Source organism: Spongiibacter thalassae, from assembly GCF_012272835.1.
Taxonomy (GTDB): Bacteria; Pseudomonadota; Gammaproteobacteria; order Pseudomonadales; family Spongiibacteraceae; genus Spongiibacter; species Spongiibacter thalassae.
On the sequence record NZ_JAAWWK010000003.1, the window covers coordinates 345523 to 460865 of the forward strand.

The 115343-nt window shown below is 53.8% G+C and carries 103 protein-coding genes and 7 pseudogenes (2 of these 110 only partly in view); 74 read left to right on the plus strand and 36 right to left on the minus strand.

Going from position 1 to position 115343, the window contains the following annotated elements; translation table 11 throughout:
• From HCU74_RS10325 to HCU74_RS10340, 4 genes are all read right to left on the minus strand, one after another.
• Positions 1 to 514 carry the beginning of a valine--tRNA ligase gene (locus HCU74_RS10325; protein ID WP_168450356.1) on the minus strand. The gene continues 2351 nt to the left of window position 1, outside the view, so 514 of the gene's 2865 nt are visible here — the first part of the coding sequence; its start codon is at positions 512 to 514; the stop codon falls past the left edge of the window.
• Positions 515 to 640: 126 nt separating this feature from the next.
• Positions 641 to 1021, minus strand: a complete 381-nt coding sequence (locus HCU74_RS10330) for a hypothetical protein (protein WP_168450357.1) — start codon at positions 1019 to 1021, stop codon at positions 641 to 643.
• Between the two features lie 7 nt (positions 1022 to 1028).
• On the minus strand, positions 1029 to 1463 hold the full coding sequence (locus HCU74_RS10335; RefSeq protein ID WP_168450358.1) for a DNA polymerase III subunit chi: 435 nt from the start codon (positions 1461 to 1463) through the stop codon (positions 1029 to 1031).
• Positions 1464 to 1470: 7 nt separating this feature from the next.
• Positions 1471 to 2949: a leucyl aminopeptidase gene (locus HCU74_RS10340; RefSeq protein WP_168450359.1), complete on the minus strand. Its 1479-nt coding sequence runs from the start codon at positions 2947 to 2949 to the stop codon at positions 1471 to 1473.
• Positions 2950 to 3143: 194 nt separating this feature from the next.
• Here HCU74_RS10340 and lptF point away from each other — a divergent pair, with 194 nt between their 5' ends.
• Together lptF and lptG are read left to right on the plus strand one after the other, a co-directional pair.
• On the plus strand, positions 3144 to 4256 hold the full coding sequence (gene lptF, locus HCU74_RS10345; protein WP_168450360.1) for an LPS export ABC transporter permease LptF: 1113 nt from the start codon (positions 3144 to 3146) through the stop codon (positions 4254 to 4256).
• On the plus strand, positions 4249 to 5310 hold the full coding sequence (gene lptG / locus HCU74_RS10350) for an LPS export ABC transporter permease LptG (RefSeq protein ID WP_168450361.1): 1062 nt from the start codon (positions 4249 to 4251) through the stop codon (positions 5308 to 5310). The genes lptF and lptG overlap by 8 nt, the downstream gene beginning before the upstream one ends.
• On the opposite strand, the gene HCU74_RS10355 is transcribed toward lptG, so the two are convergent.
• Positions 5311 to 5793 carry an RDD family protein gene (locus tag HCU74_RS10355; protein ID WP_168450362.1) on the minus strand — a complete coding sequence of 161 codons (483 nt, stop codon included), beginning with the start codon at positions 5791 to 5793 and terminating at the stop codon, positions 5311 to 5313.
• A gap of 191 nt (positions 5794 to 5984) precedes the next feature.
• Between HCU74_RS10355 and HCU74_RS10360 the strand changes: the two genes are divergently transcribed.
• Both HCU74_RS10360 and HCU74_RS10365 read left to right on the plus strand, forming a co-directional pair.
• Positions 5985 to 6662, plus strand: coding sequence for a response regulator transcription factor (locus HCU74_RS10360; protein WP_168450363.1), 678 nt, complete (start codon positions 5985 to 5987; stop codon positions 6660 to 6662).
• Positions 6649 to 8055, plus strand: coding sequence for a sensor histidine kinase (locus tag HCU74_RS10365; RefSeq protein ID WP_168450364.1), 1407 nt, complete (start codon positions 6649 to 6651; stop codon positions 8053 to 8055). The genes HCU74_RS10360 and HCU74_RS10365 overlap by 14 nt, the downstream gene beginning before the upstream one ends.
• A gap of 3 nt (positions 8056 to 8058) precedes the next feature.
• Here the strand turns inward: HCU74_RS10365 and HCU74_RS10370 are convergent, their stop codons facing one another.
• Positions 8059 to 8688 (minus strand): hypothetical protein, encoded by a 630-nt coding sequence (locus HCU74_RS10370; protein WP_168450365.1) that lies wholly within the window; start codon positions 8686 to 8688, stop codon positions 8059 to 8061.
• Between the two features lie 139 nt (positions 8689 to 8827).
• On the opposite strand from HCU74_RS10370, the gene HCU74_RS10375 reads away from it, so the two are divergent.
• The 3 genes from HCU74_RS10375 (at position 8828) to HCU74_RS10385 (ending at position 13439) form a co-directional block, all read left to right on the plus strand.
• Positions 8828 to 9883 carry an AraC family transcriptional regulator gene (locus HCU74_RS10375; protein WP_168450366.1) on the plus strand — a complete coding sequence of 352 codons (1056 nt, stop codon included), beginning with the start codon at positions 8828 to 8830 and terminating at the stop codon, positions 9881 to 9883.
• A 139-nt stretch (positions 9884 to 10022) separates the two neighbouring features.
• Positions 10023 to 11222 (plus strand): acetyl-CoA C-acetyltransferase, encoded by a 1200-nt coding sequence (locus HCU74_RS10380; protein ID WP_168450367.1) that lies wholly within the window; start codon positions 10023 to 10025, stop codon positions 11220 to 11222.
• Positions 11223 to 11264: 42 nt separating this feature from the next.
• Entirely contained in the window at positions 11265 to 13439 is a 2175-nt protein-coding gene (locus tag HCU74_RS10385) for a 3-hydroxyacyl-CoA dehydrogenase NAD-binding domain-containing protein (protein WP_168450368.1), read from the plus strand.
• 53 nt (positions 13440 to 13492) lie between these two features.
• Here HCU74_RS10385 and HCU74_RS10390 read toward each other — a convergent pair whose 3' ends face one another.
• Complete coding sequence (locus HCU74_RS10390) at positions 13493 to 14428, minus strand: 2Fe-2S iron-sulfur cluster binding domain-containing protein (protein ID WP_168450369.1); 936 nt, start codon at positions 14426 to 14428, stop codon at positions 13493 to 13495.
• A gap of 94 nt (positions 14429 to 14522) precedes the next feature.
• Here HCU74_RS10390 and HCU74_RS10395 point away from each other — a divergent pair, with 94 nt between their 5' ends.
• Positions 14523 to 15224, plus strand: a complete 702-nt coding sequence (locus HCU74_RS10395; protein WP_168450370.1) for a class I SAM-dependent methyltransferase — start codon at positions 14523 to 14525, stop codon at positions 15222 to 15224.
• Positions 15225 to 15267: 43 nt separating this feature from the next.
• Positions 15268 to 15672 (plus strand): NINE protein, encoded by a 405-nt coding sequence (locus tag HCU74_RS10400; protein ID WP_168450371.1) that lies wholly within the window; start codon positions 15268 to 15270, stop codon positions 15670 to 15672.
• Positions 15673 to 15737: 65 nt separating this feature from the next.
• Here HCU74_RS10400 and bcsG read toward each other — a convergent pair whose 3' ends face one another.
• Genes bcsG through bcsE form a run of 3 tightly spaced genes read right to left on the minus strand, consistent with a single transcriptional unit; the run spans position 15738 to position 19177 of the window.
• The gene (gene bcsG / locus HCU74_RS10405) at positions 15738 to 17348 is read right to left on the minus strand and encodes a cellulose biosynthesis protein BcsG (protein WP_168450372.1); all 1611 of its coding nucleotides are present in this window, start codon (positions 17346 to 17348) and stop codon (positions 15738 to 15740) included.
• Between the two features lie 5 nt (positions 17349 to 17353).
• Positions 17354 to 17548 carry a hypothetical protein gene (locus HCU74_RS10410; RefSeq protein ID WP_168450373.1) on the minus strand — a complete coding sequence of 65 codons (195 nt, stop codon included), beginning with the start codon at positions 17546 to 17548 and terminating at the stop codon, positions 17354 to 17356.
• Between the two features lie 48 nt (positions 17549 to 17596).
• Positions 17597 to 19177 (minus strand): cellulose biosynthesis protein BcsE, encoded by a 1581-nt coding sequence (gene bcsE / locus HCU74_RS10415; RefSeq protein WP_168450374.1) that lies wholly within the window; start codon positions 19175 to 19177, stop codon positions 17597 to 17599.
• 195 nt (positions 19178 to 19372) lie between these two features.
• Here bcsE and HCU74_RS10420 point away from each other — a divergent pair, with 195 nt between their 5' ends.
• The 13 genes from HCU74_RS10420 (at position 19373) to HCU74_RS10480 (ending at position 37135) form a co-directional block, all read left to right on the plus strand.
• On the plus strand, positions 19373 to 19597 hold the full coding sequence (locus HCU74_RS10420) for a hypothetical protein (RefSeq protein WP_210425226.1): 225 nt from the start codon (positions 19373 to 19375) through the stop codon (positions 19595 to 19597).
• Between the two features lie 109 nt (positions 19598 to 19706).
• A complete protein-coding gene (bcsQ, locus tag HCU74_RS10425) occupies positions 19707 to 20450 on the plus strand; it encodes a cellulose biosynthesis protein BcsQ (protein ID WP_168450376.1) in 744 nt (247 codons plus the stop codon).
• Positions 20450 to 23044 (plus strand): UDP-forming cellulose synthase catalytic subunit, encoded by a 2595-nt coding sequence (gene bcsA / locus HCU74_RS10430; RefSeq protein ID WP_168450377.1) that lies wholly within the window; start codon positions 20450 to 20452, stop codon positions 23042 to 23044. The genes bcsQ and bcsA overlap by 1 nt, the downstream gene beginning before the upstream one ends.
• Before the next feature lie 47 nt (positions 23045 to 23091).
• Positions 23092 to 25344, plus strand: a complete 2253-nt coding sequence (bcsB, locus tag HCU74_RS10435) for a cellulose biosynthesis cyclic di-GMP-binding regulatory protein BcsB (protein WP_168450378.1) — start codon at positions 23092 to 23094, stop codon at positions 25342 to 25344.
• The gene (gene bcsZ / locus HCU74_RS10440) at positions 25345 to 26457 is read left to right on the plus strand and encodes a cellulose synthase complex periplasmic endoglucanase BcsZ (protein ID WP_168450379.1); all 1113 of its coding nucleotides are present in this window, start codon (positions 25345 to 25347) and stop codon (positions 26455 to 26457) included.
• Positions 26454 to 30203 carry a cellulose synthase subunit BcsC-related outer membrane protein gene (locus HCU74_RS10445; protein ID WP_168450380.1) on the plus strand — a complete coding sequence of 1250 codons (3750 nt, stop codon included), beginning with the start codon at positions 26454 to 26456 and terminating at the stop codon, positions 30201 to 30203. Before bcsZ ends, HCU74_RS10445 begins: the two co-directional genes overlap by 4 nt.
• A gap of 411 nt (positions 30204 to 30614) precedes the next feature.
• A complete protein-coding gene (locus tag HCU74_RS10450) occupies positions 30615 to 31397 on the plus strand; it encodes an amidohydrolase family protein (RefSeq protein WP_168450381.1) in 783 nt (260 codons plus the stop codon).
• A gap of 133 nt (positions 31398 to 31530) precedes the next feature.
• Positions 31531 to 32496: an adenosylcobinamide-phosphate synthase CbiB gene (gene cbiB / locus HCU74_RS10455; protein WP_168450382.1), complete on the plus strand. Its 966-nt coding sequence runs from the start codon at positions 31531 to 31533 to the stop codon at positions 32494 to 32496.
• The gene (locus HCU74_RS10460; RefSeq protein WP_168450383.1) at positions 32493 to 33509 is read left to right on the plus strand and encodes an aminotransferase class I/II-fold pyridoxal phosphate-dependent enzyme; all 1017 of its coding nucleotides are present in this window, start codon (positions 32493 to 32495) and stop codon (positions 33507 to 33509) included. Before cbiB ends, HCU74_RS10460 begins: the two co-directional genes overlap by 4 nt.
• A complete protein-coding gene (locus HCU74_RS10465; protein WP_210425227.1) occupies positions 33509 to 33844 on the plus strand; it encodes a TfoX/Sxy family protein in 336 nt (111 codons plus the stop codon). The genes HCU74_RS10460 and HCU74_RS10465 overlap by 1 nt, the downstream gene beginning before the upstream one ends.
• A gap of 79 nt (positions 33845 to 33923) precedes the next feature.
• On the plus strand, positions 33924 to 34250 hold the full coding sequence (locus tag HCU74_RS10470) for a BolA family protein (protein ID WP_168450384.1): 327 nt from the start codon (positions 33924 to 33926) through the stop codon (positions 34248 to 34250).
• Between the two features lies 1 nt (position 34251).
• Positions 34252 to 35205: an oxygen-dependent tRNA uridine(34) hydroxylase TrhO gene (trhO, locus tag HCU74_RS10475; protein ID WP_168450385.1), complete on the plus strand. Its 954-nt coding sequence runs from the start codon at positions 34252 to 34254 to the stop codon at positions 35203 to 35205.
• 235 nt (positions 35206 to 35440) lie between these two features.
• On the plus strand, positions 35441 to 37135 hold the full coding sequence (locus HCU74_RS10480) for a wax ester/triacylglycerol synthase family O-acyltransferase (RefSeq protein WP_168450386.1): 1695 nt from the start codon (positions 35441 to 35443) through the stop codon (positions 37133 to 37135).
• Between the two features lie 14 nt (positions 37136 to 37149).
• On the opposite strand, the gene HCU74_RS10485 is transcribed toward HCU74_RS10480, so the two are convergent.
• The 5 genes from HCU74_RS10485 to HCU74_RS10505 all read right to left on the minus strand — a co-directional run bounded on the left by HCU74_RS10485 (position 37150) and on the right by HCU74_RS10505 (position 43313).
• Positions 37150 to 38565: a multicopper oxidase family protein gene (locus tag HCU74_RS10485; protein WP_168450387.1), complete on the minus strand. Its 1416-nt coding sequence runs from the start codon at positions 38563 to 38565 to the stop codon at positions 37150 to 37152.
• Between the two features lie 27 nt (positions 38566 to 38592).
• Positions 38593 to 39684: a DUF1513 domain-containing protein gene (locus HCU74_RS10490; RefSeq protein ID WP_168450388.1), complete on the minus strand. Its 1092-nt coding sequence runs from the start codon at positions 39682 to 39684 to the stop codon at positions 38593 to 38595.
• Positions 39685 to 39704: 20 nt separating this feature from the next.
• Positions 39705 to 40826, minus strand: a complete 1122-nt coding sequence (locus HCU74_RS10495; protein WP_168450389.1) for an imelysin family protein — start codon at positions 40824 to 40826, stop codon at positions 39705 to 39707.
• A complete protein-coding gene (locus HCU74_RS10500) occupies positions 40826 to 41989 on the minus strand; it encodes a di-heme oxidoredictase family protein (protein ID WP_168450390.1) in 1164 nt (387 codons plus the stop codon). Before HCU74_RS10500 ends, HCU74_RS10495 begins: the two co-directional genes overlap by 1 nt.
• 97 nt (positions 41990 to 42086) lie before the next feature.
• A complete protein-coding gene (locus tag HCU74_RS10505; protein ID WP_168450391.1) occupies positions 42087 to 43313 on the minus strand; it encodes an imelysin family protein in 1227 nt (408 codons plus the stop codon).
• Between the two features lie 184 nt (positions 43314 to 43497).
• Between HCU74_RS10505 and HCU74_RS10510 the strand changes: the two genes are divergently transcribed.
• On the plus strand, positions 43498 to 44364 hold the full coding sequence (locus tag HCU74_RS10510) for an HpcH/HpaI aldolase/citrate lyase family protein (protein WP_168450392.1): 867 nt from the start codon (positions 43498 to 43500) through the stop codon (positions 44362 to 44364).
• Positions 44365 to 44425: 61 nt separating this feature from the next.
• Here the strand turns inward: HCU74_RS10510 and HCU74_RS10515 are convergent, their stop codons facing one another.
• Positions 44426 to 45445: a YheT family hydrolase gene (locus HCU74_RS10515; protein ID WP_168450393.1), complete on the minus strand. Its 1020-nt coding sequence runs from the start codon at positions 45443 to 45445 to the stop codon at positions 44426 to 44428.
• 125 nt (positions 45446 to 45570) lie between these two features.
• On the opposite strand from HCU74_RS10515, the gene HCU74_RS10520 reads away from it, so the two are divergent.
• Both HCU74_RS10520 and HCU74_RS10525 read left to right on the plus strand, forming a co-directional pair.
• On the plus strand, positions 45571 to 47751 hold the full coding sequence (locus HCU74_RS10520) for a TonB-dependent receptor (protein WP_168450394.1): 2181 nt from the start codon (positions 45571 to 45573) through the stop codon (positions 47749 to 47751).
• Positions 47752 to 47781: 30 nt separating this feature from the next.
• Positions 47782 to 48081, plus strand: a complete 300-nt coding sequence (locus HCU74_RS10525) for a nuclear transport factor 2 family protein (RefSeq protein WP_168450395.1) — start codon at positions 47782 to 47784, stop codon at positions 48079 to 48081.
• A gap of 72 nt (positions 48082 to 48153) precedes the next feature.
• Here the strand turns inward: HCU74_RS10525 and HCU74_RS10530 are convergent, their stop codons facing one another.
• The gene (locus tag HCU74_RS10530; RefSeq protein ID WP_168450396.1) at positions 48154 to 51168 is read right to left on the minus strand and encodes a Tn3 family transposase; all 3015 of its coding nucleotides are present in this window, start codon (positions 51166 to 51168) and stop codon (positions 48154 to 48156) included.
• Between the two features lie 145 nt (positions 51169 to 51313).
• Here HCU74_RS10530 and HCU74_RS10535 point away from each other — a divergent pair, with 145 nt between their 5' ends.
• The 8 genes and pseudogenes from HCU74_RS10535 to HCU74_RS10570 all read left to right on the plus strand — a co-directional run bounded on the left by HCU74_RS10535 (position 51314) and on the right by HCU74_RS10570 (position 58339).
• Positions 51314 to 51988 (plus strand): dienelactone hydrolase family protein, encoded by a 675-nt coding sequence (locus HCU74_RS10535; RefSeq protein ID WP_168450397.1) that lies wholly within the window; start codon positions 51314 to 51316, stop codon positions 51986 to 51988.
• Between the two features lie 84 nt (positions 51989 to 52072).
• Positions 52073 to 53164 (plus strand): aldo/keto reductase, encoded by a 1092-nt coding sequence (locus HCU74_RS10540; protein ID WP_168450398.1) that lies wholly within the window; start codon positions 52073 to 52075, stop codon positions 53162 to 53164.
• Between the two features lie 139 nt (positions 53165 to 53303).
• Positions 53304 to 53429: pseudogene (locus HCU74_RS20430) on the plus strand (hypothetical protein); the annotation flags it as partial.
• 74 nt (positions 53430 to 53503) lie between these two features.
• Positions 53504 to 53953, plus strand: coding sequence for a MipA/OmpV family protein (locus HCU74_RS20435; protein WP_374815936.1), 450 nt, complete (start codon positions 53504 to 53506; stop codon positions 53951 to 53953).
• A gap of 701 nt (positions 53954 to 54654) precedes the next feature.
• Entirely contained in the window at positions 54655 to 55041 is a 387-nt protein-coding gene (locus HCU74_RS10555; RefSeq protein ID WP_210425228.1) for a type II toxin-antitoxin system TacA family antitoxin, read from the plus strand.
• Positions 55042 to 55511: 470 nt separating this feature from the next.
• Positions 55512 to 55682 carry an antitoxin Xre/MbcA/ParS toxin-binding domain-containing protein gene (locus HCU74_RS10560; RefSeq protein ID WP_168450400.1) on the plus strand — a complete coding sequence of 57 codons (171 nt, stop codon included), beginning with the start codon at positions 55512 to 55514 and terminating at the stop codon, positions 55680 to 55682.
• Between the two features lie 855 nt (positions 55683 to 56537).
• A pseudogene (locus HCU74_RS10565) lies at positions 56538 to 57258 on the plus strand (transposase); the annotation flags it as partial.
• 115 nt (positions 57259 to 57373) lie between these two features.
• Entirely contained in the window at positions 57374 to 58339 is a 966-nt protein-coding gene (locus HCU74_RS10570) for an AraC family transcriptional regulator (RefSeq protein WP_168450517.1), read from the plus strand.
• A gap of 58 nt (positions 58340 to 58397) precedes the next feature.
• Here the strand turns inward: HCU74_RS10570 and HCU74_RS10575 are convergent, their stop codons facing one another.
• Complete coding sequence (locus tag HCU74_RS10575; RefSeq protein ID WP_168450401.1) at positions 58398 to 59219, minus strand: IclR family transcriptional regulator; 822 nt, start codon at positions 59217 to 59219, stop codon at positions 58398 to 58400.
• 665 nt (positions 59220 to 59884) lie between these two features.
• On the opposite strand from HCU74_RS10575, the gene HCU74_RS10580 reads away from it, so the two are divergent.
• From HCU74_RS10580 to HCU74_RS10615, 9 genes are all read left to right on the plus strand, one after another.
• Entirely contained in the window at positions 59885 to 61351 is a 1467-nt protein-coding gene (locus HCU74_RS10580) for a benzaldehyde dehydrogenase (RefSeq protein ID WP_168450402.1), read from the plus strand.
• A gap of 27 nt (positions 61352 to 61378) precedes the next feature.
• Positions 61379 to 62470 (plus strand): alkane 1-monooxygenase, encoded by a 1092-nt coding sequence (locus HCU74_RS10585; protein WP_168450403.1) that lies wholly within the window; start codon positions 61379 to 61381, stop codon positions 62468 to 62470.
• Between the two features lie 124 nt (positions 62471 to 62594).
• A complete protein-coding gene (locus HCU74_RS10590; RefSeq protein WP_168450404.1) occupies positions 62595 to 62753 on the plus strand; it encodes a hypothetical protein in 159 nt (52 codons plus the stop codon).
• A 16-nt stretch (positions 62754 to 62769) separates the two neighbouring features.
• The gene (locus HCU74_RS10595; RefSeq protein ID WP_168450405.1) at positions 62770 to 63822 is read left to right on the plus strand and encodes a 2Fe-2S iron-sulfur cluster-binding protein; all 1053 of its coding nucleotides are present in this window, start codon (positions 62770 to 62772) and stop codon (positions 63820 to 63822) included.
• Between the two features lie 123 nt (positions 63823 to 63945).
• Positions 63946 to 65046, plus strand: coding sequence for an NAD(P)-dependent alcohol dehydrogenase (locus HCU74_RS10600; protein WP_168450406.1), 1101 nt, complete (start codon positions 63946 to 63948; stop codon positions 65044 to 65046).
• A gap of 178 nt (positions 65047 to 65224) precedes the next feature.
• Positions 65225 to 66286 carry an OmpP1/FadL family transporter gene (locus HCU74_RS10605; RefSeq protein WP_210425230.1) on the plus strand — a complete coding sequence of 354 codons (1062 nt, stop codon included), beginning with the start codon at positions 65225 to 65227 and terminating at the stop codon, positions 66284 to 66286.
• Positions 66267 to 66620 carry an OmpP1/FadL family transporter gene (locus tag HCU74_RS19800; protein WP_210425231.1) on the plus strand — a complete coding sequence of 118 codons (354 nt, stop codon included), beginning with the start codon at positions 66267 to 66269 and terminating at the stop codon, positions 66618 to 66620. The genes HCU74_RS10605 and HCU74_RS19800 overlap by 20 nt, the downstream gene beginning before the upstream one ends.
• A 148-nt stretch (positions 66621 to 66768) precedes the next feature.
• Positions 66769 to 67218, plus strand: a complete 450-nt coding sequence (locus HCU74_RS10610; RefSeq protein WP_168450407.1) for a limonene-1,2-epoxide hydrolase family protein — start codon at positions 66769 to 66771, stop codon at positions 67216 to 67218.
• Between the two features lie 210 nt (positions 67219 to 67428).
• Positions 67429 to 67782, plus strand: coding sequence for a hypothetical protein (locus HCU74_RS10615; RefSeq protein ID WP_168450408.1), 354 nt, complete (start codon positions 67429 to 67431; stop codon positions 67780 to 67782).
• A 132-nt stretch (positions 67783 to 67914) separates the two neighbouring features.
• Here the strand turns inward: HCU74_RS10615 and HCU74_RS10620 are convergent.
• A pseudogene (locus tag HCU74_RS10620) lies at positions 67915 to 68136 on the minus strand (integrase core domain-containing protein); the annotation flags it as partial.
• A gap of 94 nt (positions 68137 to 68230) precedes the next feature.
• On the opposite strand from HCU74_RS10620, the gene HCU74_RS10625 reads away from it, so the two are divergent.
• The 4 genes from HCU74_RS10625 (at position 68231) to HCU74_RS10640 (ending at position 72702) form a co-directional block, all read left to right on the plus strand.
• Entirely contained in the window at positions 68231 to 69190 is a 960-nt protein-coding gene (locus tag HCU74_RS10625) for an IS1 family transposase (RefSeq protein ID WP_168450409.1), read from the plus strand.
• 185 nt (positions 69191 to 69375) lie between these two features.
• Complete coding sequence (gene istA, locus HCU74_RS10630) at positions 69376 to 70917, plus strand: IS21 family transposase (protein ID WP_168450410.1); 1542 nt, start codon at positions 69376 to 69378, stop codon at positions 70915 to 70917.
• A 42-nt stretch (positions 70918 to 70959) separates the two neighbouring features.
• Positions 70960 to 71715 (plus strand): IS21-like element helper ATPase IstB, encoded by a 756-nt coding sequence (istB, locus tag HCU74_RS10635; RefSeq protein WP_168450411.1) that lies wholly within the window; start codon positions 70960 to 70962, stop codon positions 71713 to 71715.
• Positions 71716 to 71856: 141 nt separating this feature from the next.
• Positions 71857 to 72702: a hypothetical protein gene (locus tag HCU74_RS10640; RefSeq protein ID WP_168450412.1), complete on the plus strand. Its 846-nt coding sequence runs from the start codon at positions 71857 to 71859 to the stop codon at positions 72700 to 72702.
• Positions 72703 to 72827: 125 nt separating this feature from the next.
• Here the strand turns inward: HCU74_RS10640 and HCU74_RS10645 are convergent.
• From HCU74_RS10645 to HCU74_RS10655, 3 genes and pseudogenes are all read right to left on the minus strand, one after another.
• Positions 72828 to 73166, minus strand: a pseudogene (locus HCU74_RS10645) (DDE-type integrase/transposase/recombinase); the annotation flags it as partial.
• 47 nt (positions 73167 to 73213) lie between these two features.
• Positions 73214 to 73459, minus strand: a complete 246-nt coding sequence (locus tag HCU74_RS10650) for a hypothetical protein (RefSeq protein ID WP_246864569.1) — start codon at positions 73457 to 73459, stop codon at positions 73214 to 73216.
• A pseudogene (locus HCU74_RS10655) lies at positions 73449 to 73703 on the minus strand (transposase domain-containing protein); the annotation flags it as partial. The pseudogene HCU74_RS10655 and the gene HCU74_RS10650, both read right to left, overlap by 11 nt.
• Between HCU74_RS10655 and HCU74_RS10660 the strand changes: the two are divergent.
• The 20 genes and pseudogenes from HCU74_RS10660 to HCU74_RS19815 form a co-directional block, all read left to right on the plus strand.
• A pseudogene (locus HCU74_RS10660) lies at positions 73697 to 73903 on the plus strand (transposase domain-containing protein); the annotation flags it as partial. The pseudogenes HCU74_RS10655 and HCU74_RS10660 overlap by 7 nt on opposite strands.
• 368 nt (positions 73904 to 74271) lie before the next feature.
• Positions 74272 to 75765, plus strand: coding sequence for a group II intron reverse transcriptase/maturase (gene ltrA, locus HCU74_RS10665; protein WP_345426432.1), 1494 nt, complete (start codon positions 74272 to 74274; stop codon positions 75763 to 75765).
• A gap of 27 nt (positions 75766 to 75792) precedes the next feature.
• The gene (tnpA, locus tag HCU74_RS19805) at positions 75793 to 75960 is read left to right on the plus strand and encodes an IS66 family insertion sequence element accessory protein TnpA (protein ID WP_210425232.1); all 168 of its coding nucleotides are present in this window, start codon (positions 75793 to 75795) and stop codon (positions 75958 to 75960) included.
• Positions 75961 to 76261: 301 nt separating this feature from the next.
• Positions 76262 to 76479: pseudogene (locus HCU74_RS20015) on the plus strand (IS630 family transposase); the annotation flags it as partial.
• Positions 76480 to 76653: 174 nt separating this feature from the next.
• Positions 76654 to 78000 carry a benzoate 1,2-dioxygenase large subunit gene (benA, locus tag HCU74_RS10675; RefSeq protein WP_168450413.1) on the plus strand — a complete coding sequence of 449 codons (1347 nt, stop codon included), beginning with the start codon at positions 76654 to 76656 and terminating at the stop codon, positions 77998 to 78000.
• Positions 77997 to 78491: an aromatic-ring-hydroxylating dioxygenase subunit beta gene (locus HCU74_RS10680; RefSeq protein ID WP_168450414.1), complete on the plus strand. Its 495-nt coding sequence runs from the start codon at positions 77997 to 77999 to the stop codon at positions 78489 to 78491. The genes benA and HCU74_RS10680 overlap by 4 nt, the downstream gene beginning before the upstream one ends.
• Positions 78492 to 78651: 160 nt before the next feature.
• Complete coding sequence (benC, locus tag HCU74_RS10685) at positions 78652 to 79665, plus strand: benzoate 1,2-dioxygenase electron transfer component BenC (RefSeq protein WP_345426429.1); 1014 nt, start codon at positions 78652 to 78654, stop codon at positions 79663 to 79665.
• Between the two features lie 10 nt (positions 79666 to 79675).
• Positions 79676 to 80461 (plus strand): 1,6-dihydroxycyclohexa-2,4-diene-1-carboxylate dehydrogenase, encoded by a 786-nt coding sequence (locus HCU74_RS10690; RefSeq protein WP_168450415.1) that lies wholly within the window; start codon positions 79676 to 79678, stop codon positions 80459 to 80461.
• A gap of 188 nt (positions 80462 to 80649) precedes the next feature.
• Positions 80650 to 80973, plus strand: a complete 324-nt coding sequence (locus tag HCU74_RS10695; RefSeq protein WP_168450416.1) for a 2Fe-2S iron-sulfur cluster binding domain-containing protein — start codon at positions 80650 to 80652, stop codon at positions 80971 to 80973.
• Between the two features lie 10 nt (positions 80974 to 80983).
• The gene (locus tag HCU74_RS10700) at positions 80984 to 81907 is read left to right on the plus strand and encodes a catechol 2,3-dioxygenase (protein ID WP_168450417.1); all 924 of its coding nucleotides are present in this window, start codon (positions 80984 to 80986) and stop codon (positions 81905 to 81907) included.
• 46 nt (positions 81908 to 81953) lie between these two features.
• A complete protein-coding gene (locus HCU74_RS10705; RefSeq protein ID WP_168450418.1) occupies positions 81954 to 83411 on the plus strand; it encodes a 2-hydroxymuconic semialdehyde dehydrogenase in 1458 nt (485 codons plus the stop codon).
• Positions 83412 to 83418: 7 nt separating this feature from the next.
• Positions 83419 to 84279 carry an alpha/beta fold hydrolase gene (locus HCU74_RS10710; RefSeq protein WP_168450419.1) on the plus strand — a complete coding sequence of 287 codons (861 nt, stop codon included), beginning with the start codon at positions 83419 to 83421 and terminating at the stop codon, positions 84277 to 84279.
• Entirely contained in the window at positions 84279 to 85064 is a 786-nt protein-coding gene (gene dmpE, locus HCU74_RS10715) for a 2-oxopent-4-enoate hydratase (protein WP_168450420.1), read from the plus strand. Before HCU74_RS10710 ends, dmpE begins: the two co-directional genes overlap by 1 nt.
• A gap of 24 nt (positions 85065 to 85088) precedes the next feature.
• The gene (locus HCU74_RS10720; RefSeq protein WP_168450421.1) at positions 85089 to 86024 is read left to right on the plus strand and encodes an acetaldehyde dehydrogenase (acetylating); all 936 of its coding nucleotides are present in this window, start codon (positions 85089 to 85091) and stop codon (positions 86022 to 86024) included.
• A 13-nt stretch (positions 86025 to 86037) separates the two neighbouring features.
• Positions 86038 to 87075: a 4-hydroxy-2-oxovalerate aldolase gene (gene dmpG / locus HCU74_RS10725; RefSeq protein ID WP_168450422.1), complete on the plus strand. Its 1038-nt coding sequence runs from the start codon at positions 86038 to 86040 to the stop codon at positions 87073 to 87075.
• The gene (gene dmpH / locus HCU74_RS10730; protein ID WP_168450423.1) at positions 87072 to 87866 is read left to right on the plus strand and encodes a 2-oxo-3-hexenedioate decarboxylase; all 795 of its coding nucleotides are present in this window, start codon (positions 87072 to 87074) and stop codon (positions 87864 to 87866) included. The genes dmpG and dmpH overlap by 4 nt, the downstream gene beginning before the upstream one ends.
• Positions 87867 to 87884: 18 nt before the next feature.
• On the plus strand, positions 87885 to 88076 hold the full coding sequence (locus HCU74_RS10735) for a 2-hydroxymuconate tautomerase (protein ID WP_168450424.1): 192 nt from the start codon (positions 87885 to 87887) through the stop codon (positions 88074 to 88076).
• Between the two features lie 4 nt (positions 88077 to 88080).
• Positions 88081 to 88806, plus strand: coding sequence for a class III extradiol ring-cleavage dioxygenase family protein (locus HCU74_RS10740; protein WP_210425233.1), 726 nt, complete (start codon positions 88081 to 88083; stop codon positions 88804 to 88806).
• The gene (locus HCU74_RS19810; RefSeq protein WP_210425234.1) at positions 88807 to 89388 is read left to right on the plus strand and encodes a ketopantoate reductase family protein; all 582 of its coding nucleotides are present in this window, start codon (positions 88807 to 88809) and stop codon (positions 89386 to 89388) included. It begins immediately after the preceding gene.
• A 15-nt stretch (positions 89389 to 89403) separates the two neighbouring features.
• Positions 89404 to 89751: a ketopantoate reductase family protein gene (locus HCU74_RS19815; protein WP_210425251.1), complete on the plus strand. Its 348-nt coding sequence runs from the start codon at positions 89404 to 89406 to the stop codon at positions 89749 to 89751.
• Positions 89752 to 89813: 62 nt separating this feature from the next.
• Here HCU74_RS19815 and HCU74_RS10750 read toward each other — a convergent pair whose 3' ends face one another.
• Positions 89814 to 90182 (minus strand): LysR substrate-binding domain-containing protein, encoded by a 369-nt coding sequence (locus HCU74_RS10750; protein WP_082040614.1) that lies wholly within the window; start codon positions 90180 to 90182, stop codon positions 89814 to 89816.
• A gap of 159 nt (positions 90183 to 90341) precedes the next feature.
• Here HCU74_RS10750 and tnpA (HCU74_RS10755) point away from each other — a divergent pair, with 159 nt between their 5' ends.
• Together tnpA (HCU74_RS10755) and tnpB are read left to right on the plus strand one after the other, a co-directional pair.
• Positions 90342 to 90707 carry an IS66-like element accessory protein TnpA gene (gene tnpA / locus HCU74_RS10755; RefSeq protein WP_168450425.1) on the plus strand — a complete coding sequence of 122 codons (366 nt, stop codon included), beginning with the start codon at positions 90342 to 90344 and terminating at the stop codon, positions 90705 to 90707.
• Positions 90704 to 91039, plus strand: coding sequence for an IS66 family insertion sequence element accessory protein TnpB (gene tnpB, locus HCU74_RS10760; RefSeq protein ID WP_168450426.1), 336 nt, complete (start codon positions 90704 to 90706; stop codon positions 91037 to 91039). Before tnpA (HCU74_RS10755) ends, tnpB begins: the two co-directional genes overlap by 4 nt.
• Positions 91040 to 91105: 66 nt before the next feature.
• On the opposite strand, the gene tnpA (HCU74_RS20440) is transcribed toward tnpB, so the two are convergent.
• The 3 genes from tnpA (HCU74_RS20440) to HCU74_RS10780 all read right to left on the minus strand — a co-directional run bounded on the left by tnpA (HCU74_RS20440) (position 91106) and on the right by HCU74_RS10780 (position 95197).
• Complete coding sequence (gene tnpA / locus HCU74_RS20440; RefSeq protein ID WP_210425235.1) at positions 91106 to 91618, minus strand: IS66-like element accessory protein TnpA; 513 nt, start codon at positions 91616 to 91618, stop codon at positions 91106 to 91108.
• On the minus strand, positions 91591 to 92097 hold the full coding sequence (locus tag HCU74_RS20445) for a diguanylate cyclase (protein ID WP_168450427.1): 507 nt from the start codon (positions 92095 to 92097) through the stop codon (positions 91591 to 91593). The genes tnpA (HCU74_RS20440) and HCU74_RS20445 overlap by 28 nt, the downstream gene beginning before the upstream one ends.
• Positions 92098 to 92182: 85 nt before the next feature.
• Positions 92183 to 95197 (minus strand): Tn3 family transposase, encoded by a 3015-nt coding sequence (locus tag HCU74_RS10780; protein ID WP_168450428.1) that lies wholly within the window; start codon positions 95195 to 95197, stop codon positions 92183 to 92185.
• Positions 95198 to 95407: 210 nt separating this feature from the next.
• Here HCU74_RS10780 and HCU74_RS20330 point away from each other — a divergent pair, with 210 nt between their 5' ends.
• The 3 genes from HCU74_RS20330 to HCU74_RS20030 all read left to right on the plus strand — a co-directional run bounded on the left by HCU74_RS20330 (position 95408) and on the right by HCU74_RS20030 (position 97789).
• On the plus strand, positions 95408 to 96067 hold the full coding sequence (locus tag HCU74_RS20330) for a TetR/AcrR family transcriptional regulator (RefSeq protein ID WP_008250649.1): 660 nt from the start codon (positions 95408 to 95410) through the stop codon (positions 96065 to 96067).
• A gap of 83 nt (positions 96068 to 96150) precedes the next feature.
• Complete coding sequence (locus tag HCU74_RS20025; RefSeq protein WP_240472467.1) at positions 96151 to 97503, plus strand: PEP/pyruvate-binding domain-containing protein; 1353 nt, start codon at positions 96151 to 96153, stop codon at positions 97501 to 97503.
• A 4-nt stretch (positions 97504 to 97507) separates the two neighbouring features.
• On the plus strand, positions 97508 to 97789 hold the full coding sequence (locus HCU74_RS20030; RefSeq protein ID WP_246864573.1) for a DUF305 domain-containing protein: 282 nt from the start codon (positions 97508 to 97510) through the stop codon (positions 97787 to 97789).
• Between the two features lie 150 nt (positions 97790 to 97939).
• Here the strand turns inward: HCU74_RS20030 and HCU74_RS10800 are convergent, their stop codons facing one another.
• The 8 genes from HCU74_RS10800 to HCU74_RS10835 form a co-directional block, all read right to left on the minus strand.
• Positions 97940 to 98941 (minus strand): DNA-binding protein, encoded by a 1002-nt coding sequence (locus HCU74_RS10800; protein ID WP_008251014.1) that lies wholly within the window; start codon positions 98939 to 98941, stop codon positions 97940 to 97942.
• A gap of 155 nt (positions 98942 to 99096) precedes the next feature.
• Positions 99097 to 99438 carry a YnfA family protein gene (locus HCU74_RS10805; RefSeq protein WP_008251016.1) on the minus strand — a complete coding sequence of 114 codons (342 nt, stop codon included), beginning with the start codon at positions 99436 to 99438 and terminating at the stop codon, positions 99097 to 99099.
• A 3-nt stretch (positions 99439 to 99441) separates the two neighbouring features.
• Positions 99442 to 100329, minus strand: coding sequence for a cation diffusion facilitator family transporter (locus HCU74_RS10810; RefSeq protein WP_008251018.1), 888 nt, complete (start codon positions 100327 to 100329; stop codon positions 99442 to 99444).
• 74 nt (positions 100330 to 100403) lie between these two features.
• Positions 100404 to 103520, minus strand: a complete 3117-nt coding sequence (locus HCU74_RS10815; protein WP_008251023.1) for an efflux RND transporter permease subunit — start codon at positions 103518 to 103520, stop codon at positions 100404 to 100406.
• Between the two features lie 12 nt (positions 103521 to 103532).
• Complete coding sequence (locus HCU74_RS10820; RefSeq protein WP_168450429.1) at positions 103533 to 104498, minus strand: efflux RND transporter periplasmic adaptor subunit; 966 nt, start codon at positions 104496 to 104498, stop codon at positions 103533 to 103535.
• A gap of 53 nt (positions 104499 to 104551) precedes the next feature.
• On the minus strand, positions 104552 to 105823 hold the full coding sequence (locus tag HCU74_RS10825) for a TolC family protein (protein ID WP_168450430.1): 1272 nt from the start codon (positions 105821 to 105823) through the stop codon (positions 104552 to 104554).
• 60 nt (positions 105824 to 105883) lie between these two features.
• A complete protein-coding gene (locus tag HCU74_RS10830) occupies positions 105884 to 106249 on the minus strand; it encodes a hypothetical protein (protein ID WP_081482686.1) in 366 nt (121 codons plus the stop codon).
• 40 nt (positions 106250 to 106289) lie between these two features.
• Complete coding sequence (locus HCU74_RS10835) at positions 106290 to 107186, minus strand: cation efflux transmembrane domain-containing protein (protein ID WP_008251027.1); 897 nt, start codon at positions 107184 to 107186, stop codon at positions 106290 to 106292.
• A gap of 70 nt (positions 107187 to 107256) precedes the next feature.
• On the opposite strand from HCU74_RS10835, the gene cadR reads away from it, so the two are divergent.
• Genes cadR through HCU74_RS10850 form a run of 3 tightly spaced genes read left to right on the plus strand, consistent with a single transcriptional unit; the run spans position 107257 to position 111973 of the window.
• Positions 107257 to 107682, plus strand: coding sequence for a Cd(II)/Pb(II)-responsive transcriptional regulator (gene cadR, locus HCU74_RS10840; protein ID WP_008251028.1), 426 nt, complete (start codon positions 107257 to 107259; stop codon positions 107680 to 107682).
• Between the two features lie 2 nt (positions 107683 to 107684).
• Complete coding sequence (locus tag HCU74_RS10845) at positions 107685 to 108935, plus strand: site-specific integrase (RefSeq protein ID WP_008251029.1); 1251 nt, start codon at positions 107685 to 107687, stop codon at positions 108933 to 108935.
• 29 nt (positions 108936 to 108964) lie between these two features.
• Positions 108965 to 111973, plus strand: coding sequence for a Tn3 family transposase (locus HCU74_RS10850; RefSeq protein WP_008251030.1), 3009 nt, complete (start codon positions 108965 to 108967; stop codon positions 111971 to 111973).
• A gap of 18 nt (positions 111974 to 111991) precedes the next feature.
• Here HCU74_RS10850 and HCU74_RS10855 read toward each other — a convergent pair whose 3' ends face one another.
• Together HCU74_RS10855 and acnB are read right to left on the minus strand one after the other, a co-directional pair.
• Positions 111992 to 112933, minus strand: coding sequence for an NAD(P)/FAD-dependent oxidoreductase (locus HCU74_RS10855; protein ID WP_246864574.1), 942 nt, complete (start codon positions 112931 to 112933; stop codon positions 111992 to 111994).
• A gap of 164 nt (positions 112934 to 113097) precedes the next feature.
• On the minus strand, positions 113098 to 115343 hold the 3' portion of the coding sequence (acnB, locus tag HCU74_RS10860) for a bifunctional aconitate hydratase 2/2-methylisocitrate dehydratase (protein ID WP_168450431.1). 382 nt of this gene lie beyond the right edge of the window; the window shows 2246 of its 2628 coding nt (coding positions 383-2628); the start codon falls outside the window, past its right edge; the stop codon is at positions 113098 to 113100.

Here is a 115343-nt window from a genome sequence, read left to right on the forward strand (position 1 = left end):
TCACCAGGCGCTTGCCGCGGTAGATCAGGTTATCATCGTAGAGTCTGACAAAGACTTCCTGAACCGCTTTGTAGAAGCCGTCGTCCATGGTGAAGCGTTCATTTTCCCAGTCTACCGAAGCGCCCAAGCGACGCAATTGGCTGGTTATGGTGCCGCCGGACTCCTGTTTCCACTCCCAGACTTTTTCCAGGAAGGCGTCCCGGCCCAAATCGTGGCGGGTCTGGCCGCTCTCCGCGGCCAATTTGCGCTCCACCACCATCTGGGTGGCAATACCCGCGTGATCGGTGCCAACCTGCCACAGGGTATTGGCGCCCTTCATGCGCTGATAGCGGGTCAGGGCATCCATAATGGAGTCCTGGAAGGCGTGACCCATATGAAGGCTGCCAGTCACATTTGGTGGCGGGATCATGATGCTATGCGCGGGGCCATTGCCGCTGGGGGAGAAATACCGATTGGTCTCCCAGGTCTGATACCACTTTTTCTCAATATCAGCGGGTTGAAATGTTTTGTCCATGGGGTTCCGTCTAAGCCGTTAGCAGCGTTGAATCGTCTCGCAGGTGGCCGGAAATGACCGCAAAGCGATTAAAAAAGGGCGCCAAGTATACTGAGTTTTAAGGTCAAGGGGCAAAACCTCCGGGCTTTATCCGCGACTTTGTTGATGCCACCGGGCCAATATTTCGCTGTCGAGCTTGAGCAGCCGGCGGCGCAACTCGGCTTCAATGTCAGGCAGCAAGTCATCGATCAATGCCTGAATAAAGACTTCACGGCTGTGATCGTCGTCGCCGGGGTAGTGGTGTTCGCGGGCGGTTTCCTCGGCATCCGCCGGTGTATCGCTATAGCGGACGCCACTGTCCGCGAGCGAAGGAGCGGCGGGATCAGCCTGAAACGTGGGCGACGGCTCCAGAATATCGTCAAGCACCGGGATGTGCTGCAATCGATCGGAGTCATCAGCCAGAGATTTTTTAAGGTCTTCCAAATCCGATAGTAAAGGCGAGTGTCTCGTTGAGCCGGAATCTTTCATGCTGTCCTCAAACACGGATATTGTGGTTGAAAAGGGGGTATCCCCGGTGTTTGTAGAAAGCGTAACGCTGCCGCGACGCTTGCAACAGCTCGTCCTGCTGAAAGACAAGCTCGGCTACGCGCTGAAAGCGACTGAATAGCGCCGGAACCTCGGCACCCAGATTGATTAATACATCGTCGTGGTCGCCGTAATGGCTCTCGGCCTCGGCCGCGGACAGGATGGCAACACTCTCGAGCTGCCGACCGTCGTGACCGTGGGGCACAAAAGCCTCTGCGCGATAGCCCCAAAGCTGCTCGCCCAGCTCAGTGACAACCGCGTCGTCAGCTGCAATAACAACCACCCTGTGGCGGCTATTCACCGCCTTTTCCACCAAACGGCAGCAATAGTGCAATGCGGCGCTGGGGTCATCGGTAGACAGTATGTAAAAATCAACCCGGGTCATTAACCGCTCAGCCCGCCGCTTTGCTCTGGAGGTACTGGCATAGCAAGCCAACGGGGCGACCGGTGGCCCCCTTGTTAGCACCGGAATTCCACGCCGCCCCGGCGATATCCAGATGAGCCCAGCGCAGGTCCTTGCAGAAGCGTGACAGGAAGCAGGCAGCGGTAACGCTCCCTGCTTCAGGGCCACCGATATTGGCCATATCGGCAAAATTGCTGTCCAGCTGTGGCTGGTAGTCATCCCACAGTGGCATCTGCCATGCGCGGTCACGGGCGGCGTTGCCGCTGTCAATCAGTTCACGGGCAAATTCGTCGCTGTTGCTGTACAGGCCAATCGCATGTTTGCCGAGAGCAACCACGCAGGCGCCGGTCAAGGTCGCAATATCGATCACCGACGCCGGCTTGAAACGGGCGGAGTAGGTGAGAGCATCGCACAATACCAGTCGGCCTTCGGCATCAGTGTTGAGGATTTCGATGGTCTGACCAGACATGCTGGTCACCACATCACCGGGTTTCGTGGCGCGGCCATTGGGCATGTTCTCAGCGGCGGCAACAATGCCGACAACATTCAAGGGTAGGCCCATTTCGGCGATAGCCGACATTGTGCCGATGACGCTGGCGGCACCGCACATGTCGTATTTCATCTCATCCATTTTGGCGCCGGGCTTTAAACTGATGCCACCGGTATCGAAGGTAATACCCTTGCCAACCAGTGCGTGGGGAGCGTCGGACTTCTTGCCGCCCTTGTATTCAATGACAATCAGCTGTGCTGGTTGGTCACTGCCGGCACTGACCGAAAGCAGGGCGCCCATACCCAGTTGCTGCATTTTCTTTTCATCCAGCACCGTTACACTGATCGCCTCATGTTGGCGGGCCAGTTTACGGGCTTCCTTGCTGAGATATACCGGGGTACAAATATTTCCGGGCAGGTCACCGAGATTTCTGGCGACGTTCACGCCATGGCCGATCGCCTGGCCTGCGGCTACAGATTTGCGGTTGGCGTCGGTGTTGGCGGCAATCAAGGTGGCGCGGCGCAGGGTCGCAGCAGGCTTCGGCTTGCTCACGGTGGCGGTGTAGCGGTATTGGGCAACTTCTATCAGCTCGGCGCTGCGCTGTAAAAGCCATGTAGCTTTACGGTTTTCAACCTGGGTGTCGTTGAAATGCAGCGTCACGTCCTTGCATTGATTTTTCGTGGCGACCTGCAGGGCGGCATTAATCATTTTATCGACGTCGCTGTCGCTGACGGTGTCGCCATCGCCCCGGCCAATCAACACCAGTCGCTTGGCGCGCAGCCCGGTTACAGCAGGTAAATAGAGTGTGTCGCCGACCTTGCCATTAAAATCGCCACGCTCAATCAACGACTTGATGGTTCCCTGACAGGCGGTGTCTATAGCCGCCAGCGTACCGTCGAGTGAAGCGTTACAGATCAGCACAAGGCAATCGGTGGTGATCTTGCTGGTGTCTTTGCCTGGTTTAAGGCTAATTTGCATTTATAGTCTCACTTATAAAAAGTCGCGGACGACGCTGGGATAGGCAATAATGCCGTCCACGTTTCGAATTACATCGTGCGATAGTCGGTGAACGTGGCGCCACCATCACTGAACGCGTCGAAGGTTTAACGTAAATAGTGTAAAGGGTATTATCTGCGCGTGAAACCACCTGTCCCCAAAGGAGCCTCAGGTCTTTGATTCTTTTCCGCTATCTGGCCAGTGAAGTACTGAAATCGGTCTTCGCAGTGACCCTCACACTGCTGGTCATCATTATGAGTGGGCGCTTCGTCAAATATCTCGCCCAGGTTGCCTCGGGGGATTTTGCCCCTGACGTGCTGTTTCTCATTATGCTGTACCGCCTGCCGGGATTTTTAGAGGTCGTACTGCCGCTGGGTCTGTTTATCAGTATTCTGCTTTCCTACGGTCGCCTTTACGTAGACAGCGAAATGACGGTGATGAGTGCCTGTGGCCTGAGCAGGCGCCGTTTGCTGCTCTATACCCAGATACCGGCTCTGTTTGTCGCAGCTATCGTTGCCTATATCAGTATGGTGGTAAGCCCCGCCGGCATTCAGGCCTATGTTGCCGAACTCGCAGAAAGCCGAGCAGAAATCGGGGTAAAGGCCGCGGTTGAAGGGCGGTTTCGTATCGATAAATCCAGTGGTCGTGTTACCTATATCGAGCGGATTGATCGCGACGATCAATCCATGTCCGGCGTTTTTATGGCCCAGGCAGAAATGGCCGAGGGCGATGAACGCTCCTTTGTCTCTGTTGTGGCGGCAGACAGTGGCCGGTTTCAAGTGGATGAGGAAACCGGAGCGCGCCACCTTGTGTTGGACAATGGCGTGCGCTACGTGGGTGAGCCCGGGCAAGCCGACTACCAGTTCACCAGCTTCGAGCGTCTGAGTCAGTTAATGCGCGAGCCAGAGGTCAAAACCTATCGCCAGGAACTCGACGGCAAGAGCACCGCTGAACTGTGGGGCAGCGACCGGCTGGAGGATATCGCTGCCGTCCAGTGGCGAATTTCATTGAGTGTGCTGGTGCCAATTGCGGCACTGATCGCCGTATCCCTGAGTAAAACAGACCACCGCCGCGGCCGCTACGGCAAGATGTTCCCCGCATTCATGTTGTATATGGTGTATCTGGTGGCGCTGAATGCGGTGCGCGATGCCATCGCCAAGGGAGACTGGCCGGTGTTTCCCGGAATGTGGGTGATCCACGGCGTATTTTTATTGCTAGGTTTGGTGCTGTTGTATCGGGACAGTGCCTACCGCCATTGGTGGTTGGGCTGGAGACGCAAGAGTGCGTAAATTAAATCGCTATATTGGCCGCACCGTTGCCGGCGCCATCTGCCTGGTGCTGTTGGTTATTGTCGGCATTGACCTATTGTCGGTGCTGATTGAAGAATTAAAGGAAATACGTGGCGATTATACCTTTGTATCGGTATTGAAATACGTTGCTCTGGTCGCCCCGGGCGCTCTCTACGAGTACCTGCCCTTTGCCGCATTGGTGGGCTGTCTGGCAGGGCTCGGTGCCCTGGCCAGTAGTTCCGAGCTGGTGGTGATGCGCGCTGCGGGGATTTCTACCTATCGGCTGGTACTGGCAGTGATTAAACCAACGCTGCTGATTACGGCACTGGGTTTGCTGGTCGCCGAGTATGTTGCCCCGGCAGCCCAGCAAATTGCCGAAAGCCAGCGAGCGATTGCCCTGCAAAAAGTGGCCAGCGTGCACTCCCGACACGGTATGTGGCATCGCGAGGGCAAGCAGTTTATGCATTTTAATGCAGTACAGCCCAATGGCGTGCTTTACGGTGTCAGTATTTATGCCTTTGATGAGCAGCGCCAACTGGTCAATAGCAGCTACGCGGAAAGGGCCTATTTCAGCGGCTCACAGTGGACCCTGGAGGATGTCAGCGCCGTCTCCCTGAGTGACAAAGGCGCAGTGCAGCAGCGTCACAGCGAACTCCCCTGGGATACCGAACTGTCACCCGAACTGCTGAATATTCTGGTACTGGATCCGGCAGATTTGTCGATCAGCGGTCTATGGCGCTATGCCAGCTATTTGAAAAAACAGGGCCTGAATGCGGGCGATTACGAGCTGGCGTTCTGGAATAAGCTGCTGCAGCCGGCGACGATTCTGGGCATGGTGTTTGTCGCCATCTCCTTTATTTTTGGGCCGCTGCGCAATGTCACGATGGGCTTTCGAGTGTTTGTCGGGGTGATGGTGGGCATCGTGTTCAGCACTCTCCAGGACATCCTCGGGCCATCGAGCCTGGTCTATGGCTTCGATCCGATATTGGCCAGTATCGCGCCTATTGCGATCTGTTTTGCTGTTGGCGTACTGTTGATGGCACGCCGAACCTGATCAGCTTTTTTCTGCTTTGGGCAAGACGCGAAGGCGGGTACCACACAGGCGGTCGTGCCAGCTGAGCCGATCCTTATCGATCCATATCCAGAAAAAACCCAGGCCACACAAACCCAGCGAAACGAAGGCGGCAACCACTCTGGCGGCGCATCGGGGCCAGGAAATTCGGCCTCCATCAACGGTTTCCAGTTTCAGGCGCCAGGCCTGCATTCCCAGAGTCTGGCCATTTTTTCGCCAGAAAAAGCCGAAAAAGCCAACGGTCAGCGCCACTAGATAGGCTTGGTAAAACGCCCCGTGAAGTGGCGTGTTCAATTCATGAACCACACTATCGGTAGCGGGGGACTGCCCCAGATTTGCCGTATTCATCAGCAAGGCCGGAATTAGCGATGCAACAAAAAGCACGCCGAACAACAGGCAGCCGTCGTAAACGATTGCCGCCAAGCGCCGCCAGGGGCTGGCATAAGTGGGTTCAGTAGTCCGCATGGAGGTTTCCTTGAAGTCGAGGCGGCGCATTATAACAGACTGATACTCGCTGACAGTGCTTGCCAGCCATAGACAGTCGGATAAGGCTATGTCACTCTCTTTACCCGTAAATTCAGCAGGGGTTGCGACACCAAACGGGAGTGACGGCAGTCCTTGCCTGAGTAGAATAATAGCCAGGGTATAAAACACGCATGCGTTTATTATTGATCGAAGATGATTTCAGTGTTGCGGAATATATCGTTAAGGGATTGAAAGAGAGCGGCTACACCGTTGAGCACGCCAGTGACGGAAAAACCGGGTTGGTCAAAGCCACCACGGAGGAGTTTGACGCGCTGATTGTCGACCGCATGTTACCCAATGTGGATGGGCTAACCATTATTCAGACCCTGCGTGCGGCCAACGATTCCACTCCAGCGCTTATCCTCAGTGCCCTGGGTGAGGTGGACGACCGGGTAAAGGGCCTGAAGGCCGGTGGTGATGACTACTTGGTTAAACCCTTCGCCTTTGCCGAGTTGCTGGCCCGGATCGAAGTTATTATGCGACGCCACGAATCCAGCTCAACGGTCACCCGACTGAAAGTCGCCGACCTGGAAATGGATCTGCTGGCCCACAAGGTCACCCGCGCCGGGCAGGTATTCAACTTGCAACCGCGGGAATACAAGTTACTCGAATACCTGATGCGCCATGCCGGCCAGGTCGTTACTCGCACCATGCTGTTGGAAAACGTATGGGACTACCATTTCGACCCGCAAACCAATGTCATCGATGTTCATATCAGCCGCCTTCGCCAAAAAATAGACAAGGGCTTTGATCGTCCGCTGCTGAGCACCGTTCGCGGCGCCGGATACATGCTGGATGATGCTGAATAAAATATTTACCAGTTTCACCTTTCGCTTTCTGGTCGGCTATGTCGCATGGCTAAGCGTTGCCGTGCTGCTGGTATTGATGCTTATTTACGCCTTCATCGCCTACGATTTTTTCAGCGATGTGCACCGTTCAGTTGAGGTCGAGCTCAAAGAGCTGCGCGAGGCCTATGAAGAGGGCGGTGAAGAAGGGGTCGATCGCTTTGTCGAGGTTCGCAGCGGCCCGACTCGACTGATTCGTTTTTTCTATTATGTGGGCGACAGCGAACGACACAAGGTTGCTGGCAATCTTGAGGAATGGCCCAATACCAAGGAGTATCGCGGCGGCTGGTTGGGATTTGATTTTGCTTCGCTCACCAAAATTGCCGATCCGGTTAACACCGAATTTATCGCGCGCTCAACGCGGCTCGAAAGCGGCGAGCATCTGTTGGTCGCCCGGCACTATGCCGACGTACTGAACAGTACCACCCTGGTCGCTGGCGCGCTGATTCGCAGCATGGTGGCGACCATTATTCTCGGCACAATTGGCGGCGCGATCATGGCGGGACTGAGCCTGAAACGCATTGAGGCGATCAACGAATCCCTGCTGCGGATTATGTCGGGGGATTTCTCCGAGCGCATCGACATCAGTAGCAGCACCGGCGATTTTCGGCGCCTGTCAGTAAACGTTAACCAGATGCTCGACCGCATCGAGGTGCTAATGACCGGAGTGAGGCAGGTGTCGGACAATATTGCCCACGATTTGCGCACACCACTTACCCGGCTGCGCAACCGCCTGAGCGAGCTGTACGATGACTGTGATAACCCGCAGAACCGGGAGCAGGTCGAGGCCTTGATTGAAGAAGCCGACGGTTTGCTGGGTACGTTCAGTGCATTGTTACGCATTGCCCAGGTCGAATCCGGCAACCGACGCTCGGGCTTTGGCGAGGTGGACTTGTGCACCCTGGTGTCAGACGTTATTGAGCTCTACGAGCCCCTCGCCAGTGACAAGGAACAGCAGTTCAACACCGCGATGGCTCGGGTGGGAAAATTTCACGGCGATCGCAACCTGTTGTTTCAGGCAGTCGCCAACCTGGTCGATAACGCGATCAAATACACTCCCGAGGGGGGGCGGGTCCATGTCGGGCTGTCAGTCGATGCAAAGGCCTTTAAAATTACGGTTGCAGACTCCGGGGTAGGTATTCCGGCAGCGGATAAAGAGAAGGTGTTTCAGCGATTTTTCCGGGTGGAGGGCAGTCGCAGTCAGCACCCGGGTAACGGCTTGGGCTTGAGCCTGGTACAGGCAGTGGTGCGCCTGCACGATGGCTTTATCGAGCTGGAGGATAATCATCCCGGCTTGCGGATTGTTGTCCGTCTACCACGGCAGAATGCCTCGGCAAGCCACGCCCGGGCAATTTGATAGTCAGTGACAGCGAAGGTGGGAGGTGTCGGGTGGAGGCGGAAAGCGTTCTTCCCGCTCTACACCAAGTTGACTGCCTGCCGGGGCGAGGCTTATTCCCCCGCACAACTCATCGAGATCTATTTGAACGGGGCCACCGCTGTGGCCGCCTGGCGCGGTGCCGGGCTGCAGGAGTTGCAGGTGGCTCACATCAGGCGGTGGCGGGGCGCTCGCGCGCGCTGTCGTGCTAACAGGGTCACCGCTACTAACGCTGAGATGGCTGGTGTTGACAACAGGTGGAGCAACAGTTTTGCGTTCATTTTCACGCAATACCGGACTGCCCACAGGGGAAAGGGACAGGGCTTCCGGTGGAGCTGCCGCGGCATGGCGTTCAATCGCCGCAGCTTGGGGCGAGGCGCTTATTGCAGGCTGGGACTCAGTCAATATGCCCAGTTTGTCAAAGGCAAGCTGCAGGCGGCTGATTTCTTCGCCAGAGATCGCTTTGCGAACGCGGGTGGGTTTACCCACCAGCAATTTTTCAATTTGCTCAGGGGGGCGTTTAAACAGCTTCGCGAGCTGCGCGACCGCGCGGTTGCGGTCGCAACCCATCGCCAGCTGCCCGGTCAGAAAAAGATCGAATCTGTCTTCAGCCATAATTTTCCCGGCACCATGATACGTTGATACCAGCCCCTACGCTTTATTACGTTATGTTCACAACTTAGCAGAGTGCGGGGGGCGGTGGTAACATCGGATCCATAAATATGTGATGTGTGTGGGGAAACTGCGAGTACTTATGAATCTTGAAGCGGTGCCGAGTCGATTTGCCCGATCATTGATAAACCTCGCCACTGAGCGAGGTTTTGACGCTAATCAACTACTCAGCGCCGCAGGAATTCCCTTCGATCCCGCTAATACACGATCCCGCGGTTATGAATCCCACATCAATGCGATGCAATACACCCGTCTTTATCAGCAGGTGATGAGGGTCATTCAGGACGAGGCCTTTGGCTTGATGCTGGGGCGGGATGTCACCCCTGGGGCGTTCCGCATGATGTGCTATTGCCTGCTGAGCTGCGAGAATCTCGACAAAGCAATCAGACGGGCCTGTGAGTTTTTCCACACTTTTTATGACGCCGATGCCCATATCCACATGGATACTCGGCGCGATAACGCCATTGTTGGCTACGGCAGTGTGAAAAAAGCCTTTGCGGGCGATCAGGTAGACGCCTCCGACCTTTACAGTTTGTCCATTTGGCATCGTTATTTCTGCTGGTTAGTGGGTAGTCATATCGAGCTGAAAGAGGTGCGTTTTGCCGGTCAGGCGCCGGCGGGCCGGGGACGGGTCGAAAAATACCAGAAGCTGTTTAATTGCCCGGTGTATTACGGTCAGTTGCGGGACGAATTCGTGTTCGATACTCGATACCTCAGTTTACCGCTTGTGCAAAACGAACGCAGTTTGAAGGAGTTCTTGCGCAACGCTCCCTATCCCCTGATGGTGATGGACCGAGGGCGCAACGACGACAGTGCGGTCAATCGCGTGAGGGCGATGATAGGCCAGGATTTTTCCCAGGGTTTCCCCAGCTTTGAGCAAATCACCGAGGCACTGAATACCTCAGCGCCGACCCTGCGCCGACGGCTGAAAAAGGAAGGTACCAGTTTTCAGCAGCTTAAGGATGAATGTCGCAGTGAAGCGGCCAAGGCCTATCTCAGTAATTCAGAGTTGTCGATCAATGCCGTCGCGGCGCTCATGGGCTTTACCGACCCCTCGGCCTTTCACCGCTGCTTCAAAAAATGGACGTCGATGACCCCGGGCGAGTACCGAAATCGCGAACGCTGTGCTGACGACTAGTTCATAAACCCACTCTATCTATTTGATTTATAATATAAATACCTGATTCTGCCAGCCTCTTGACCGCTAATGTTATTGTCGCTGTAGCCGGCCCCACGCGATGCTATGCGCCGACATTACACTTCTGGCAGGACACAGCATGGCAGACGCTTTTATCTATGACGCGATTCGCACCCCTCGGGGCAAAGGCAAACGCGGGGGCGCACTTTACGAAGTCAAACCTATTGATCTGGTCACCAACTTATTGGAGAGCCTTCAGGCCCGTCTCGATCTCGATACGCGGCAGGTAGAGGACCTGATACTCGCCTGTGGCGAACCGGTAAAGGAGCAGGGGCAGAATATCGCCAAGGCCGCTCTGGTCTACTCCGGCTGGGACAATATCACCACTGGCGCACAGTTGCATCGCTACTGTGCGGGGGGGCTGGACGCAGTCAATCTAGCGGCGGCGAAGGTTGCCTCTGGTTATGAAGACCTTGTCGCCGCCGGCGGCGTTGAGTCCATGTCGCGGCTGGGCATCGGCGCGAGCGGGGGTGCAACCGGTGACCCCAGGGTGGCGATGAAATCCTATTTCATCTCTCAGGGACTTGGCGCGGATATGATTGCCACCCAGGATGGTATCAGCCGCGAAGAACTGGATGCCTACGCCCAACGCTCACAGCAGCGTGCCGCTGCTGCTCGGGACAAGGGCTATTTCTCGTCGCTGGTGCCGGTGAGAGACATGAATGGCATCACTGTTCTCGATCACGACGAGTTGATCCGCCCCGATACAACAATGGCTGGCCTGGCGAAATTAGCCCCGGCCTTTCAAATGTTCAACGATTTCGGTCACGGCGGCGTTGCCCAGCTGAAATACCCCGACCTGGACAATATCCATTGCGTACACACTGCCGGTAACTCTTCAGGCATTGTCGACGGCGCCGCGCTGGTATTGGTCGGTAGCGCCGAGGCAGGGCGCGACCAGGGACTCAAGCCCCGAGCGCGCATCGTCAGCTGTGCCCTTGTGGGTAGTGAGCCAACCATCATGCTGGATGGCCCGGTTCCGGCAACCGAAAAGGCCCTGCGCAAAGCCGGTCTTTCGGTAGACGATATTGATCTCTTCGAACTCAACGAAGCCTTCGCCTCAGTCGTCCTGCGCTTTCAACGCCGCCTGGGCATAGCCGACGACAAAATCAACGTTAACGGTGGTGCTATCGCCATGGGCCATCCCATTGGTGCAACGGGTGCGATGCTGGTGGGAACACTGCTGGACGAATTGGAGCGGCGTGATTTGCAGCGCGGTCTGGTCACGCTGTGTGCTGGTGGCGGCATTGGTATTGCGACAATCATTGAGCGGGTATAGCGGCGCCGGCGAGCGCCCTCAAGACATCGAGAGAGTTGTGAAATGAGATACATCCGATTAGAAAAAGACAATGACGGCATCGTTGAATTCATCTTCGATCAGCCGGGTAAAAGCGTGAATACCATGGGCGCGGAGTACGACGAGGCAATGCGTGCCGCCGTTGCCAAAGTACAGGACATGGTTGCAGCGGGGAACATTACCGGTATCTATGTGCGCAGTGGCAAGCCCGGGCAGTTCTTTGCCGGTGGTGATATCAAGGAAATGCTGGAAATGGATATCAATCCGCCTGTGGCGGAAAAAACCCGTATGTACGAGGGAATAATGGCTACCAAGGCGCCACTGCGTATTCTGGAAACACTCGGCGTGCCGGTCGCCGTAGGCATTAACGGCCCGGCATTGGGTGGCGGCTTTGAGATTGCCCTGGCGTGCCACTACCGCGTCGCCATCGAGGGCGTACAAATGGGACTGCCCGAGGCGATGATTGGATTGATGCCCGGTGCCGGTGGTGTCGTGCGTATGACCTATCTACTGGGTATGCAGGAGGCGATCGGGCTGATTAGCCAGGGCCGGCGGCTCAAGGCTCAGCAGGCGCTGAAAAAGGGCCTGGTCCACCAGCTCGCGAAAGACGAAGCGGATATGCACGCCAAGTCGAAGGCGTGGATTAAAGCGCAATCGGAGACAGAGGAAAAAGCAGCCCAACCCTGGGACAAAGAAGGCTATACCATTCCAGGAGGCGGCCCTGATGACCCGCAAAATCAGGGACTTACGTTTTTTGGCCCGGCTAACGTGATGGTACAGACGAAAAACCTGATGCCAGCACAGAACGCGATTTTTGCCTGTGTGGTCGATGCCGCGAGAGTAGACTTCGATACCGCCCAGAAAATCGAGGGTCGTTACTTCCTCAGCCTGCTGCTGGACCAAACGGCGCGAAATATGATGACGGCCTTTTTTGTCCAGATGGAGGCCCTGAACCGGGGGGCCAGCCGCCCTTCAGCGCCAGAAAAATTCGTCTGCAGAAAACTGGGAATATTGGGGGCCGGGCAAATGGGCGCGGGCATCGCCGCTCTGGCCGCGCAAAAGGGCATTGATGTCGTACTTAAGGACATCAACGAAGAAGCAGCTGAAAAGGGTGCCTACTACGCGCAGGCCTTTTACGATAAGGGCATCAGTAAAGGGAAGCTAACCGAAGCACAGAAAGCCGACTATCTGGCTCGGATCGCACCAACAGCAGATTATCAGCTGCTGGCGGACTGCGACCTGGTGATTGAAGCGGTATTTGAAGACCGCTCGGTGAAAGCTCTTGTTACCCGGGAAGCGGAGGCGGTGCTGGCCAAGCACGCGGTATTCGCATCGAATACCTCAGCCTTGCCGATCAGCGAGTTGGCCGAGGCCAGCAGCCGAGCCAGTAACTTTATCGGTATGCACTTCTTTTCTCCGGCGGAGAAAATGCCGCTGGTTGAGATCATTCGCGGGCAACACACCAGTGACGACACCCTGGCCAAGGCCTTTGACCTGGCCCAGCAGTTGGGTAAAACACCCATTGTGGTGAATGACGCCCCCGGCTTTTTCACCACCAGAGTCATCAGCCAGACCATTTCCCAGGGCGCAGAGATGCTCGAAGAGGGCGTTAACCCGGTATTGATTGAATCTGCGGCCCGTGACAACGGTTCGCCGGTGGGCCCATTGGCGGCAATCGATGAAATCAGCCAGGAAACCGCCTATAAAAATGGCCAGCAGGCGAAGGCCGATGCTCTTGCCCAAGGCAATACGTGGCAGGACAACGCGGCGTCGCGCATACTGGATAAAATGGTGAATGAATACGGCCGTCGAGGGAAAGTGCACGGCGGCGGCTACTACGATTATCCGGAAGGGGGCAAGAAAAGGATATGGCCTGGACTGAAGGAGGCTTTCGCGCCACAGGGTTACCGCGATATTCCCTACGCCGATATTCGTGATCGTCTGCTGTTCAGTCAGTGCCTTGAAGCGGTGCGAGCGATGCAGGACGGCGTGGTTACCAGCGTGGCCGATGGCAATATCGGTTCTATCATGGGCATAGGTTTTCCCGCCCAAACCGGAGGGGTATTCCAGGCGATCAATGCCTACGGTGCACCAGCCTTTGTCGAGCGTGCGAGAGAGTTGGCCAGTCGCTACGGAGAGGTGTTTGCACCGCCAGAGTTACTGCTTGACTACGCCCAGTCCGGTAAGAAGTTCCTCTGACCCGATACGCCGCCAATTGCCGATTTTCAGTAATTGGCGGCGGTTTGTACGGCCTATTCCACCGCACTGAGGTCGAGAAAGGTTTCAGTGTGAATTCGGGGCCGGGCCGCGCCCTTCAGAAAGCAGTGTCGCTGCCAGTGCTGAATAAACGACAGTGACCCGCAGAGGTACACTACAAATTCACTTAACGGGCCCAGCGCCGCGACCCCATCTGCGATACTTTCCGGCGAAAGCCATCGCGGGAAGGAGGCAGCCCCGTCGCGATGATGACCAAGGCTTTCCAGCGCCGCTGCGAACTCCGACTGCTCAGCGGTGGCCAAAAAGTGCATGACTCGCTGCGTGTCCTGTTCCCGAACACGTTCTGCCATCGACAGCAACGGCGCAATACCAGTACCTTCCCCCAAAAACAGGATCGGGCGACCATCATCTCGCTCATCCAGTAAAAAGTTTCCCAATGGCCCACGCAGTTGAATGGTGTCACCTATCGCCATCCCCCGAATAAGTCGAGAACTGATCGCGCCATTGCGGCGGTATCGAACCAGAAGAGTAAGATCACCGGCGCTGGCACTGCCGATGGGGGAAAAAAATCGCTGCTGTTGGCCTTCACAGGACAGTGCAAAATACTGGCCCGGTTGCCACGTGCAGCGTGCACTTAATGTTACCTTGTAAAAGTCATCACCAAGTTGCTCGCGCCCGGTCAGGTGGGCATCCAGCCAGGTGTTGCGCCGCTGGGGTAGGGCAATGGTCATATCAGATAACGGCACAAGGCGACAGCTGAGAAAGGCGCCTTGCTGCTGTTGCCGGTCACTCAGTCCGGACTGCGCCTTGCGTAACTGCGTGGAGGGCGGACGCTCCTCCATCACGCAGCTTTGGCATATTCCGGCCTGGCAGCTGTGGGGGATACGGCATTGGTGGCGCAAAAGGCAGTGGAGTACTGACTCACCGTCGCGCAATTGATAGGCTTGTCCGTCGAAGAATAGCGTAGGCATACACACCGCTCAGTTAACGCTTGAAATCAAGTTTATCATGTTGGGCGGCGTTGTTTTTTAATTGATAGTACACAACAGGGAAGGGGGCTAGCTGATGCAATCAGCAGATCAGGAGCACGCCATTATTACCGGGTGGCGAAACAATGCCCGTCCGTGGGCAGAAGCCGTTCGTGCAGGGGTAATAAAAAGTCGTCGTGAAGTGACCGATCAGGCGATATTGTCTGCGGTGCTTCGCTTTTCGCCTCGGCGTGTACTCGACATCGGTTGCGGGGAGGGTTGGCTACTCCGTCGCTTGGCCGAACGTCAGGTCTACGGGGTGGGGATCGACGGGGCGGCAGACCTGGTAGCGCTTGCCAATAGTGCTTCAGCTGATAAAGAGCTCGGCAATTACCGCTGCCACGCCTACGATGAAATAGCGGCATCACCGACTCTGTTGAGCGATGTCAACGCAGATGTCATTGTATGTAATTTTTCACTTTTGGGGGAATCGCTATCCCCCTTATTACAAGCACTTCCCCATGGCTTGGCAGGTCGGGGGCACTTGATTGTGCAAACGCTGCACCCCTGTTTTTTACCTGGCGACTACTGTTCGGGCTGGCGAGAGGGCAGTTGGCAGGGGCTGGCTCCGGCTGTCGCCGAAGGCTTTGCGGAGCCAGTGCCCTGGTATTTTCGCACGCTTGAGGATTGGCTTTCCTTGTTTTCAGCCACTGGCTGGCAGTTACAGCAAATCACCGAGCCCTGTTTCGACGGGGCAACAGAACCCGTGTCAGTAATATTTACCCTGGGGCACGCATAAATTTCGGCATTGCCCCTGGCGCACAACTAACTCAGGAATACTTATGGACTCTGTCAACGATACCCACAACAAATACGTCGCCTATGTTCTCTGGCTATTTGGCTTTATGGGGGTACATCGCTTTTATCTGGGGCGACCGATCAGTGGCACAATCTATTTTTTTACGCTCGGCTTGTTTTTAGTGGGGTGGATTGTCGACCTTTTTCTGATCCCCGGCATGGAGCGCGAGGCAGACCGCCGTTTTATTGAAGGCAGCCACAGCTATACCCTGGCGTGGGTGCTGCTGACCTTCCTGGGTATTTTCGGCCTTCATCGCATGTACCTGGGTAAATACATCACCGGTGTACTTTATTTGCTTACCGGGGGCCTGTTCCTATTCGGCGTCATCTATGACTATTGGACGCTTAATCAGCAGGTTAACGACAAAAATACCGAGATGTTTTACTGAAGCGCGCAGGAAAAGCCGATACAAAAAACCGCGCCTTATGCGCGGTTTTTTGTATGCTCATTTTGTTATTGGTAGGGCGTCCAGGTCTCTCCGTCCAGTGAGAGGTAGGCCTTGCCGCCGATCTGCATCACCGTACTACCATCATTCTGAGAAACAGGATCGGTCTCAGGCAGGTTCAAGGTCAAGTCTTCCGCGCGGTACTGCTGGTTATTGAACAACTTGAACTCCAATATATTCGCAACAATCTGTCCCAGCGCCTGGAAGCTGCTGGCCTGACCAACCCTGACAGGGTCGCCAGCGCGACGGATATTCGGGCCAATAATTTTTACGCCCACTGGAATATGGGTAATGGAGGGTGTGGGAATTTCCCGCATACCGGAAATTTGTGTAGAGTCCCCGCGCAGGCTGGCACCGTGTTCCGGAATCATTACCACTACAACGTTACGTCCTGATGCTTCCAGAGTTTTAAAGAACTGGCCAAGATCCGAGAACAGAATGTCCAGACGGCGGGCATAGCTCTTGTTTCCAAACAGGGCCTCTTCGCCAATGATACGGTTACCATCGTGCAAGCTTGGCGTATTGTAAATTGCAGCGACCTTACCTGCAGGATTGTTTAAACGAGTCTTCCACCACTGTTCAAGCACATCCCTGTCGCGGAATATCGGCGTACCATCAAAGGCCTTCTGGGCGCGCTCAAATCCGCGCAGCGGGAAAAGCTCCGCATCTATGCGACCGTATTGACGGGTGCGCTCAAGAAAGCTGTCGAATTTACCGTCGTGGTTCATAAGCAGCGCGGATTCGAATTCATGGGATTCCAGCTGTTCGAACAACAGACAGGAGGGGTCAACGTCTTCGTAGAGATCCTGGTGTGCGGGCTGGCCGCAGCTGGCTCTTGTCAGGCGCAGCAGGGCGGGGCCACTGTAGCTTGTTGCGGAGTTAAACTGCTCAAAGAGTATATCGAACTCGCTCATCAATGGGTGGTTTAGCCGGTTAACGACCTCCATGTCATCCCAGGATAAGGAGCAAACACTAAGGAAAATAATGTCGAAATCGGCTTGATTGTTCGCAATATTGGGGAAGGCTACCTGACGATTTTTCTCGCTGGAGAAAAATTGATCCAGCCGTTCATTCAGGCCTGCATCGCTTAAGTCTGTGGGGGTATTGGTTGCTCTCGCTACAGTTTGCGGGGCCGTCGCTACCGCACTGTTGTTGGTATCTGCGGGGCGGAAAACCAAAATACTGAGCATGGCGACCAGTACCACGGGGGTCATGCGGAATATACGATTCGCTATCAGGTAGGCGACAATCCCCACCAGCATGGTCATCACGACATTGACGGGCAGGAAGCGTAGCACCAATTCCAGCAGGTAGTCGGCCTCAAAGGTGCTGAGCTGTTCCATCTGGGCAAAAAGTCGCGACAAGGGCGGCATATGGGAATCATAGTGAAGCAGCCACAAACCGATGACAATGGCGATGACCTGGCGCAACAGCCGCGCGAGTGCGAGAGGCAGAGGGAGCAGCAAAAATGCGGCAAAAGCGAGATTTTCGAGAAGATGGAAGTCGATTACACCGGCAAAATAAAGTGCAAGTTTCGCGAGAAAATAAAAATTCCAAGCGGCGAGTTCAGGCAGACGTAATGTGCTATCGGGAGACGGCAGGGGCGCTGTCGCTTTCATTAATTTTAGTCCTTAACGCTAGGCTTTTTGCTATTGGAATTATCGTCCTGCCCCAGTTTGTAGCGGCGCAGATGGGCAGGCTCAGTGTGGGTATCAAGAAAATGCACGATCCATGCTGCGACTTCCCTAAAGAAATAGCCAAACAGAAAGCCTGATGCCAAACCGATAAAAAGCGTACTCAGAAAACTGTGTATTGTCATTGTGAAACCCTGTAATTACCACCCAGTCAATTTAGAGGCGTCCGCAACTCAGTGCAGGTTTTCGCCGGTGTAGGTCCGGCGCTTGGCGAAGCGGTAACCCCGTTCCACTTTCTGTGCGTTGACCTCGCCCTTGGGGTCGCGTGCGTCCAGCAGGTCCCTGGCTCGCTCGGTATCGATGGCAACTTCGGATTTGCCTATCTGTTTCAACTCGCTGTTGATTGTGTTCGGCTGGTGATACACCTGACGCCCGCTGAAAATGTCGTTAACCGGCAGTTCAAGCGAGTTGTGCAGAGCCGTGTCCACATCGTCGATACCGCAGGCATAAAGGAACAAATAGACCATATCGTTAGCGATGGTTAGCAGGTCTCCCTCTCGACGTAAGCGGCACAGACCGAGCGTTTGCTCCAGGGATATCCCCTCCAGCGGTTTAAGCTGAATAAGCAAGTGGGTCATTTCACCGTAACGGGTGTTACCGAAGGCACGCTGAACATAGCGTACGAAATCCTGTGGCTCACAATAACCATGAAAGCGAGAGTAAGGCCGCATTTCGCTCAGTTTGGACAGAGTGGGTGGCAGCGAGCGCTTGAACAACATTCCTTGCAAGGCCGATACCATGTTACGCACCCGCGCGCCCTTTACGTTGTAGGGGATAATCAGATTGCAGCCAGCATTAAGCAGGTACACTTCATCGGCTGAGCGCAAACAACGATCGGTTTCCCGTACAACAATTTTCAGTTTTTCACCGGCGCGGCAGCGAAGTTGGTAGACCAAAATGGCCAGCTCGTCGATTTCGCTGGTATTCCGGCAGCGCAGTATCACAGTGGCCGCGTTGATATTTTCCTGAAGGCTGGCGACCAATTCCAGGTTGTTGGTTTTATCGGCAACAACGTGTTGGCGCGGGTAGAGGTCTCGGTAAATATCACTCAGGGTGAAAATAGTGTCCGAATCGGTGGTGCTTTTCAGCACTTCAATATTGTGCTTGCCCACTTTCTCCCCGTCGGTGACGACGAAGGAATGGGGGTCGCTATGAAACAACCATTCCTGATCGGCGATGAGATTATCGGGGAGGTGCCAGAAGTCGACATCCACGCTGAACGTGTTGTCGTTATTCTGGTTGTGAGCGGCCAAGCCCATCAGTACTGCATTACAGCCTTTCAGGCTGGGCCACAGGGTTTCGTATTGCCCGTGGATCATAAACAGCACGGAATGTTCGTTTTCGGAACAAAACCGCTTCCAGGCGGAAAGTTCCCTGCGTAACTCAGCGTCGCTGCTACGGGCGAAGCAGTGCTCGTCAAGGACGACGCAGATCTGCTGCTTGCGCCCAAGAGGTAGCCGTTTGATGTCCTTTAACAGACCTCTTAAGCGGATTTTCTCCGCGGATTTAGTGTCGTCGAAAAAATAGGTTGTTTCTGCATTCCGCTCCAGCAGGAGATGAATTTGAGCCGCTTCGCTGTGGTGGAAGCTCTTTTTGAAAGTCTTTGCAGTATCTTGAACAATCAAAAAACTATCGCGATGCAATAGATTCGTCAGAGGTGCGATCAGCTCCTGAGCGGAATGAGTCATCAGACAATACAGGCCTTCCTGTTTCAATGAGTGGCGCAGCGTGACCTGCATGTCCTGTTCTGGCATTGCGAAATTTCTCCGAGCGCTGGGCTGTAGCGACCACAAATGGTAAAAATGTCAAGAATACACTTCACAAACTATATAGAAAGTATAATAGTATGGCCATTGTCTAGTGCAACTCATTTTAGACGCGATAGTATGCGTTTAGTGGTATTACTGTACAGCATGTATGTTACTCTTGCGAAAGGGATTTGCTCAGAAATGATAGAATTGGAGTGGGGCGTGGAGAAAGAAAAAGAAATGATCCAAGATAGGGAATCACCCGTACTTAACAATGCGAACAGGGTAGGTGCAGACGTTCGGGAAGTACTTCTCTCGCTCGGTGATCGCGGAGCAATGCCCTACAAGGAAAGTCGAGTTCAGCAAGACATTCAACGTATTATCAAAAAGTGGCCGATAGTGGCCGAATTGAACGGCGCTCGATAAACAGGCGGTGGCACTTTGGTAGGCCCAAAGCTGGTGCGCCACTCTAAAAAACCGATAGCTGAAAGCGGATGTCAGTACCTCAATCGATCCGATGTAAGGACTTGTAGCGGTGTATAGCCTTTTGTTAAGCGGCGCCCATGGCGGCGTCGGTACAACCACCACAACTGCCAATCTGGCAGCTGCCCTGCAGGTTCAGGGTTTTAAAACACTCTCGCTGGATCTGAATTGCGATAATGCTTTGGGCACGCACTTTGGTGTACATGTCACCGAGCTCGGTGGCTGGATGCGGGCCGCGCTGGACGGAGAAGACTCGCGCAACAGCATATTTCAATCCCATGACGGTCGCTGTGTACTCCCCTTTGGCCACGTTGCTCAACAACCGGACCTGATTTTGCGACGCATGTTGAACGAGCGTCCGTCAATCGTGCGCGAGCTGATTGCAGATCTGTCGGGGGAGGGGTTTGACTATTTACTGATCGATGCGCCAACGACTCTTAATCGTTCTCACCTGGGTATCGGTGGCATCGGTGACCTCGAGCTGCTGGTGTGTGGGCCGGAAATTCAATCCTACAGTTTACTGAAGCGCCGCCGCGAAGAGGTGCTGCACAGCAAAACCCACGTAATAATGAATTGCATTCAGCCTGAGGTCCCGTTGTTTGGCGACCTCGCGGTACTAATCCGCGAACAATTTGCCCAAAACACAGTGCCAACGGCTATTCATCAGGATTACTCAGTTCCCGATTCATTGGCTTATTTTGAGTCGGTGATCGCGGCTGCACCTGACAGTCAGTCCGCCAAGGACTTTCATGCACTAGCGCTGTGGTGCACCTCGACGCTCAAGGCGAAAGCGTAATGGTGGATATTTTCCCTCTGCTAAAATCTCGCTACCGCTACTATGTCGGTGACATGGAGTTGGGCTTGCTCGGGCGCATCCCCCTTTGCCTGTGGCTGGTTTTTTCATCCATTTTCCTACGCGAGAAGCTCGCTGGTGTGAGCGCATGGAAAATGCCCGAAGTCTACTTGCCGCAAATTGATATAACGCACATCAAAGGGCTTGACCCCCTGCGGGTGATTGTCCAGTTGGCGTGGTTGTTTTTCTTCAAGGCGTCGACACCTGGGCGCAGCGAATATTCACCCTCTGCCCTCGACGAGCTCCGCGCAAAGACGGACGCATGGATAGGCAAAATCAGCCACGCCTTTAATCGTTTTAGCCGCCGGGTTCGAGTCCAGTTTCAGCGGGAAGCGCAGCGTCGCGGCCTCCGCCAAATGCCCTGGCAAGAGGTAGATAAAAAAGGTGGACGGCTTCGCGGTGGTTTGATGATCGTGCTGACCCTGGCAATTGGCTTTTTGTGCGTGACCGTGCCGCTTGATCCTATGCAGCAGTTTTTCTTCGGCGCAACGCTATTTATTTTACTGTTGATACTTAACCGCATCCCCGGTCGTTTTCCCGGCATGTTGATGATGGTGCTGTCGCTATTGGCGTCCTGTCGTTATATCTGGTGGCGGGCAACGTCTACGCTGAACTATGACGATCCCCTGGGTTTGGCTCTGGGTATAGGCTTGCTGCTTGCGGAACTCTATGCGTGGGTCGTGCTGGTGCTGGGCTTCTATCAGAACGTCTGGCCGCTGAAACGACCCGCAACAAAACTGCCCGACGATGATCGCACTTGGCCCACAGTCGACTTGTTTATCCCTACCTATAATGAAGAACTCGACGTTGTTCGGGCGACGGTATATGCCGCTCAGGGGCTGGACTGGCCTGAAGATAAGCTCAAGATATTTATACTCGATGACGGCAAGCGCGATGAGTTCCGTGATTTTGCCGCCGAGGTAGGGGTCGGCTACGTGCGTCGCCCCGACAACTCCCATGCGAAGGCCGGTAACATTAACCACGCGCTCAAGCAAACCGACGGCGAGTTTGTCGCGATCTTTGACTGTGACCATATACCAACCCGCGCCTTCCTACAGATATCTATGGGCTGGTTCCTCCGCGACCCCAAGCTGGCGCTGGTGCAAACCCCTCACCATTTCTTTTCGCCTGACCCCTTTGAGCGAAACCTGGAGAACTTCCGTGAAGTACCTAACGAGGGCGGGCTGTTTTACGGCTTGATTCAGGACGGCAGCGACCTCTGGAACGGCACCTTCTTTTGCGGTTCCTGTGCAGTCATTCGGCGTGAGCCGCTGGAAGAGGTGGGCGGAATCGCCGTCGAAACAGTAACGGAAGACGCCCATACCTCATTGCGAATGCACCGTCTGGGTTATAACTCAGCCTATATACGCGCACCGGTTGCCGCGGGGCTGGCAACAGAAACGCTGTCGGCCCACATCGGCCAGCGTATCCGCTGGGCGCGAGGCATGGCGCAGATATTGCGTACAGACAATCCGCTTACAGGAAAAGGACTGAAGTGGAGGCAGCGACTTTGCTATTTCAATTCCATGCTGCACTTTATGTCCGGTATTCCGCGAATCGTGTTCCTGACAGCACCGTTGGCCTTTCTGCTACTACACACGTATATTATTTATGCGCCGGCGGTGATGATACTGCTCTACGTATTCCCCCACATGCTTTATTCCTCGGTGGTAAATGCCAGGGTTCAGGGGAAATACCGGCACTCGCTTTGGGGCGAGGTGTATGAAACGGTCCTGTCGTGGTATGTGGCCAGGCCCACCACGGTGGCGATGTTCGCGCCCCATAAAGGTACGTTTAACGTTACGGCCAAAGGTGGCTTAATCGAAGAAAAATATTTCGACTGGGTGATGTCAAAGCCCTATATATTGTTGGTTTTATTAAATATCGCAGGTTTGGCGGTAGGTGTATGGCGCTTGCTGGAAGGCCCAAGTGATGAAGTGAACTCGGTGCTAATGAACCTGTTTTGGGCAACCTATAATCTGGTTATTCTCGGCGGGGCCGTTGCCGTAGCCGGGGAAATGAAGCAGGTACGCCGGGACCACCGTGTGTCTGTGCGCTTACCCGCAAGCGTTAGGTTGAAAAACGGCACTTTGCTGAACGCGGAAGTTGCAGACTTTTCTCTCGGTGGCCTTCGAGTAGAGTTAAGCCCCGAGGCCGCGGGGATGATGGAAAGGGATGTTTCGGTAATAATGGAACGGGCAGGGCGTGAGTTCGTGTTCCCGATGCATGTTGCCTTTAAGGGGCGCACCAGTGTTGGCCTTCAATTGCGCGACAAGTCGCCAACGACTATGGTGAACTATGTTCAATGTACCTTTGCGCGGGCAGATAACTGGGTTCGCTGGAAACAGGGTATGGCGCCAGACAAGCCCCTGAGCAGCCTGAGAATGATAATTCACGTAAGTATCCTCGGCTATAGCCGCCTTGTGAATGGCCTGTTAGAGCCATTGAAGCAAAGTTCGGGAAGCCTTTTTAATACTTTCACTACGCTGAAGAGCCTGCGGCCTCAGCCAATCAGTATGCGAGCAGATGATCTATGAAAAAAACGGCGGTCTCTTTAATTTCGCGGCTATCTATGTGTTTAGCCATGCTAGCCATAGTGCAGCCCCTTTGGGCTACTGCCGCGGTGGAAGCAGACAGCACTGCGGAATTGATGCTGGAAAGTGAGGCATGGTTGTTGGAGTCCGAGCCAGCACCAGAGTTCCGCGACTATCAGCTGAAATTGCAGGAGTTGGGTTACCCCAATTCGGCCAAGTTGCGCGGTAGCGAAAGCAGCGTTTACATGAACTTCGGCTCGCGACTCGACGAAATCATTGTCGGGGGAGAACTTCGCTTCCACTACACCGTGTCTCCAGCGCTGATGGCGAAGTTTTCCCACCTTAAGGTTTACCTTAACGAAGAAATTATGGGGGTGATCCCCATCACCGACGAAGCGCGAATCAGGCAGTATGCCAGCGTGCAACTCGACCCCAAATACTTTGCCGATTACAACCAGTTGCGAGTTGAGCTTATTGGTCATTTAGACAAAGAGTGCTGGAGCCCCGATGACTACAGCATCTGGACCGAGGTCAGCGGCTCAACAGAAATACGCCTCCGTGCTGAGCCACTGCGGGTAGCTAATGACCTGAGTCTTATACCAGCGCCATTTTTTGACAAACGGGATTTTCGCCGTTTAACACTGCCTGTCGTATTGCCGTCAAACTACAGCCTTGAAAAGGTGCGTGCTGCCGGCGTAACCACGTCGTGGTTCGGTTCGTTGGCCCGCTGGCGTGGTGCCAGTTTCCCTCTGTCGATCAATGAGCTGCCCGACGATCACGCAATTGTGTTCATGACCAACGACGCACGCCCGAAAATTTTTGAAGATTTCCCACCCGTTGATGCGCCGACATTGCAGATGATAGACCACCCCACCAAGGTCGCTGCCAAATTGCTGCTGATACAGGGTCGAAACGACGAAGAGCTTAATCAGGCGGTTCGCGGTCTGGTATTGGGCACAGCGTTGCTGTCCGGTCCTGTGGCCGTGGTGAATCGCGCCGAGCAAGTCAAGCCCCGTGAACCCTATGATGCTCCGCATTGGCTACCTACCGATCGCGCGGTTCATATCGGTGAACTGGTCGATGACCCTGCCCAACTTCAGGTAGTGGGGCGCACGCCACCACCAATCAAGGTCAGCTTTCAATTACCGCCCGATTTGTTTACCTGGCGTAGTCGTGGTATTCCGCTGAAACTGGACTACCGCTATTCACCACTGACCTATGAAGGCACTGGGTCGATGATGAGTATGAGTATCAACGACCAGTTCGTAGAAGGCTTTAACCTTACCGACAACGGCTTTTCCGGTACGGATAACCGCGTTCGTGTACCGTTGATTAACGACTCGTTCATTTCTGTAAGCGAGCGTTTGAAAGTTCCTGCATTTAAAGTCGGCAGCCAGAACCAGATGGTGTTCCAGTTTGACTTTGCCGGTGTGGCCAGTGGCGCCTGTAAAACTGTGTCGCCAGGCCGTCGTTACGCCGCAATAGATGCCGACTCTACACTGGACTTTACCGGCTTGCCGCATTATATCGAGATGCCCAACCTGCGAGCATTTGTGAACGCTGGCTTCCCATTCACTCGAATGGCCGACTTGTCTGAAACCGCCGTATTGATCCCACAGAATGCGCCCAAAGAAGTGCTGGAAACGTTCTTCCAGTTGATGGGAGCTGCGGGTGCCAGCTCGGGTTTCCCGGCAATCAGTGTAAGCCTGTTCGACAAGTGGGATAAAGAGCAGCTCAAATTGCGTGAGAGCGACATTCTAAGCATCGCCATCAACCCGAAAATGAGTGGCCTTAAGGAAAAGCAAATCCCGCTGATCTTCGACGACGCCCGCCGAGCCATAGAGTTGCCTATACGCAATATTGAACCGGGCAATGAAGTCTGGGGCGGAGCTGTACCTGAGTTGGCAGAAAGCGCAGAGAACGTCGAAATCACCAGTTCTGGCGGGTTCGCTGCGGTGGTCGGTTTGCAATCACCTTACAATAGCTCGCGTAGCGTAGTATCGGTGATGGCGACCAAGCCCGCTGATTTCAAAATGGTGCAAGAGGCTTTAAATGACTCAGGCCGGATTAACTATATGTTCGGCTCGGTGGTCACTTTCCGCGGCGACCAGCAAACCAGCTACAACGTTGGCGACAAGTACTTTGTCGGTGCTCTGCCACTTTGGGATCTGATCTGGTTCCACTTCTCTCGCTACCCTCTATTACTCGGCTTCCTCAGTGTACTGGTAGTGCTTCTGTTGGCGGTCTTCCTACGTCGGGTACTGGGTGCAATGGCGGCAAAACGTCTGCGCGGGGGTAAATAAATGAAAGCAGTAGTCATTGCCTTTCTGGCAATGCTGCTGGCCGTGCAAGCAAATGCTGAGCAGTGTTCCTGGCCTGAATGGGAGCACTTTGCTGCGAACTATATCGATGATGATGGCAAGGTGGTGGATGGTAGCGACGAGCGCCAGATCACCACCTCTGAAGGCCAGTCCTATGCCATGTTTTTTGCATTGGTGGCGGGCGACAAGCAGCGCTTCCAGCAATTGCTTGACTGGACTTCAGCAAACCTCGTTGATGGCAGCCTGGCGAAGCAATTGCCTGCATGGCTATGGGGTCAGGGCGAAAAAGAGAAGGGTATTATCGATGCCAACGCTGCATCAGATGCCGATTTATGGATTGCCTATAGCCTGGCGGAAGCCGGGCGTCTTTGGTCTAACCATGAATACCGGACGCTTTCCTTTTATCTTGCCAAATTGATCGAACGTAAAGAAACGGCACAAACCGAGAGTTACGGCGCGGTTTTGCTTCCGGCTCCTTACGGTTTTGTTATGGACGACGGTGACGTCCGTCTGAATCCCAGTTACCTGGCGCCTCAATTATTACGTCGAATGGCAACACTCTATCCTGGCTCCAAATGGCCGGAAATAGAGCGCTCAGCATACAAATTATTGATTGATTCCGCACCGGACGGGTACAGCCCTGACTGGTTTCGACTCAGTGGTTCAAGGATAATGCCGGACCCCAGCAAGGGATACGTTGGTAGCTACGACGCTATTCGCGTGTACCTATGGATAGGCATGCTGCACAAGGATTCACCACACAGGGATAATCTTGTTCAGCATTTTTCAATGATGGCAGCGTTAACTGATGTGTTGGGTACGCCGCCTGAGACGGTGGATATCGCCACATCCACCTGGCAGGGAGACGGCCCCTACGGCTTTTCCGCTGCGATGATTCCGTTGTTGCGGCAGACGGACATGGGCGCCGCAGCAGCCAAGCAAAAGGCTCGCGTCGTCAAGGCGATGCAGTCGGCTTCAGGCCGCGATAGCTATTACAATACCGTGCTCAGCCTGTTTGCTATGGGGTGGGAGCAGGGTCGTTATAAATTTGGTCCCGAGGGGCAATTGGAAGTGTTGAAAGGTGGTTGCGAATGAAGGGTGGTGTACTGGCTTGGCTGGCATTAGTCCTGTTGCTGGGGCTGTTGGTCTGGCGTCAATTCGCTAGCGGCCCCGACGCCGAACTGCCGGAGTACGACCTGGATATTCGGGAGGTCGCTGCACCAAAAAAGGTATTACAGCCGCTGATCGTCCGTAACACAAAAGTCGAAATGCGCTATGAGCAGCAGATCGAGCGTGAGGAAGTGATGAATCGCGTCGATTTGATGAAATCAGCGCTGGTTCGCTTGCAGGCACTTAACCCTAACAGCCCCGATGTCTACTTCTTTCAAGCCTGGATGGCGGTAGAAGAAGGCCGCATGGAAGAAGCGGAAGGGATACTGCAAACCATGCAGCTGGAGTGGCCCAAAGCGACCAGAACGGCCCAACTTGAAGATTATCTGCGGGTCAAGGGCGAAGATAAAGCGCAATTGCAAACCGCTCGGGTTCTGGCCAAGGCCGGACGCCCGGAGCAGGCCTTGGTGCTATTCGAGAAATTGTTCCGCGACTCTCCACCGCTACTCTCTCTTCAGCTTGAATACCTGCGCCTGATGGGACGGGTGGATGCGCGCAAGGATGAAGCCCTGCAGCGCCTTGAACAACTAAATGAGAAGTACGAAAACTTCCCACCGGTTCAACTTGCCCTTGCCGAAGAGCTTGCCTCCACCGAGGAAGGGCGTCCCCGCGCGCGGGAGATTTTTGCCGATATCGCCAACGGCCCTGCCTATGGCTTGGCTGCAGCGCAGTCCTGGCGCCGAATGCTGGAACGCCAGGAAATCAATCCCGAGGTTCTGCGTGACTACGAGGTGCTGGCGCTGCGTTACCCCGGCGATTTGGCGATCCAGGAGTCTTATCGCGGTGCGATAGAAGCCGAACAAGCGGAACGGGAGCGCATGCGTAACCCGTACTACCGTGCCAAGAAAGAAGCGCTGGCCTATATGGATCGTGGCCTTGGTTACAAGGCTCGTCCAAAACTGCTGTTCGCGCTACGCGGTCGCCCCGAAGACCCCGAGCTTCACGGTAATCTCGGTATTCTGGCCCTGCGCGCCGGCCAGCACGAAGCGGCCGTGTCCTATTTCAATCGCGCACTTCACTATAATGTTGACCCCGATAAAACCAGTCGCTGGGAAAGTCTGAAAACCACCGCATCCTTCTGGTATGAATTACGCCGTGGTGAAGCACTTCGCGACGACAGACGCTACGTCGATGCCCGCGCCGCCCTGCAACGGGCCGGAGAAATCGATCCGCTGGCACCGGAACCCTTTGTAGTGCTTGGTGAAATCGCCTGGGCACAACAGGATTTCAACGGCGCTGAAGCCTTCTACTATGAGGCCCTGCGACGCGACCCTTATTCGGAAGCGGCCCTTTGGGGACGGGTGCAAATGCGCTACGAAAAAAGTGGCTTCAATGCGGCGCAGGCTTTGGTAAACAGTTACGGGCCTGCCGAGCGCAAGGCCATCGCGTCATCCTGGGCTGGATTAAAACGTGACAATGCCATACAACATCTCGAGAAAATTCGCCGCAGTGGCTCTACTGCGCAAATTGCTTCAGCGATAGACAATGTTATTGCTCAGGAGCCCTTGAGTGCGTGGCAACGCAGTGATGTTGTGGAGGCCATGCAGCAAATCGGGCAAGCCGAACGCGCCGATCAATATATGGAGCGCTGGGCCAGCCGTGACCGGAGCCCTGAAATGCAATTTGCCTACGCCCTGTACTTGTCGAAACGGGGTGAAGAGCTGATGGCAATTGCAGTGCTGGAACGTATACCGGAGTCCCGTCGCAGCGATGCCATGAACAACAACCTCGCTCGGCTTCAACTCAATGCGGAGCTGAACCGCACCGCAGATATCGACAACGAAAGCGAGATCGAAGCAATCGCGCGCCTCGAAGAGCGCTTTGCCGGACAAGATGGTCCGTTGTTGCGCGTGGCAAATCGCTGGTTTGACGTCGGTGAGCGCGAGCGGGCCGCAACGCTACTTGCAAGCTTGACTCCCATCGCTGAACAACCGATGTACCGTCAACTTGAAATGGCGCGTCTTTATTTGCGGCTGGAAGATTTCGAGGCCTTTTCCGCGTGGTACGACGAGGCGATAGTTGATACCAGCAAGCTGGACGCGGTAGAACTGGCGGAATTGACTGCGATGTCGGCGGAATACGACATGGCTCGGGCTCGTCAGTACGAGGAAGAGGGCCGTTACGTAATCGCCGCGTCTATGTATCAGCGTGCGATGAAGGTTCCCGGCCAACACCAGACAACAGCGCGCCTGGGGGTTATTCGCCAACAGGGTAACCTGGGCAATGCGGTGGAATTCCGCCAGCAAAGCGAATACCTGTTGACGCAATCGGCAACCCTGAGCAATCAGCAACTATTGGATTTTGCTGCCTTACAGGCGGATTACCAGCAGCGCGACCTGCAGTTCCAGGCACTGCACACGCTGGCCGCCCGCCCCGATGTATCCGATCAGTTGATGCGCTCGGCAATGTTGCAGTCAGTTGATGCCGAACGCTGGGACATCGCCGAGGAGTATGCCTATGCCGCCCTGCAACGGGCGCAGGGTGCGACCGTACTGCGCTTCTCTCTGTCCGAAAAAGAAAAGCGAAACCTCTATAAGTCGGCGGACAGAAACTACTGGTTAAGCAGCAGTGTAGTCGCCAACATTCAAAAGATGCGCGAGCGCACCGACAGTTACATCAAGTTCGGTATCGATGTGAACGAACGCAGGGCAGGGGACAGCACCGCACAAATCCCGGTAGATCTGCGACTTGCAATTCCTTCGCTGGACGGTCATTTGCGCCTGCGCTTGGACTACGTACGCATTCGCTCCGGCGATGTTGACTACCTCGACCCCGATGGCAGTGTACCTCCGGTTATCACTCGTATTCCTTTTTCTGAAGAGCCAACGGGCGTTGCTCTAGGCATCGGCTGGGAAGCCGACACCTGGCGGGCAGATATCGGCACCACGCCGCTGGGCTTTGAGAAAACCGGGGTTGTAGGTGGCTTCCGCTACGACGGTGATATTGGTGATGCGGGCTGGAGTCTTGCACTGTCACGTCGCGCAGAGACCGGCACTCCACTATCTTACGCTGGCATGACAGTGCCTTCTAATGCGGCTACCGGCGCAGGTCAAACCTGGGGTGGCGTATTGCGCACTGGAGCGAAGCTCGGCTTCAGCTATGACCTGGGCGGCAAATATGGTTACTGGAGCAGCCTGCAATACCATCAATTGACCGGGGATACCGTCGAGGACAATACCCGGATTGGCGTTTTGGGTGGGGTCTACCGTCGAGTAATTGCGGAAGACCATCGCAATCTGCGAATTGGCCTGAATCTGCTCCACCTGCAATACGACAAAAACCTGGAGGAATACACCCTCGGTCACGGGGCCTACTACAGTCCGCAAAATTATCTGTCACTGTCGATTCCGGTCAGATATTTTGGGCGGGGTAGCGACAACTGGTCTTACTTGATTGGCGGTTCAGTATCCCGCTCATGGAGTAGCTCCGATGCGCCTTACAAATTAGGCACAGGAAGCTCTGATGGCGGCGGCTTTGGCTACTATCTCGAGGCCGCGGTGGAACGTCGCATCAGTCGCCGCTGGTATATTGGTGCTGCCGCCGATATCCATCGCGCGGACTTTTACGAGCCCAACCATATCTCGATTTATGCGAAATACCACTTCCAGGAAAACTGGGATGCGATTGTCTCGCCACCGGAGCCACCCATTCCCTACAGCGAATTCGATTAAAAGCCTAACTGCTTGATTAGTTGAAGTTTATTGAAAGCCCGGCGACGACCTCGTTCCGGGCTTTTTAGTTTTCTTCACGCTGCCCGGTCGGCAATCCCCCTCCCGGGGCGGCCAAAATATTGCATTCCGCGTCGGTATCTGCCATTTTAAACATCGAAGTGCCCGACTTGTCAGGCGCAAACAGCACTGCCGCTTATACTAATGAAAACACCACTAAGCCGCCAAGGTGGCCAGGGCGACAAAGCTGATAGGGCAATAGCAGTTTCGCAACAGCGACGTAATGCACGACAACGATAATAATAGAACGGCTGGTTTTACTTCATAGGTTCGACATGGAGGCGGCATTCGAAATTACGACTGTTTCGGATACGGACGTGCGCGTAACCAAGGCACAGCTGACGGAGACAAAGTATGAATCATATGATTTTCGATGCACATCTTCACATCATTGATCCGAACTACCCCTTGGTCAGTAATGACGGTTTTATCCCCGCGCCTTTTACGGTTGACGACTATGTTGGGCACACGGCGCAACTGGGTGTTGGCGGGGGAGCAGTGGTATCCGGCTCCTTTCAGTCCTACGATCAAAGCTATCTCGTGGCGGCCTTGCGGCACCTGGGCCCGAGTTTTGTTGGGGTTACCCAGCTGCCGTACACCATCTCCGACACTGAACTTTTTCGGCTTCACGACAAGCGAGTTCGCGCCGTGCGCTTTAACCTGCGGCGCGGGGGCTCAGAGTCAGTAGAGCACCTGTGCTATTTTGCCGAGCGAGTTCACGACCTGTTGGGATGGCATGTGGAAATATACTGCGACAGTATTGAACTGGAAGATCTGGAGGACAGCCTGTGCCGCCTGCCCGCGGTCAGCATAGACCACCTTGGGCTGAGCAAAAGCGGTTTGCCCTTGCTTTACCGTCTGGTTGAGTGTGGAGTGAAGGTTAAGGCTACCGGTTTTGGTCGCGTGGATTTTGCCGTCAGTCAGGTGGTTCGTCGTATCTACGATATTAATCCCGACGCCTTGATGTTCGGCACCGATTTGCCGTCAACCCGGTCGCCGCGCCCCTTTAACCCAGTCGATATAGAAATCATTGGCAACGCCCTTGGTGACTATGGCGCCCGCAAAGTGCTTTGGGAAAATGCCTTGGCCTTCTACAAGTTGGAAGACATCGCCCTACAGGAGGTGGTCGCGGTCTAAACGCCGCCCGAACGCCCATCCGCTTCCAGTAAACTTTGCTTGATCCCCTTTGCGCCCTTGTTTAGAGTCACCCCCTTTATGTGTTGCTGATCGCGCCGTCACCCCAAAGGTGCCACGCAAATCCCGGGCCGCAATGATTACTGACCTTTTTTTAACCGTCGCCACGACCCTGGCGGCCCTCGCACTCGACCGATATTTCGGTGAGCCTCGTCGCTTCCATCCCTTGGTTGGCTTTGGTGCACTTGCGCAAAAGGTCGAGCGCTTTTGTAATGCCGGTGGTGCGACAGTTCAATATATTGCCGGTATAGGCAGCTGGGGGATTGTCGTCCTACCGATTATCATCGCCGTTTATCTGGCGGATCGTGCGCTGTCTTTTAACCTCTGGCTGGCCTGCTTTTTTGATGCGCTGATTCTCTACCTCGCGATAGGGTGGCGCAGTATGTGTGAACATATCGAGCCAATATATCGAGCGCTGGCCAGTGGTGATATCGACAGTGCACGTCAGCGTTTGTCCTACGTCGTCAGTCGGGATACGGCCGCGCTGAATCACGACGACATCGTGGCTGCGACCATCGAAACCACGCTGGAAAACAGTAGCGATTCCCTGTTTGCCTCACTGTTCTGGTTTGTCCTTCTGGGCCCGGCGGGGGTCATTTTGCATCGCCTCTCCAACACCCTTGACGCGATGTGGGGTTACCGCAATGCCCGCTTTAATTTCTTCGGTGCTTTTGCCGCCCGTGTCGATGATGCTTTAAATATCCTTCCTAGCCAATTGGTAGGTTTCAGTTTTTTCATTGTTTCCCGCTCATCTGCAGCACTGCGCTGCCACGTCCGTCAGGGTTGGCGCTGGAAGAGCATCAGCGCCGGTGCGGTGATGGCCTCTGGTGCCGCAGCGTTAGGAGTTGAACTCGGCGGAACAGCGAGTTACCACGGTGTCGCCAATACAAGGCCGCCTTTGGGGGAAGGGCGAGCGCCGAATCTTGAGGACATCGCCAGGGCGATAACACTGGTAAACCATACGCTACTGTTATGGCTCGGGGTGGGCATCACGCTATACGCCCTGTTGTTGGCCAGCCAAGTAGTGGGAGGGCTCAAATGATGCAGCCCCCCAGACATGGCGGCAATCCCCTGGAAGGGCGCGGTGTATCGCTCAATGTTGCCACCGGCATTAACCCCTGGCCGTGGCCGATGCCGGAAGTGCCGTCCCGCTGTTTCACCGAATTGCCCTATGACAATAGCCGCTTGCGCCAGACTGCCGCCGACTATTATAGAGTAGACATCGACAATATCGCGCTTTGCGCGGGCAGTCAGGCCATTATCCAGTTGCTGCCCCGTCTCCTGGACCAAGCCAGTGTGCTGGTGCCACGTGTGGCATATGAAGAGCACGCTTATCGCTGGTCACGGGCAGGGCATACGTTGAACTATTTCAGGGACTACAGGGAAGACAAGGTGCTGGAAGATATCCATCGGCACAAGGTCAAACACCTGGTGCTGGTCAGCCCTAATAACCCCGACGGGACCATTGTTGATATCAATGTGCTACGCCGCTGGTTGCGCGCACTTCCCGCTGACGGCTGTTTGATTCTCGATCAAGCTTTCGCTGACGGCACGCCGGACAGTGATGCCCGAGAGCTGCTGGACGAGGGCAATATTCTGATTCTGCGCTCGGTAGGTAAATTTTGGGGGCTTCCCGGCCTGCGTCTCGGCGCGGTATTGGCCAATTCCAGTTGGATAGACCGGCTGGAGTCGGAACTGGGACCGTGGCCAATTTGCGGGGCGGCGCAATACCTTGGTGAACGATTGTACGCCGATCGCGGGTGGCAGCTGGCGATGCAACAACGGCTTGTCCTCGCAGCAGAGGCGCAATCGACGCTCCTCGAGGAATACTTTCACGGGCGATACACCAGTATTCACCGGCAATTGCTGTTTACCACTTTTCGACTGGCTCTGCCCGAGGCTCTTGGGTATCAGCAGGCAGCATTCTCGGCGGGTATCCATACCCGGGTTTATCATTGTGGCAGTGAGGGGTATATGCGCTGGGGTCTTGCCGCTGACCAAAAAGACCTGGCTCAGCGCCTGAACAAAATGTTTGCCTGTCTGGGCGCAGCCTGATGCCCCGCGAAATGCCTGAAAACCTCAGCTATCTGCTTGAGCAGATGCAATGTCTGGGGCCAGTAGAGGCCCGCCGTATGTTTGGTGCTTACGGTATTTTTATCGACGGCATCATGTTCGGCCTGTACAGCGATGAGCAGCTCTATCTAAAGGCAGACTCAGTGTCAGCGGAAAAGTTTGAGCAGCGTGGCCTGCCTCCATTCATTTACCAACGCTCAGGCAAGGAAATAGCCTTAAGCTACCGCTGCGCACCGGAGGATTTTATCGACGATACCGAGGTAATGTCTGTCTGGGGTATGGAAGCCATTTTTGCCGCCCACCGCAGCCGTCGCTGAGTTCTCCCTGCCGTGCAAGCCTTATGGCAGCTCGCCGGGGAGTGATATACTTTGCCCCCGACGAACAGGGGAGTCGATAATGCAAGTTGAACACACCATCCGCGACAAAGTCAGTGCCGCCTTTGCACCCAGCCATATTGAATTGCTCAATGAGAGCCATATGCACAGTGTGCCGGCCAATTCTGAAACACACTTTAAACTGGTGCTTGTTTCGGAGCATTTTCGCGGAGTGCGCAAGGTTGCCCGCCACCAGCAGGTTTACGCCTGCGTTGCCGAGGAACTGGCCGGCCCCGTCCATGCTTTGGCCCTGCACCTTTACGATCCCGACGAATGGCTCGCGCGCAACGCCCCAGCGCCAGATTCACCCAATTGCCTCGGCGGCAGCAAAAGCGAGGGCAGTCGCTGAGATGGAAAAGATCGTTGTCGCCGCGCTATACAAATTTGTTGCACTACCGGATTACCACGAACTGCGGGAACCCCTGCTGGAAGAGTGTCTGGCACTGAATATACGAGGCACCTTGCTACTGGCCGCCGAAGGCATTAATGGCACCGTCGCCGGGAGCCGCGAAAATATCGACAGCCTGCTTGCCTATTTGCGTAAGGATCCTCGGCTTGCCGACCTGGACCACAAGGAGTCCTTTGATTCGGCACAGCCGTTTTATCGAATGAAGGTGAAGCTCAAGAAAGAGATAGTCACCATGGGTGTTGAGGGTGTCGACCCCAACGAAGTGGTCGGCACCTATGTGAAACCCGAAGCCTGGAATGCGCTGATTTCAGACCCGGAGGTGGTGCTTATCGACACCCGCAACGACTATGAAGTGGAAATCGGCACCTTTAAAGGGGCGGTGGATCCGGCGACGACAACCTTCCGTGAATTTCCTGAGTACGTGCAAAAGCACTACGATCCGGCCAAGCACAAAAAAGTCGCCATGTTCTGCACCGGCGGTATTCGCTGTGAAAAAGCATCTGCCTATATGAAACAGCAGGGTTTTGAAGAGGTATACCATCTGGAGGGGGGGATACTGAAATACCTGGAGGAAGTCGACGAAAACGACAGCCTTTGGCAAGGGGAGTGCTTTGTCTTCGACAATCGCGTGTCGGTGAAGCAGGGTCTCGCGCCCGGTATTTACGAACTGTGTCACGGTTGCCGACACCCCCTTCACCCCGATGAGCGCCAGCACCCCAAGTTTGAGGAAGGTGTCAGCTGCCACCGTTGTTACGACACACTGACTGACGATCAGCGTAAGCGTTTCAGAGACCGGCAAAAGCAGATCGAACTGGCAGCAAAACGTAATGTCCCACATGTGGGCGCGCCACCGCCTGAACGGCAGCGGCGTGATGAAACAGGACGCCGCGACTAGCCCCATCGACTCAAGCGCAATTCGTTCTCCGGCGTGTCACTCACGCCGAAGCAGCACACACCAATATATAAACGAAAAGACGCTAGGCCGTCCGGCGTATATCTTCGGTGGAAAATATCGTTATGATAGGGTTTTTCCTTATTTCGCTGGAGCGGGGTCTTCAAGGCACTTAACAGGCCCTGAGATAAACCGCTATCCTTACGTGAAGTAAAAATAAATATATAGAGGTTATTGCATGAAGCAGCTAGGTGTACTCGACTCAGCCTTTGTCAATCTGGAGCATCCGACTACACCACAGCATATCGGTGGTTTGGGCATCTACGATCCATCGACCGCCCCCGGCGGTTTTGTTAGGTTCAAGGGGGTCATTGCCAACTTCGAACGCCGCCTGAAAAAACACGATATGTTTCGTTCCCGACTGGTGTCGGTCCCCGGCGACCTCGATCGGCCTTATTGGGTTCTCGATGCCAACTTCGACGTAGAATTCCACATTCGCCACCTCGCTCTGCCACAACCCGGCGACTGGCGTCAGCTGTGTATTCTCGTCGCCCGACTGCATGCCCGGCCGCTCGATATGGCACGCCCCTTGTGGGAGGCCTACATCATCGAGGGTCTCGACAATATTCCTGGCGTGCCCAAAGGCGGTTTCGCCATCTACACCAAAATGCATCACTCTCTGGTTGATGGTGCCGGTGGGTCGTCGATTATGTCGGTCATTCACGACCTCGAACCAGACCCGGCGGCGGTGCCGGAAGGGCCTGATACGGTAATGGTTGATGTAGCGCCCGGAGCCTTGTACCTCGGTACAGCCACGGCGGTTAACCAGCTCAAGAACAGCGTCAAAATGGTGGGAAGTGCGGCCAGCACACTGAAAGACCTCGGTAAGCTGGCTTGGGGCGTTGCCAAAAAACAAATACCTATGCCATCGATAAGCTCGCCGCGCACCCGCTTCAACAATCCGGTAGGTCCCTATCGAGTATTTGAGGCCGCGGAGTTTACGCTGCAAGACGTGAAGCTGGTGAAAGACGTCAACGGCGTGAAGATCAACGATGTGATCCTTGCTGTGGTTGGCGGCGCCATGCGCCATTATTTACAGCATCACAATGAGCTTCCCGATGATAGCCTCGCGGTGAGTATCCCGCTGAATATGCGCCCACGCCGTGGGGTATCAGATGACAACAACCAGATCGGCTCGGTATTCGTTGAAGTACACACCGATGAGCACGACCCTATCGACCGGCTCAAGGCCGTGTATGCCAGCTCTCAGGAAGCCAAGGTTTTCGGTGAAAACTCACCCTTGGTGGATGTCCTGCGAGTTGCGGGCGTACTGCCACCGGTGTTTACCAAGAGCGTTGTGCAAACCTATGTTAATAATGAACTGACCCAGCACCTGCCCCTGGGCATCAGTTCAGTGGTATCGAATGTTGCCGGTGCACCGTTTCCGCTGTATTCAGCGGGTGCAGAGATGGTTCGCTACTACGGTTTGGGCCTGTTGACGCCGGGTGTCGGCCTGTTCCATCTTGCCTTTAGTTCCGCTGGAATTGTGACTTTGTCAGTGCTGGGCGACCGCGAGTCGATGCCGGACCCGGCCTTCTACCGGGAATGTATCGAGAAATCCTTTAAGGAGTTGCACGAGGCCAGCTTGAAGCTCGCCTCGAATGCAAAGGCAAGCGAGGCTGAAAAAGCCAAAAAAACGGCACCCGCCAAGAGCGCAAGCAAGGCGAAAGCCACCCCTGCGAAGACGCCGGTTCGCGGCCGCAAAGCGGCGGCGAGCAAAGCCGACACGGCAAGCCCCGGCAAACCGCCGGCAAAAAAAGCACGGGCAACGACCAGGAAAGCCACCAGCCGCAAAACTGATGCGGTAGCGTCGGTGTTCGAAGGCAACAATGAAACCAATGTGGTGTCCTTACCTGGCGGGAGCCGCAGCTGAGCGCGGCTGTGGGCTTACACGACAGCCAGGTAACCCATTAAGCCGGTTTTCATATGCTCGATGACATGGCAGTGAAACATCCAGCGGCCGGGGTTATCGGCCACAAACGCAATGCGCGCGCGCTCGTTTTTTTCCAGTAAAATCGTATCGCTTTGATAGGGAATAACGGCGCGCTTGTCCGACGTCAGCACAGTGAAGATCATGCCGTGTAGATGGATCGGATGGTGGTGGGGTGTCGCATTGTGCAGATCGACAATATAGGTCTTGCCCCTTTCCAGTGTCGCCAGTGGCTCCGGCAAATGTTCGTGGCTGTGGTCGCCCCAGGCGCGCCGGTTTATCAGCCAGAAGCTGTGGTCCACCTTGCCGTCTTTTCCCGTGGGTGACAGGGCTCCCTGCCACTCGAACACGAAGCTGAGCGATTCGGCCTTGTGTAAATCAGGCTGAGGGATGGGGTTAGGTGGTAGCGTCGGCAGGTTTTCCGGTTTAATTGTGGCGACGGTGTCGCCCTGTCGCTCAGCCCCCCGCGCAACGGTTTTCAGGCGACACAGCTCGATGTTAAACCGCCCCTTCCGGTCGGCAAGGATAAATTCCTGGTTTTCCGTATCCGGCGCCTGAAAGGCCAGGTCCATACGCATACCTGCCCCCAAAGGGGTGAGTTCAAAGGGCCGGTGGGGAGTTAAAGGGCTGCCATCCAGCGACAATATTCGGCTGCTGACACCGTCAATACTGGGTCGATATACCCGCGTATTATCCATATTGGCAATGCGCAAACGGACAAGTTGGCCTGCGCCAATTTCAATCGTGGGCCGCTGCCGACCATTCACCGTGTTGATGGTGCCCAGGGTTCCATCTCGCGCCGCCTCTCTGGGAATAGAAAGGGGGAGATAGCCGCCACGGCGATCCAGCCGCCAATCCTTCAAGCCGATAATATGTTCTTCGTAGGGGCTTGCTGCCTTTTCTTCAACAATCAGCACGCCCACCATACCCATTCCGAGTTGACGAATACTATTGATATGGGGGTGGTACCAGAAGGTCCCGGCGTCGGCGCAGCGGAATTCGTAATCAAAGCTCTCGCCGGGGGCAACCGGCGCCTGACTGATCCCCGGCACCCCATCCATATCTATAGGCAGGCGTATGCCGTGCCAGTGAATGGTACTGGCTTCGTTCAAATGGTTCTCAAAGCGTACACGTAAAACCTCGCCCTGCTTAACCCGAATGACTGGCGCGGGAAACTGCCCATTAAAACCAAGGATCTCGGTCGAGTAGTCTGCCACGAGCTGATGGCTGCCGTAGTCCGCGCGAAGGATATAGCGGCCCTCAGGCCCATTGCCGGCAGTTGGGCGGGCCATCGCGAGGCTGAAACGGGGCAGGGCACAGGCGCCCGACAGCAACAGGCCATTCTTAATAATGCCGCGCCTATTCAACAACATAGGTAACAAACCTCGAAATATTCTATTTTAACTCCACCCCTCGGGCAGGATGACAAGGTGATTGTCCCACTGCACACCCGGTGCATAGGCGAGGGGTAGTAAGTCACGGTGACCAGGCTTGGCCGCCATCAACTGGCCGCGACCATTGCTGACGACAAACTGCTCATAGCGCGGGTCGTAACAGGCTCCCGCGCTGTCACGCAAATGCCAGCTTTGCAGAAACCGTCCATCGTTGATCGACCACAGGGTGAGCAAATTATCCCTTGGCATACTGCACAACACCTTGCCCTTATCGTCACAGGCAACACTGGCCACATAGTCGCGGAGCAGTGGCAGGGAATTGTTTGCCTGCAATGCCTCAAGTAGGCCACCACGCCGATGCCGATACACCAACGCGCGACCAGAGGGGACAGGCCCCTGATATTGCGCACCAACGATGACGTCGCCGTCGACGCTGACATCAAGGTGACGCAGACTAAGCTGAGGGTGGGGCGCATCGACGAACTCACTCACCTGCGCTGTTCCCAGGTTGATATATGCAAGACCCGGACGGAGATGATCGGGGTTCAGGGTCTTGCGGCCATGACTGGGCAGGGTTTTCAAACCGCCGATGGCCACAACCAGTTCCTCCCCCCCCGGCATCAGAGCCAGCTCATGGGGACCGATGCCGCCGCTGTCGAGATGTTTGAGCCAACGGTAGTCTTGCTGGCAGTCATAGACGCCAATGACACCCTCGCCACCGGTCCCCGCATTGTTTTCAGTGGTGTACAGGTAGCGCCCATCAGCGCTTATAATTCCGTGCCCGTAAAAATGGTGGCCCGCTTGAGCTGCAATTCTGTGGTGCAGCCGTCCACTACGTCCGTCAACAACGTAAAAATAGCGGCCGGGACGACGCTCAAAAAATACGACCTCACGCTGCTGTAGGTGGAGACAAACATCGTGGCCGCGCAGAGGAGCGTCGAGACGAAACTCCCAGCCGTTGTCCTGCCACACCCCGAGCTGATGCCCGCCAGCCCTGCTGTTGGCAGCGCTGCATACCGGGCTGAACCGCGGACTTGCGCAGAGTGCTGGCGCCGTCGGAATCGCAAGCGCCAGACTGAGCTGTGTACTGAGTTTCACCAGTTCTCGACGACGCACGGCTAGTCCCCGTCCTTGCTGTTGAAACTTAAAGTGATATTCAACGCCTTGGGCAAATCCCGTTTTAACAGTGTAAGCAGCTCACTGACGGTGACATACAGCCGGGTCACTCGGGGGTCTCCACGGGGATCACTAGCCACCTCAAATAGACTGCTATCCAGTGCATTCACAGCTACCAATGCCCGCTGGAATGCCTCGTCTACCTCCTGCGACAACTTTGCATGACCTTTGGCAGCCAGATAAGCGGCCAGGCCCTCTTGTGCATCACCGCTGTAAAGGCGATGCATGGCGGTGAGGTTGGCAAGAATCATTTCCCTGGAGTAGCGGCTGCGCCACCACTCGACGAGATAGGGCTGGGGTAGAGGCGACTCGCGATCAAGCCCCATGGGTCGTTCAATTTTATCCCGTTTAATCAATTCCGCGCCGAAGATCAGGCTTTCGGCAATAGCAGCGACCGCAAGATTTAGATCAGGGTAGTCCGGGTTGTCGGGGCCGGGCCGGGTAAAGGTGGCGGTGTAATTACCGCCGTCAGCGTCCCAACTGTGGTACAACCGGGTCGCTATGTTCTGCTGGTAGTCCGCGATAGTCTGAAGCAGAGCGCAACGCTTTGCGCCGCTGTCACGCTGGTAGGCAGCCAATTGCCCCCCTTTGACGTCAAACAACAGATACTCTGCAGCACTCAAACCGCGAATGATGACACTGGCCTGAGCCAGTGACACGTCGTTGATCTCGTCGCCGCCGCGCAGCAAAGCCTCGACCTTGCGCGCCACCAGATTCTTGCGGTCGGGCCAGAATTGAACCTGCCAGCTGATATTATCTTCGGTGACAGGGCCAAAGGGCATGACCTGGGGCCCCGCCCAGGCCGAGGCGCTATCCCGCCAGGACTGGCGAACCGACTCCATATGTTCTTCATCCACCGCCTGACAAAAGGCGCGACTGGCCACGACCAGATTTTCACTGGCCTGCTTATAGGTAAAATAGGCCGGTAGTACGCTGCTTTCGACCACGCTGGCAAGCAGCCGAGGCTCAGGCGATGGACTGCACGCTGACAGCACCGTCAGAGCACTGAAGGGCAGTACGAGAAGCCGTGCAAGAACGGCGCGGCATGACGATAGATACAACATTAGAGTGCCTGCAAAAATTGAATAAGATGTTCCCGAGTGTCGTCGGCCAGGCCGAGGTAAGCCCTGCGAGACGCGGCGGCTTCGCCATCGTGCCAAAGAATGGCCTGATGAATCGATGTCGCGCGGCCATCGTGCAGCAGGCGAATTGGCTGGCTGCCACTAATGCGTAAGCCCAGTCCCCATAGCGGCGCAGTGCGCCATTCAGCGCCACTGGCTGCGCCTTCACCTGGCGAATCAGCCAAACCTGGCCCCATATCATGGAGCAAAAAATCGCTGTAAGCGTAGGCATAATCCTGCGGCTCGTCACCCCGCACCTGCAAAGCGACCCTGGGCTGGTGGCACAGATGGCATTCGGCCTGAAAAAATGCCGCTGGCGCGATCGATTGGCTGGGCGGTAGCGCAAGATTTGCCACGTAAAAAGCCACGGCATCAAGTAATTTTTCGCTGATTTCCACGACCAAGCCATCATTTGCCACCACGGAGTTTCCATCGGCAGTATTCTGTTGTTGCCGCTGAGAACTGGTTATACCAATATCTTCAGCAAAGGCGGCGGCAATCTGAGTTCTCAGGCTGGGTTCAGCGGCCTTCCAGCCAAATATTCCGATGGTATCGCTCCGAGTGTTATCGAGGGTATTGGCACGCCCGGAAATACCATCGCCATCCACGTCATCGGGGTCTGCTGCTGCCCGCAGTGCTGTCCGGTCAATGCGGTCGATCAAACCCATGCCCACCAGCGCCGGCGCCAGTCGCGCTGAAACAGGGGCATCGTATGCGCTGCCGGCAGTGAGAGCGTGTGCCTCCATTCGATAGTGCCGCCACGGCAGTGACACCGTGTGCTGCTCTGATATCGAAACCGCCTGGTGCCGGGTTTGCCAACGAATCTTGCCTTCTGCGACATAACCCGGCAGAGCAAAGGTTTGCAGTTGCTTGCCGACTGCACTGTCAGGAGAAAGCTTGAGTATCAAGCCAGGCCCTTGTTCCGGTAACATCCCCTGGCCATTGTCAATGTGGCAGCTTGCACAGCGATTGGCATTAAACAAGGGTCCGAGGCCATCTCTGGCAGCGGTGCTGGCGGGGGCTGACACCCAGGCCTGGCGGGCAAAACTACGGCCCACCGCCCAGTCCAGCTGTTGGGCCAGAGAGAGGCTCGCTGATGGACCCATTAAATAGCGGGCATGGGGATAGTCTGCCTGACAGGGCGATAGACCGAGCAGTAACCACGCGGTGCATTGCGCGACCCGTATTGCCAGCCTGACAGAACTAGCTGGCGTTGGCGTTGACATTGATTGCAGAGGCGGCCTGTTCAATGCTGCGCGTTTGCTGCTCGAGCCGCTGCAGTATGCGAGTCAGCAGTGCGCGCCCCTCGGGGTGATCCGGTGAGATGAGCATGTCGAATTTTTGCGGGGCAGCGGGGCGTTCCGCCCACTCGGTAAGGGTTTTCAGCTCGGCCATGGTAGCGTCCAGGTCCTGACGTAGCTGTTTGTCCACCTGGGGTGCGACAGCGGCTACCGCTGCACTGAGCGAGGGGCCACGAAGCAGGGTGCCGTCGCGACGCTGATATTCGCCCAGATACACATTACGAATACCCAGCCCGTTGTAATAGTGCGACCAGTGAGTATTGTCACTGAAACAGTCGTGCTCATCCTCTGGAGAATTCGCCTCCAGCGCGACCTTGATTCGCTCGCCGCCCAGTTCGCCGAGCGACAGTGAACCCATGCCCTTCACTATGCGCGCCAGCGCCTGCTTTGGGGGCAGACTGAGCAGTTCGGCCCGGTAGTTGGCGGTGTTCCCCGGCGCCCACTGGCTGGCCATATAGCGCAGGTCGCTGACCAGTTGTTGGGTTGCCGCGCGGAGGTAGGCCGCGCGCCGTTCGCAGTGGCCATGACTGCACGCCTCGCCGACAACAAAATCGGTATAGGGACGCTGTCCCGCACCGGCCTGGTGACCGTTCAAATCCTGCCCCCACAGCAGAAATTCAATAGCGTGATAGCCTGTTGTGACATTGGCCACAGCGCCACCCACTTCGTGCAGATCCTCCAGCAACGCAGGAGAAATCTGGGCGGCGTCGATCACGGCACCGCCGAGGTCTATGTGAGGGTTGGCGATAATATTCATGTCGGCGGCGATATTACCCAGACTTGCGGCATAGCTGTCGTCCACATAGTCAATCAGCCCTTCGTCCAGCGGCCAGCTGTTAACCCGGCCCTCCCAGTCATCAACCACCGGATTACCAAATCGGAAGACTTCGCTTTGTTGGTAAGGCACCCGCGCCGCCTTCCACGCGGATCGCGCACCGGCCAAGGTGTTCTCATCGGGTTTGCTCAGTAGCGCATCCACAGAATTGAGCAACTGTGCGGCAGCGGCAGCGGAATCGCCGTAGACAGCGTGAGCGATCGCGGCATAGTGTTCGACTATCTCCCGCTCGGTCGCAGCGGACGCCACCTGTGAGAGCATCAGTGCCAGGGTGACGATCAGGTGCTTAATCATGGTCTTCCTCGGTATAAAAGCGATAAGTCTGTACAATGACCGGGGCCATTCTACCGTTAAATGAAAATTATTCGCAATTAGAGTGGCGATTTATTTCACGGCAACGCTTGAATACCCATCAACCGCCAAAGGGCTGCGGGGCGAGGGCGCTGTGGTAAACTTGACGATTTTCCGGAGTGAACAAATGGAATTCAAACCCCGTCGTTCGGCGCTGTATATGCCAGGTGCCAATACTCGAGCACTCGAAAAAGCTCGCACACTGCCCGCCGATGTTTTGATTCTCGATCTGGAAGACGCGGTGGCGCCGGCGCAAAAGGCCGAGGCACGCGCGAATATCCTCACCGCCCTCGCCGAAGGGGGCTACGGTCACCGAGAGTTGGTAGTCAGGGTAAACGGCTTCGATACCCCTTGGGGACGGGACGATATTGTGGCCTTTGCCAAGGCGCCGATCAGCGCGCTGTGCCTGCCCAAGGTAGAATCCGCCGCGGAAGTTTCCGCCGTGGTGCAGCTACTCAAGCAAGAGCAAGCGAGCCCGGACTTGAAACTGTGGACAATGGCGGAAACGCCCCGTGGCATTCTGAATATCGACGAGGTTGCCGGCGCTGATCCGCGTATGGCCGCAATTGTGCTCGGCACTTCGGATCTCGCCAAGGATCTGCGTACTCCCCACACCCCCGAGCGGCTGGGGCTATTGACCTCGCTGGGTATGTGCGTGCTCGCTGCCCGTGCCCACGGTCTTGATGTGTTTGATGGCGTTCATCTGGACCTCAACGACCAGGTGGGTCTTGAACAGGCCTGCTCACAGGGCGTTGAACTCGGTTTCGATGGCAAAACACTGATACATCCCAAACAGATCGAGGCCGCGAACAAAGCTTTCGCTCCCAGCGCCGAGGTCGTTGAGCGGGCAGGGCGAATCCAGGCAGCGTGGCAAGAAGCTGAAGCTGCGGGTAAGGGGGTCGTACTGGTAGATGGTCGTCTGGTTGAAGCCCTTCATGTTGAAGAGGCGATTCGTATACTGGCCATAGATGCAGCGCTGCAACAGCGCGACTAGCACTGTATCCGTGCTGCTACTGCGGCGAGGCCTGAACAGGGAGACTCATCAGCAGTCGTTTTTATGACTCCGATGTCGCCTTGCGCCCCTTGGCCATCTTGCGGGGGTAGCGCGCCAGGTTAATCAATTCAACCACACGTTCGTCGGCCCAGCTGTCCAGTTTGAGGTTTTTGACAAAGCCACAGTGCCCGCCAAACTGGCAGCACTCTACGCTGAGCATGGGCGAAGGTGCCAGCTGCGCAAGGTCTTCGGCCAGTATCATTGGATCGTCCTGGGTGGCGATGACGTGGGCGGGGCTATCCAGTCCCGTCAGCACGTCGCCGACGATTCCGTAGGCCTGCAGGTAGTCCTCGGGGCGCTCGAATTCAGTATGGTTCGGCACAAAATAAGCGTTCATAGCCGCCAGTGATGTGAAGGAGGGGAGCTCGTCCTGATATCCTAACTCCGGGTAGTAGCGCAGTTTTTTAATCAGTGATCGCTTCCATTTCCGCACAAAGTATTTTTCATAAAGCCACCAGCCGTTCTCCAACGCAGCCATGGTCTTGACCGGGTCGAGCAGGGGGCAGATGGCAATGGTTTTGTTCAGGGAAATGCCTTCAGACCTGGCCCTCGCCGCCATCCTCAGCGCAAAATTGCCGCCCAGCGAAAAGCCCACCAGAAAGTGCCAGTCGCGGGGGTAATTAGCATGAATCTGTCGCAGGGCCGCAAGCATTTCATCGAGACGGGTGGAATTGAACAGGTCGCGATTCAGGTGGTGGCTGGGTCCGTGGTCGCGCATGTTCAGCCGAAACACATCGTAGCCTTCGGCAAACAGCGCCGAGGCAGCAGAGAGCAAATAGGTAGAGTTGGAGCTGCCCTCCCAGCCGTGAATCAAGGTGACCAGGCCCCGCGCGGGAATATCGTGGGCCGAATAATCGCCACAGAGTTGCACGCCGTTGCCGCAGTCGAGCACCACTTCCCTGGTTGCTGCCTGAAGGCGTCTTACCCGAGGAAAAATACGCAGCCGGCGCAAGCGCGTCGACGCGAGAATTGACTGAACGTGGGGGTTTTGCAAAAAACCGGGCGGCGAAAAATCCGTCATAACGTCTGTGTGTTAGCTCCGTGAACAATCCCTAAACCATATGGGGGATACTCATCAGACCCCACCAGAGGGAGTATATCCCGCAAACTTCCAATAATCGTTAATTCTTCCACGGGTAGGTGTCAATGAAATCCACGATTCATCGCACAGGAGTTGCGCTGTGCGCTGCGGGTGCTATTGCCGTTGTACCAAATATCGCAGCGGCAAAGCTTGAGCTGGAAGAAATACTGGTCACGGCGGAAAAGCGTGAATCCAGCCTGCAGGACACACCGATTTCACTGCTGGCATTCTCCCAACAAAAGCTCGAGCGCTTTGGCATCAGCGACCTTGGAGATATCGCCGGGCTTGCCCCCAACGTGACCATTACCCCATTCCCGAACAGCCGTAGCTCGCTGGTGGTCTTTATGCGCGGGGTGGGTAACAACGACAGCCAGACCACCCAGGACCCTGCTGTGGGCATTTATATCGACGGTGTCTATATTGCCCGAAGCGTCGGTTTGACCAGCGATATTGCTGATTTACAACGTATTGAAGTCCTGCGTGGCCCCCAGGGAACCCTTTACGGCCGCAATACCACCGGGGGCGCCATCAATCTTATCACCGCTAAACCCGGCGATAAGCTGGCTTTTTCCCAAACACTCAGCGCGGGGAATCGGGACTATTTTCGCTCACTGAGTAAGCTGGAAACAGGTCGCATCGGCGACGTTGCCGTCAAGTTGAGTTACCTTACTGGCGAGCACGCCGGCTGGGTGGAAAACACCGGACAGGGCGATAATTTCGGGGAGGAAGAAAAGGAGGCCGGGCGCGCAGCCTTGCGCTGGGATATCAGTGAGGGCATCACACTGGATTACGCCTACGACTTTTCCGACATCGACGGCCCGCAACACTTTTACCAAACCACCCAGTCCTCAGGTGCGCCCCCAGCCCAGGCCAGTCGCCAGGACGAAGGATCGTGGAACGGTGGTGTCGAGCCCAGTGTCACCGGCATCAAGGGACACAGCCTGATCCTGTCCTGGGCGTCTGCCATTGGCACCCTGACCGCAATTACCGGTTACCGCGAACTGGAAGAGACAATTGTTCAAGACTACGGCGGCGGCACCCCGGGATTCAGAATCAACGTAACATTGTCCCAGGAGCAATTATCCCAGGAGTTCCAACTGGTAGGGGATTTGGGCAGCGACTGGCGTTATGTCGCCGGGCTTTATTACTTTGAAGAAGAAGGACTGGAGGAGGAGCAGGCCTTTGTACCCGCCGTCGTGCCGAACCCGGTGCCGACAATGCCCCCTACAGTAATTACCGCCACACTTGAAGACCGTCGCATTGAGTCTGCCGCGGAGGCCTACGCCGCCTATGGGCAACTCAGCTGGTCGCCCCAACGTTTCGATCGTCGCCTCGACGTTACCCTCGGCGGTCGCTACAGCATCGATAAGCGGCAGGCAGCCAAGAACAGCGAAATCTATTTCGTCGATGGCGAACAGAGTGGCAGTCACGACTGGAGTAACTTCAACCCCAGTGTCGTGGTTGACTACGACTGGAGCGAAAATTTTTCTACCTTTGGCAAAGTGGTTACCGCCTATAAAAGCGGCGGTTATAACGTGCGCAGCACCGAGGAAGGTTTTCAACCGCCCTTTGACGAGGAGCATCTGATTTCCTATGAACTGGGCATGAAGTCAACTTGGTTTGCCAACCGCCTCAGTGTGAACGCGGCGATATTCCGCGCCGACTATGAGGATATGCAATTACAGCAGATCACCAATAACGCGACGATTTTTCTTACCGATGTGTTCAACGTGGGCAAGGCGCAACTGGATGGCGGCGAAATCGACCTGGTCGCGGTGCTGGCCGAGGGCTTAACCTTTCAAGCCTCCTACGGCTATACCGATGCCGACTTTGTGGAATATATCGACCAGCGTGGAGGCAGTCAGACCGAGGGCGAGAATATCGCCAGTCAGGCGGAAATGCCCTATGCCCCGGAACATAATTATACGATTGGGCTGGAGTACCAGCGGCCGATCAGCACCGCGAATTTAACCCTTACCCTCGACTATCAGTGGACTGACGAGCGCTACGGCACCGCATTGAATGACGATATGGCGGGCTTTTTCCTCGACGATTACGGGATTATTAATGCGCGCATGGCACTCTCCGGCCTGTTCATGGAAGGTGCAGAGCTGAGGGCAGCGGTGTATGTGCGCAACCTTACTGACGAAGAATACAAGGTGCATTCCATCAGTCTGGGTACCCACCACGCGGCCTACTTTGGCGAGCCCCGCAGCTACGGCTTTGACCTCAGTCTCCATTTCTAGACGGACACTCACCATAAAAAGGAATGACCCATGACCGAGACAACAAACAACGGCTTTGGCAAGTCTGCCCAACAGGCCAGTTTTCAATCCGGGCAGTTCGTCGCCGCCGGTGATAAGGCTTCCTGGCTGGCCCTGTTCGCCGACGATGCCATTGTGCAGGATCCGGTCGGCGTGTCCCCGCTGGACCCCAGTGGTGAGGGGCATAAAGGCAAGGCCGCCATCGCCAATTTCTGGGACACACTGATTGCGCCAGGAAAGATCAGTTTCGACATTGTCAGCTCTCACCCCGCCGGTGACGAATGCGCCAATGTGATCCACATGGGGTACTAGGGATTTTCCGTCCAAAAACGACAAAAATCGCTGAAAGCCCCGCCATCCGTGGCCTCTCAGGGAGTATTACTATTACCGAACCGGTAAATATCCCTCGATTGTGCGCATCAGTTCCTCCAGATCCGGTAACTTTTCACTCAATTCGAAGGTATAGATACCCTTTAAGTTGATGTTATACCAAGCCACTGGAGAAGCCTGTTTGACTATCTGTATTCGTTTATCGTCATTCTGATATTCGAAGCTGGTAAGCAGCTGGCTGAGTATGCTGGAGTTAAAATAGATGATGGCGTTGGTGACCAGACGTGCACATTCGTTCCAAAGTTGGATTTCTTCATCAGAGCTACCCCGGAACTGATCCCCATTGACGTTACTAATCGCTCGACGCAATTGGTGATAGGCCTCCCCCCGGTTAAGGGCGCGCTGAACATAGTTGCGCAGACTGGCATCATCGATGTAGTTAAGCAGGTAATTCGCTTTTACCAGGCGATTGTACTCGGTCAGGGCCTCCAACAAGGGATAGTTTTTCTTGTATCCGGAGAGTTTCCGAACCAACGTGGCCTGTGTTGTCTTTCGTTCTTTGAGTGACACTGCGATTCGTTGGATAGTGTCCCAGTGCTGCATGATACGTTTGGTGTTGATGGGCTTTTTCAGGTGTAGCTGGATTCTCTGATCCTTCCCTTCCTTTACATCAAACATCTCATTGATGACGCGGCCAACCTGCGCGTAGCGCGGCGCAAAGCTGTAACCGAACAGATCCAACAGAGCGAAGTTGACGTGATTGACCCCATGGGTATCGGTAGAGAGGACATCCGGAATGATCTCGGAGCTGTTGTTCATCAGCAAGTCAAAGATGTGGTGGGATTCGTGTTCATTCGCACCGATCACCCTGGCGTTAACGGCAGCGTGATTGGCGATTAAGCTCATGGCCGAGACGCCTTTCTGAGTGCCAAAGTACTTCGATGAGTAGCGCGTTTTGAAGGTTTCGCGCCGAGCCTCGAACTTTTGGCCATCGGCACTGGCGTGGATAATATCCTCTTGGATGTTGTAATGCTTGAAGATGGGCAGCTTGGCCGTCGCGTTGTTGATGTTATCGCTGGCTACATTCAAAGTTTCCAGTCGTAGATAGTTTGCCTGGATGGTGCTGAGTTGATCATAGGTGCGATCGGAGATTTGAGCCATGCCGTAGATGCCTTGGTTTGTCGCATTTCCCACCAGAATCGCTAGCAGGTCATATTCGTGGACTCGGCTCTTGGACTGGGAACCCATTACATGTTCAAAGCAATCAATGAACCCTGTGTCGCGGTCAACCATGCGCAACACATCGGCGACGCCCGTCGTCGGTATCTGCTGGAAGAAGGGGTTGTTGACCAGGTACTTTTTACTCGCTGTCGGTAACCGCCATAAGCGCTTACCCTTGGGATTGCGCAGGATGATATTACGGTTATCATCTTGTTCCAGGTAATCACTGACCTCATGAAAACGGATCTCCAGATCCCTGGCCATTTGCTCGATCAGTTTATGCGGTTCAGCGGTCAATTTTGGTAGCTGGGTTTGATCCAGCAACTCAGCCTTTTCTCTTTGCCAGCGTCCTCGACTCACCAGATCAGCCTCCAAAGCCCGGTATTTAACGACATTCGGCAAGGTCAGTTGCCCATTCAATCGGTCAGGGATTTGTAGATACAGGTACCATTCGTAGCGACCTGGGTTAAAATTTCCGCCCTCGTCCTGCAAGAAAGGCAACTGTTTTTTGGGTGGCAGCCGGCCGTCTATATTTGCCGTTGAGATGACTCCTGGGGCTGAGAAGTCAAGTCGGGCGTGATCCAGTACTGCTGCTAGGCGTTGAGTGCCCTCACTGCCTTCGAAGCGCAGGCAAAGAAACAGCTGCCGGAGCAAACCTTCCCTTAAGCTATCTCTCTGGTCATAATACTGCCACGTAGCTTCTTCAACGGAACGCTTTTGTTCATTCAGAAACAGACAGACGGACTCCAGGTCTTTCTCCGCAAGAAGCTTCAGGGCTTTCTGCTTTACCGACCCAAACGGTTGCTGTTGATCAATGCTGCCATCAATGAATAGGTGCAGAACTTCTGCCGCCTTGCTGACATTTTTAGCAGCTTTTTGCCAGTCCTTATAAACTGCTTCCTGCGCATAGGTCTTGGCTTTTTGCTTGATCTGTCGGACATGATGAACAAAACCATCAGCTATGCGCTCCAATGCCTGCTGCCAGCGGGACTGCAGATAGCACAGGAGATAAAGCCGCTGATTGCCCACAGACTGCCGTTTCATCTTGGCACCATAGTAGTCGACCCGCTCAGCAAGATGTTGTTGATTTTTCTGGGACAACGATAGTCCGCTCAAGAGGGAATTCACTTCCGGCATCCAGTGCTGGATATGGAAATGTACGGCCAGCTCCTTCTCCAGCTCGGTACCAGTAAAGTTACGGGCATATTGACGCAACTGTCGTAATGTAAGCGTTCCGTCACCATTTACAAGGGTGGCCAATGCTTGTTTTAAATCCGGAGACAGCTCAAATTCTACGTGGGTAATCAGCCGTTCTTGTTCCTGACCAACAACCTGGCTGATGATTTTTTGCAGTGTGCTGTAGGCTGGGATCGCAATTTTCTGCCCTGACAAATACTCAATGGCTGCATCGAAGAGGTATCTCGGAGCAGACCAAGCTTTGGCCTGCTTGATTAGGTGGGCTACCAAGGCAGATTCATGGCCTTTAGAGCTCCAGCGCTGGTATTCACAGAGTTCGAATATCCGCTGGTAAATCCGCTCGTTTTCTTTCTGAGATAGATTGAACGGCCTAAAGCCCGGTCCTGGTAGTACTGTTTGGTGGACGTGCTTGAGATCATGTTTTATCTGATGAAAACCAAGGTTTAGCGCGACAGGCTTAGCCTTAAAATAACCCAACAACAAGAAAAACATGTAGCGCTGGCCACGATTTCGGAATTTATTGCCAACTGCCAGTTCCTTGTCGTTAAGAGAGAAAAAGAATCGTTGATCGTTAGATGTGAAAATTGGGGGGCCGTAAAAATCATCTTGTTCTGCATCAGACAGGATCTGAACACGTTCTTCATATGCCATATTTTTAGCCTAAAAAAGCTAAATTTTAACCAAAATCGGTGTAAATATGGACTTCAGAGAAAGTAATACCATTTGGGAGACTACGGATGGCGGGGGCTACAGCGTTTTTTGTCGTTTTTGGACGGAAAATCCCTAGTACCCCTACATGGCCTGGGATGATGAATTCGGGCAAAAGCGTCCGGGCGTTCTGGTGGTCCATGAATGGTGGGGGCACAATGAATTTGCCCGGAATCAGGCAGAACGGCTTGCTTCAGCCGGCTATACGGCGTTTGCGCTGGATATGTATGGCTCTGGCAAACAAGCCGACCATCCCGATACCGCCCAGAAGTTCATGCAGGAAGCCACCCGGGACATGAGTCAGGTCAAGGCGCGCTTCATGAAGGCGATGGACATCCTGAAGAACCACGAAAGTGTTGATGCGTCCCAAATTGCGGCACAGGGTTACTGTTTTGGCGGCGCCGTGGTTCTCAACATGGCGCGCATGGGCGTCGATCTGGACGGCGTTGTCAGCTTCCACGGCGCGCTCGGCAGCCCCCTCACGGCTGAACCCGGGTCCGTGAAAGCCAGGATCCAGGTGTACACCGGCGGTGCCGACAAGCTGGTCCCCTCGGATCAGGTCGCGGGCCTGGTCAAGGAGATGCAGGATGCCGAAGTCGACCTTACACTGGTGAGCTTCCCCGGCGTGCTGCACTCATTCACCAACCCGGGCGCCGACAAGATCGCCGAAAAGTTTGGTATGCCGGTTGGTTATGACGAAGAGGCTGCCAGCCGTTCCTGGGATGGCACCATGCGTTTCTACAAGGCCATCTTCACCCAGTAACACAAGCGAGTGCAAACAAACCGAAACCGGCAGTATTTACAGTGAATTCTGGAACACCAACCGAAAAGCATGATGAGGTGCAACATGGCAACTGAGAGTTTACCACTGTTCGATGGAGACAATCGTCCAGACTATAAGTCGCTGGGCAACTCGGGGCTGTTCGTATCCGAACTGTGCCTGGGCACCATGACCTTCGGCGGCGATGAGGACATCTGGGGCCTGATCGGCCAGTTGCAGCAGGAACAGGCCGACGAACTCGTGAAGATCGCCCTGGAGGCGGGGATCAACTTTATCGATACCGCCAACATCTATGGTTTCGGCGCCAGTGAGCGCATCGTCGGCCAGTCCCTGAAGAATCTCGGCGTTCGCCGCGAAGATGTGGTGCTGGCGACCAAGGTGCTTGGCCCTATGGGGGCTGGCCCCAATGCCCGTGGTGCTTCCCGCGGCCATATAATGAGCGAATGCAAGGCGAGCCTGGCGCGCCTGCAAACGGATTATATTGACCTGTACCAGATCCACGGTTTTGACCCGGCCACGCCGATCGAGGAAACTCTGGAGGCACTGAACACCCTGGTGCAGCAAGGCCATGTGCGTTACGTGGGCCTGTCCAACTGGGCCGCCTGGCAAGTGATGAAAGCCATCGGCATCACCCGGGCCCGCAACCTGTGCCCGATCATATCCATGCAAGCCTACTACACCCTCGTAGGTCGCGATCTGGAGCGGGATATTATTCCGATGCTGGAATCTGAGAACGTCGGTCTGATGGTGTGGAGCCCACTGGCCGGGGGTTACCTGTCCGGTAAATACGAGGGGCCGGACGTTTCCGAAGAAAACCGGCGCGCCAAGTTTGACTTTCCGCCCGTCAACCGCGAGCGGGGCAGCGAAGTCATCAAGGTTATGCGGGAGATTGCCGATGGCAAACAGATCGACGGCGAACCGGTCAATGTGGCACAGATTGCCCTGTCATGGCTGCTACACCAGAAGCCTGTGACCAGCATCATCGTTGGCGCCAAGCGGCCCGAGCAGCTCAGGGACAATATCCGCGCGGCCCAAATCCGCTTGTCCGACGATGAACTGGTAGCCCTGGATGAAGTCAGCCGCCTGCCCGAGGAGTACCCTGGCTGGATGATGAAGATGATGGCGGGGTACCGGGATCCGGTAAAGCCGGGAGAATGATGTCGCCAATTGATATCACGGGTAGCCGCGCCGCTCTGGTGCGGCTACCGGGGGAGGAGAGCATGAATATATTGTAAAACGCAGAAGCGCATGCTCACTGATCGCTGCATTGTATTTGCTGGCTGTTGCAGCGCCAAGCGTGGCAGGCGAAGAATGGGAAACCAGTCTCGGGGCCGGTGCGCTCTATGCTCCTGATTACCTGGGCAGTGATGACTACGAAACCCGGGCCTTGCCGATACTGAGGCTGAGCTATGGCGATCGTTTCTATTTTAATTTAACGTTCGCGATGGGCTGGGCTGGAATGCTATTCGCCAAAGTAATTGGCGGGTCTCACCCTTCATTGGCTATACAGCAGGGCGTGACAATGATAATGATCTTCAATTACTGGAAAAGGTTGATGGCGGCGCCATTGCCGGTCTACGCATTGCCTGCGCTGATAATGCCTGGTCCTACAGCGCCACCGCACAGACACCCTTTACCGGCGACGTAAATGGTTATCAATTGGCGTTCAAGGCGCAATGGCGCGATCAACTCAGTGAGAAATGGTCCGCTTCCTTCGGACCAAGCCTGACATACAGCAGTGAAGACTGGACCGAAGACATGTTTGGCATTTCCCCGAGCGAAAGTGTCCGGTCTGGCCTGAGTACCTACAGCCCTGATGGCTACTTTCGTTTTGGTCTGACCGGCAGCATTAGGGGGCTTCTGTACAACTCTCCGAGACGATGGCGTGGGCTAGGGGGACTATCTGGAGCCACTTACCTACCTGATGTTCCTGAAAATGGCGGATGAGTACAGCAAGACGCCCTACAGTCGCGATGTGGCGGTCCCGGAGTAGTATAGCTGGCAGTCGCTCACCCGTAAGAAGGGGGCTGAGCTCGAAGTGTTGTATGTTGAGCTATTGCGTGAATTGGGCAGGCAGACCGGAATGCTTGGGCAGATCTTCACCAAGGCTCAAAACAAGATTCAGGACCCGGCCAAGTTGTACGGGGCGGTCCATTGATGAAAAAACGCTCGCCGCAAAATTATGAGTTGCGCTTGAGCACGCGGGAGCGAGCCATGCGGCTCGTGAAAAGCAAGCGTTTGTGAGAGCTTTCAGTGAACTGACGCCCAAGGGGCAAGCGAAATTACTGGCGACGTTCAGCGGAAAGCTCAAATGGGCAAAACAAGTTCTGGAGTAACCCAGTGGCGAAGCCGTTTCTGTTAACGCTCAATACCCAAGACCCTCAACCTGAAGTTCTGGATTCTGGTCAGTTGTACTGACTCGGGCATAGCCTCTGGGGCTGGTCCATCTTGGGAAGTTATCCCCGGATTATTCGCATGCAGTCAATTCCGGTGAAGAAATCCCAGCATGACAACCTTACCCTGTTTTTGTGACATAGGGCCAGGAGTGGGGCCTATCCTTCAAACCATAAATGGCTTCTTGCTCTGTACGGTAAATGTCCGTACAATTTGGGTGTGTCTTTCAAAGGCGCTGAAGAAAGAGAGAAATATTGTCCAACACAATAACGGGAGATGCTGAGGAAAACTCTTTTAAAGAGAAATTTCCAGCAGATGAAAAAATGCAGCATAAAGTCGCAAGGCTGGACCTACGATTGGATCCAGACATCAAGAACCTTGCGGCGCGGGCTTCTGCTTTAGTGGGCTCGAAAACTTTGAGCGATTTTGTAGTGCAAGCAATTCGCGAAAAAGCCAGTCGAGCAATCGAGGAAGCAGAAGTTGTGCGGTTGAACAGCGAGGCCTTTGCTGCCTTTAAGGCGACATGCGAGTCACCAGAGACAGCAAATGAAGCGTTGTCAGCAGCCATGCGCCGCCGACATAAACGGAAACAGGAAAGTGCTTTTTATAGAAGAACTGAACAAGAAACTTCACGACCGTAAAACGTTTGATTGCGGGCTTGCTGACGTCAATGAGTTCCTGAAAAAGCGGGCGAGTCAGCAAGCCCAGCAATCCATCAATAGAACCTGGGTGGCACTCGATGATGAAATGGTGGATTTTCATCCAACGCCAATAGTTGGGTTTTACACTCTAACCAGTTGTACGGTGGCTCATACAGACATCCAGGGGAACTATCCCCACTACCCATTACCCGCTTTTAAGTTAGCCTGGTTCGGTGTTCATAATGAATATCAGGGCACTCCAATGCGCGTTGGTGAAGAACTGCTAGCTAGTAGAGGCACTGCTTCAGTCTTGGGAGCTCTTTACCCACACTCAACTAGGTGTTGCCTTAGTTGTTGACCCGTTAACCCAGAAAAGTGAAGACTTTTTCCGGAAATACGATTTCCAGGAAATTGGGCGCTCTTTCCATGGTCAAGAAACTCTCTATTTGCCGATGAGAAAAATCCGACAGATGATTGAAGCGGATCTGCTTCTGGGGGCCGAGGAAAAGTTTGGCTCAAGAACGAAAGCTGAACGTTGGTTTGATACACCTGATTCACTGTTTGGTGATCTCTCGCCTCGAAAGATGATCGATGTAGTCGGTGGCGTCGGCATTTTGGAAGATGCGATCTATGAGAGTTGAAGGCGGCGCGCGTCAGCTCTGATTCTTGTTTACAGATCAGTTTCAGCTTCCTGAGCTGTTTTTACGCTATCGGGGGGAATGACATGCTCAGCGCCTGGATCAAGTTTCGAAACCAGGTTGTGTACCAGTTTTCCCTCCACTTGGCCACGTGATCTCCTGTGTCACAGACGACATGGCCCGCTTACCAGCAGGCAATAGCAGTGCCAGAGCCAGAACCTTTCGTGCCCCAGTAAAGGCCGCCATCGTATTGAAATTGGTCGTAGCGAGTCGGAAGTTGTTCGATTGGGCCTCGGTGCTCCATCAAAAGGCTACGCGGGCACCATTGAAAAATTTAAGTTGAACTGCCTGGGCTAATAATCAGATTTCCATTTAGTAGCACAATGAATTCAGACTATCCTTAATTTATCTCGTAAAAACAATGAGTTAAAATATTATAGATTAATAGAATAGGATTTTTATTTGCAATAGCCTAGAGTGATCAATGGTAACTGGATCCAGATGGGAAGATGCGTATGTCGATCAATGACCTTCTGAAACGTAGCTCCTCCCATGGTACGGAGGAAGCAGAAGTAGCTTTCTTCTCAGCTATAGAGGCTTGTGGCCTGTTCCTGAATCAGTGACTCTACGCTTGAATATACTCACCCGGGCAGGACTCAAGCCAATTTTCCCTGGAATCTAGCCAAAGCCGGTTTGTTGATGGCGGAAATGCCTAGGACAGGTTCGGTCAGCTGCCCGAGATTGATTATTTTGAGACCGGAGCCTGATGTTCCTACAATACCCGATTGCCCCGGCACAGTTTCCGGGTGATCCCAGGGTGAAGGCCGTTATTGAGCTGGCTTATCCGGAGGCTGATTCGCTAACACGGTGTCACGTCTCAAGACGAGGTGGCTGCAAGAGCGCCAAGATTGGCGTCGCCGTGAGCTGAGAAGAAGCGCTCATCTACTGGTGGACGGATGGTGTCTACAGCAATGGTTGTCTAGATGACAGGCTCTGCCTGTTGGTGATCATAGGAGTTACCGAGTATGGCCACAAGGAACTGGTCGCGGTTGAAGATGGCCATCGGGGGTCTGAAGCCAGCTGGCGAGAGCTGCTCACCGGCTTGCGGGAGCGGGGCCTGGATTATGCCTCCAAGCTGGCCGTAGGCGACAGGGCTCTGGTTTCTCTATCTGGCGAAGACCCGTGAGGGCGCTCACAAAGCCTTTGACAGCACCTTGAAGCGATTCCGGGACAAGTACCCGAAGGCCATGGAAAACCTTGAAAAGGATCGGGATGAACTGCTCGCCTTTTACGACATCCCGGCAGCGCACTGGATTCATTTGCGGACCACCAATCTGATTGAGTCCACCTTCGCCAAGGTAAGGCTGAGTACAAAGCGAACCTGGTCCTGTGGCAACCCGACACCACGTTATCGATGGTGTTCAAATTGCTCCATTCCGTTCAGAAACGCTGGAAGCGGATCAAGGGGTTCAACCAACTGAAGCTGGTGGTGAACAACGTCCAGTTTCGGGATGGAGAACGCGTGGATGATCAATCAATCTGGCAGAGACGCCGCCTTATGGCCATTTGCCAGATTTGATAATAACTCCAGATAGTGCGGATTGATGTGTAATCAAAAAAAGGGGCGTTGCAACCCCTCCCAAATTTACCCATAATTAAAGCGTTGACAATAGTTACAACATACGGTGCAAGCCATGTTATCAAACGTGCTCAGTAATGCCGTGGTTTTTGCTCAGGCACACCCGCTAGAAGTATCCGATTACTTCAGTCGTCATGTCGGGCACCACATACTGGAATTTGCGGATCGGGTTTGCAGTCGCACGCAAGCCTCTCGCCTCAATTACCGTGATTTCGCTGGCCTCGGGCTGGCATCCATCAGCTACGGTGATAAGGTGAATGTTCGTTGTCCCGAACCTCGAGAGATCTACCATTTTCAGTTTGTGGCCCGAGGTGAATGCCTTTGGCGCTTCCCGGACAAGAACATTCGGCTGTTGCCTGGTCAAGCACTTATGGTTAATCCCTATGATCGAGTATCGCTAACGTATTCTGCTGATTGCGAAAAAGTTATTGTTACAGTGCCTCCAGCGCTGATCAACGAAATATGCCTTGATCAGGCAGGCTCATTGCCTCGTGAAGGGGTTAAGTTTTCATCTGATGTTATAGACTTGAGTGAATCGGCATGTTTCCTGAGGTTGCTGGATGTGCTGTTAGCAGAGGCCAATGGCAGCGAGTTGGGTCTGGAGCATGTGCAGCGGCCCTATCGCGAAATTCTGATCCGCAAGCTGCTGCATCAGTTCAGCAGCAATATTGCCTCCGAGCATGGCCTACACGCCAATGATCCCAGTTTTTGCCACCTCTTGGCTTACATCGAGACCAATATCCGCGCTGACCTGAGCGTTGAAGAACTGGCGCAGGTGGGGAATGTGAGTACCCGCACCGTCTACAACTTGTTTGCCAAGTATTTTAGTGTGACGCCGAAGCTGTTCATCAAGCAAGCCAAGCTGAAAAGCCTGCGTGAAGATTTGGCCGGTGGCAAGGCTATTCGCAATGTGACGGAAGTTGCTTTGGACTACGGCTTTACCCACCTTGGGCGTTTTTCATCCGACTATCGCAAGATGTTTGGTGAGCTGCCGTCGGAAACGCTGCAGCGCAGGCGCTGAAGCCACTGAATGCCACCAAGTGGTAGCTCACTCGGTTAATATGAGCGGCACGCCTGATTTAGGCGTGCCGTTTCAGTTGTGGCTGACCGCAGATCTCATCCGTGACCTTCTGTACGCAGGTTATCAGCTGTTGCCGTAGCGGTGAACCCGAGGTGATGTCGGTGTCGCAGGCCATCCCTATCAGGCTGACGGCCGATGAGATGTGGCCGTTGATATCGTAAATGGCGCTGCCCGCCACGTTCAGGTCCGGTAAGTAGTCGCCGTAGAAACAACACAGGTTGTCGTTCCTAACCTGAAGCAGGTGTTGTCGAAACTGTTCGCGCTCAAGGGCACGGCCGCCATGACGAGGCAGGGCCGGTGGATGCTGGAAAAACTGCTCCAGTATCTCTTCACGGCGCTCATGGGGTAGGCTGGCAAGGAAAATTCGGCCTGACACTGAGAAGAAGGGAGACAGTTCCAGCCCCAACCGTATATTGACAGCGACGGGAGAGGTGGAGTCCAGCCATTTGATTACCAGCGGCGCATGGCCGTTCCAGATTGTCACCGATACGGTCCTGTTGCTGGCCTTATTCAGCTCTTCAGCCGCACTGAAAACCAGTCGAATCGGATCGATGCGGCGAATGGCTGCTACTCCGAGTGTCAGGCAGGATCTGCCCAGCGTGTAGCCGTTGCCGGTGTCATGAGCGATATGGCCCATGCGCAGCAGGCTGACCAAGTACTTGTGCAGTCGGCTGGGCGAAAGCGACAGCCGGTCGGACAGGTTTTTGAGGGTCACGGGCCTGGGTGACTCTGCAATGGTATCCAGAATTCGCAAGCCGATCTCAAGAGAACCGATCCCTTGACGTGGGGGGTTGGCATTTTTTTCTATTTCTGCAGTCATAGGCGGGGTCCCTGTAGTGCTGCTTGGATGGGGGATTGTACTCGTAACCGATCCGGATCGGGTGGCAAGTAAGTTGTTCAGACAGCGAGGTTGGACTCAACCTCGTCCAGCCGTGCCATCAGCTGCTCGGAATTGTCACTGAATATCAACCTGCCTTGGTCACTTGCCGCCATATATCGCTCATTTCACTGAATGCTTATCCGGGACTCTGGGAATAATTCAGGCTGTTGCTTTCGGTGTTGTTAATAGTGTGATGCATTCCAAAATACAACATTTGCAGTATCAGGACAAAGAATGCGCTGTCCGGATAGTCACCCCCGGGGACTTATATCATTATCAACAAGAATAAAGGAATCCACGCAAGGCAATAGAATGGCAAAAGTAGGCAGCGTTATCAAAGGCTACGGCGAAAAACACCTTTGTCGTGACCGTTGGGGCATGGTTGTTGATCCTGAGTTGTTCGAGCACAGACGAAGAATGCGGGGGGGATAGTAACGTCTGTCTGGCGCGTGGAAACCAGGGCACAATTCTAACAGTTAGTCCAAGACGCAATCTGGTCAGAAGGTTAGGCAGTAGTGCGTTCTCGTATTCCGCTTGACTCCGGGGTCGGAATGTATTTGATGCGGGCGCAATAATCAATAACTATTAAATGTGGAGGGGGAGTGATGCAGCAAGAAAGAAGAGAGGCCTCTATTTGGTCTAGAAAAGTGTTCAGCTCTGGGTGGGTAGAAGCGCGGGGTGGTGTCTGTGATGTTACCGATCCATCCAATGGCGATCTGCTTGGCGTTACGGGCATTGCAAATGGTGAGGATGTCGCCGCTGCTGCGCAGACAGCCAGGCGAGCTCAAAAGGGGTGGGCTGCAATACCCTTCAGTGAAAGAGCCGAGATTGTACGAAAGGCTGCGGAAAAACTGAAAGAGCGCGAAAATGAGTTCGCCGATTGGAACGTTCGGGAATGCGGCGCGATTCGACAGAAAGGCTTGTGGGAGGCCGGGATTACCTATCAGCAGATGCATCAGGCTGCGAGTTTGGCGTTCTTGCCTGATGGTACGTCGTTTCCATCGGCCGTTGCAGGGCGGCTGAACCTTTGTCAGCGAGTTCCAGTTGGCGTGGTCGGTGTGATTGCACCGTGGAACTTCCCGCTGTTCCTGTCTATGCGTTCGGTAGCGCCAGCGTTGGTGCTGGGTAATGCCGTAGTCTTAAAACCCGACCCTCAGACTGCCATCACTGGAGGCGCGCTCATTGCTGAGATATTTTCCGAGGCGGGTTTGCCAGATGGCGTTCTCCACGTCCTTCCGGGGGGGGCAGAAGCGGGGGAGTCAATGGTGGCGAGTCCAGAAATTGACATGATTTCTTTTACCGGGTCGACCCAGGTGGGTCGGTTGATTGGAGAGAAATGCGGGGGAATGTTGAAAAAGGTTGCGCTTGAGCTCGGCGGAAACAATGTCCACATCGTTTTGCCTGATGCAGATCTTGATGGAGCCGCCAGTTGCGCTGCATGGGGCACATTTTTACATCAGGGCCAAGTGTGCATGGCCGCTGGGCGTCATCTGGTGCATCGTGACATTGCGCAGGAATACGCAGAGAAGCTTGCGCTACGTGCTCGGAATCTGGTGGTTGGAGATCCGAAAACGGATCAAGTACACCTCGGTCCTCTTATCAACGATAAACAAGTGGCACACGTCCATGCTCTCGTAGAATCTGCGCAAAAGGCCGGCGCAAAGATCTTGGCGGGAGGTACCTATCAGGATCGCTACTACCAAGCTACCGTGCTCATGGACGTAACGCCGAAAATGGATGTTTTCAAGTTGGAAACTTTCGGCCCAGTGGCACCAATCACAGTTGTCGACAGCGTAGAGGAAGCCATCGAATTGGCAAACAGTTCGGAATATGGCTTGGCTGCGTCTATTCATACTGAGGCCTTGGCGACGGGGCTAGAGATTGCGAGGAGTTTAAAGACAGGAATGGTCCATATCAATGACCAACCGATCAACTGTGAGCCACATGTTCCTTTCGGAGGGATGGGGGCTTCGGGTAGCGGTGGAAGGTTTGGCGGACTTGCAAGTATTGATGAATTTACTAAGTCGCAATGGATTAGTATGGTTGAGAAGCCAGCTAGTTACCCATTCTGAGTTGACAATAATAAGTAGGAGAGATATATGGATGCGCTACGTTATTACCTGATTCCTGTTGTAACTGCCTGCGGGCTGATCGGATTTTACTATGGCGAAGATTGGGTTTGGCTTGGCGCCGCCACGTTTCCGGCGCTGATGGTGCTTGACATCCTTCTGCCGAAGGATTTTGCGGCCCGAAAGGTCAATGCGTTTTTGGCATACCTTCCTTTATATTTGCAATTGCCAATGATGATTGGACTATATGGCTTCTTGATCTGGGGAGTCCGAGAGGGGCGTATCGATCTTGGTGAGCCCTCACAAGTGATAGGATGTATTCTTTCCTTGGGTTGGCTGAGTGGTGTGCCTACTCTGCCGGTCAACCATGAGCTGATGCATCGCCGCCACTGGTTGCCGCGTAGGATAGCGCAGCTATTAGGCACGTTTTATGGTGATCCGAGCCGGGATATTGCACATGTCAATACGCATCACCTTTATCTAGATACGCTTTATGACAGTGACACTCCATACCGTGGCCAAACTATATATAGTTTTGTGTTCACTGCAACGGTAGGTTCTGTCAAAGACGCACTGAAGATCGAGGCCGAAATTTTGCGCAAAAGAGGGAAGTCGCCTTGGCACCTCTCCAACAGAGTATATCAATACCTTGCGCTCCTGTTTGCCCTGCCTTGCTTGGTTGCGTACTTGGCAGGACCGGCTTTAGGGTTGATGACGGTTGCTGCAATGATTGTAGCGAAAGGACTTGTCGAGGGTTTTAACTACTTTCAGCACTATGGATTGGTGCGGGACCCCAATCAGCCCATCCTTCTACATCATGCTTGGAATCATATGGGCAGGATCGCTCGTCCGCTAGGTTGCGAAATTACTAACCATATCAATCACCATTTGGACGGATATACGCCGTTTTATCAACTGCGCCCGGAAAGGGAGGCCCCGCAAATGCCCTCGCTCTTCCTCTGTTTCCTGCTAGGGCTAGTGCCGCCGCTTTGGTTTAATCTTGTTGCGAAACCCAAATTGAAGGATTGGGATCTGCAATATGCCACGCCCGGTGAGCGAAAGTTGGCCGTGGAGGCTAATAAAAGTGCAGGCTGGCCAAAGTGGATACCACAGGAAGCTTAATGATTATATTAAGCTGGTGGCCGTTCACGTCTGGCAATCTCGACTGAAAAATTTGGGATTGCTGGCACCTGATTGGGGGGAACGGCCACTAGGTTAATAGCAGTCAACGTGTAGAATTTTTTTGATGTTGGCCGTAGAAGCCTATGGAGCAAAATGGCTCTACGGCCTTTTTTATCAAAAGAATTTGTGTGCCGGCGGACGCGTCATCTCCCCTGCTGCCATAAACGCCTGGAGCAAAGATGTCGTTCTGGTATTTGCACAAGTAATGACCACGAAGTTTTAATGATGGACGCTTGAATATGTTTGAGAAAATCATTGGCCTATTTGCTCCTTCTCGAGAACTAACTGTTTCTGTGAAAGAGCAAGGAGTGAAATTTAAAGTTCCACGAGGTCTGACAATTTTGGAAAGTGCGCTGCATCAAGGGCTTGCGTTTCCACATGAGTGCAAAGTTGGAAGCTGTGGTGCGTGTAAATATAAACTAGTCTCGGGGAAGATAGGCGAACTGGCATCATCTGCTATGGGGCTAAGTGGTGATTTATATCAGTCTGGATATCGACTGGGTTGCCAGTGTATACCTAAGGAAGACTTGGAAATTGAACTGGATGCACCACTCGGAAGGGCTATTATTCCTGAAGAGACCACAGCCTCGATTAGTGAACAGAAAACTCTGGCACATGATGTAATCGGATTGACTCTAATACCAGAAAAACCAATATCTTTTAATCCTGGTCAGTATGCTGATATTGAATACACAGAACTGTCTGTTGTAAGAAGTTATTCATTTTCGACTCCACCCCAAGCTGACGGCAGCCTGAACTTTCATGTCCGCGTAGTCCCAGGAGGCGTTTTCAGTGGTTGGCTATTTGGTGGTGATCGAGCTGGGACCACCGTGACGTTGCGAGGCCCGTATGGACAGTTTGGGTTCCATGAAAGCGACGACGTGATGGTCTGCGTGGCTGGTGGAACGGGGCTCGCACCCATTAAATGCATTTTGGAGAGCATGACCGGAACCCAACGCGAGCGTGATGTTTTCTTATTTTTTGGGGTGCGGCAGCAGCGTGATTTATATTGCCTTGAACAAATTCAAGCGCTTCAACGGGATTGGGGTGGACACTTAGAGCTTATTCCAGTGTTGTCCGAAGAACCGGCGACATCCTCCTGGAAAGGGAAACGAGGCATGGTGACTGAATATTTTCAAGAATATCTGCAGGGGCGGTCGTGTGAAGCATACCTCTGCGGGCCACCGCCGATGGTTGACGCGGCTGAGACCGAGCTTCTTCGACTTGGTGTGGCGCATGGATCGATATATGCAGATCGTTTTTACAATCGAACCGCTGCGACCGCGCAATAGTGCCAGGAGTGTAAGGGGGAATTACCTTTTTGGTTAAGCACATCCGGAAAAGAGTGTGTTGAGCTTGGCGAGAGATGATGAGTGGTTTTTAAACTGTGTGATGATTCAAAAACGGAGACCAAAATGAAAATAAAAGCAGCAGTTGTTCGTCAAAAAAGTGGTCCATTTGAACTCGAAGATTTAGTCCTTAATGAGCCTGCTGAGGATCAAATTCTGGTTCGAGTGGTTGCGACGGGAATGTGTCATACCGATCTGATTTGTCGTGATCAGCATTACCCGGTTCCTCTCCCGATGGTGTTTGGGCATGAGGGGGCTGGCGTGGTTGAGAAGGTTGGATCTTCTGTCAAAAAAGTACAACCGGGCGATCATGTTGTTCTGACTTTTTATACTTGTGGTGGTTGTGAAGCATGCCTTTCCGGTGATCCCACAAGTTGTGCCAACTCTTTCGTCCCCAATTTTATGGGGCGCTCAGTTACCGGTGAGTGCACCATTCACGAACACAATGGAGAGGAAGTTGGGGCGAGTTTTTTTGGGCAGTCTTCCTTTGCGACCTATGCTTTGTCTTACGAACGCAACACTGTGAAGGTCACTAAAGACGTCCCACTTGAACTCCTTGGGCCGCTCGGGTGCGGCATTCAGACGGGCGCAGGGTCTGTTCTTAATGCACTCAATCCTCCTGCGGGCTCCGCTATCGTGATCTTTGGTGCTGGGGCCGTAGGTCTTTCTGCAGTGATGGCTTCCGTCGTGGCCGGATGTACGAAGATTATCTCCGTCGATGTCAAGAAAAATCGCCTGAAATTAGCTCATGAGCTTGGGGCGACCCACGTGATTGATGCAACAAATACTGATCCAGTTGAGGAGATCAAGAAACTGTGCGCTGATGGGGCTCCGTATGTGCTGGAAACCAGCGGTTTGCCTTCCGTGCTGTCGCAAGCGATCTTGAGCTCCGCCGTAGGTGGTGAGATCGGTATTGTTGGTGCACCACCAATGGGGACCACAGTCCCTGTTGATGTTAATTTTTTACTATTTAACCGTAAGCTCCGAGGAATTATTGAGGGTCAAGCTGTTTCGGATATCTTTATTCCAAGATTGGTGGAGTTGTATCGCCAAGGAAAGTTTCCGTTTGATAAATTAATTAAATTTTACTCATTTGATGAAATTGATCGAGCTGCGGAAGATTCGGAAAAAGGAATAACACTTAAGCCGGTAATTCGTATCGTTTAAAGGGATAAGAGTTCCTTCAAGCCTCGGTGCGCTGTTCTTACGGATAGCGTACAACCTCCTAATAAGTCGAAAGGCTTATAAATACAGTTTTATGCCGTTTATGCTAAAAGGAGGCATGATCGGTTGATAAGCTGAAATCATGGTTCATTAAACAAAAATAAAAAGGTGGTGAAAGGATATGCGATTTAAAATATTCAATAAATGCATTATCGGTCTGGTTCTGTATGTGATCTCATGCTACGCGATAGCGACGGAGGGATTGTTTCTAGAGGGATTTGGAGCGATTTCCAGGGGTATGGGAGGAACGGCCGCATCTCATTATGTCGGGCCTGCGTCAATGATGGTTAACCCGGCGACGATGGGTTTGTCCGATACGACAGGTGAAGTGTTGCTAGGGTTCGACCTGATTACTACGGATATTAGCGCGACGAATCTTGGCACAGGTGAAAAGGTATCATCGAGTACGCACTCACATAATCGAGGGCCATATGTAGCCCCTCAGATTGCTTTCACCAGTAAAGTTTCAAATTGGACCTTTGGTGCGGGCATGTTTGCTCAAGCTGGAGTGGGTGTTGAATATGGTGAATCTAGCTTTTTGTCGCGCGGCGATATTGGTGAGACGGGCTATGCTGCCGGTGCTGATACGGGGCTCGAGAATGCAAGTCGTCTGTTTATTCTCGACATACCGCTTGCTGCGAGTTTTAAGGTTAATGACGATCTCTCCGTCGGTGCAACCCTGGATGCAAAGTGGACAGGTTTGAATCTTGATTATTTGTTTGGAAGTAAACAGTTGGGTAGTCTCATTGGGGATGGCCGCGCGTCCGGGTCGCTACTGGGATTGGTCGGGACTTTACCTGATCCACGCGGAGTACACATAAGCGTCAGCAAAAACAAAGAAGTCTCAAGTGGTGTTGATGGTTGGGGGTACTCGGGTAGATTAGGTATGGCGTACAAGGTGACGCCCAAAACAAATTTGGGCATTTCCTACATGTTCAAGAGTAAAATGAACGATTTGAAAGGGAACGGAACGGTCACTGCGGTTGACGGTATCGTGGGAAATATACCTATTGAAGGACAAGTACGAGTTTTGGATTTTAATAGTCCTGCCAAATTGGATGTAGGGGTGAGTCATCAATTCACTGACAAATTCCTGGTCGCTTTAGATCTGTCTCGGGTTTTCTGGAAGGACGCCCTGAAGGATATTAAGGTGGGGTTTGCCAGTGACCGCCGGAGATGTTGATCTGAAGCTTCCTCAGAATGCCAAGGATCATACGATAGTGGCGATTGGAGCGTCGTATGCCGCGACCCAAAATTTAACGTTGCGGGCAGGATACCGTCAGGCTACGCAGCCATTCAATGATGAGGGGTTGTTGGCCCTGATTCCAGCAGTTCTGAAGAGGCATGCAACCTTAGGCATTAGCTACCAAGTTTCAAAATCAGGCAGGTTCGATGCCGCATACTCTCGAGCCTTTGAGCATAGCATGACCAACCAATCGGATTTTAACACCTCATCAGCTGTCAGGTCGTCCATAGCGCAAGATAATTTTGTTTTTGGCTATACCCATTCATTCTAATTAGAATTTACTACTTCGTGCGTAAGTAAGCGGGAATGTTTATGCAGGTTCGTCCGAAGCTTCTGGAAGTATTGGTTGGCGCACTTCCAAGATTCCGTTAAAGCACCAGATGAACGACCTGCTGAGAGATCAAAACTAGAAGACACTGTTGTCGTGTGCGGTTGAAGAACCGCAATCATCCCGGCACCATTCCCAAAACTACGCTCCACGCGGAGAGCAAAAATTTCACCATAACTCAGACCATCGGAGTGATAAGCCAGGTTCTCAAAGCCTCGGAACCGTTTGCAACGCGCTCAGAGAATTCGACAGAGGACTCTGCGTCTACGGAAGCGTCGGACTGACCCTTGCGAAGAGCCCAGAGGGGTCGATAATGGTTATGAACGGTTTTGTCGATGGGATCGACTCTAACGATTTCAAGATGAAGATAGTGTCAGCGATCCGATGCGGCGAATCAGTGATGACTGAGCGAATCGATGATCTTTGCGACGCAAGTGGCAAAGTCTTGGCCGGCCTGCGTCTGATGAGTATTTTCCAAGTCAAAGACAGAAAGATTACCGCTTGGCGTGACTATTTCGACACAGCACCATTCAAGGGCTGAGGTATTTTTGCTCGTTTATAGGAGGACGGCTATGGTTGTGCGCTGATGGACCTTAGCCGCGCTTCGTGTCCCAAAATGGCGTGAAACGCGATTTAGTTACGGAGTCGGTCACCCCTCGTTTCTACGCTGTATTGTGCGATAGGGCGGGGTGTTTGGGGGCGGTCAGTTCTGACCGTCATTCTAAAAACATTACAAATTGAGGATGAATCGATGGAACTTATACAGTGGGCATTCTGGGTGCTGGCTGCTGCTGCTGCGGGCGGGCTGCTGTTCGCGCTGCTGTCGGCAATGAAGGTGCGTTATCCCTCATGGTTCGGCGTGGGGCATGGCGTGCTGGGCTTTGTCGGTCTCATAATGCTGGGATATGCCTTGTATACCGCCGGACCCGACGCCACGATTCCGCAGACCGCATACTGGGCGCTCGGCCTGCTGGGCGCGGCGTTTCTGGGTGGGGCGTTGTTTTTTGGCGTGGTGTTCCGCCAGGCCAAACCCTGGTGGGTGATCCTGAGTCACGGCGGCTTGGCGCTGGCCGGCGTCGTCGTGCTATTTTTTGCCGCTTACTGAGGTGGGGCGCGTCCCTTCCTGGCGACTTGCACCATTACTGAGCCTCCGGGCCGTCGACGTGAGCAACCTGTCGTTTTCGGGGTATTGCGAAAAGGTAATTCCCCCATTTTTAACGGAGTTCAAAAGTAGACCTCAGGCCAGCATGGCCAACTTCTGTTGAGGAGTAATTCCTCCGAGTCCCATATTGGGTCGTTCGTGATTGTAGTGCCAGAGCCAGCGAGTGGCATAATCCTGGACTTCTTCGGTGCTGTCGAACAGATATTGTGCCAGCCAATCGTAACGGACCGTTCGGTTGTAGCGTTCGATATAGGCGTTCTGCTGCGGCTTGCCCGGCTGGATAAACGCCAGCTTGATCTCAAGCCGTTTACCTTAAGTGGTGCTGGCTTGGGTGACAAGGCCGACGAAAGCGCTATACTACTGGATATCCAGACAGTATGGCGCTTTTTTTATGGGTTCGATATCTGGCCAGCAGCAACATCCCCGCATCCCTCTTCCAGTGGCTGGCATTCAGGTCAATGGGTGCCGCAATCCGACATGTGAAAGCTTTTTGGCACTGACTCCTGTCAAAAATTCTGATGGAGCAGTTGAAGTTAGCCTCGGCGCTTACGAGAAAGGGAGTGGTCTCTTTCAAGTGTCCGGAACCGGTAAAGGAACCTCATCGATTTTCTGTTTAAAGTGCCGTGAGAAAAAGCGCGATGGACTTGAGGTTGGCGCAATTTCTACCTCACTGAAAAGCAATCAGGCTGTGGTTGAAGAGTTAAACCGAATTTCACGTCATTTAGATCCAAAGATGCCTTCTTGTCCAAATGCCGACTGTGATAGCAATATAGGTAACGTCGCCGGATCAGTCAAAAGAAATGGCCGAACGGCATCCGGCAATCAGCGCCTGAAATGTGGGGTTTGCGGCAAAGGTTTTACATCGCGCCCAAAAACCCGGAAGCATTCCAAGCCTCACATTGACATCCAGATACTTAAGCTTCTCGTTAGCAAGGTTCCTATTCGCAGAATCGCGTTCCTCTGTGACATATCCACGAAAACTGTTTACGACAAGATTCGGTTCCTCTATCGGCAGTGTCAGGAATTTTCAGCCGGTAGAGAAAGGGATCTTGAGAACAGAGCGTTCAGGAGAATGTATTTTTGCACGGATCGTCAAGTTGTGGTGAGCAACTGGACCAAGCGAGAGGACAAACGAAATTGCGATATCTACGGGATTGCTACAGCGTGCAAGGATACCGGTTACGTATTTGCCTTTAACTTTAATTTCGACGGCAGTGTCGATGCAGAAGAAATTGAGAAGGACGCTGAGGCGATTGGCGAATATGAAACCCCTCGACACCACCGAAAGTACGCCCGTGTATGGCTACGGCAAGAGTTGCATATTCCGGCCCAATCTGAACACCGATTCTGATTGAACGTGAACACCCATTCCGATCGAACGTGAACACCGATTCCGGTGCAACGTGAACACTTTTACCGGCTTTTCCGGAATCGGTGTTCATCATCCCGGAAGGGGTGTTCACGTTGCCCCGGAATCCTTCCCAACGCATTGATTTTTCTTTGATTTGCTACCCTCTCCGATTTTTTGGAGCGGGTATGTCAGCCAAGAGGATCACCATGCGTAATATTCGAGAAGTCTTGCGGCTGCGCTTTGCCGCCAAGTTGTCCCTGCGTCAGATCAGGGCCAGTACCAAGATTAGCCTGGGCGCCATCCAGAAGCTGGTCGCCCGGGCCGAGGAACTGGGCCTGGATTGGCCCCTGTCTGAGGCGCTGGATGAGCAACGGCTTGCTCAGCTGTTCTACCCCGGGGCCGACACTACCGTCTCCAGCCGCTTTCCATTGCCGGACTGGTCGACAGTCCATCAGGAGCTCAAGCGCAAGGGCGTGACCAAGCTGCTGCTGTGGGAGGAGTACACCCAGCAGCACCCCAACCGTTGCTACAGCTATTCTCAGTTCTGCGATCTGTACCGCCAGTGGTGTCAGACCCAGAAGCGTTCCATGCGCCAGACTCACAAGGCCGGTGAGAAGGGCTTTGTCGATTACTGCGGCCAGACGGTGCCCATCGTCAGCGCCAGCACCGGGGAGATCCGCGAGGCGCAGGTCTTTGTCGGGGTGCTGGGTGCGTCCAACTACACCTTTGCCGAGGCCACCCTGAGCCAGTCCCTGCCGGACTGGCTGGGCAGCCATGTGCGGATGCTGGAGTTCTTTGGCGGCGCCCCAACGATGGTGATTCCGGACAACCTGCGCAGCGGGGTCAGCAAGGCTTGCCGCTATGATCCCGACCTCAACCCCAGCTACCAGCAATGGGCTGAACACTATGGGGTGGCGGTCGTACCCGCACGGCCCTACAAGCCCAAGGACAAAGCCAAGGCCGAAGTCGGCGTTCAGATCGTGGAGCGCTGGATTCTGGCAAGATTACGCCGCCAGACTTTCTTCTCGTTGGCGGAGCTGAATCAGTGTATCCGCGCCTTGCTGGAGGAACTGAACCGCAAACCCTTCAAGCAACTGCCCGGCAACCGCCGCGAGGCCTTTGCCGCACTGGATCAGCCGGCACTGCAACCGCTACCTACACAGCCTTACCGCTTCGTGGACATCAAGCCGGTGAAGGTCAATATCGACTACCACGTCCAGTATCAGCAGCACCATTACTCGGTGCCGCACCAGTATGTGGGCGAGACCCTGGAGCTGCAGGCTGGCGAATCCCTGGTCACGCTGTACTTCCGCCAGCGCCAGATTGCCAGTCACCCGCGTAAACCCCATCCCGGCACCACCACCGATGCCGCCCATATGCCCACCCGCCATCGCCAGCATCAGCAGTGGACACCGGGGCGGCTTAAAAACTGGGCGAAGGATGTTGGCCCAGAGGTGCTGATCTGGGTCGATCGACAACTGGCGTCCAGAGCCCATCCCGAGCAGGCCTACCGGGTGTGTCTGGGCCTGCTCAGCCTCAGCCGTGAGTATCCGGCAGCGCGATTGAATGCCGCCTGCCAGATCGCCAATGCCGAGGGCCTGGTTCGCCTCAAGCAGATTAAATCCGTCTTGCGCAGTCATCGCGACAGTCTGCCCAAACAGGCCGATCTGACGCTGGCGCTACCGCAGGATCACGACAATATCCGTGGCCCCAAGCACTTCCACTGAGTCCCACAAACACACTCAACCCACACACCAAGGAGCACCACCATGAGCACTCAAACCCTGACCCACTTGCGCCAGCTTAAACTCGGCGGCATGGCCAGCGCCCTGCAAACCCAGTTGGAGCAGCCGGGCACCTACGAGGGCCTGGCCTTCCTTGAACGGCTCAATCTACTGCTGGATGACGAGAACCTCAGCCGCCAGTCGCGTAAGCAGGAACGACTGATCCGTCAGGCCCGCTTTAAACTGCGCGCCAGCGTGCAGGACATCGACTACCAGCACCCCCGGGGCCTCACACCCAGCACGGTCGCGTCATTGGCTCAGGGCGACTGGATAGCGCGGGCGCAGAACCTGCTGATCACCGGCCCCTGCGGCAGCGGCAAAACCTATCTGGCCTGTGCACTGGGGCACAGTGCCTGCCTGCGCGATTACAGCGTGCGTTACTACCGGCTGTCGCGTTTGCTGCTGGCGCTCACACAGGCCAAGGCCGACGGCAGCTATCACAAGCAGCTCGCGCAACTGGCCAAGGTGGATTTGCTGGTGATTGATGACTGGGGACTAGACGCACTCACGGCGGCCCACCGCAACGATCTGATGGAGATCATGGACGACCGCCACGGCCATCGCGCCACCCTGATGATTAGCCAGCTGCCCACCGACCAGTGGTACACCAGCATCGGCGATAACACCCTGGCTGACGCTATTCTCGACCGGCTCATGCACAACGCCCACCGGCTAAACCTGAAGGGTGAATCCATGCGGAAAATTCTTGGCCAGTTGACCGAAGATGAACACCTGAGTTAAAAACACCAACCGATCAAGCGTTGAGAAATCCGGTGTTCACGTTACTCCGGAATCGCTGTTCAAATTCACCGGAATACGCAAGAGTTCAATGAGTATTTGAAAGGGCTCCCTTCGAAACAGGACCTCCCAGTTGGAGGAAGCTTGAAGGATGAGGTCCAAATAAGGACTCTTGCCGACCAGAAATTGAATCTAAGTGACTCATCGGAACACTTTGACCGCACCAATATTCTTCCGCCCAAAGGTGTGCTGATTCACAATGAGTACACGATGATGGCACATTTCTTTCTGTTAAAGCGGCTTTTCCAGAGTACCGAAAAGACCCGGTTTTTTATGGATCTTGATAGTGGCATGAAGGCAGCCTATCTATCTGCTTTTCGTGAGATGGTTGCCGAAGGTAATTCGGACGGTTTTCTGATCCGAGCCGCGAAGAACAAAACTGTTGATGAAAAAGAAAAGATCGTCGCCAGATTCCGGAAAATGGTTTCGGTTATGTCCGGGGTGCCACTTCGTAGCCTGACCTATCAGGATATCGTTGATGTTTCGAACAACATCATACTGGAGCGTCTTCAAAAACCGATTCGGATTCCAAAGTCTCCTGAGAAATGGATTGAGCATCCAGGTGCCTCGATGGCAGAGCCAGAAAAAATGGTGGCAGCAATCACTGATGTTGAAAGGCTTGATCGTGAGCACCAGGCAAATTTATATAGGATTGCGACGCTGGCACCGGTTGATCGCTTTTTCATGAAGATTCGTCGATTCTCGACATATTTTGAGAGACCTTTCACTTCGGGAACCAGCAAAGGCAGAACCTGGTATGGCTACTCAGCCTACGATCCCACCATGTATACCATGATTGGTGAGATTTTCCGGGTCTACTACAACTACTGTAGCGAAAAGAAGACAGGTCAAACTCCAGCGATGAGGCTTGGGCTCGCGAGAGGTCCAGTCGAAGTGAAAAAAATCGTTTATCTCAATAACCGGCGTTAGACAGGGATTTATTCTCAAGATATGTTCAGAAATTTTGACAAAAAAAGAGCCAGTGATTATCGGTCACTGGCTCTTTTTATTTTGGCCGCCCCGGAAGCGAGCACCACTTAAGGTAAACGGCTTGGCTTGATCTCCCGTTTTTCAGCCCAGGCTGACAGCTTGCCGCTTATGTACTCAGGTCCGTTGTCACAGCGGATAGAACGCGGTTTACCCCGCCACTCAATGATCTGCTCCAGTGATCGGATAACCCGCTCTGCCGGAAGCGAGAAGTCCACTTCGATGCCAAGCCCCTCGCGGTTAAAGTCATCGATCACATTCAGCAGCCGGTAACTGCGTCCGTCGTTGAGCTGGTCGTGCATGAAGTCCATCGACCAACTGTCGTTGATCATTTCCGGCACAGCCAATGGTTCCGGCTTTTCACGAACCAGACGCTTCTTGGGCTTGATGCGCAGATTCAGTGTAAGCGTTCATTCCACGACGTAGTTGACCTACTTCACGTCACGCAGTGGCCTCATAACTCCGGCGAGACCTTGTACTGTTTGGTGCCGTCCTCGGCTAACACGATCACACTCTTGCGGTTGATCTTGGTGACGATGCCCAGCACGGGTCCGTCCCGGCCCTCGAAGGTCACTTTCAGGCCCACCCGCAACTGGCTCAGCGCCTGCAGATTTTCCTGATCCCACAGTTCGTCGATGCGCCGGCAGATGTATTGGTTCAGTTCCAGCAACTGGTCGATGCTCATGTCTTCAATGCGCATGAACGGCCTCCGGCTGTTTGCTCTGTCGGCCAGGATGGCGCGGATCGATCAGCGCCCGTAGCGGATTTTCGGCAAACCGAGTTTTCCAGAGTCGCGGTGTCAGATCCACCACTTCACTGGCCGGATGCTGGCTGATGCGTTGCAGCACGTCCACCAGGTAAGTGTAGGGGTTAATATCGTGCAGCTTGCAGGTGCTGATCAGGCTCTGGATGATGCCCAGGTGTTCCGCGCCCAGTTCGGTCCAACTGGCTGTTTGCGGGATCACTGCGCAGTGGTCAACGGGCAGCTGCGGTCATGACACTGATCCAGTCAGCCAAGCTGAACGGCCATGATCCCTATGCTTACCTGAAAGATGTGCTGACCCGCCTTCCGACGCAGAAGAACAACGCCATCGACGAGCTATTGCCCCACAACTGGAAGCCGGCTATACCTGACAAGGTGTGATGGGCGGCCGCTTAGTACGCCAGGAAAAGCTGGCAAAAGATAGTGGGTGAAAGTCCCGCACGGGGTAAGGCCTAGCCAGCTGCCCCGGCCCCGAGTCATGCGCACCCGATCGCGAGGTCGCGTGTGAAGTGTTGACAGGGGAAACCATGGGCTCGGTATTGAGCTGCGAAACCCAATTCTGGAGAGCGGATGTTGTTAAGCGAAACAGAAGGCAACAATCATCTCAGCGCGATGGCAAGCTGTGGTGGCACTCCACGCAGTCGTAGACCCGGTGCACGTGGCGACGTCTTTTGTGCGGAACCTGGGAGGTCTCACCCACCCCGGCATAGCCGAGGCGACTTACCGAAGGGTAACACCGCAGGATGAGTATGAACGTGGGTGAGAAGTCGGATCCGGTCGTAGTACCTGAGAAGATCTCGAACAACGGTGCGAAGGTACCTGCGGAGAGATTGGAGGAAAGGACCGGACCCAAGGGAAACGGTCAGCGAGCCGCCGCAGTCTGGACTCAGAGCCAGGTCGCTGCGTCGCCCGGTTTGCTGACCGTGCGCCAGGCGGCGCAACGGAACAAAGAAACTCGCTTCTCTGCGTTGCTACATCATGTTGATATTCCGCTGTTACACCAAAGCTACTTTGCGCTCAAGCGCAGATCGGCCGCTGGTATAGACGGAGTGACATGGGAAGCGTATGGGAGCGAGCTAGATGCGAGGTTAGAGAATCTCAACCGCCGTATCCACAAGGGGAGCTACCGAGCCAGACCCGCAAGGCGGGTTTACATTCCGAAGGCGGATGGTTCGACAAGGCCCCTTGGCATCCAGTGCCTGGAAGACAAAATTGTTCAACAGGCAGTGGTGTTCGTCCTGAATGCGATCTACGAGCCGGACTTTATGGGGTTCTCCTATGGTTTTCGGCCGGGTCGAGGACAACACGACGCACTGGATGCGGTACAGGCGGGACTTTATAGGAAGAAGATCAACTGGGTCCTGGACGCAGACATCCGTAAATTCTTCGACAGCATGTCGCACGAATGGATGATGCGATTCCTGGAGCACCGTATCGCGGACAAGCGCTTATTGCGCTTGATTCGGAAGTGGCTCACTGCCGGAGTGCAGGAAGATGGGCAGGTAATCAGAAGTGTGAAGGGCACTCCGCAGGGAGCTGTCATATCACCGGTACTCGCCAACATCTACCTGCACTATGTCTTCGACCTATGGGTCGATACCTGGCGAAAGAGGAGAGCGTATGGCGATGTGGTGGTCATACGCTACGCTGACGACACAGTGCTGGGATTCCAGTACGAGCGTGATGCGTACACCTTCAGGCAAGCCCTTGCTGGCAGGCTAGCTAAATTCGGTCTGGACTTACATCCCGATAAAACCCGGCTGATCCAGTTTGGCCGTTTTGCGTCGGCGAAGCGTCGGCAAAGGGGGTTGGGGAAGCCGGAAACTTTCGAGTTTCTGGGCTTTACTCACTATTGCACCCGATCTCGCCAAAATGGCTGGTTCAAGATTGCCCGCGTAACGTCGCGCAAGCGACTGCGGGCGCAGTTGCGGGCGGTAAAAGACGCCCTGCGACGGCGAATAAATCGGCCCATTGGCGAAACCGGGCGCTGGCTCCGCCGCGTAATCCAGGGGCACATGAACTACTTCGCCGTCCCTGGAAACGGGGAGAGGGTGTCGGGGTTCGTGTTCCGGGTATCTCGGCTATGGCTCAAGATGCTCCGGCGTCGAAGCCAACGCCACCGAATGCCCTGGTCACGCTTCGCTGCGATCCGTAACTTCTTCTTTCCGAAAGTCCGTATCTTGCATCCACAACCGTTGCATCGTTTTGACGCCAGAACCCGAGGGAGGAGCCCAGTGCGTTAGCAGCGCACGCTGGGATCTGTGCGGGGGGTGCTGAGTGATCAGCATTCCTACCGCGACCGTTTGTCAGCCATGCAGTTCTGCAAGCAAGACCATATCGGCTACGCCAGTTTCTGCAACTGGCGCAAGCGCCTGTCCGATCCGTCGACTGATGAGTCGTCAGGTTCCGCTGAAGCCGGTTTTCTGGATGTCTCATAGTTGGTGGGCAGGTCTCCATCATCCGGTCCGGGCTGGAACATTGTGCTTAGCCTCGGCAACGGCGCCAAACTGCGGCTGAGCCAGCACGGATGATCGGGCTCGATAGCCAGGCGCGCATCTGGCTGTGTGCCGAGCCCACCAACATGCGCAAATCGTTTCGGGGCCTGAGTGCCCTGGTCCGGGCGGCGACAACTTCGCCAGCACTGCTGCTTTACGCTCATCGGAATAACGAGGCACTATCAACACCTGAACCGCCAAACTGGTTAAAAATTAAGTAGTGCCAACTATCCTGCCAGAGGGGGCATGGCTGAATGAGGTGGGGGGCTGGTTTGGTCAGCTGGAACGTCGTGCTTTATACCGTGCATTTTCACAAGTGTGGGCGAACTCAAAACGGCGATTCGTCGCTTTATCAAGACTCATAGTGAGAAGTTGGCAAAGCCGTTTCGCTGGCACAAGAGTGCAGAATCGATTATGACTTCCGTGGCGCGAGCAAAACTGAGTGTTATTGATAATAAATAAACGGATTACCCAGACAGATCACTAGTACGTTAATGACGCTGCCGTACGATTTAATTGAACAGAAGATGCAATACAAAATCCAGCCTTTGCAATCCTAGGATAAAGAGTGCACTCACTGGATAGTGATTCCCGGGACGGCCCTTCAATATGAAATCATAAAAAGGAGGGTGGTCCATGCACAATAATCTGATAGCAAAAGTAGGCGGTCTAATCGAAACCGATGAAGAAAAAGGCCTGTATCGTGGTCGTCGCGACATGTTCACTGATCCCGAGTTGTTCGAGCTGGAGATGAAGTACATCTTCGAAGGCAACTGGGTATATTTGGCGCATGAAAGCCAGGTTGCAAACCCAAACGACTATTTTACTGGTTATATCGGACGTCAGCCCATCGTCATTACCCGCAATAAAGATGGTGAGCTGAACTGCTTTATCAATGCCTGCACCCACCGTGGCGCTGTTCTTTGTCGCAAAAAAAAGGATAACAAGGCGGTTTTAACCTGCCCTTTCCACGGCTGGAGCTTCAATAACTCCGGAAAGTTGGTCAAGGTCAAGGATCCCGACAATGCCGGCTATCCGGATTCCTTTAACTGCGAAGGCTCTCATGACCTAAAAAAGGTGCGTCTGGAAAGCTACAAAGGCTTCCTTTTTGGCTCGCTGAATGATTATGTCAAACCGCTGACTGAACATTTGGGCGAAGCCGCCAAAATTATCGACATGATTGTAGATCAGTCGCCGGAAGGTCTGGAGGTGTTGCGTGGCTCATCGACTTACGTCTATGACGGCAACTGGAAAATGCAGGCCGAGAATGGTGCTGATGGGTACCACGCATCTGCTACTCATTGGAACTACGTTGCCACGGTGGCTCGTCGTAAGGCCGGCATGTCCACTGATGATGTTAAGGCGATGGACCTATCCACCTTTAATAAGCAAACCGGTGGATTCTATGCCTTCGAACATGGCCACATTCTGCTGTGGATGGACTGGCCTAATCCGGAGGATCGCCCATTGTACTATCGCCGAAACGAACTTATCGAAAAGTTTGGCGCTGATCGTGCCGACTGGATGATAGGCAAGTTGCGTAACCTTTGCCTGTACCCGAACGTATTCCTCATGGATCAGATGAGCTCCCAGATTCGTCACTTCCGTCCAATCTCCGTGGACAAGACCGAGGTCACCATATACTGCATCGCGCCCAAGGGGGAAAGTGCTGAAGCGCGTACCCACCGCATCCGTCAGTATGAAGACTTTTTTAACGCTTCCGGCATGGCGACTCCGGACGACCTAGAAGAGTTTCGTGCATGCCAGGAAGGTTTTAAGGCCATGAAGCAACCTTGGAATGACCTAAGTCGTGGTGCTGAACACTGGATCGATGGGCCGGACGAAGGGGCGAAGAGTATCGATTTGCACCCTATGATGAGTGGTAAGAAGTCTGAAGATGAGGGTCTGTTCATTGCTCAGCACCATTACTGGCAACAAATGATTGCCGAAGCGGCGCGCAAGGAAAAGGGAGAGCAACCATGACAATCAGTTACGACGAGATCCGTGATTTTCTGCATTCTGAGCAGCGTGCGCTGGATGACAAGGATTATAATCATTGGCTTGAGCACTACGATAAGAACTCTGAATTCTGGGTACCATGTTGGGATGTGGACGGCGGGCTGACGGAAGATCCGCAGTCAGAGATGTCGTTGCTCTATTATGATAAGCGGGATGGAATTGAGGATCGTGTTTTCCGCATCCAGACAGAGCGTTCCAGCGCCAGTTCGCTGCCGGAGCCACGTACTCAGCACATGTTGAGCAACCTGGAGGTGCTCGCTGCATCGTCCAATGATGCAGAAGTGCGCTACAGCTGGATGACCCACAGCGTACGTTATAACAACGTAGATACCTATTTCGGTACCGCGTTTGTTACGCTGATTCGTGGTGAAGACGGCAAGCTGAAGATTAAGCGCAAGAAGGCTGTGCTGAAGAACGACTACATCCACCACGTTGTGGATATCTATCACCTTTGAATTCGTTCCGATATATTAGCCTCGTGGTTATTTCTGTCAGTCAGCATACAGCAACCACGGGGCTTTCAGCCGATATTTCCAGATCTGAATTACCCGGTTTAATAACAAGCGCCTCTCGGTGTGTCGTCGGCACCCTTGAAGGGGCCTGAGGTAGCAAACAGTGTATAAAGTAGCGCTCAATTTTGAAGATGATGTAACTCGATTTATTACCACGCTACCGATGGAAACGGTGGCCGATGCCGCTTATCGTTCCGGAATCAATGTTCCGCTCGACTGCCGTGACGGTGCCTGTGGAACCTGTAAGTGTCACTGCGAATCGGGCAGCTATGAGATGGATGGCTATATCGAGGATGCGCTGTCCGATCGGGAAGCCGAACAGGGGTATGTTCTGACCTGCCGCATGATTCCGGAGTCGGATTGTGTCGTTACCGTGCCGGCCTCGTCAGAAGTCTGTGTGCGCAGCCAGAAGGCCGACGTGCATGCCAGGCTGACTGAGATTAACCGTCTGTCTGACTCCACCCTGTCCTTTACCGTTTCCGGTGATCAGGTGCGGGCCATGCATTTTCTGCCGGGGCAGTATGTCAATGTACAGGTGCCGGGGACTGACCACTGGCGTGCCTACTCCTTCAGCTCCATGGTCAATCAGGCCGATGAGTCGGTGTCTTTTCTGATCCGGGTGGTGCCCGAAGGCTTGATGAGCACCTACATGACGGAAAAGGCCAGCGTGGGTGACAGCATAACTCTGCGCGGTCCCTTTGGCAGCTTTTACCTGCGTGAAGTGAAGCGCCCGGTACTGATGCTGGCTGGGGGAACGGGGCTGGCACCCTTCCTGGCGATGTTGGAAAGCATTCAGCAGGACGGAAGCGCCTATCCGATCCACCTAATCTTCGGCGTTACGCACGACGTTGATCTAGTCGAGCTGGACAAGCTTAAAGCTTTCGCCGGGGCCATCGACAACTTCACATTTGGTGTCTGCGTGGCCTCAGACGAGAGCAGTTGGCCGCAGAAGGGTTACGTCACAGATCATATTGAACCTGGCCATTTGAATGATGGCGATGTCGATATCTATCTGTGTGGTCCGCCGCCGATGGTCGAAGCTGTTAGCAGCTTTGTGCAGGAAAGGGGTAGTCAACCGGCCAGCCTCTACTATGAGAAGTTTACGACCAGCAAGTAAGGAAAGCTAAATGAGAGGTGAACGTTTTGAAAACCGCGTCGCTATTGTGACTGGAGCTGCCCAGGGTATCGGTCGTGCCGTTGCCCTGCAGATGGCCGCCGAAAAAGCTAGCCTGCTGCTGGTGGATCGCTCCGAGATCGTCAAAGAGGTGGCAGAGGAGGCTCTGGCCGCCGGTGCGGCAAACGTCCAGACCAGCATCGTCGATCTGGAGCAGTACGCAGGTGCCTGCAAGGCAGTAGATTCGGCGATAAGTCATTTTGGCCGTATCGACATTCTAGTCAATAACGTCGGCGGTACGATCTGGGTTCAGCCCTATGAAGTCTACGAGGAAGTGCAGATCGAAGCCGAGATTCGTCGCTCCTTGTTTCCGACCCTTTGGTGCTCCCATGCAGTTCTGGCGCAGATGCAAAAACAGCAAAGTGGAGTGATCGTAAATGTGTCATCCCTCGCAACTCGAGGCACTAACCGTGTGCCCTATGCTGCGGCCAAGGGGGGCGTAAATGCTTTGACCGTGTGCATGGCGTTTGAAAATGCCAAATACGGCATCCGTGTCAATGCAGTAGCACCGGGTGGCACTGATGTTGGCGAGCGGCGGATTCCGCGTAATAGTGAAACCATGAGCCAATTGGAGAAGGAGTGGTATCAGGCCATCGTTGATGAGGCTACCGAATTGAGCTTCATGAAGCGCTACAGCGTTCCGGAAGAGCAGGCCAATGCCATACTTTTTCTGGCTTCAGACGAGGCCTCGTATGTTACAGGTATGGTACTACCGGTGGGCGGCGGTTATCAGGGGTGACCCTTTTTTTCCAATCAGGAGTCACGCACGGATTTCGTCTGTGGTTGGGTAGTGCGCGTTCGCCTTAAGAAGGTAGTTTCGGGCAGTAGCCTGTTGGACTTAATATGGAAAAACTCTCGGCAGCGGCTGACGGCGCGGTAGACAGGCGGCGCTCGGCTCTGTTCAAGAAGATTTGACCAGGAGGTAGCATGGCCGTGTTTCAGGTAGTTAACCGCACGACGGGAGACCACTTTACCTGCCAGGAGGGCCAGAGTGTGCTCAAGGCCATGGAGCAGAGGGACCTGAAGTGTGTTCCCGTGGGCTGCCGGGGTGGTGGTTGCGGATTTTGTAAGATTCAGGTTCTGGAAGGGCATTTCGAGTGCGGCAAGATGAGCAAGCGGCACGCCCCGCCTGAAGCCGTTGAAAAAGGGGAAGTTCTGGCCTGCCGGATCTACCCACTGACTGATCTGATCATTGAGTGCGTGCCTCTGCCTGAGGCGGCACCTGCGAAGCAAACAACAAAAAACCGTTGAGGTAACTGTCATGAAAAAAGGTGTAATGCGTCCCGGCCACGTTCAGATCCGTGTTCTCGATATGGATGAAGCTGTCAAACACTACACGGACCTGCTGGGCATGATCGAAACCGACCGCGACGACCAGGGCCGTGTCTATCTGAAAGCCTGGACCGAAGTGGACAAATTTTCTGTGGTTCTGGTGGAAGCCGACGAGCCGGGCTGCGACTTCATGGGCTTCAAGGTGGTGGACGAAGCCGCCCTGAACCAGTTGGAAAAAGACCTTGTGGATTACGGTGTTGGGGTTGAGCAGATACCGGCGGAAGAGCTGAAAGACTGCGGTCGCCGCGTTCGCTTTACTGTGCCCTCCGGGCATGCCTTTGAGCTTTATGCTGACAAAAAGTACACCGGTAAGTGGGGCGTATCCAGCGTCAACCCGGAAGCCTGGCCCCGTGGCCTGCAAGGCATGAAAGCCGTGCGTTTTGACCACGCCTTATTCTACGGCCCTGAACTGGCCGCCGTGTATGACATCTTCGTCAACGTGTTGGGCTTTTACTTGGCGGAACAGGTTCTGGACCCCGAAGGCACTCGCGTAGCGCAGTTCCTGACCGTCTCTATGAAGGAACACGATGTGGCCTTCATCCACCACGAAGACAAAGGCAAGTTTCATCACGCCTCCTTCTTCCTGGATACCTGGGAAGCGGTGCTGCGGTCTGCCGATCTGATCTCCATGACCGATACCTCTATCGACATCGGCCCGACCCGTCACGGCCTGACCCACGGCCAGACCATCTATTTCTTTGACCCGTCTGGCAACCGTAACGAAGTGTTCTGTGGCGGTGACTATCACTATCCGGACCATAAACCCATTACCTGGAAGGCGGAAGACCTCGGTAAGGCGATTTTCTACCACGATCGCGTGCTGAACGAACGCTTCCTGACCGTGTTGACCTGATTAGGAACAGGCCGAACGTGATTAAATTTAACAGGACTAGGCAGCCATGAAAGAGTTCAAACATTTTATTAACGGCGAGTACGTGGCTTCGGCCAGCGGCAAAACATTTGAAAATCGATCGCCAGTGGACAATAGCCTGATCGGTCAGGTTCACGAGGCCGGTGAGGCGGAAGTCGATGCTGCCGTTCGTGCCGCTAAAGCCGCGCTTAAGGGCCCCTGGAGCAAGCTGACCCAAAACCAGCGTGCCGCCATGTTGAACAAGATCGCAGACCGCATTAATGAGCGTTTCGACGAATTCCTGGCCGCAGAGTGCCTGGACACGGGCAAACCGCGCTCAATGGCCAGCCATATCGACATTCCCCGTGGCGCAGCCAACTTTAAAGAATTTGCTGACAGTATGAATCATCCGACTGAAGGCTTCCGAATGGATACCCCGGATGGCAAGGGCGCCGTGAACGTAGGCCATCGGACACCAAAGGGCGTTATTGCCGTGGTGTCTCCATGGAACCTTCCTCTGTTGCTGATGACCTTCAAGGTTGGCCCTGCGCTGGCCTGTGGTAACACGGTTGTTGTTAAACCGTCGGAAGAAACACCTGCTACGGCCACTTTGCTGGGTGAGGTCATGAACGAGTGTGGTGTGCCACCAGGTGTGTTTAATGTGGTGCACGGTTTTGGCCCTGACTCTGCGGGTGCTTTCCTGACGTCTCATCCATTAGTGGATGCGATCACCTTCACCGGTGAAACCCGTACCGGTGAGATCATTATGAAAGCCGCCGCAGTGGGCCTTCGTAATGTTTCCATGGAGTGCGGCGGAAAAAACCCTGGCCTTGTGTTCGCCGACTGCGATCTCGAAAAAGCCGTGGAGGGCACGATGCGCTCCGCGTTTGTCAACTGTGGTCAGGTTTGTTTGGGCACCGAGCGGGTCTATGTAGAGCGTTCGATATTTGACCAGTTTCTCGCCCGTATGAAAGAAGAGGTGGCCAAGCTGAAACTGGGCCGACCAGAAGATCCCGATGCGAATTTCGGGCCGCTGGTCAGCTTGGAGCATCGTGACAAAGTTAAAAGCTATTACGACTTGGCTCGCGAAGAGGGTGCAACCGTCGAGATTGGTGGTGGCATTCCTGACATGGGCGCAGAGCTGAACGATGGCGCCTGGATTGAACCGACCATCTGGACCGGCCTGCCTGAAGACGCCCGTGTTATCCGCGAGGAAATTTTTGGTCCGTGCTGTCACATCCGTCCGTTCGACACCGAAGAAGAAGCCATCGAGTTGGCCAATGACACCAGCTACGGTCTTGCCTGCGCCATCTGGACAGAAAATTCTGCCCGGGCTCTCCGCGTGGCGGAACAGATGGAAGTTGGTCTGGCGTGGGTGAACTCCTGGTTCCTGCGTGATCTGCGCACATCCTTCGGCGGTGCCAAACAATCAGGGATTGGTCGTGAGGGCGGCGTGCATGGTCTGGAGTTCTACACTGAAACCAAAAACATCTGTATCAAACTGTGAGGTAGCCATGAACGTACCTGTAGATAGCCCTGAAATCGGGCGTGAGATCACCGCGGCCGGCTACCGGACCAATGTGCACGATCACGGCGAAGGTGGCTTCCCCTTGATGATGATTCACGGTTCCGGCCCCGGGGTAACCGCCTGGGCCAACTGGCGCCTGGTGATTCCCGAGCTGGCCAAACACCGCCGGGTGGTTGCGCCGGACATGCTCGGCTTTGGTTACAGCGAGCGTCCGGAAGACAAGATCTATAACCGTGAGCGTTGGGTAAAACACGCCATCGGTGTTATGGACGAGCTGGGGCTTGATCAGGTCGATCTGGTGGGCAACTCCTTCGGGGGTGGTCTGTCATTGTCGTTGGCCATCGAGCATCCAGAGCGCGTTCGCCGTCTGGTGCTGATGGGCTCTGCCGGGGTCAGATTTCCGATCACCAAAGGCCTGGATGAAGTCTGGGGTTACCAGCCCTCGCTGGAATCCATGCGCCGGTTGATGGATGTATTTGCCTTCAACAAGGGGCTGTTGACCGACGAACTGGCAGAAATGCGTTACCAGGCAAGCGTTCGCCCCGGCTTTCAGGAATCCTTTGCCGCCATGTTTCCGGCCCCGCGCCAGCGCTGGGTAGACAGCCTGGCAAGCAACGAGGATGACATCCGCGCCCTTCAGCACGAAACCCTGATTATCCACGGTCGCGAAGACGAGGTGATTCCCCTGGAAGCCTCATATAAGTTGGCTGAGCTGATTGATCGTGCCCAGTTGCATGTGTTCGGCCGCTGCGGTCACTGGACACAGATTGAACACGCCTCCCGGTTTGCCCGTCTGGTTGAGGATTTCCTGAACGAAGCGGATCAAGCCGCTGCCGGAGACAAATAATGGATAAGCAAAAAATCCAGCAGTTCGGAGACGAACTTTACGAAGCCATGGTCAAGCGGGAAGCAGTCTCCCCGCTGACTAGCCGTGGCGAAGACATCAGCATTGAGGATGCCTACCACATCTCCCTGCGCATGCTTGAGCGCCGGCAGCAAGCCGGTGCCCGGGTAATTGGCAAAAAGATCGGCGTCACCAGCAAGGCGGTGATGAATATGCTGAATGTACACCAGCCCGATTTCGGTTACCTGACCGACGACATGGTGTTTAACAGTGGAGAAGCCGTGCCCATCAGCGACCGGCTGATTGCGCCAAAGGCTGAGGGAGAGATTGCCTTCATTCTGAAGAAAGACCTGGCCGGCCCCGGCGTGACCAATGCCGACGTGCTGGCGGCCACCGAATGCGTAATGCCGTGTTTCGAGATCGTCGATTCACGCATTCAGGACTGGAAGATCGCCATTCAGGACACCATCGCTGATAACGCTTCCTGCGGTTTGTTTGTGCTGGGTGACAACGCGGTCTCCCCTCGGGATGTTGACCTGGTGACTTGCGGCATGGTGGTGGAAAAGAACGGTTCCATCATCAGCACCGGTGCCGGCGCAGCTGCACTGAGCTCTCCGGTGAACTGCGTGGCGTGGCTGGCCAACACCCTGGGTGAGTTCGGCATTTCCCTGAAGGCAGGTGAAGTTATCCTGTCAGGCTCCCTGGTACCGCTGGAGCCGGTGAAAGCCGGTGACACCATGCGTGTGGACATTGGCGGGCTTGGCAGCGCATCTGTGCGCTTTGTCTGACCCGGACCAAATGAGGACAAGATTATGAACAAGAAAATCAAAGCCGCCATCATAGGTTCGGGCAACATCGGCACCGACCTGATGATCAAGATCCTGCGTAACGGCAAGCATATTGAAATGGGTGCCATGGTGGGTATCGACCCGGAATCCGATGGCTTGGCCCGTGCCAACCGCATGGGCGTAGCCACCACCCACGAAGGCGTGGATGGCCTGGTGAAAATGCCGGAATTTGCCGACATCGACATCGTATTTGACGCCACCTCTGCCGGCGCGCACATGCACAACGAAGTGTTTCTGCGTGGCCACAAAGAAAACATCAAGATTGTCGACCTGACCCCCGCGGCCATTGGCCCCTACTGTGTGCCGGTGGTGAACCTGGAGCAGAACCTGAGCGAAGGTAACGTGAACATGGTCACCTGCGGTGGCCAGGCCACCATCCCGATGGTGGCCGCCGTGTCTCGCGTGGCCAAGGTGCACTACGCCGAAATTGTGGCCTCGATTTCCAGTAAGTCTGCCGGCCCGGGCACCCGCGCCAACATCGACGAGTTCACCGAAACCACCTCCAAGGCCATTGAAGTGGTGGGCGGCGCCCAGAAGGGCAAGGCCATCATCATCCTGAACCCGGCCGAGCCTCCGCTGCTGATGCGGGATACCGTGTACGTACTTTCGGATGCGGCAGACAAGGCGGAAGTTGAGGCTTCCGTGGAAGAAATGGTGAAGGCCGTGAACAGCTATGTGCCGGGATATCGCTTGAAACAGAAAGTGCAATTTGACGACATTCCGGCCGATCAGCCCATGAACGTCCCGGGCCTTGGTCGCTTCAGCGGCCTGAAGACCTCCATTTTCCTGGAAGTGGAAGGTGCCGCCCATTACCTCCCGGCCTACGCCGGCAACCTGGACATCATGACCTCTGCAGCACTTGGCACCGCTGAGCGCATTGCCGAATCGCTGGTCAACTGAGGAGGAAAAAACGATGACTTTTAATCCTGGCAAGAAACTCTACATCTCCGACGTGACCCTGCGCGACGGCAGCCACGCCATCCGCCACCAGTACTCCATCAAGAACGTGCAGGACATTGCCCGTGCCCTGGACCAGGCCAAGGTGGATTCCATCGAAGTGGCCCACGGCGACGGCCTTCAGGGCTCCAGCTTCAATTACGGCTTCGGCGCCCACACCGATCTGGAATGGATCGAAGCGGTGGCCGAAGTGGTGACCCACGCCCAGATCGCCACTCTGCTGCTGCCCGGCATCGGTACCGTCCATGACCTGGACAACGCCTACAACGCCGGTGCACGAATAGTGCGAGTAGCGACCCACTGCACCGAAGCCGATGTGTCCAGACAGCACATCGAACATGCCCGGAAGCTGGGCATGGACACCGTCGGTTTCCTGATGATGAGCCACATGCAGACCCCGAAAGGTCTCGCGGAACAGGCCAAGCTGATGGAAGACTACGGGGCTACCTGCCTGTACGTGGTCGACTCCGGCGGCGCCATGAACATGAACGACATCCGCGACCGCTTCCGGGCCCTGAAAGACGTGCTGAAGCCGGAAACCCAGACCGGCATGCACGCTCACCACAACCTCGCCCTTGGTGTGGCCAATTCCATTGTTGCCGTCGAAGAAGGTTGCGACCGGATTGATGCTTCCCTTGCCGGCATGGGTGCCGGTGCCGGCAACGCCCCGCTGGAAGTCTGTGTGGCCGCCTTTGACAAGATGGGTTGGGAGCACGGCACGGATGTCTACGCCCTGATGGACGCGGCCGACGATATTGTTCGCCCGTTGCAGGACCGCCCGGTACGGGTGGACCGTGAAACCCTGGCGCTGGGTTACGCCGGTGTCTATTCCAGCTTCCTGCGCCACTCCGAAGTGGCGGCGCAGAAGTATGGGCTGAAGGCCGTGGATATTCTGGTTGAGCTTGGCCGCCGCCGTATGGTGGGTGGCCAGGAAGACATGATCGTGGATGTGGCGCTGGATCTGCTGGCCGCCCAAAAGGAGCAAAACGCATGAGCAAAACATTGAGCCGCGAGCAGATGCTGGCCCTGGCCGAACATGTGGAAAACGCCGAACTGCAGGCCCATGACATTACCAAGGTCACCAATGATTACCCGGATATGACCTTCGAGGATGCCTACGACGTTCAATGGGAAATTCGCCGCCGCAAGGAGGAGCGGGGCAACAAGATCGTTGGTATGAAAATGGGGCTAACGTCCTGGGCCAAAATGGCACAGATGGGTGTCGAGACCCCGATCTATGGTTTCCTCGCCGATTATTTCAGCGTGCCAGATGGCGGCGTGGTCGACACCAAAGAACTGATTCACCCGAAAATCGAGGCCGAGATTGCCTTCGTCACCAAGGCACCCCTGAAAGGGCCAGGGTGTCACATTGGCCAGGTTCTGGCAGCGACCGACTTCATGATTCCTGCTGTGGAAGTGATCGATTCCCGTTATGAGAATTTCAAGTTCGATCTGGTGAGCGTGGTTGCCGATAACGCTTCGTCGACCCGCTTTATAACCGGTGGCCAGATGGCCGACGTTGCGGACGTGGACCTGAAAACCCTGGGTGTGGTGGTCGAGAAGAACGGCGAAGTGGTCGATGTGGGCGCAGGCGCTGCCGTGCTGGGCCATCCGGCCTCCAGCGTGGCCATGCTAGCGAACCTGCTGGCCGAGCGGGGCGAACACATCCCTGCAGGCACCTTCATCATGACCGGTGGTATCACCGCCGCCATCGCCGTGGAACCCGGTGACAACATCACTGTGCGTTATCAGGGACTGGGAACCGTTTCCGGACGATTCATCTGACTCTGACAAGGAGGCGTTATGCCCATTGCTCAGCTTTACATTATTGACGGTAGAACGGACGAGCAGAAAGAAACCCTGATCCAGGAAGTGAGCGAGGCCATGGCCCGCTCCCTGGATGCCCCCATGGACCGTATCCGGGTAATGATCACCGAGATGCCGAAGCAACACTTCGGTATTGGTGGTCAGTCGGCCAAAAAACTGGGGCGGTAGACAGGTGAGCAAACTGCCAGTGCTGTACCTGTCCTGCGAAACGGAAGCCCTGACCGGTCCCAAGGGACAGGAGAGTCTGCGCCGACTGGTACCGCGGGATCAAGTCGTGGACAGCGTGGCTTTTATCACCTCAGAGGAAGGCGGCGCACAGCCGAACATACTTCACCAGTGTGGTGAGGGCGTTCTGGCCAGGCGCCTGCAATCCGACATGAAGGCGCGGGGGTTTGAGGTTGCCGTCAATGGTTCGCGGGAGCCCGGCCTCAAGCTGCTTGCCGAGAGCATGATACAGCTGGTGCCCGCGGAGGTGATTGAATTGCGCCTCAATACCGGGATGGCCAGTGAGCATTATCGGGAGATCGGCCACTGCATTGAAGCATTACGGGATCAGGGTGTATTACTGATTTGCCTTGACCGACTGGACGCCAATGGCAATAACGCCAGCTATCATCAGCCCCACGACAGCTATATCCGGAACCTGATCCGGCAGTGGGAGGATGAGCAAAGGTGGGTGAATGCGATGTCGAACTCAAGCCTCAGGGGAGGTGGTTCGTACGCCACCAATGGCAGCCCCGTGGCAGAACCGACATTATGTATCCTCAATACCGCCTTCAGCCTGGGCGGAATGAAAGCGCCCCAGCGCCTGTTCGGGTTTTCCCTGAATCAGAAAGGCAGTCCCTCGCAGGTTATGGTTGGATGCAATAAACTACGGAAAAAACAAAGGATTCCGTAAATGCTCAAACTGTTGATGGTGGGTGCCGGCGGCATTGGTGGTTACTACGCAGCAAGGTTTCTGGAAGCAGGGCATCAGGTTGTACTTACAGCCCGCGGGGCTCATTTGCATGCGCTTAAGCGGAGCGGCTTGACAGTCCACTATGAAGGTCGCGAGCCGGTCCATATGGCGGCTGCTCATGACCATCAGGAACTTGTCACCCGATATAAGTCTGACGAGTTTGACCTTATCATCATCACACTCAAAGCCACGGCAACAGTTTCGGTGGTGAGTGAGCTCGGCGACTGGCTGAAGCAGGGACGGGCACCCGTGCTTTCCTTGCAGAACGGAGTCGATAATGAACCACTGCTAGCGAAAGCAGTTGGTGCTGAAAGAGTCATCGGTGGACTTGCGGTCCTTATAGGAGGACACATTGCGAGGCCGGGCGTTATAGAAGCCGAGGGCCTCGCGCAAATCGTGATGGGGGAATGGCCCAAAGTCAGCGGTAGGCAGGATTCCCGAACTCCGCTACTCAAGATCCTGGTTGCCGCTTTTAATGATGCCGGTATTCCAACTAGGTATTCCGATAACATTAACTATTAGCTCTGGCGTAAACTCCTGATTAATAACGGGGTTAACCCACTCTCTGCCCTTACTGGCTTGGATACTCGAAGCCTTACCCATCACCCCGGATTCAGAAAAATCGTGTATGGAATGATGGCTGAAACCGTCGAAGCCTCAAAGGCAGACGACGTGAATCTCGGAAAGAAGGACCTGGGCGAGATGTTTGAGCTGATCAGTAGCTTCAATGCGATCAAGACGTCAATGCTTGTCGATAGGGAAAGAGGTCGCCCGCTGGAACTGGATACCATTGCCGGGGCGGTACTGCGACGCTGCGAGCGTCTGGGGATTAAGGCTCCCTATACTGAGGCAGTCCACACATTATTGATGCACTCAGGTGATTGAAACCTTGGGATGAATTCATTGACGGGCGGGCATTGAAGCAACCGGAGGCTTGCCTGCGCTCGCTATTTGAACCTGTCCCAGTACGGAGGTTCGCCGAAAAAACTGTCGATAAAGTCGACAAAGCTAGGAACCTTGCTTGCCAACAACTGCCGGTGTGCATATACCGCATAAAGTACCATGGGCTCTGGTTCATGCTCTGGCAGGACGACCTTCAGTTTTCCTTCCCTGATCGCCGCCCCAGCAATGAAGGTGGGCTGCAGGGCGGTGCCGGCTACGGCAATCGCCGTTTCTATCAATACGTCACTGTTATTGCTGATCATCTCCCTAGTTTCGTCGCGACCACTGCCTTGTAGCCACTTCTGTACCGTGTGATCTGCATCCAGGGTAAGTAGTCGCCCCTGAAAAATAAAAACCTGAGTAAATGCAATTATTTACCGTGAATCTGGGGTATACAATCCACCATAAATTTACCCGTTTCGCTCAAAAACCGGGAAAATGCCCATGATCCGTAAGCGGCCGATAATCCCATCTTGAGCCAGGCGCTGCCGCCGTCAGGATAGTGTCCACTTATTTTCTAGTGGACACTTAACATGAACGAAGTAAGCGTAACCAAGCCCTACCAACGCCGTCGCCGGTTTTCCGGGGAATTCAAAGCCCAGATTGTTGCTCAATGCCTGGCACCTGGTGCCTCCGTTTCCCGGATCTCCCTGGATAACGTCCTCAACGCCAACATGGTCCGGCGCTGGATGAGTGAAGCGCAGCGAGCGGATAAAACACCGGAATTTGTACCGGTCAAACTGCCAGCGGCAACCTCAGCACCGAGCAACCCGTCGGTCTCGGACAAGCGTAGCACCATCCGCATTGAGATTCCCCGCGCCGGCGGTGCGGTCGTGGTGGAGTGGCCTGCGGAGCAGGCTCACCAGTGTGCTGCCCTTTTGCGGGACCTGTTGGGATGATACGCATCGACGAGATCTGGCTGGCCACTGAGCCGCTGGATATGCGGGCGGGGCCCGACAAGGCCCTGGCCCGGGTTATTCAGGTGTTTGGTTCAGCCAGACCCCATTGCGCCTACCTGTTCGCCAACAAAAGGGGCAACCGGATGAAGGTACTGATCCACGATGGCCTCGGCATCTGGCTCTGCGCCCGCCGGCTGAACCGAGGCAAATTCCACTGGGGCGAAACCTGGCGCGGTGAGCAACTGCGCCTGACCGAAGAGCAGTTGTCCGCCCTGGTTCAGGGCCAGCCCTGGCAACGCCTTGGGGCCGACGGCGTTATCTCCATCCTGTAACCACAAGTGCCGTGATGCCGCTATAGCCAGAACCGCGAATCGCTTGCCGCACAGGGACTTGGCATATTAGGTGGCATGACTCAGCGCCCCGACATCAACCAACTCTCTGCCGATCAGCTCCGTGCCCTGGCGACGGAACTGATGGACTCTCTGGACGCCAAGGATCAAGTCTTGGGCCTGAAGGAGCGAGAGTTGGTGCGCAGCAACGCCATCATCGAGAAGCTGACCCACGAAGTAGCCATCCTCAAGCGTCACAAGTACGCCAGGCGCAGTGAACAACTCGATGCGGATGGTGCTACGCTTGTCCGAGACCGATTGGTTGCCCGATAAAGCAGTTGCCACAGGCAGATTAACCGGAACAAATCCCGGCGTTCCTGGTGTTTTATTCGCTCGCTGCGCGCCCTTCATCCAGCGCCGGACCATGTTGGCGTTGAGACCGTTATCCAGTGAGATCCGGGAAACCGAAGCACCGGGTTCCTGGCACTGGGCAACAATCTGAGCTTTGAATTCCCGAGAAAACCGGCGACGGCGTTGGTAGGGTTTGTTTACGCTTAATTCTGCACTTCCCCCAATACGCATGACACACACGACCCATCTGAGTCTTGCGATCCTTCCGATCGCTCACCGGATCGGGCCCTTGAAAAAACCACAAAACGGAAGTTCGGTGAGGCTTTGGCCCTTGTCTTGGCGAAGCTGGCGAATTCTGAGATTTGATCGGCCGTCACCTTCTCGTCGGGGCCTACCTCTACAGTGCCCGCTGACAGAGATACCAGTGGAAAACGGCAGGGCTGGCCGTTTCGGTCTTCGGATTCAATAAACCCGCTTTTCAGTATGCAATCGCTGTAAAAGCGCCGGCTTCGTTCGGCGAATAGTGACTGTACGGTACCAGCATTATAATTAGCTGAGGACGAAGAGCTGATGACGACAAAATCGTCCCCACCTATGTGCCCGACAAAGTCATCACTGGCATGGAATACCTCTTTCAAAAGCTCAGCCAGCAAAACTATTACCTGGTCACCAACCCGGTAGCCGAGGACATCGTTCAAAGGTTTGAACATGTTGGGGTACTAGGGATTTTCCGTCCAAAAACGACAAAAATCGCTGAAAGCCCCGCCATCCGTGGCCTCTCAGGGAGTATTACTATTACCGAACCGGTAAATATCCCTCGATTGTGCGCATCAGTTCCTCCAGATCCGGTAACTTTTCACTCAATTCGAAGGTATAGATACCCTTTAAGTTGATGTTATACCAAGCCACTGGAGAAGCCTGTTTGACTATCTGTATTCGTTTATCGTCATTCTGATATTCGAAGCTGGTAAGCAGCTGGCTGAGTATGCTGGAGTTAAAATAGATGATGGCGTTGGTGACCAGACGTGCACATTCGTTCCAAAGTTGGATTTCTTCATCAGAGCTACCCCGGAACTGATCCCCATTGACGTTACTAATCGCTCGACGCAATTGGTGATAGGCCTCCCCCCGGTTAAGGGCGCGCTGAACATAGTTGCGCAGACTGGCATCATCGATGTAGTTAAGCAGGTAATTCGCTTTTACCAGGCGATTGTACTCGGTCAGGGCCTCCAACAAGGGATAGTTTTTCTTGTATCCGGAGAGTTTCCGAACCAACGTGGCCTGTGTTGTCTTTCGTTCTTTGAGAGACACTGCGATTCGTTGGATAGTGTCCCTGTGCTGCATGATACGTTTGGTGTTGATGGGCTTTTTCAGGTGTAGCTGGATTCTCTGATCCTTCCCTTCCTTTACATCAAACATCTCATTGATGACGCGGCCAACCTGCGCGTAGCGCGGCGCAAAGCTGTAACCGAACAGATCCAACAGAGCGAAGTTGACGTGATTGACCCCATGGGTATCGGTAGAGAGGACATCCGGAATGATCTCGGAGCTGTTGTTCATCAGCAAGTCAAAGATGTGGTGGGATTCGTGTTCATTCGCACCGATCACCCTGGCGTTAACGGCAGCGTGATTGGCGATTAAGCTCATGGCCGAGACGCCTTTCTGAGTGCCAAAGTACTTCGATGAGTAGCGCGTTTTGAAGGTTTCGCGCCGAGCCTCGAACTTTTGGCCATCGGCACTGGCGTGGATAATATCCTCTTGGATGTTGTAATGCTTGAAGATGGGCAGCTTGGCCGTCGCGTTGTTGATGTTATCGCTGGCTACATTCAAAGTTTCCAGTCGTAGATAGTTTGCCTGGATGGTGCTGAGTTGATCATAGGTGCGATCGGAGATTTGAGCCATGCCGTAGATGCCTTGGTTTGTCGCATTTCCCACCAGAATCGCTAGCAGGTCATATTCGTGGACTCGGCTCTTGGACTGGGAACCCATTACATGTTCAAAGCAATCAATGAACCCTGTGTCGCGGTCAACCATGCGCAACACATCGGCGACGCCCGTCGTCGGTATCTGCTGGAAGAAGGGGTTGTTGACCAGGTACTTTTTACTCGCTGTCGGTAACCGCCATAAGCGCTTACCCTTGGGATTGCGCAGGATGATATTACGGTTATCATCTTGTTCCAGGTAATCACTGACCTCATGAAAACGGATCTCCAGATCCCTGGCCATTTGCTCGATCAGTTTATGCGGTTCAGCGGTCAATTTTGGTAGCTGGGTTTGATCCAGCAACTCAGCCTTTTCTCTTTGCCAGCGTCCTCGACTCACCAGATCAGCCTCCAAAGCCCGGTATTTAACGACATTCGGCAAGGTCAGTTGCCCATTCAATCGGTCAGGGATTTGTAGATACAGGTACCATTCGTAGCGACCTGGGTTAAAATTTCCGCCCTCGTCCTGCAAGAAAGGCAACTGTTTTTTGGGTGGCAGCCGGCCGTCTATATTTGCCGTTGAGATGACTCCTGGGGCTGAGAAGTCAAGTCGGGCGTGATCCAGTACTGCTGCTAGGCGTTGAGTGCCCTCACTGCCTTCGAAGCGCAGGCAAAGAAACAGCTGCCGGAGCAAACCTTCCCTTAAGCTATCTCTCTGGTCATAATACTGCCACGTAGCTTCTTCAACGGAACGCTTTTGTTCATTCAGAAACAGACAGACGGACTCCAGGTCTTTCTCCGCAAGAAGCTTCAGGGCTTTCTGCTTTACCGACCCAAACGGTTGCTGTTGATCAATGCTGCCATCAATGAATAGGTGCAGAACTTCTGCCGCCTTGCTGACATTTTTAGCAGCTTTTTGCCAGTCCTTATAAACTGCTTCCTGCGCATAGGTCTTGGCTTTTTGCTTGATCTGTCGGACATGATGAACAAAACCATCAGCTATGCGCTCCAATGCCTGCTGCCAGCGGGACTGCAGATAGCACAGGAGATAAAGCCGCTGATTGCCCACAGACTGCCGTTTCATCTTGGCACCATAGTAGTCGACCCGCTCAGCAAGATGTTGTTGATTTTTCTGGGACAACGATAGTCCGCTCAAGAGGGAATTCACTTCCGGCATCCAGTGCTGGATATGGAAATGTACGGCCAGCTCCTTCTCCAGCTCGGTACCAGTAAAGTTACGGGCATATTGACGCAACTGTCGTAATGTAAGCGTTCCGTCACCATTTACAAGGGTGGCCAATGCTTGTTTTAAATCCGGAGACAGCTCAAATTCTACGTGGGTAATCAGCCGTTCTTGTTCCTGACCAACAACCTGGCTGATGATTTTTTGCAGTGTGCTGTAGGCTGGGATCGCAATTTTCTGCCCTGACAAATACTCAATGGCTGCATCGAAGAGGTATCTCGGAGCAGACCAAGCTTTGGCCTGCTTGATTAGGTGGGCTACCAAGGCAGATTCATGGCCTTTAGAGCTCCAGCGCTGGTATTCACAGAGTTCGAATATCCGCTGGTAAATCCGCTCGTTTTCTTTCTGAGATAGATTGAACGGCCTAAAGCCCGGTCCTGGTAGTACTGTTTGGTGGACGTGCTTGAGATCATGTTTTATCTGATGAAAACCAAGGTTTAGCGCGACAGGCTTAGCCTTAAAATAACCCAACAACAAGAAAAACATGTAGCGCTGGCCACGATTTCGGAATTTATTGCCAACTGCCAGTTCCTTGTCGTTAAGAGAGAAAAAGAATCGTTGATCGTTAGATGTGAAAATTGGGGGGCCGTAAAAATCATCTTGTTCTGCATCAGACAGGATCTGAACACGTTCTTCATATGCCATATTTTTAGCCTAAAAAAGCTAAATTTTAACCAAAATCGGTGTAAATATGGACTTCAGAGAAAGTAATACCATTTGGGAGACTACGGATGGCGGGGGCTACAGCGTTTTTTGTCGTTTTTGGACGGAAAATCCCTAGTACCCCAACATGAAAGGTGATCCATCCGCCAATTTAGTGTACGGTATCGTACAGTAATTAAGAGGTACGCACCAGTGTCAAGCAAGCAGGCCAAAGCCGCACCGTCCTCTACCGCGAGCAACGCCCGGCCCGGGCGACCGCCCGACCCGGCCAAGCAACGCGCCATTCTCGACGCCGCGCGGTCACTGCTGTTCCAGGGGGGCCCGGGTGAGCTCTCCATGGAGGCCGTAGCGCGCCGGGCGGGTGTCTCGAAGGTGACGATCTACGCCCGCTATGCCAATCGCGAAGCCCTGCTCGACGCCGTAATTGGCGACCAGGCCAACAGCCTGATGGACAGCCTCAATCTGCAACCGGAAGACGCCTCCAGTGCCCGCAAGGCGCTGTGCAGCTTCGGCCAACAGCTGCTGAGCTTCGTCCTCGGTGAGGAGCACCAGGGCTTCCTGCGCCTGGTACTGGCCAGCCCCGCTTCTTCCCAGGCGATCCTGGCGCGTATCTACCGCTCGGGACCGGAAGCCACTCACGCGCAGCTGGAACACTGGATGACCCGGGCCGATGCCGCCGGCCTGCTGCGCATACCGGACCCGCCACAAAGCACGGAGCTGTTGATTGGCATGCTGCTGGGACTGGAGTTGATCCGGCTACTCTACGGCCAGCCGGCAAAATTCACGGGCGAGTCCCTGGAAACGCATGTCGAGCAGGTGGTGGACCGCTTCCTCAGCCTGCACGGGACCTGATGGCTCCGGCGCCATGCCTGCGCGCCACAACGCCTGCCCTGGTCTATCCTGTAGCGGCAAGCCCACAAGCAGGAGATGATGCGGTGAACCAACCAGAAACCGTCCTGTGGTTCGACACCCTTGACCTCTCGTGCCTGCCGCAAGTCGGTGGCAAGAACGCCAGCCTGGGGGAAATGTACCAGCGCCTGAGCGAGGAAGGGATCCGGGTCCCCTTCGGTTTTGCCACCACGGCGCAGGCCTTCCGCGACTACCTGGCGGACAACCGGCTGGAGGCCCCCATCCGCGAGGCTGTGGCTGCCATGCGTCGAGGCAGCCAATCGCTCGAAGCCACCGGCGGAGCCATCCGCGAGCTGATCCGCAGGGGGAATTTTTCCAACCGCCAGCGCACCCTGATCACGGGCGCCTACCGCGAACTCTGTGAGCGCCTGCAGACCCCCTCCCTGGCTGTCGCCGTGCGCAGCTCCGCCACCGCGGAAGACCTGCCCGAGGCTTCCTTTGCCGGACAACAGGAGAGCTTCCTCAATGTCCGCGGCGAGGAGGCCCTTCTGCAGGCCTGCCGCGAATGCTACGCCTCCCTCTACACCGATCGCGCCATTGCCTACCGGGAAGAGCGAGGCTTCGAACACGAACAGGTCGCCCTGTCCGTCGGTGTCCAGCAGATGGTGGAATCCGCCGCGGCGGGCGTGATGTTCACCCTGGATACCGAGAGCGGCTTTCCCGACGTGGTGCTCATCAGTGCTGCCTGGGGCTTGGGGGAAACCGTCGTGAAGGGTTCGGTCAATCCCGACCGCTACATGGCCTACAAGCCCTTCCTCGAGGAGCGCGCACTGAGCCCCGTGATTGAAGCGAGCGTGGGCAGCAAGCTGGTGAAAATGCGCTATGCGCTACCGGAGGATAGCCAGCCCTCGGATGCCGACGATGATCAGGGGCCCACTGTCACCGTCCCTACCAGCACGGCAGAACAACGCAGCCGGGTGCTGGATGACGTAGCGGTCCTGCACCTGGCCCGCTGGGGAGCCAGAATCGAGGCGCACTACGGGCGGCCCATGGATATCGAGTGGGCCCGGGACAGCGACGGGCAGCTGTTCATTGTTCAGGCCCGGCCGGAAACCATAGAATCGCAGAAGGACCGCAGCGTCCTGGTGAGCTATCACCTGAAGGAAAAAGGTCGGGTGCTGCTTGAGGGGGCAGCCGTGGGCAGTGCCATCGCCGGCGGGCCGGTCTGCGTGGTGGACCGGCCGGGCGATGTCGATGCCTTTCCCGAGGGTGCCATCCTGGTCACCGAGCGCACCGACCCGGACTGGGTACCCATCATGCGCTATGCTTGGTATGTATTCAAACAAAAGAATCAACCTCGCAATCTTCGCATGTTCTGTCGTGGTATTCGTGCTCTCGTTTTGGCTGGTGCGCAGCCAGGTCACTGTGTCAGGATCTAGCTACATGCGAGCAATGATTCCGCACCACTCCATCGCAGTTATGACTTCGGAGCGTGCGCAGATTCGCGACCCCCGCGTGCGTAAGCTTGCCGACGAAATTATTGGAGCCCAGCGGCGCGAGATCGCCGAAATGCGCTACCTGATCGCTGATGTCTCGGCCGGTAATGTTGTTGAAAGGATATACGAAGATCCTCCTGCTAAAGTGGGAACGGTGGGCGATGCATTAAGAGGGTCGGCCGTCATTCTGGAAAAATTCGCCAAAGTTCATCTAATTGCATGTTTTTAATATAGTTTTTTACTACATCTTGATGTCCTTACTAGTCTAGTTAAGCTCACTGCGGACTGTGTGGGAGCCTTACACATCGTAAAAAAATTAAGACAATATAAGAAAATACCCAGCAGTCGGTCATCTGTGCTCACCGTCCAACTCTTTATTTTATTTTGGCTCCGGCGCTTTTGTTTTTTCCTCCAGTAAACGATTCATCATATCAGTCTTGATTGAAATTTCTGCTTCCAGTTTGCCTATCGATACCGACGCTTCTGCCTTCCAGGCTTGCAGCTCTTCGTTCAGCTTCTTAACTTTATCGAGTTCCTCTACTTGAGCTGCGAGCTCGGAAAGTTGAATTTTAAGCGAGTCAGACTCTTCCGCTTTGGAATCCAGATCCGTGGTAAGTTTACGTTGCTCGGTTTCCAGCTTTGCTGCTGCTTTCTGTATGGAGCCAAGCTCAGCCGCGAGCCGCCCGTTGTCCTTGTTTAACTGCGTGATATCAGATTGTTTAACTGAAAGAGTTTGATTCAGGGCGCGAATTTCAGACTGAAGCTGTTGGCTGTATTGCTCGTGCTTCCGTTGATCCTGATCGCGCTGTTCTTTTACCGACTGGCGATAATGCTCCATTGCCTCTCGACTGTGGCGATGTTTCTCTTCCAGTGACTCGATTTGGGTTTGTTTTTCAGCTAATAGCTCTCGAAGCTTTTCTTCGGTTTGAGTGGCTTTGGCTTCTTTTGCTTTTAGCTCTTCTTCGGAGGCTTTGCTCTCCTTCAGTTCAGCGAGCGTGCTTTGTAATTCGTGTTCTTTCTCTGAGAACGTTTTATTAATAGAGGCAAGCGAGCTTTCGAGTTCTTGAATTCTACCTGTAAGGGACTGCACTTGGTGCTGATGCTTGGACTGGCTTTCATCAATTGCGGCTTGTGCTTCCTGTTTCAGCGCTGAAGCTAAACGACCAATTAGTTCCTTGATGGGCTGACTGAGCAATGCTTCGTCATCCAGGCGGGCCGAAGCCTCTTCCTCTATCTCTCGTAGGTATCGATGAATGGTGGACTTGGAGCCAGTATTGCCAAGTTCCACGCGAATAGCGTCAATTGAGGGGTTTTCGCCTCGACGGACCAAGGTTTCACGCGCTTTGGATACCAGTGCTTTGTTGACGCCGCCTCTTGCCATATACCACCTCTCACTATATTTCGTACTGTATTACGTACCACGTATATACATACTATATTATATCGCTTTTCGAGACTTGAATAGCTTAAATTTAACTTTAAATAATCAAGAGTTATTGAATGTCAGGTGGATTTCGAGGCGGATTCCTTCAAAATTCAGTACGAATTTGGTACATTCCAACCAATCACGATAATACCCATACCGATCAATGCGATGCAGGCTCCCAGCCAGTCCATAGGAGAAAGTCGTACCCCATCAACCACGCGAAGCCAAACCAACGCTGTCGCCACGTAGACCCCGCCATAGGCCGCATATACCCGACCGCTGGCGGCGGGATGCAGTGTTAGCAACCAGACGAATAGCCCAAGGCATAATGCAGCAGGTAACAGAAGCCAGGTAGATCCCCCCTTGCGCAGCCAAAGATAAGGCAAAAAACACCCTACGATTTCCGCAATCGCGGTGAACACGAAAAGGCCAGCAGTTTTGATTAACAGCATACGTCACTCCTTTGGCACGTCATCACGACAAGGCTCATTGTGTAGTTCAAACTCAACGGTTGTGTGACTTAACTCAAACTCGGCCAGCACAGCGGACAAACGGCGTTTTAAATTTCTTTGATCCTCCAGTGATACATCTGCTGCAAGTTCGATATGAACCGTTAATACATGGCTTTCGCCATCCAGCGACCACAAATGCAGATGGTGAAAATGTTTAAACTCAGAAATGCTTTTAAGTTTCTCTTCGATTCCTTTTGCAATGCCTTGATCGGGTACGCCCTGTAAAAACAGCTTTAAGGTTGAGCCGATGTTTCGAACAACATTCACCAAAATAAATAAGGTGAAGCCGATCGCTAAAATGGGGTCGAGGATCGGCCACTCCACAAACATCAACACAACTGACACAATAAAAACAGCAACCCATCCGAGGACGTCCTCTAGCAAATGCCAGTTGAGCACTTTTTCATTCAGTGTCTCCCCTTTGCTGAGCTTAAATGCGGCGAACCCATTCACGGCAATACCGAAAATGGACAGCGCCAACATACCTTCTGTTACAGGCATTTCCGGATTGAAAAGACGAGGAATGGATTGATATAACACCCAACCTGAACCGGCGATAAGGACAATACCATTGATGAGCGAACCCAATAGCGATAAACGTTTGTAGCCGTAGGAAAATGAACTGGAAGCGGGCTTTTTTCCCAGTTTCGCGAGGACCCACGCCAAACCAATAGACAAACTATCTCCGAGGTCGTGGACGGCATCCGCCATAATCGCGGTGCTATTGGTCAGCACCCCGCCAATAAACTCAATAATCGTGAATCCAACATTGAGAAAGAATGCCCAGCCGATTCGTGTACTACTGTTGTCGTCGTGTGAATGAGAATGCATTGTTCCTCCAGCTCTTTTCTTTTTCTGTTTAGATTCAAAAAAAGTCGGCTCCGGCTTGTGCCGGAGCCAGACGATTATTTTTTGATTTTATTCTCTCGGCGATGAACCCACTGATACAGTACAGGCAGAACCAACAACGTCAGAATCGTTGACGAAATAATGCCCCCGATAACCACGGTTGCGAGTGGTCGCTGAACTTCTGCACCGGTACCAGTGTTTAAGGCCATGGGGACAAAACCGAGACTGGCCACGAGAGCAGTCATCAACACCGGGCGTAAACGAATCATCGCGCCGTCAATAATTGAGTTGGTCAATTCCCCTGTCTCATGCCAAAGCTGACGTATAAAGGCCAACATCACCAGTCCATTTAGTACCGCCACGCCGGACAGTGCGATAAAACCTATTCCAGCAGAGATCGACAGCGGCATGTCCCGTAAATACAGCGATAAAACACCACCAGTGAGCGCGAGCGGCACACCACTGAATATGATCAACGCATCCTTCACTGAGGCAAAGGCCATGACCAGAATACCCAATATCACCAACAAGGTAATCGGTACTACGACGGACAAGCGCTGGCTGGCAGACTCCAGCTGCTCAAAAGTGCCGCCATAGTCCAGCCAATAACCTGGCGGGATATCCGCGTTTTCACGAACACTCGCTTGTACCTCATTGACGAAACTCCCCAGATCACGTCCACGAACATTAGCGGTGACTACGATGCGGCGCTTACCGTTTTCACGACTGATTTGCGCTGGTGCAGGTGAGATGTCCAAGGTCGCGACTTCTTCGAGGGGCACATAATCCCCGTTCGGGAGTGGTACCGGCAGAAACTTCAAACGGTCGATATCGCGACGCGTTGTTTCCGGCAAGCGCACCACCAGCTCAAAGCGCCGATCACCTTCATAAATAATCCCGGCGGATTCACCGCCAATCGCAGCGGACACCCAATCCTGAAGTTCGGCAACATTCAAACCGTAGCGACCCAGGGCGGTGCGGTTCGGAATAACAGAAAGTGTTGGCAATCCCGTTACTTGTTCAACCCTAGCATCCGCAGCACCTTCAATCGAATTGACGACTTTAAGCACATCGTTGGCTGTTAACACCAACTGATCCAGATCATCTCCGAAAATCTTGATACCGAGATCCGCGCGTACACCGGAAATTAATTCGTTAAACCGCATTTGGATGGGTTGCGTAAACTCATAGTTATTGCCCGGCAACTCCTCTAGGGCTCGCTCCATTTCCTCAACAAGTTCCGCTTTGGTTTTGGACGGGTCTGGCCATTCACTATGCGGTTTTAAGGTCACAAAATTATCGGCGACATTGGGCGGCATCGGATCGGTGGCAACTTCCGCCGTGCCGATTCGGGCGAAGACTTTATCCACCTCAGGAAATGCTTTTATTCTCCGCTCAAGAATTTCCTGCATTTCCACGGCTTGCTCCAAACCTGTGCCTGGAATGCGCATCGCGTGCAATGCAATGTCACCCTCATTCAATTGAGGAATGAACTCTGAACCCAGAGTCGTAGCCAACCATAAACAAGACACCACCAAGACTGAGGCAAAACCGACCACGGCCCAGCGAAACTTTAGAGCGAGATTGAGCAGCGGTTTGTAGGCAGATTTTGCCTTGCTGATAACGATGCTTTCTTTTTCGCTGATTTTGCCGTTCATGAACACGGCAACAGCAGCAGGGACCACCGTTAACGAAAGCACCATAGCAGACAATAACGCCATCACTACGGTCGCCGCCATCGGGTGAAACATCTTGCCTTCCACACCGGTCAAACTAAATATCGGGATATAGACGATAGTGATAATGGCCACACCGAATAAGCTGGGACGAATCACTTCGGAGGTTGCGTCAAAAACAGTGTTCAATCGCTCCCGTAAATCTTGTTGACCGCTTTTGTGCTGATTCTCGGCCAGACGACGAACGCAGTTTTCAACAATAATGACCGCTCCGTCTACGATCAAACCAAAATCGAGTGCCCCTAGGCTCATCAAGTTGGCCGATACACCCGTTTTCACCATGCCGGTGATCGTCATCAACATAGCCAGCGGAATAACCGCCGCTGTGATCAAGGCAGCACGGAAATTGCCCAACAAGAGAAACAGCACCACGATAACCAGTAGTGCGCCTTCCATGAGGTTTTTGGACACGGTGGCAATGGCTTTGTCGACTAGCGCGGTGCGGTCGTAGACGGCTTCAGCCACCACGCCCTCCGGCAATGAGACCTGAATTTCTTCGAGCTTGTTAGCTACGTCTTGGGCGACCGTACGCGAATTAGCGCCGATCAGCATCATGGCAGTACCCAATACCGTTTCTACACCATCTCGCGTAGCGGCACCGGTACGTAGCTCTTTGCCAATCGCAATTTCGGCCACATCTTTTATTTTTATCGGTACAGAGTCATGTTCGGTAATGATCACATTACCGATGTCGTCCACCGTTGCGAGCTGACCTGGCGACCGCACCAAAAGCCGCTGACCGTTTCGTTCGATATAGCCCGCGCCCCGATTGTCATTATTGGCCTGCAAGGCTTGCACGACGTTTTCAACACTAACTTTGTAAAGTAGTAATTTTGTGGGGTCGGGCATCACATGATATTGCTTGTTGTAGCCACCGATGCTGTTGACCTCGATAACGCCTTTTACCTGAGCGAGTTGGGGCTTGATAATCCAGTCCTGAATTTCTCGCAATGCGGTCGCGTTATAGGACTCACCGTTAACCATGCGGGCATCAGGATTGGCTTGCACCGTATACATAAAAATTTCGCCCAAGCCGGTAGAAATCGGCCCCATTTCCGGTTCAAGCCCAGGCGGTAAGGCACTTTTGATTGCACCCAGCCTGGCGTTAATCAGGTTGCGTGCAAAATAGATATCAGTGCCTTCTTCAAACACCACCGTGACTTGAGACAAGCCATAACGTGACAGCGAGCGTGTATAGGAAAGTTTGGGTAAACCCGCTAGCGCAGTTTCTACCGGATACGTGATTCGCTGCTCGGACTCTAGCGGCGAGTAACCCGGAGCAGCCGTGTTAATTTGTACCTGCACATTGGTGATATCGGGTACCGCATCAATGGGGAGCTTTTGATAACTCCACACGCCGACTCCAACGATGACAAAAATAAAACAGAGAATTAACAAGCGCCTTTCAACGGCTAGGCGCACAATAGAATCAATCATAATGCGTCCCTTTTAGTGTTCGTGTTCGGCTTCGGATTTTTCGATATCGGCTTTGATCAGGTAGCTGTTTTTACTGACATATTCATCGCCGGACTCAAGCCCATCGACGACCTCATAAAAATGGTCGTCACTTTGACCCAGCACGAGCGGTTTAAAACGATATTCATCATTGATCTTTACAAAAACACCCTGCCGACCACCAAGTATTTGCACCGACTCTTTTGTAACAGCCAAAGAAACTGGAAAGCGACCGACCTGTACACGCGCTTCTACCATCATTCCCGGAGATAAGGTTTGCTTGCTGTTGTCCAGTTTGACTCGCGCTAACTGATAAGGGGATTCCAGCGAGGGCACAATATGATTTACTGTGGATTCGACACTGCCATCGGCAGTCAGAATATGGACGTCCTGACTTTCTGCAACCGAGGACTGCTGAGCGGGATAGACCCGCAGTTCCGCCCACACAGTGTCAAAGTTAGCAATGGAAAACAGAATTTGATCCTGGGTTACTTCGCCGGTGTTGGCGTGACGCTGAACGATGCGGCCTGAAATAGGCGAGTGGAGTTGGTAAGTCTTAAGGCTTTCATTGGATTCAATTTCCGCCAACAGATCACGGGTTTTTACTCGATCACCAATGGTCACACGTACAGATTTGACTAAGCCTTCGAAGCGGGCACGCACATGAATTAATTGTTCTGGCCCCGACACCAACGAGCCGTAAACAGTAATGGTTTGATTAAGTTCCTGCGAACCTACACGACTGGTTACGATCCCCACTTGCTGTGCCATCTCGCCATTAATACGACTGCTGTTTTCTTCGCCGTGGCCATGCTCATCCTCTCCATCATCCTCATGGCCATATTCTTTGTGATCTGCCGAGGGATTCTCTTCGTGATTAATATGGTCGCCAGCCGCGTATAGGTAAGTGCTGAAAACAAGGATTAAGACTGTAAGACCGGTGATAATTGCATTTTTCATAGTCATAAATTCCTGAGGTCTGATGGTGATCAAACCCGGTGTAAACGATTGATTTAGCGGTTAAGAGCTTCACTGGATAGCTTTTCTATCAGCGCCTGACAGATGAGAGCTGTCGATGCCGCATCGATACGCGCCTGCTTGGTCGCCAGCAACTCTTCCTGAGCGGCAATCAAATCGAGATAGCGATAACGACCATTTTCGTAAGCTTCACGGGTTAATTTAAGTGCGTTTTCTAGCGCTGGGATCACCACATTTTGGGTTTTATTGGCGGCCGCGATGCTTTGCTTTCTGAGCGACCAGGCTTCAAAAAGTTGGGCATGCAAACGCAAGAGCAGATCCTGTCGGGCATAATCCACGGCATTGCGATTGGCCAGAGCCGCTTTCACTTCACCGCTGTTTCTCTTATTAGAGAACAAGGGAATGGAGAGCCCCACGGTGAATGCTGAATCGCCTGTTTCTTCGAAGCGTTTGATGCCTGCACGCCACGTCAGATCACTGCGTCCACCGGCGCGAGCCAATGTCACTGCGGCATCCCTGATCCGCGCCTCACTTGCAAACACCTGAATAGTCGGGGAAGTTTTTATTCGCGCATACAGCTGCTCAAAGCCTGAATTTTCTCCGAATTCAAAAAGGCTCCCCTCCAGTGTGCTAAATGCCGGGGTGGTGTCACCCCAAAACCGTGCGAGCTGCACTTTCTGGCGCTGAAACTGTTCCTCCAACGAAGCAAGACGGATTTCCGCACGCGCAACGGCGGCTTGCCCACGCATGACTTCCGCTTCAGGTGCCGCTCCCTGTTTGGAGCGTGTTTTGAGGGTTTTTAACAACGATTGGGACAGTGCTAGAGATTCCTCAGCGAGCCGAATGTTGGCCTGGGTTGCCAAGCCCTCTATATAGGCGGTCGTCAGCTCACCGAGCACATCAAGGGTAGTGGCTTGTTGTTCCCATTCCGCCTGATTGATACGAGCATCTGTATAGGAAACGCGGGCCTGACGTTTACCTGCCAGTTCAATCACTGACGATAGCGCCAGTGTGGTTTCTGCTGAATCATATCCTGCCGTACTGCCGGATCCAGCGAAGTTTTCTACCTCAAGTTCAAATGCCATCGCTGGGCGTAAGGCGCTGGTTTGCCTTCGGGCGCTCAGCGCTTCCTGTGTGAATCTGTATTGGTAGAGTTGTGGATTGTTTGACAGCGTGCGGGCTAGCGCGTCATTTAGAGTCAGCTTGGTATCGGCGTACGCAGCATTTGCCGTGATGGTCAAACTGCAGAGTAGAAAAGCAAGCCAAGCACAGGGCTTATGGCACCTGTAAAAAGTGAGTAATTGCATGGATAAGTCCTAATATAAGTCGTAATTCCGCACGTGCGGGTAAAAAACGGTACTTAGGGCTTATGCTTTAGGAGGGCGCAGGATGGTTTCGAAGGTATTGGGAAAAGCGCTTTCCGAATAAAAGGAAACAGGTGATGAACTCTTCGTCAATAAAAGCTGATCGGTAGAGACTAGAATAGCGGGACAAAAATGAGCGTGACCGTGGCAGCAGTGATGACAATCCAATGTCGAAGAGGCCGACGTATCTGTAGTAAGAGTTTTGACGTCGTGTTTTTCAACTTCAAGCACGCCAAGATGTTGATGGGCCTCGTCGAAAGTCACATGCTCAGAACTTGACTGGTGCAGTTGATGTGCGTCGCCCATAGACATACCGGATTGCAAAACAATCAGTGCAAGCAAAAAATATGTCAGGACACGTTTAAGCATTTTTTAATCTATCTGATCACTTGATCTCGAAAACAGGTCGCTATCGTAGCAGAAGTATACGCCGAGCGCCGTTTAAAACAATAAAGCCAATAATAACCCCAACCACCAAATCCGGAATGTGTGATCCCGTCATCGCCACTAGAATGCCGGCAATGATGACGCCGGTATTGGCCAACACATCATTGGCTGAGAATATCCAGCTGGCCTTCATATGTGCCCCTTGGTTACGCGATTTGAAGATTAGCAAGAGGCAAGCAATATTCGCTACCAAGGCAACGGCGCCTGCCCCCATCATGAGTACTGAAACGGGTTCGCTCCCGTAGACAGCTCGCCTAAAGACTTCGAGTAGGACGCCCACAGCAAGCGCGAGCTGTAGCCAGCCAGAGAAATGGGCAGCCTTGAGCTTAAGTCGAGCGGCCTTACCCACCGCATACAGCGACGCACCATAGACCGCAGCATCGGCAAACATATCCAGCGAGTCAGCGATTAAGCCAGTGGATTGCGCCACAATGCCCACGCCAAACTCAAGTGCAAACATGACCGCGTTGATTGCCAGCAACCACCGTAATACCCGCGCCTCTCTTACTTCGTCGGACTTTGCCGTTACCTGGGCTTGCCGAACGGCATCAAAATCTACCGGCTCCAATGAAATCAGTTGTGCCCGAAGACCAACAGAGATCATGGTTTTTTCCACTGTCTCCGCAATATCTGGGTGATATATCCGCACCCTGCGGTTGGAAATGTCGAATTCGAAGGTGAGCCCCTCATCAAAACTAGCAAATGCAGTGCGAATCAGGTTCTCTTCTGACGGGCAATCCATATCAGTGACATGAAACACGCTTACGTGGCTGGCTCCAGCCTGCATATCGCTGTTCGCTTCAGCCTGTGTTGGCGCTGTGCTGCTAGAGCCGCAGCACACTTTCGAATCTGTTGACATAGCCGACTCTTGTTAGATGGATATACCAAGGCTACACTCTATAGTAACAATAGAGTCAAGGGGGAAACCTATGAAAATTGGTGAGCTCGCTAAACGCAGTGGCTGTTCGATCCAAGCGATACGCCACTACGAAAAGGAAGGCTTAATCTCCGAGCCTGCTCGTACTGACGGCAACTTCCGTATATATAGTACTGGCGCGCTTGAAAAATTGTCATTCATCAAGAATTGCCGTGCGCTGGATCTGACGTTAAGCGAAATCAAACACCTCATCTCGCTACAACACTCACCAGGCACACCGTGTGAAGCGGTGAATGACATGATTGATGCTCACCTGCACATTGTCGAGACCCGTATCACGGATCTCCAAAATCTTCAGCGTGATCTAAAGCGGTTGCGACATAAATGTGGTCGCGCACGATCTATCGATCAGTGCGGAATATTAAATGAACTATCGCCAAAATCGCAGCATACGTTTACAGATAACAAAAGGAAGTAAGGGTGACAGACCTTGATCACTATATCCGGGCGGCAACACGCGATAACACGCGTTTAAGTTACCGTGCGGCTGTTGAACATTTTGAAAGTCACTGGGGTGGTTTTCTTCCTGCGACCGCCGATAGCGTGGCTCGCTATTTGGTGGATTATGCAAATACTTTGTCAGTAAACACACTGCGTCAACGACTAGCTGGTCTAGCGGCCTGGCATCTTGATCAGGGCTTTCCTGACCCGACCAAAGCCCCGCATGTAAAAAAAGTGTTAAAGGGCATCGCCGAATTGCACCCAGTCGTCCCAAAGCAAGCCAAACCAATTCAGCTTGACCAGCTAACGCTACTGGTAAGCTCGTTTGATCATTTTATTGAAACTGGCTCACCAAAAGAAGCGCTGCAATCGATCCGGGATAAAGCCCTATTGTTGATCGGTTTCTGGCGTGCGTTCCGCAGTGATGAATTAGCCCGACTTAGTGTAGAGCATATTCAGGCGGAGTCTGGAAAAGGGATGGACATATTTGTCCCCCGCAGTAAAGGCGATCATTCTAGACTGGGGCGGCGATACAAGGCTCCTGCATTAAAACAACTTTGTCCTGTCGAAGCTTATTTAGATTGGGTCAGTGCGGCGCAAATAAAGGTCGGGCCGGTTTTTCGTTCGATTAATCGTTGGGGACATATATCCGAAGACGCACTTCATCCCGCAAGCATCATCGGCATTATTCAGCAGTGCTGTTCACGAGCCGACATAGATGAGGCGAACTTGTTTAGCAGTCACTCTCTAAGAAGAGGTTTCGCCACCTGGGCAAATGCGCAAGGTTGGGATACGAAATCCTTGATGGAATACGTGGGTTGGAAAGATGTTCAGTCCGCGATGCGATACATAGACTCGCCAGATCCATTTGCTCAGTATCGTACAGAAACGGGAATTGCTACGGTAATTGCGCCAATCGAACAAGATGAACAAAAAACCATCCAAACGCTATTAGAGGTTCTTCTCGTTCTAGAGCCTTATAGCAAGCTTTCCAAGCGCACTGACAGAGCAAAAAAATTAATCGAGGGGTATTGCTTGTCGCCGTTGTCAATGAATAAAGTCAATTTAGAAGGAAGGCATTACGAGATTATGGTCGAGCACAGTGACTACGATTCATTGGATGAAATCCTAGATGAACTACTTCACCGAATGCACGAGATCGCGTCAGAGAATCAATGCATGCTGGAGGTTAGCGTTCGCGATCCTCGCACCGATAAACACTGGGATTAACAGACTCTGTTTTTAAAGGAATTTGAAATATGAGCAGTCTGCATGAAACTGCCTATCCTCGACTGCGCAACACCATCACAGATAAAGAGCTCAAGGAGTATTACACTCCAACACCAGAAGAACTAATACTGATCTCATCAGAAAAAAGGCCGATTCTACGTGTCGGGCTCATTCTGAATTTAAAATTACTTCAACGACTCGGATACTTTGTGCCTGTGGCCTCAGTGCCACGCTCGATTATGCAGCATGTGCTCGATGCGATGGGTATAAAACGACCGATTACTCTTAAACAGCTCAAAGACTACGACCGGTCGGGGTCTCGATCACGTCAGCAACAACAATTAAGGGAATATCTCGGCATAAAGCCATTCGATTTAAGCGACCAGCCTTGGCTCACTCAAATTGCTGAAAATGCATCAGAGACAAAAGAGATGCTCGCAGATATCATCAACGTGATGCTAGAGGAATTGGCGCATCATCATTTCGAGCTGCCCGGATTTACAGTCCTCAAACGAATCGCTCGCGCAGCAAGAAATAAAGTCAATGATGCCTGTTTTCGCGAGATTGGACTGGATCTCTCGCCAGAAGCCAAACAAAAAATTGATGAATTACTGAACCCGTCCGATGGCGCTTACAGTGCCTGGAATATTCTTAAACGTGAACCCAAAAAGCCGGGTAACAAAGAAGTTCGAAGTTATCTTCAGCATGTTCATTGGCTCCAAACATTAGGTGAAACTCTCCCTGAGGCCAACATTCCGGTTGTGAAATATCGGCAGTTTGCCCTAGAGGCTCGTGCATTAACAGCCCCCGAAATGGCACGACTCAAAGTCCATAAGCGCTATGCACTTGCCGTAATATTGATTCGCCAACAACATAGTAAAGCCTTGGACGATGTTGCAAACTTGTATATCAAGATGCTGCGAAGCATGGAAGCTGGTGCCCAGGCCGCATTGAACAAATATATCCTGGAGCACCAAAAACAAATCGATGCCTTGATTGCAAAATTTCGCGACGTTCTTATCGCTTACGACCAAGATTCTGAACAATTAGCCAAACTGCAAGCGATTGGAGGTGTCTTGGGCGATGACGCTAGCGCGCTGATTGATCGTTGCAATCAGCACATTGCTTATGCCGGAAACAATTACTACCCCTTCATGTTAAGCAATTACCGCCAGAAACGCGCTTTGCTTTTCAATTGTCTGGATATACTGGATTTGCAATCAAGCTCCAGCGATACCAGCAGCACGACATTGCTTATCCTGCTAAAGAGTTTGCGTAGTACTCGATCAGAATTTATCAGCGAAGAGACACTTAATCAGCATTTGCCTGAGCCATTTGATACCAGTTGGTTTACAGAAAAATGGCGCAAGCTGATCCTGTCGAACACGAAGAACGAAACCGGAATAACTCAACGACTTTTCCATAGAAAATACCTTGAACTCTGTTTGTTGTTACACATCAAGCACGAGCTCTCATCGGGCGATTTGTATATTCCGTTTAGCGTCGAATTTGATGACTATCGCGAGCAACTGGTGGACGATGAAACATTGGATGACGAATTAGACGAGTATAGTGAACAGGTGGAGATGCCACTGAATAATGCGCATTTGTTTGTTACTAACTTAAAGCAGGAGCTATCAGATCGATCAAAACAGGTAGACGAGCGATTTCCTGCCAATCTTCACGCCTCGATCAAAGAGGGTAAGCTGTCGATCAGTCCGATAAGAAGTGAACAACCGTTAGCCGAACTGCAAAAACTCGATGCACTGATTACGGAAAACCTCCCTGAAGTAAGCATTATTGACATCCTTACCGACACTGAAAAGTGGCTTGGTCTGCATAAACTATTTGGGCCGTTGTCAGGGAATGAATTACGTATAGATGAACCCGAAAAGCGTTTCATCACCACGTTATTTTGCTATGGCTGTAATCTAGGGCCAGTTCAAACAGCCAAGTCTGTGAAGAATATCAGCAGAAAGCAGATTGCCTGGCTCAACCTTAGACATGCTTCCGAAGATCGCTTGGACAAAGCGATCACCCAAGTCGTCAATGCTTACAATAAATTTGATCTACCTAAATACTGGGGCAGCGGCAAGCACGCGTCGGCTGATGGAACGATGTGGGATCTGTACGAACAGAACCTGTTAACGGAATACCATATTCGATATGGCGGTTATGGTGGTATTGGTTACTACCATGTTTCCGATACCTACATTGCATTGTTCAGTCATTTTATTCCATGCGGTGTCTATGAAGCGGTGTACATACTAGACGGACTAATGAACAACAAATCTGACATCCAGCCCGATACGTTACATGGCGACACACAGGCGCAAAGCTATCCAGTATTTGGTTTGTCACATTTGCTGGGCATCAATCTCATGCCTCGAATCCGCAACATTCAGGATTTGTTGCTTTTCCGACCTGACAATCGATATCGATACAAAAGTATTGAGCCCTTGTTTGCAGGAAGCATAGACTTCAAATTAATCGAGCGGCATCTTCGAGATATGCTTCGCGTCGTCATATCGATCAAGAAAGGCAAAATTACCGCCTCAACGATTTTGCGTAGGCTTGGGACCTACAGTCGTAGAAACAAGCTATATTTGGCATTTAAAGAGCTGGGAAAGGCGATAAGAACACTCTTTTTACTGCGCTATATCGATGAAATTGAGCTTCGAAAAACCATTCAATCAGCCACAAACAAAAGTGAGGAATTTAACGGTTTTATTAAATGGCTCTTTTTTGGAGGTGAGGGCATCATTGCAGAAAACGTCCGTCATGAGCAGCGGAAAATCGTTAAATACAACCAGCTAGTAGCTAATATGGTGATTCTCTATAACGTTGAGAAAATGACCCATGTTCTGAAGCATTTGTCGAAAGAGGGTGTGATAATCAACAAAGAGCTGCTTAATGGGCTCTCACCATACCGAAATTCTAATATTAATCGCTTTGGTGACTACAATTTGGATCTGGAAAAAGTAATTCCGCCGCTGGATTTTGGAATCAAGATACTGGAGACAGAAAAAGCGAAATAAGACTTATATATCAATAATTTAAGGTACAATTGGCGAATTTTTCCAGAATGACGGCCGACCCTCAGGGTGCTCGATACGAAAGCCGATGGAAAAGGGTTTGGCTTCCATATACACCCCCTGATCGCGCAGGGTGGCGAAGGTGTCCCGGGCGCTGTGGCCAATGGCCAGAATAATATGCTTGCTGTGCAGGGTTTCTCCGCTGCTCAGGGTTACCCCGGACACTTGCCCATTACCGTCAGCGGTCGCCTCCCGGTGAAATGCCACAACCTTGCTGTCAAAACGAATTTCACCGCCCAGTCGAATTATCTCTGCGCGAATATTCTCCACCATTTTGACCAACTTGAAGGTGCCGATATGGGGCTTGCTCACCATAAGGATTTCTTCCGGCGCCCCGGCTTTGACGAACTCGGTCATTACCTTGCGGCCGAGAAAGCGCTTGTCCTTCACCTGGCTGTACAGCTTGCCGTCAGAAAAGGTTCCCGCGCCACCTTCGCCGTATTGCACATTGGATTCGGTATTGAGCTTGCGCTTGCGCCACAGTCCCCAGGTATCCTGTGTACGCTGACGTACATCCTGCCCGCGATCCAGCACAATCGGCTTCAACCCCATCTGCGCCAGAATCAATGCGGCCAGGATGCCACAGGGGCCAAAGCCCACAACAATAGGGCGCTGCTGATCAGGTTTGGGAAAATCACTGACCTGGGCGACAAAAGCGTATTCCATGTTCGGACTTGGGGACAAACCCCGTGATAGCAGCTTCCCTTCCTGCTCCGCTGGCAGACAGACATCGACGATGTAAATCAGCTGAATCGCGTGTTTTTTCCGCGCATCATAGCTACGTTTGAACACCGTATACGACAGTAGGTCAGACTCCGGTACGCCCAACCGAGCGATTACGGCCTTGCCCAAGGCGTCGTCCGGGTGGTTGAGGGGGAGTTTGATGTCATTAAGTCTGATCATGCGCCTACCGGTTGTGTTGAAAAGGCTATTTCGCGCGGGATTCTAGCATGTTCAGGGCGCTCAGCAGAGTCATCGTATAGAACAGGCGGGCACAAAAAAGCCGCCCGAAGGCGGCTTTCCGTGTTGATCAAGCTACGTCGATCAAACTGCGCAAAGGAAGTTTCTTACAGGGAAACTTCAGTAACCTCAACGGCTGCGATGCGCTTGCCTTCCTCGGCGCCTTTCTGGAAAGACTCGATCTGGTCGAAGTTCATGTAGCGGTAGATATCCGCAGACATGCTCTTCAGATCTTTACAGTATTCCAGGTACTCCTCAGGCGTAGGCAGGCGACCAACTATTGCCCCCACCGCAGCCAGTTCGGCTGAAGTCAGGTAAACATTGGCGCCAGTACCCAGGCGGTTGGGGAAGTTACGGGTCGAGGTAGACAGCACGGTAGCGCCGTCGGCAACACGCGCCTGGTTACCCATACACAGTGAACAGCCGGGCATTTCCATACGGGCGCCCGCTGCGCCAAAGATGTTGTAGTAACCTTCTTCCATCAGGGTGTGCTGATCCATCTTCGTCGGCGGCGACAGCCACAGACGAGTAGACAGGTTGCCTTTGTGGGCGTCCAGCAGTTTACCCGCTGCGCGGAAGTGACCAATGTTGGTCATGCAGCTGCCGATAAAGACTTCGTCAACCTTGTCACCGGCCACTTCAGACAGCAGCTTGGCGTCGTCGGGGTCGTTCGGGCAACATACAACAGGCTCTTTCAGCTCGTTCAGGTCGATTTCAATAACCGCGCAGTACTCGGCATCGGCATCGGCCTCAAGCAGGCTTGGGTTAGCCAGCCACTCTTCCATTTTGGCAGCGCGGCGTTCCAGAGTACGCTTGTCGCCGTAACCTTCGCTCACCATCCAGCGCAGCAGGGTGATGTTGGAACGCAGGTATTCGGAGATTTCTGCGACACCCTGTTTGATGGTACAGCCAGCCGCTGAACGCTCTGCTGACGCATCAGACAGCTCAAATGCCTGCTCTACAGTCAAACCTTCCAGACCTTCGATCTCGAGAATACGGCCAGAGAAGATGTTCTTCTTGCCTTTTTTCTCAACGGTCAGGTGACCATCTTTAATCGCCTGGTAGGGAATAGCGTGTACCAGGTCACGCAAGGTGATGCCGGGTTGCATTTCGCCCTTAAAGCGAACCAATACCGACTCAGGCATATCCAGCGGCATTACGCCGGTTGCTGCGGCAAAGGCCACCAGGCCGGAGCCCGCAGGGAAGGAAATACCCATCGGGAAACGAGTGTGGGAGTCACCACCGGTGCCGACAGTGTCAGGCAGCAGCATACGGTTCAGCCAGCTGTGGATGATGCCGTCACCAGGGCGCAGTGATACACCGCCACGGGTCATAATAAAGTCGGGCAGGCTGTGCTGGGTGTCGATATCAACGGGCTTGGGGTAGGCCGCGGTATGACAGAAAGACTGCATGGTCAGGTCTGCTGAGAAACCCAGGCAGGCCAGATCTTTCAGTTCATCGCGGGTCATTGGCCCAGTGGTATCCTGAGAGCCCACTGTGGTCATTTTCGGCTCGCAGTAAGTGCCGGGGCGAACGCCTTTGCCTTCGGGCAGGCCACAGGCGCGGCCAACCATTTTCTGGGCCAGGGTGTAACCCTTGCCGCTATCTTCAGGCTGTGAGGGCTGACGGAACAGGGTAGAGGGCTCAAGACCCAGAGACTCGCGGGCTTTGGTGGTCAGACCACGGCCGATAATCAGGTTGATACGGCCACCTGCACGAACCTCGTCCAGCAGAACCTGTGATTTCAGCTCGAAGCTGCTCAGGGTTTCGCCGGTTTCAACGTTTTTGATCACACCGTCATAGGGACGAATTTCAATCACGTCGCCCATGTTCAGCTGGTCAACGTCGGCTTCAAATACCAGTGCGCCGGCATCTTCCATGGTGTTGTAAAAGATGGGAGCAACCTTGCCGCCGATGCAGACACCGCCGCCGCGCTTGTTGGGTACGCCGGGAATATCGTCACCGAAGAACCACAGAACGGAGTTGGTGGCTGATTTACGTGAAGAACCGGTGCCGACAACGTCGCCCACCATGGCGATGGGGTGGCCTTTTTTCTTCAGTTCTTCGATTTGCGTCAGTGGTCCGATTTGACCCTGTACGTCGGGCTTGATGCCATCGCGCTCCATTTTGTACATTGCCAGGGCGTGCAACGGAATATCCGGGCGTGACCAGGCATCAGGGGCGGGGGACAGATCGTCGGTATTGGTTTCGCCGGTGACTTTGAAAACGGTTTTAACAATGCTTTCGGGGACTTCAGGACGTTTGGTAAACCATTCGCCATCGGCCCAGCTTTGCATAACACCCTTGGCGTGCTCGTTGCCCGCCTTGGCTTTTTCTTCCACGTCGTGGAAGG

Excerpts from the sequence above, each read along its gene's own strand:
- HCU74_RS10465 (WP_210425227.1), top strand. The coding sequence starts at position 33,509 with ATGCCCCGCGAAATGCCTGAAAACCTCAGCTATCTGCTTGAGCAGATG.
- HCU74_RS10700 (WP_168450417.1), top strand. The coding sequence starts at position 80,984 with ATGAAAAAAGGTGTAATGCGTCCCGGCCACGTTCAGATCCGTGTTCTC.
- HCU74_RS19810 (WP_210425234.1), top strand. The coding sequence starts at position 88,807 with ATGCTCAAACTGTTGATGGTGGGTGCCGGCGGCATTGGTGGTTACTAC.
- HCU74_RS10525 (WP_168450395.1), top strand. The coding sequence starts at position 47,782 with ATGACCGAGACAACAAACAACGGCTTTGGCAAGTCTGCCCAACAGGCC.
- HCU74_RS10515 (WP_168450393.1), bottom strand. The coding sequence starts at position 45,445 with ATGACGGATTTTTCGCCGCCCGGTTTTTTGCAAAACCCCCACGTTCAG.
- bcsZ (WP_168450379.1), top strand. The coding sequence starts at position 25,345 with ATGAAAGCAGTAGTCATTGCCTTTCTGGCAATGCTGCTGGCCGTGCAA.
- HCU74_RS10585 (WP_168450403.1), top strand. The coding sequence starts at position 61,379 with ATGGATGCGCTACGTTATTACCTGATTCCTGTTGTAACTGCCTGCGGG.
- HCU74_RS10680 (WP_168450414.1), top strand. The coding sequence starts at position 77,997 with ATGACAATCAGTTACGACGAGATCCGTGATTTTCTGCATTCTGAGCAG.
- HCU74_RS10395 (WP_168450370.1), top strand. The coding sequence starts at position 14,523 with ATGCAATCAGCAGATCAGGAGCACGCCATTATTACCGGGTGGCGAAAC.
- HCU74_RS10460 (WP_168450383.1), top strand. The coding sequence starts at position 32,493 with ATGATGCAGCCCCCCAGACATGGCGGCAATCCCCTGGAAGGGCGCGGT.
- HCU74_RS10450 (WP_168450381.1), top strand. The coding sequence starts at position 30,615 with ATGAATCATATGATTTTCGATGCACATCTTCACATCATTGATCCGAAC.
- HCU74_RS10815 (WP_008251023.1), bottom strand. The coding sequence starts at position 103,520 with ATGATTGATTCTATTGTGCGCCTAGCCGTTGAAAGGCGCTTGTTAATT.
- HCU74_RS10375 (WP_168450366.1), top strand. The coding sequence starts at position 8,828 with ATGAATCTTGAAGCGGTGCCGAGTCGATTTGCCCGATCATTGATAAAC.
- HCU74_RS10505 (WP_168450391.1), bottom strand. The coding sequence starts at position 43,313 with ATGATTAAGCACCTGATCGTCACCCTGGCACTGATGCTCTCACAGGTG.
- HCU74_RS20445 (WP_168450427.1), bottom strand. The coding sequence starts at position 92,097 with ATGTTCAAACCTTTGAACGATGTCCTCGGCTACCGGGTTGGTGACCAG.
- HCU74_RS10625 (WP_168450409.1), top strand. The coding sequence starts at position 68,231 with ATGGGTTCGATATCTGGCCAGCAGCAACATCCCCGCATCCCTCTTCCA.
- HCU74_RS10710 (WP_168450419.1), top strand. The coding sequence starts at position 83,419 with ATGAACGTACCTGTAGATAGCCCTGAAATCGGGCGTGAGATCACCGCG.
- HCU74_RS10380 (WP_168450367.1), top strand. The coding sequence starts at position 10,023 with ATGGCAGACGCTTTTATCTATGACGCGATTCGCACCCCTCGGGGCAAA.
- HCU74_RS10410 (WP_168450373.1), bottom strand. The coding sequence starts at position 17,548 with ATGACAATACACAGTTTTCTGAGTACGCTTTTTATCGGTTTGGCATCA.
- bcsG (WP_168450372.1), bottom strand. The coding sequence starts at position 17,348 with ATGAAAGCGACAGCGCCCCTGCCGTCTCCCGATAGCACATTACGTCTG.
- HCU74_RS10780 (WP_168450428.1), bottom strand. The coding sequence starts at position 95,197 with ATGGCATATGAAGAACGTGTTCAGATCCTGTCTGATGCAGAACAAGAT.
- HCU74_RS10365 (WP_168450364.1), top strand. The coding sequence starts at position 6,649 with ATGATGCTGAATAAAATATTTACCAGTTTCACCTTTCGCTTTCTGGTC.
- HCU74_RS10855 (WP_246864574.1), bottom strand. The coding sequence starts at position 112,933 with ATGATCAGACTTAATGACATCAAACTCCCCCTCAACCACCCGGACGAC.
- HCU74_RS10370 (WP_168450365.1), bottom strand. The coding sequence starts at position 8,688 with ATGGCTGAAGACAGATTCGATCTTTTTCTGACCGGGCAGCTGGCGATG.
- HCU74_RS10385 (WP_168450368.1), top strand. The coding sequence starts at position 11,265 with ATGAGATACATCCGATTAGAAAAAGACAATGACGGCATCGTTGAATTC.
- HCU74_RS10835 (WP_008251027.1), bottom strand. The coding sequence starts at position 107,186 with ATGTCAACAGATTCGAAAGTGTGCTGCGGCTCTAGCAGCACAGCGCCA.
- HCU74_RS10420 (WP_210425226.1), top strand. The coding sequence starts at position 19,373 with ATGATAGAATTGGAGTGGGGCGTGGAGAAAGAAAAAGAAATGATCCAA.
- HCU74_RS10530 (WP_168450396.1), bottom strand. The coding sequence starts at position 51,168 with ATGGCATATGAAGAACGTGTTCAGATCCTGTCTGATGCAGAACAAGAT.
- cadR (WP_008251028.1), top strand. The coding sequence starts at position 107,257 with ATGAAAATTGGTGAGCTCGCTAAACGCAGTGGCTGTTCGATCCAAGCG.
- ltrA (WP_345426432.1), top strand. The coding sequence starts at position 74,272 with ATGAACGTGGGTGAGAAGTCGGATCCGGTCGTAGTACCTGAGAAGATC.
- HCU74_RS10470 (WP_168450384.1), top strand. The coding sequence starts at position 33,924 with ATGCAAGTTGAACACACCATCCGCGACAAAGTCAGTGCCGCCTTTGCA.
- bcsA (WP_168450377.1), top strand. The coding sequence starts at position 20,450 with ATGGTGGATATTTTCCCTCTGCTAAAATCTCGCTACCGCTACTATGTC.
- HCU74_RS10500 (WP_168450390.1), bottom strand. The coding sequence starts at position 41,989 with ATGGGTCCATCAGCGAGCCTCTCTCTGGCCCAACAGCTGGACTGGGCG.
- dmpH (WP_168450423.1), top strand. The coding sequence starts at position 87,072 with ATGAGCAAAACATTGAGCCGCGAGCAGATGCTGGCCCTGGCCGAACAT.
- HCU74_RS10825 (WP_168450430.1), bottom strand. The coding sequence starts at position 105,823 with ATGCAATTACTCACTTTTTACAGGTGCCATAAGCCCTGTGCTTGGCTT.
- HCU74_RS10690 (WP_168450415.1), top strand. The coding sequence starts at position 79,676 with ATGAGAGGTGAACGTTTTGAAAACCGCGTCGCTATTGTGACTGGAGCT.
- HCU74_RS10735 (WP_168450424.1), top strand. The coding sequence starts at position 87,885 with ATGCCCATTGCTCAGCTTTACATTATTGACGGTAGAACGGACGAGCAG.
- HCU74_RS10820 (WP_168450429.1), bottom strand. The coding sequence starts at position 104,498 with ATGAAAAATGCAATTATCACCGGTCTTACAGTCTTAATCCTTGTTTTC.
- HCU74_RS10560 (WP_168450400.1), top strand. The coding sequence starts at position 55,512 with ATGATTGAAGCGGATCTGCTTCTGGGGGCCGAGGAAAAGTTTGGCTCA.
- tnpA (WP_168450425.1), top strand. The coding sequence starts at position 90,342 with ATGAACGAAGTAAGCGTAACCAAGCCCTACCAACGCCGTCGCCGGTTT.
- HCU74_RS10805 (WP_008251016.1), bottom strand. The coding sequence starts at position 99,438 with ATGCTGTTAATCAAAACTGCTGGCCTTTTCGTGTTCACCGCGATTGCG.
- HCU74_RS10540 (WP_168450398.1), top strand. The coding sequence starts at position 52,073 with ATGGCAACTGAGAGTTTACCACTGTTCGATGGAGACAATCGTCCAGAC.
- HCU74_RS10485 (WP_168450387.1), bottom strand. The coding sequence starts at position 38,565 with ATGTTGTTGAATAGGCGCGGCATTATTAAGAATGGCCTGTTGCTGTCG.
- HCU74_RS10600 (WP_168450406.1), top strand. The coding sequence starts at position 63,946 with ATGAAAATAAAAGCAGCAGTTGTTCGTCAAAAAAGTGGTCCATTTGAA.
- bcsB (WP_168450378.1), top strand. The coding sequence starts at position 23,092 with ATGCTAGCCATAGTGCAGCCCCTTTGGGCTACTGCCGCGGTGGAAGCA.
- HCU74_RS10445 (WP_168450380.1), top strand. The coding sequence starts at position 26,454 with ATGAAGGGTGGTGTACTGGCTTGGCTGGCATTAGTCCTGTTGCTGGGG.
- HCU74_RS10615 (WP_168450408.1), top strand. The coding sequence starts at position 67,429 with ATGGAACTTATACAGTGGGCATTCTGGGTGCTGGCTGCTGCTGCTGCG.
- HCU74_RS10535 (WP_168450397.1), top strand. The coding sequence starts at position 51,314 with ATGGCCTGGGATGATGAATTCGGGCAAAAGCGTCCGGGCGTTCTGGTG.
- HCU74_RS10400 (WP_168450371.1), top strand. The coding sequence starts at position 15,268 with ATGGACTCTGTCAACGATACCCACAACAAATACGTCGCCTATGTTCTC.
- HCU74_RS10340 (WP_168450359.1), bottom strand. The coding sequence starts at position 2,949 with ATGCAAATTAGCCTTAAACCAGGCAAAGACACCAGCAAGATCACCACC.
- dmpE (WP_168450420.1), top strand. The coding sequence starts at position 84,279 with ATGGATAAGCAAAAAATCCAGCAGTTCGGAGACGAACTTTACGAAGCC.
- HCU74_RS10830 (WP_081482686.1), bottom strand. The coding sequence starts at position 106,249 with ATGCTTAAACGTGTCCTGACATATTTTTTGCTTGCACTGATTGTTTTG.
- tnpA (WP_210425235.1), bottom strand. The coding sequence starts at position 91,618 with ATGCGTATTGGGGGAAGTGCAGAATTAAGCGTAAACAAACCCTACCAA.
- HCU74_RS10595 (WP_168450405.1), top strand. The coding sequence starts at position 62,770 with ATGTTTGAGAAAATCATTGGCCTATTTGCTCCTTCTCGAGAACTAACT.
- HCU74_RS10355 (WP_168450362.1), bottom strand. The coding sequence starts at position 5,793 with ATGCGGACTACTGAACCCACTTATGCCAGCCCCTGGCGGCGCTTGGCG.
- HCU74_RS10850 (WP_008251030.1), top strand. The coding sequence starts at position 108,965 with ATGAGCAGTCTGCATGAAACTGCCTATCCTCGACTGCGCAACACCATC.
- HCU74_RS10570 (WP_168450517.1), top strand. The coding sequence starts at position 57,374 with ATGTTATCAAACGTGCTCAGTAATGCCGTGGTTTTTGCTCAGGCACAC.
- HCU74_RS10720 (WP_168450421.1), top strand. The coding sequence starts at position 85,089 with ATGAACAAGAAAATCAAAGCCGCCATCATAGGTTCGGGCAACATCGGC.
- cbiB (WP_168450382.1), top strand. The coding sequence starts at position 31,531 with ATGATTACTGACCTTTTTTTAACCGTCGCCACGACCCTGGCGGCCCTC.
- HCU74_RS10480 (WP_168450386.1), top strand. The coding sequence starts at position 35,441 with ATGAAGCAGCTAGGTGTACTCGACTCAGCCTTTGTCAATCTGGAGCAT.
- HCU74_RS10390 (WP_168450369.1), bottom strand. The coding sequence starts at position 14,428 with ATGCCTACGCTATTCTTCGACGGACAAGCCTATCAATTGCGCGACGGT.
- HCU74_RS10800 (WP_008251014.1), bottom strand. The coding sequence starts at position 98,941 with ATGGCAAGAGGCGGCGTCAACAAAGCACTGGTATCCAAAGCGCGTGAA.
- HCU74_RS10335 (WP_168450358.1), bottom strand. The coding sequence starts at position 1,463 with ATGACCCGGGTTGATTTTTACATACTGTCTACCGATGACCCCAGCGCC.
- HCU74_RS10650 (WP_246864569.1), bottom strand. The coding sequence starts at position 73,459 with ATGCGCATTGAAGACATGAGCATCGACCAGTTGCTGGAACTGAACCAA.
- HCU74_RS10575 (WP_168450401.1), bottom strand. The coding sequence starts at position 59,219 with ATGACTGCAGAAATAGAAAAAAATGCCAACCCCCCACGTCAAGGGATC.
- HCU74_RS10695 (WP_168450416.1), top strand. The coding sequence starts at position 80,650 with ATGGCCGTGTTTCAGGTAGTTAACCGCACGACGGGAGACCACTTTACC.
- HCU74_RS10360 (WP_168450363.1), top strand. The coding sequence starts at position 5,985 with ATGCGTTTATTATTGATCGAAGATGATTTCAGTGTTGCGGAATATATC.
- HCU74_RS10580 (WP_168450402.1), top strand. The coding sequence starts at position 59,885 with ATGCAGCAAGAAAGAAGAGAGGCCTCTATTTGGTCTAGAAAAGTGTTC.
- HCU74_RS10810 (WP_008251018.1), bottom strand. The coding sequence starts at position 100,329 with ATGCATTCTCATTCACACGACGACAACAGTAGTACACGAATCGGCTGG.
- istB (WP_168450411.1), top strand. The coding sequence starts at position 70,960 with ATGAGCACTCAAACCCTGACCCACTTGCGCCAGCTTAAACTCGGCGGC.
- dmpG (WP_168450422.1), top strand. The coding sequence starts at position 86,038 with ATGACTTTTAATCCTGGCAAGAAACTCTACATCTCCGACGTGACCCTG.
- HCU74_RS10495 (WP_168450389.1), bottom strand. The coding sequence starts at position 40,826 with ATGTTGTATCTATCGTCATGCCGCGCCGTTCTTGCACGGCTTCTCGTA.
- HCU74_RS10605 (WP_210425230.1), top strand. The coding sequence starts at position 65,225 with ATGCGATTTAAAATATTCAATAAATGCATTATCGGTCTGGTTCTGTAT.
- tnpB (WP_168450426.1), top strand. The coding sequence starts at position 90,704 with ATGATACGCATCGACGAGATCTGGCTGGCCACTGAGCCGCTGGATATG.
- trhO (WP_168450385.1), top strand. The coding sequence starts at position 34,252 with ATGGAAAAGATCGTTGTCGCCGCGCTATACAAATTTGTTGCACTACCG.
- HCU74_RS10330 (WP_168450357.1), bottom strand. The coding sequence starts at position 1,021 with ATGAAAGATTCCGGCTCAACGAGACACTCGCCTTTACTATCGGATTTG.
- HCU74_RS10705 (WP_168450418.1), top strand. The coding sequence starts at position 81,954 with ATGAAAGAGTTCAAACATTTTATTAACGGCGAGTACGTGGCTTCGGCC.
- HCU74_RS10510 (WP_168450392.1), top strand. The coding sequence starts at position 43,498 with ATGGAATTCAAACCCCGTCGTTCGGCGCTGTATATGCCAGGTGCCAAT.
- HCU74_RS10520 (WP_168450394.1), top strand. The coding sequence starts at position 45,571 with ATGAAATCCACGATTCATCGCACAGGAGTTGCGCTGTGCGCTGCGGGT.
- HCU74_RS20030 (WP_246864573.1), top strand. The coding sequence starts at position 97,508 with ATGCGAGCAATGATTCCGCACCACTCCATCGCAGTTATGACTTCGGAG.
- bcsE (WP_168450374.1), bottom strand. The coding sequence starts at position 19,177 with ATGCCAGAACAGGACATGCAGGTCACGCTGCGCCACTCATTGAAACAG.
- benA (WP_168450413.1), top strand. The coding sequence starts at position 76,654 with ATGCACAATAATCTGATAGCAAAAGTAGGCGGTCTAATCGAAACCGAT.
- istA (WP_168450410.1), top strand. The coding sequence starts at position 69,376 with ATGTCAGCCAAGAGGATCACCATGCGTAATATTCGAGAAGTCTTGCGG.
- HCU74_RS10590 (WP_168450404.1), top strand. The coding sequence starts at position 62,595 with ATGTTGGCCGTAGAAGCCTATGGAGCAAAATGGCTCTACGGCCTTTTT.